The sequence below is a fragment of the Pantoea sp. genome (assembly GCF_028283705.1).
In the GTDB taxonomy this organism is placed as follows: Bacteria; Pseudomonadota; Gammaproteobacteria; order Enterobacterales; family Enterobacteriaceae; genus Pantoea.
In genome coordinates this window covers 111855-227197 of record NZ_JAPWKD010000005.1, presented here as the reverse complement: position 1 = coordinate 227197, position 115343 = coordinate 111855, and the positions used below count along the sequence as shown (strand labels likewise).

The window sequence follows — 115343 nt, the reverse complement described above, 5'->3', positions numbered from 1 at the left end:
CGCCAGTTGCAGCTCGGTAAAGGTATCGCCTGGCATCAGCAGCCGCTGGTTGATCAGATTAAAAAACGTTTGCTCAAATTGCGCCGCCTGCTGCTCGATCGGCGGGGTGAGAGCGCTGAAACCGTCCTCGTCGCCAGGATCACGCACGATGACGTAAGTCTCATCCACCTTTTCCAGCACACCACGCTGATGCAGGTAATGCAGGGTATGGCGCACCGTGGTACGGCTGATATTGAACATTTCCGCCAGTGCCGCCTGCGGTGGTAAGGGTGAACGAATATGGCGCTGGGCAATACCTTCCAGCATTTGGTTGATCACGTTCTGGCGCAGATTCTGGCTTCGGCTCATAGCAGGCTCCGGTTTTTTATTTATTAAAAACCATCGAAAGCCCAAAAAAATCGTGTTACTTCACACTTCCGTGTGCGCAACAAGCCGTTAACATCGATTTTCGCCATAACTGCGACATCAGCACAGGAGAAACCTATGACAAGTATGAAAACTCTGGTGGTAATGGAACCCCGCAGCATGGTGTGGCAGCAGCGCCCCAGACCGACCCCCGCAGCACACGAGGTCCTGATCAAACCGATTACCGCCGGGATTTGCGGCACCGATATTCACGCCTGGGCGGGGAATCAGCCGTTCTTTAGCTATCCGCGCGTGCTGGGCCATGAGCTGTGTGGCGAAGTGGTGGCGCTGGGCAATGCGGCCAGCGGTTTTAGCCCCGGCCAGCGCGTGGCGCTGATCCCTTATGTTTCCTGCCAGCAGTGCGATGCCTGCCAGAGTGGCAAAACCAACTGCTGTGAAAACATTTCGGTGATTGGCGTGCATCAGGATGGTGGCTTCTGTGAGCTACTCAGCGTGCCGCAAAACAACTTACTGGCGGTGGATGATGTGGCGGTAGAAGCCGCAGCCCTCATCGAACCTTTTGCCATCAGCGCACACGCGATACGTCGGGCGGCCGTGGCGGCAGATGAACAGGTGCTGGTGGTCGGAGCCGGACCCATTGGCCTCGGGGTTGCTGCCATCGCTGCCGCCGCAGGGGCGCAAGTGGTGGTTGCCGATACCAGCGAACAACGGCGGACGCATGTCACGCAACATCTTAATCTGACCACCATCAACCCGCTGGATGCGGATTTTGATGCCACCCTGCGCGCGCAGTTTGGTGGCCGACTGGCGGCGAAGGTGATTGACGCCACCGGCAGCCCGGCGGCGATGAACGGCGCGGTGAAACTGATCCGTCACGGTGGCACCATCGTGTTTGTCGGTCTGCACAAAGGCGATTTGGTGATCCCGGATACCGAGTTCCACAAAAAAGAAACCACGCTGATGGGTAGCCGTAACGCCACACGCGAAGATTTCGATACAGTGCGCGAACTGATGGCAACGGGCCAGCTACGTGCCGACATGATGCTCAATCGTCATTATGATTTCTCCACCCTGGCGGAAACCTTTGAACCTGATGTGATTAACAACCGCGAGTTAATCAAAGGCGTTATTCACTTCGCGCGATAAATCGCGCCGCTACAAAAGCGTTAAGCCTGCAAGGTGGCGAAAAAGTGCTGGCGCACCGCGTCAGCTTCTACCCCCAGACACAGGCGCTGCGCACGCAACCCGGCGAAAGGGTCATGACGAGAGGCGAGGGCGTTCAGGCGGCGCAGCGTTTGGCCGCTGCTGATGCCCTCGGTCACCACCCGTACCGGCGCTTCCGTCAGGTGGAAAGCATGCGGCAGCGCCAGCCAGGAAAGGGTCAGCGTGTCGTGCAGCGCCATGCCATCAAATCCTTCTTTCTCCAGGCTATATGCCAGATACGGACGGCAGATGGCGCTCAGCACCGGCTGATTGAGCTGCCGCACTTCTGCACCGGTAATCAACACCTTATGGGTGACATCCAGCGGCACCACCACCACTGGCAGCTTTGATGCCAGCACCTGATCGGCGGCATGCGGGTCCTTCCAGATATTGAATTCCGCGAAAGGCGTGACGTTACCGCTGTGGCCGTCGGTGCCAAACGCACCGCCCATAATCACCAGTTCTTTCACCAGCGGAATAATATCCGGTGCCTGATTAATCGCGCTGGCGATGTTGGTCAGCGGGCCAATCGCCACCAGGGTGATGGCGTGTGGACGGGCGCGCACGCTGTCGATAATAAATTGCACTGCGCTGGGGGCCTGGTCGCTATGGGGATTGGTAAAGGCATCACCCAGACCGTCTTCGCCATGCAGACGCGCCGGGGCCGACGGAGCCAGCGCCAGCGGGCGTGAACAGCCGCGATAGACCGGCGCATCAATCCCCATCTTCTCGCAAAACAGCCGGGCATTTTTTACCGCCTGACCCACCGCAACATTGCCAAACACCGTGGTGATGCCCAGCAAATGCTGAGTGCGCGCGGCATAGGCCAGCGCAAAGGCGTCATCCACGCCGATATCAGTATCAAAAATCAGGGTGCGCATGGGGATCTCCAGTTCGTTTTCTGGCAAGGTAAAACAAAAATGGGTGATTGCGAAGGTGCGAACGTGAAGGAGAACAAGATGAAGATCAGCAGGCTTTGATACACACAGGCAGTTTTACCCAGATTGCAACCTGCCGTCTTATCCTCAACGTATCTCCAAAAAAGACTTAAGGGCGCATTTGATGTGATCAGGCTGCTTTCTATTTCCGAACATGATCGGTTCACTCATCGTGGTATGACTCGTGAAGAACTATTAAATTGTCTTTTTACCTAAGCCCCTATTGCCAGTCACATATTGTCTGCCAGCATTAGCCATCGTATTATCACCCCCCTAAGGTGATGGCGTGCCACCTTCCCCAACCGCCGTTCTGGCAACAGACGGCTGATGACGCCTGACAACACACGTATCCCTGCGCGGGAGACGGCGGTGTGTCAGGTGTTTTTCTGTCCTGCCGCGGCCCTGCGCGTTTCTCATCTCAGGAGCTACACATTTATGTTGAAATCGCTGTTGGCCGTTATGCTCGGTGGTGCTATTGGCTGTTCACTGCGCTGGTTGATTTCTCTCCGCTTTAATACGTTGTTTCCCAATCTACCGCCTGGCACCTTGCTGGTGAATCTGGCGGGTGGGTTTATTATTGGTGCTGCGATGGCATGGTTTTTAAAGAATCCTCACCTCGACCCGGTATGGAAATTGCTGATTGTCACCGGCCTGTGCGGCGGCCTCACGACCTTTTCCACCTTTTCAGCCGAAATTGTGGTGCTGTTACAGACGGGGAAATATTTCTGGGCCATGTCGAGCGTGATGGTGCATGTGATTGGTTCTTTACTGATGACCTTCGCCGGATTTGCCGTGGTCAATCTCTTAGGATAAACAGCACGCTTGAAATAACCATTAAGAGGTAGATACTGGTCAGAGTTCTGTGCGCGTGACGCACAGAATTTGTCACCGATTTATCCGGACGATTAAGGAGCCCGTTGATGAGTAGTCACCCCAAATTCCTTAACCTGGTGTTGTTAAACGGTGAGCCAGAACAGAAATTGCGTGCGGCGCGTGCGGCTGGCTTTGATCAGGTTGAAATCTGGCGTGAAGATGTACAGGCCAGCGCACAGGGGACGCTGGCGCTGGCGCAATTGGCCGCAGAGCAGCAACTCCGGTTTACCAATTTGCAGGTATTACGCGACTTCACCGGTGCGCCGGATCGTGAACGTCTGCAAAAGCGCGAAGAATTGCGTCAGTTTATTCAGATTGCCCAGGCGCTGGGCTGCGACACCATTCAGGCTCCGGCTACCACGCGGGAAGATTGCCTGGCCGATCGTATCGATGAAGATCTGCGCTGGATGGCCTCGGAAGCGGCGCGTCATAAGATGCGAATTATGTACGAGCCAATGGCGTGGTGCAGCGTCGATAACACCCTGCCGCTGGCGTGGGAGCGGCTGCAACGGCTGGATCAACCCAATATCGGTCTGGTGGTCGATCTGTTCCACATCTGCGCCCTGGGGGGCGATGCGGCGCAACTCGATGGTATCCCCGCCGATCGTATCTATGAAGTTCAGCTGTGCGATATGGCGGTGCTGCCGCCGCAGAATAACGACGCCATTATCGATATGGCACGCCACCAGCGTTTACTGCCTGGCGACGGTATCATCGAGGTGGAGCGTTTTGTCGATAAGTTGAAAAGCGCGGGCTATAACGGCCCGGTCGGCATTGAAGTGTTTAACGATGCATTAAAAGCGCAGCCACCGGCTGTGGCTGCACAACAGGCCTGGGCAGCGCTGAATCGCTACTGGCCTTAATCCTGCAAGCATTGGGCGATAAAGGCGGCTGCCTCCATTGCGCCCTGCGACGAAATGGTATGACCGGTGGTCGGTTCGAAGCGAGTCTCCACCGTCACACCGGCAGATTTCAGGCGCTGCGCGGCAGATTCGCTTTCGGTCCACGGAATCACCCCGTCAGCATGGCCGTGAATCAACAGGGCGGGCGTATGCGGCTGCGGTGTCAATGCGCCATCGAACGCCAGACGGCCCGAGAACGCCACCACGCCCGCCAGCGGATGGCGGCCTGCTGCCAGCGCATCGAGTGCCATGATCGAACCCTGCGAGAATCCCACCAGAATCACTTTATCCCAGGCATCGGTAAACCCATGCTGCGCCATCAGCGGTTGCAGCGTGGCATCAAACGCGGCCCGCGCTTCACGGACCCGCGCCGGACGATTTTCCGTGGTGACGCCGTTCAGGCTGAACCACTGATAACCCATACCGTGTTCGAACGGCATCGGGGCATTCGGCGAGGCGAACGCCACATCCGGTAACACGCTGGCCCAGTGCTGGCCAAGTCCCGCCAGGTCAGCGCCATTACTGCCAACGCCGTGGAGAAAAATCACTAACGCTTTTGCCATCTTGCTGCTCCTTAAAAACCGTATTCCGCCATATCCGGGCCAACCGGCACAATACCATTCGGATTCAGTGCCTTGATTGAATAGTAACCCTGTTTGATATGGTCGATATTCACTGTCTGACGCACGCCAGAAACTGCCAGCATACTCTTCAGGTAACGATTGAGCTGCGGATAGTCGCGCAGGCGACGCAGGTTGCATTTGAACAGCCCGTGGTACGCGGCGTCAAAGCGGATCAGCGTGACAAACAGGCGAATATCCGCTTCCGTCAGCTGCTCGCCCAGCAGGAAGGTACGCCCGTCACTCAGCCGTTCTTCCAGCTCATCCAGCTGGCTGAAGACATCATGAAACGCCTGCTGGTAGCTGATTTGCGTGGTGGCGAAACCGGTGCGATACACGCCGTTATTCAGGCGTGGGTAGATCGATTCATTCAGAGCGTCGATCTCGCTTTGCAGATCCGCCGGATAAAGATCGATGCTGTTATCGGCCAGGGATCCAAAACCGCTGTTCAGCATACGCAGGATATCAGCGGATTCGTTATTCACGATGGTCTGGGTCTTTTTATCCCACAACACCGGGACGGTGGCGCGGCCAGTGAAATCAGCAGCGGCACGGGTATAGAGTTCATGCAGGTATTCGGCGTTGTTCAGGGTATCGCGATTGGCACCGGGATAATCGCCGAAATGCCAGCCCTGCTCACCAAGCTGCGGTTCCACCACCGATACGCTAATCACCTGCTCCAGCCCTTTCAGGCTGCGGGCAATCAGGGTGCGTGAGGCCCACGGACAAATCAGCGCCACATACAGATGATAGCGATCTGGCTCGGCGGCAAATTCGGTCGATCCGTCGTTGCTGATCCAGTGACGAAAACTGGATGTCTGACGGACAAAGCCGCCCTGTTTATCGGTGGCCTGCACCGGATGCCACTCTGCGCTCCACTTACCGTTTACCAACATCGCTCTGCTCCTCTGTGGTGATGCTGGTTAGCTTACCCGTTGAGCAGATGGGTGATAATCCGGGCAAAATGGCTTTGATTCCTTCCAATATGGAAGGAATCAGCCCGGCGGATGATGACGGAAATGATCGGCCAGGAAGTCGATCAACAGGCGGGTTTTCTGCGCCAGATGACGGGCGTGCGGGTAGAGGGCAAACAGGCCGAGCGGTGGGGTGGCGAAGGCATCGAGCAGCGAGACGATCTCACCGCGCTGCAAGGCCGGGGCGGCGATAAAACCCGGCAGGCGTGCAATGCCCAGCCCGGCCAGTGCCGCCTGCATACAGGCTTCGGTATTGGAAAAACACAACCGACCGCGAATTGGCATATTGACGCTATCGCCGCATGGCGTGACGAACGGCCAGTGCCAGGGATCGCGGAAATTGGTGTCACTGATACATTGATGAGCTGCCAGATCGCGCCAGTGCTGCGGTGTACCATGCTGTTGCAGGTAGCTGGGTGAGGCCGCCACGCGTACCGGCACATCACCCAGGCGACGGGCAATCAGGCTGCTGTCGTCCAGCTTACCGATGCGAATCGCCATATCGAACCCTTCATCGACGATATTTACTGCACGATCGGAGAAGTTCACGTCCAGTTCAATCAACGGATAGGTACGGGCAAACTCCACCAGCACGCTGGCGAGCACGGCGGTGCCGAAGGTGCCGGGCGCGCTGATTTTCAGGCGACCGGTGGGGGTGGTGGCGCTTTCGCGCACCGTGGCATCCAGCGTATCAAAGGCTTCCAGCAGGCTTTTCACCCGTTCGTAATAGGCCCGGCCCACCTCGGTGGGGGACAGTGCACGCGTGCTGCGTTTGAACAGCTGCACGCCGAGTTCCTGCTCCAGTTTTGAAACCAGCTTCGAGGCCTGGCCGCTGCTGGTGCCGAGGCGTGCGGCGGCACCGGCAAAGCTGCCCACTTCCAGCACGGCGACAAACATGCGGTCACAATCAAGACGATCCATGGCGCTTCCTGACGGCGTAAAAGCCAGAGTATAAAACGGTTGGCATTCGGTGCGCTGCACCTTTTCCCCGCTGGCAAAACCTGTTTGACTACAGGTTCGCCTTTAATCTGGCCGGGAGCCGTGGATGTCTTTGCTTCACCTGTCATCACTGGCGGACGTCAGCGCCGCCGCCTGGGATGCGTTATTACCTGACGATCAACCGTTTTTACGCCACGCTTTTCTGCTCACGCTGGAAGAGAGTGGCAGCGTGCGGCCGGAAAGCGGCTGGCAGCCGGATCACCTGATCTGGCGCGAACAGGGGGAAATCCGAGCGGCGCTGCCGGGTTATCGCAAACGCAACTCATGGGGCGAATACGTGTTTGACCACGCGTGGGCCGATGCCTGCCAGCGGGCGGGCATTCCGTATTATCCCAAATGGCTTGGCGCGATTCCGTTCAGCCCGGTGACCGGCGCTCGGCTACTGGGTGATGCCGCCAGTTTAATTGCCCAATTGCCGGATTATCTGCATCAGCACGGGCTCAGCAGCGCCCATATCAACTTCACCACGCCGCACGCCAATGGGCTGCTGGCACAGGCAGAGGACTGGCTGCCGCGTCTTGGCATTCAGTATCACTGGCATAATCGCGGCTACCGTGATTTCCAGGACTTCCTCGATACCCTGATGTCGCGCAAGCGTAAACAACTGCGCAAAGAACGCGAGCAGGTTGCCAGCAGTGGTTTCGCCTTTGAGTGGTATCGCGGCGATCAGCTGCGCGAAGACCAGTGGGATTTTGTCTACACCTGCTACGCCAACACCTATGCGGTGCGGGGTCAGCGGCCTTACCTGACGCGTGATTTCTTCAGCCTGCTTGCGGAGCGTATGCCGCAGAGCATCCGCGTGTGCATCGCCTCATTGCAGGGGCAGCAGGCGGCGATGGCGTTTTGTCTGGTGGATAACAACACCCTGTATGGCCGCTACTGGGGCTGCCTGGCGGAGTTTGATCGGCTGCACTTCGAAACCTGTTTTTATCAGGGCATGGATTTCGTCATCGCGGAAGGGTTACAGCATTTTGATGCGGGGGCGCAGGGCGAGCACAAGCTGGTCCGTGGCTTTGAGCCGCAGCTGACCCACTCCTGGCACTATCTCAGCCATCCGGGGTTACGTGACGCAGTGGACGATTTTCTGCAACAGGAGCGGGCAGGGATGCGCGCCTGGGCGGTGGAGGCGCGTGAATCCCTGCCGTATCGACGCGGCGATTAATCCACGCCGACAAAACCACCGGTCTGATGCTGCCATAAGCGTGCATACAAGCCCTGCTGAGTCAGCAATTCACGGTGGTTGCCCATCTCGACAATTTCACCTTTCTCCAGCACCACCAGGCGATCCATTTTGGCGATGGTGGAGAGACGGTGGGCGATGGCGATCACCGTTTTGCCCTGCATTAAGGTTTCCAGGCTTTCCTGAATCGCCGCTTCCACTTCGGAATCCAGCGCCGAGGTAGCTTCATCCATAATCAGAATCGGTGCATCTTTCAGCAGCACGCGGGCAATGGCGATACGCTGGCGCTGGCCGCCAGACAGCTTCACGCCGCGTTCGCCGACGTGCGCATCCAGCCCGGTGCGGCCCTGCGGGTCGGACAGCAAGGGAATAAACTCGTCGGCACGCGCGCGGTGAATGGCTTGTATCAGCTCCGCTTCGGTGGCATCCGGTCGGCCATACAACAGGTTTTCACGGATGGAACGGTGCAGCAGCGAGGTGTCCTGGGTGATCATACCAATCTGGCCGCGCAGGCTTTCCTGGGTCACGTTGGCGATGTTCTGGTCATCAATCATGATGCGGCCGCCATTGAGGTCGTACAGCCGCAGCAGCAGATTCACCAGGGTCGATTTTCCGGCACCCGACGGGCCGATCAGGCCGATTTTCTCCCCAGGTTTGATATTGAGGTTGAGGCGATTGATCACCTGGCGGCCGCTGCCGTAATCAAAACGTACGTCTTCATAGCGGATCTGGCCGCGTGTCACCTGAAGTTTCTTCGCGGCGGGTGCGTCCTGCACACTGAGCGGCTGGGAGATGGTGTTCAGGCCATCCTGCACCATGCCGATATTTTCGAAGATGCCGTTCACCACCCACATGATCCAGCCTGACATATTCACCAGGCGAATCACCAGGCCGGTCGCCAGCGCAATCGCCCCGACGCTAATCAGCGACTGGCTCCACAGCCACAGCGCCAGCCCGGAGGTGCTGACAATCAGCAGGCCATTCAGGCTCGACAGCGTGATATCCATGCTGGTGACCATACGGCTGGCTTGCTGGGTTTTGTCGGTTTGCTCCTGAATCGCCTCGCGTGCATAACGTTTTTCGAGGTCGTTGTGGGCGAACAATTTGATGGTGGCAATGTTGGTATAGCCATCAACAATGGTGCCCATCAGTTTGGAACGCGCCTCCGATGAGGCCACCGAACGTTGCTTCACGCGCGGCACGAAGTAACGCAGTGACAGGCTATAGGCCACCAGCCAGATAATCAGCGGGATCATCAAACGCCAGTCGGCTTCGGCGAACAGCACCAGCGAGGTGACGGCATAAATCAGTACGTGCCAGATGGCATCGACCAGTTGCACCGCCGAATCACGCAGCGAGTTGCCGGTTTGCATAATGCGCTGGGCGATGCGTCCGGCAAAATCGTTCTGGAAGAAATTCAGGCTCTGGCGTAATACGTAGTTGTGATGCTGCCAGCGAATCATGCTGGTCATGCTGGGGTTGATACTCTGATGCACCAGCAGGTCGTGGACGGCAATCACGATTGGTCGCAGAATCAGCGCCACGACGCCCATCCACAGTAAAACCGGCCAGTTGTCGCTAAACAGCGTGGCGGGGGTCGAATGGTTCACCAGATCGATAATACGGCTGAGATAGCTGAACAGCGCCACTTCGATCAGCGCCTGAGCCAGCCCGACAACCAGCAGAGCGATAAAACTCGGCCACACCTGGCGTAGATAGTAGAGATAAAACGGCCAGACAGTGGAAGGGGGCGAATCCGTTGGTGCATCCTGGAAAATATTGATAAAACGTTCAAAACGGCGATACAGCATAGCGTCACTCTTTCCGTCTCATAGAGTCTTTCAGCTTAGTGCAACTTAGGGAGAAAACCGATATGGAATTGCTTATCCGTGGTCGTGAACCGCGCGATGCGGCAGCTTACCAGCGCCTTTATAGCCAGCCAGAAGTCTATCAATGGACCACACAATTGCCCTATCCCAGCCTGGCAACCTGGGAGAAAAAGTTCGAGAAAATGGACGCGGAAGGTTTTATTGCCTTTGTGGCCGAAATCGACGGCACCATGGTGGGAGAGCTGACGTTGTTTGTGGAGCATCGTCCCCGCACACGCCACGGTATCAGCTTTGGTATCAGCGTTGATCCGGCGTTCAGCGGACGCGGCATCGGTGAGCAACTGATCCGTACTGGCATTGATTACGCCTTTAACTGGCTGGGCGTGCAGCGCGTTGAGCTGGAAGCGTTTCATGATAATCATCGCGCGCTGCGTCTTTACCAGCGTATCGGTTTTGAGCATGAAGGGGTGCGGCGTAAAGCCTGTCTGCGCAACGGCGAGTTTCACGACATTGTGGTGATGTCGGTGCTGCGGGAAGAATGGGTGCAATAAATTGCGCCCGACAGATCGCGCTGATGCGTAGTGGCGCGATTTATCGCGCAGTTTTTCCTGTTAGCCTGCTCATAGTTGCAACACGAAGTATTTTCCTCGACCTGGCGCACACTCCGTCACTTTGCTGCATGGAAATTCAGGGTTCTGTGCAGCACCGCACCCTCCTTTGTGGCATGCGCCAAATCTGGCGTGAAATTCACCGTGCAATTCCCTCATCCGCACAATGACCTCCACCGTCCTGGCTCTCTATATTTTCTCCACAGGGAAAATTAAGCGGTATTCCTGAAAACATCATTTCGGGGCAGGAGGCTCCCACAGCCAGGGAATTCACCTTATGTCGCAAGAAAAAAATCTTAACCGCACCAGTCATGTCCGCATCTGGATGCTGATGTTGATCCTGTTTCTTTCCGTGGTGGCCTATGCCGACCGCTCGATCCTGTCGATCTCCGGATCGGCGATCAAAGAAGAATTTGGCTTATCGGCGATCCAGCTGGGCCTGATCCTCTCTGCCTTTAGCTGGGCCTATGTGATTGGCCAGATCCCTGGGGGCTTGTTCCTCGACCGCTTTGGTACCAAAAAAGTCTACGGCGTAACGCTGGCACTCTGGTCGCTCTCCACCATTGCGATGGGCTTTGTCGGCGAATTTTCCAGCGGTATGACGGCGGCACTGGCGCTGATGTTTGGGCTGCGTTTTGTTCTCGGCCTGATTGAAGCTCCCAGCTTTCCGGCCAATGCACGCGTGGTGATTATGTGGTTCCCCAGCGCCGAGCGCGGGCGGGCATCGTCGCTGTTCAGTTCGGCGCAATACTTCGCCGTTGCCATCTTCTCACCGCTGTCGGGCTGGCTGGTGTCGCGTTATGGCTGGGAGTGGCCGTTTTTCGTGCTCGGCGGTATTGGCGTGCTGGCGGTGTTTGTCTGGGCGGCCTTTATGCGCAGTCCGAAGCAGCACCCGCAGGTGTCGGCCAACGAACTGCGTCATATTGTTGATGGCGGCGCGCTGGTGGATATCGATGCCGAGCAGACACTCAAGGCACGCCCGGCGCTGAGCAAAGCCATGTTCAAAAAGCTGCTCAGCAACCGCATGCTGTGGTGCGCCTATATCGGCCAGTATTGCATCATCGCGCTGAGCTACTTTTTTATTACCTGGTTTCCCATCTACCTGGTGCAGGCGCGCGGCATGAATATTCTGGATGCCGGGTTTGCCACCATAGCCCCGGCGTTGTTCGGTTTTGCGGGGGGGATCTGCGGTGGCTACATTTCGGACAAGCTGCTGGCGCGCGGCTGGAGCATCTCCTGGGCGCGTAAAACGCCTTATATCGTTGGGATGCTGATGGCCGCGACCTTAATCCTTGCCGCCGTGATCCCGAGCAATGCGGGCATTATCGCCATCATGTCCTTTGCCTTCTTTGGTAAAGGCGTGGCGGCCGGGGCGGGGACCTGGACAGTGGTCAGCGATACCGCTCCGAAAGAAGCGGTGGGCCTGGCAGGCTCCATTTTTAACGGCATCGGGAATATCGCTGGTTTCCTCACCCCCTTGCTGTTTGGCATCATCGTGGGTGTGACCGGCAGCTACAGCATCGGCCTGGTGTTTGTTGGCGCGCATTGCGTGGTGGCCGCGTTGCTGTTCTGGCTGGTGATGGGACCGATTGAGCGTGTCGGTGAGGAGCAGCAATCAACCGCCACATCCTACAAAAAACAGGGGAAAGAAGATGGTATCAAAGCAATTTAAGGTGCTGATGAAGGGACCGTTATTACCCGCGCGCTTACAGGATAATCTGGATGCACATTTCACCACTTATCGCCTATGGCAACAGGATGATCAGGCCGCCTGGCTGGCGCAGCATGGTGGGGAAATCGACGCGCTGGTGACCAGCGGCAACGCCCTGATGGGGGCCAGCGCTGAATTGATCAGCCAGCTTCCCAATCTGAAAGTGATTTGCAGCAATGGCGTGGGGTACGATGCCATCGACACCGCAGCGGCGCAAGCGCGCGGCATTGTGGTGACCAATACCCCCGGCGTGCTTAACGCCTGCGTCGCCGACACCGGCATGGCGTTGTTGCTGGATGTGGCGCGGCGCATCAGCGCGGCAGACCGCTACACGCGCGCCGGAAAATGGCAGAGCGAGGGCCGCTACCCGCTGACAACGAAATTAGGCGGCAAAGTGTGTGGCATTGTCGGGCTGGGTGGCATTGGCAAAGATCTGGCAAAACGCGCCCAGGCCTTTGATATGGACATCCATTACTACAACCCGCGCTCGCGCCCGGATGTGCCTTACACCCGTCACGACTCCCTGTTGTCGCTGGCACAGCGGGCGGATTTTCTGGTGCTGACACTGCCAGGCGGCGCGGCGACGCATCATCTGGTGAATGCTGAGGTGTTGCACGCACTGGGGCCGCAGGGTTTTCTGATCAACATCGCGCGTGGCAGCGTGGTGGATGAGCAGGCGCTGATCGCCGCGCTGGAGGCCGGTGAGATCGCCGGAGCCGGGCTGGATGTTTTCGAGCAGGAACCTGCGGTGCCGGAAGCGTTACGCCAGCGTGATGACGTGGTGATTACCCCTCATCTCGCCAGCAGCACCCATGAAACCATGGCGGCGATGGCGGATTTGGTGTTTGAAAACCTGCTGGCCTTTGCCCAGGGAGAAACGGTGCTGACCAGGGTGGTGTGATGCGATGGCTTCTCCCGTTATCGCACCATCCAGTAAATCGCACAAAACCGCCTGAAGAAATTTTGTTCAGCTGCCGATATCTCTCTACCATCCACTGATATTAAGGAGAGATATCGTGATAAAGCTGATTACCGTTGACGAACTGCGGCCGGGAATGTTTGTCCACAAACTGGAGGTTTGGTGGATCAAAGACAAACGCATTCGCAACCAGATGCTGATCACTGATAAACGCCAGATCGCCTGGATCCGTAACGAAGGGATCATCGAGGTGTGGATCGATCTTGATAAATCGGTGCAGGCACCGCAGAAGCCCCCTGAACCGAAGAAAGCGATCCCGCAAACCCCTTATTTTCAGGAAATGGACCAGGCACACGCTATCTTCACCCAGGGCAAGCCCCGGGTACTGGCGATGTTCAACGAAGCGCGTCTCGGGCAAAGTCTTGACCTCAGCTATACCCTTAACCTGGTGGATGAAATCGCCGGATCACTCACGCGTGAACCCACGGCGCTGCTCAGCATGGCACGGCTGAAGAACCATGATGATTACACCTACCTGCATTCGATGGCGGTTTGCGGCCTGATGATCTCGCTGGGCAAAAAACTGGGACTGGATGAGTATCAGCAACGACGACTCGGTCTGGGGGGATTGCTCCACGATGTCGGCAAAGCGGCGGTGCCGCTGGAAATTCTTAACAAGCCAGGCAGGTTGACCGAGGAAGAGTTCACCGTGATGCGGGAGCATCCGATCGTGGGGGCGCAAATACTGATGGAGGCCGATGCGGGAGAAGACCTGGTGGATATTGCCCTGCATCATCATGAAAAAGTGGATGGCAGTGGTTATCCACATCGCCTGCGGGATGAAGAGATCTCCCTTTTTTCGCGTATCGCGGCGGTGTGTGACGTTTACGATGCCGTGACGTCTGACCGGCCTTACCGTAAAGGCTGGAGTCCAACCGAAGCCATGCACAATATGCTGAGCTGGCGCGGCCACTTCGACAGCAAATTGCTGCAAGCCTTTGTCCGCTCCATCGGTATTTATCCGGTGGGATCACTGGTGCGGCTGGCATCGGGGCGGGTGGCGTTGGTGGTGCAGACGGGAGAGCAATCGTTGTTGAAGCCAAAAGTGCATGTCTTCTGGTCACTGCATGCGCAGCGCGAAGTCAAACCAGAGGAACTCGACCTCGGCGATAGCTTTTGCACCGACAGCATCACTGGTGCGGAAGACAGCGGCCTGTGGCAAAACGTCGATCTTAATCGTATCTGGGCGCTGGAAAGCGCCTGATTTTCGACCATTTTTATACTTTTTTTACGCCCGACATCCGCCTTTTTACCCCTTCTTTATACCGCCACGCGCATGCTTGCAGCACAACCAAAATCCTCTGGAGGTCGCTGTGAGTGTGGGCGTGATAACCGGCATCGTGCTGGTATTGATATTACTGGGCTATCTGTTCTATGCCCTGCTTAACGCGGAGGCATTCTGATGGCTGCCAATGCATTTTTGCTGATAGCGGTTTACCTGCTGGTGCTGATGGTGCTGGCGCAACCGCTCGGACGCTTTATGGCGCTGATGATTGCCGATAAGCCGCTGCTGCCGCGCACCGAACGCGCGCTGTGGCGGCTTGCCGGTGCCGATGGCGAGGCCATGCGCTGGCCGCATTACCTGCTGGCGATTCTGCTGTTTAATGCGCTGGGTTTTGTCGTGCTGCTGGTGATTTTAATGATGCAGGGCGCACTGCCGCTCAATCCGCAACATCTGCCGGGACTCAGCTGGGACCTGGCGCTGAATACCGCGATTAGCTTTGTGACCAACACCAACTGGCAGGCATACAGCGGCGAAAGCACCATGAGTGACTTCAGCCAGATGGCTGGCTTAACGGTGCAAAACTTCCTGTCGGCAGCCACCGGTATCGCCGTGGCCTTTGCGCTGATTCGCGGTTTCGCCAATCGCTCGCTGGCCACGCTCGGTAACGCCTGGCGCGATTTGACCCGTATCACCGTATACCTGTTGCTGCCGATCAGCCTGCTGATGGCGCTGTTTTTTGTCAGCCAGGGCAGCATCCAGACTTTTGAACCAAACCACATCATCACCACGCTGGAAGGGGCGCAGCAGACGCTGCCGCTCGGCCCGGTGGCTTCGCAGGAAGCGATCAAAATGCTAGGCACCAACGGCGGCGGCTTCTTCAACGCCAACTCGGCGCATCCGTTCGAGAACCCCAATGCCCTGACCAACTTTGTGCAGATGCTGAGTATCTTCCTGATCCCGGCGGCACTGTGCTTCGCCTTTGGGCAGCAGGTGGGTGATCGTCGTCAGGGCCATATGTTGTTGTGGGCGATGACACTGATGTTTGTGCTGGCGGTGGTGACGGTGATGTGGGCGGAGTTGCGTGGTAACCCGCATTTCCTCAGCCTCGGCGCGGACAGTGCCATCAACATGGAAGGCAAAGAGACGCGTTTCGGCATCCTCAATTCCAGCCTGTTTGCGGTGATCACCACGGCAGCCTCCTGCGGTGCGGTGAACGCGATGCATGACTCCTTCACGGCGTTGGGTGGCATGGTGCCGATGTGGCTGATGCAGCTGGGCGAAGTGGTGTTCGGCGGCGTGGGTGCCGGGTTGTACGGCATGCTGCTGTTCGTGCTGCTGGCGGTGTTTATCGCGGGTCTGATGATCGGGCGCACCCCGGAATTCCTCGGTAAGAAGATCGATGTGTGGGAAATGAAAATGACCGCGCTGGCGATCCTGGTGACCCCAACGCTGGTACTGGTCGGCACTGCGCTGGCGATGATGACCGAAGCAGGCCGCGCTGGCATGGCGAACCCCGGCACGCACGGCTTCAGCGAAGTGCTATACGCCGTCTCCTCAGCCGCGAATAACAACGGCAGCGCCTTTGCCGGTTTAAGCGCCAACACGCCGTTCTGGAACCTGCTGCTGGCGGTGTGCATGTTCGTCGGTCGCTTCGGCATCATCATTCCGGTGATGGCAATTGCCGGTTCGCTGGCGGTGAAAAAAGTGCAGCCGGTGGGCAACGGTACGCTGCCGACACACGGCCCGCTGTTTGTCGCCCTGCTGATTGGCACCGTGCTGCTGGTAGGCGCGCTGACCTTCATTCCCGCGCTGGCGCTCGGTCCGGTGGCGGAACATCTGCAATTAATTCAGGGATAACAGAATCATGAGTCGTCAACAACTGGCCCTGTTTGATGCGGCGCTGACACGCACCGCCATACTGGATGCGGTGAAAAAGCTCGACCCGCGTGTGCAGTTTCGCAACCCGGTAATGTTTCTGGTGTGGCTTGGTAGCGTGCTGACCAGTGTGCTGGCTATCGGCATGGTCGCGGGTCAGCTCAGCGGTAGCGCCGGTTTTACCGCCGGTGTCGCGGTGTGGCTGTGGTTCACCGTGCTGTTTGCCAACTTCGCCGAAGCACTGGCGGAAGGACGCAGCAAGGCTCAGGCCAACAGCCTGAAAGGGGTAAAAAAGAGCGTCGATGCGAAAAAACTGGCGGAGCCGCATTACGGTGCTGCCTGGAAAAACGCCTCGGCGGATAGCCTGCGTAAAGGCGACGTGGTGCTGGTGGAAGCCGGTGACATCATCCCGTGTGATGGTGAGGTGCTGGAGGGCGGCGCGTCGGTGGACGAAAGCGCTATCACCGGTGAATCGGCTCCGGTCATTCGTGAATCCGGCGGTGACTTTGCTTCCGTGACCGGCGGTACCCGCATCCTTTCCGACTGGCTGGTGATTCAGTGCAGCGTCAACCCAGGGGAAACCTTCCTTGACCGCATGATCGCCATGGTGGAAGGCGCGAAACGCCGTAAAACCCCGAATGAAATCGCCCTGACCATTCTGCTGGTGTCGCTCACCATTGTGTTCCTGCTGGCGACGGTAACGCTGTGGCCGTTCTCCGCCTGGGGCGGCACCCCGGTCAGTATCACCGTGCTGGTGGCGCTGCTGGTGTGCCTGATCCCTACCACCATCGGCGGTCTGCTGTCTGCCATCGGGGTGGCAGGGATGAGCCGGATGCTGGGCGCGAACGTGATCGCCACCAGTGGCCGTGCGGTGGAAGCGGCAGGTGACGTCGATGTGCTGATGCTGGATAAAACCGGCACCATCACCCTCGGCAACCGTCAGGCGACGCAATTCCTGCCTGCTCCCGGCGTCAGCGAACAGCAACTGGCCGATGCGGCACAGCTGGCATCGTTGGCGGATGAAACGCCGGAAGGACGCAGCATCGTGGTGCTGGCGAAGCAGAAATTTAACCTGCGTGAACGCGATCTCAGCAGCATGGGGGCCAGTTTTATTCCGTTCTCGGCGCAAACCCGCATGAGCGGCGTCAACGTGCAGGATCGCCTGATTCGCAAAGGGGCGGTGGATGCGGTACGTCGCCATATTGAAGCCAGCAATGGCCGCTTCCCGGCTGAAGTCAACGCGGCGGTGGAAGAAGTGGCACGCGCCGGTGGTACGCCGCTGGTGGTGGCGGAAGGCGCGCAGGTGCTGGGCGTGGTGGCGCTGAAAGATATCGTGAAAGGCGGCATCAAAGAACGTTTTGCCGAGCTGCGCAAAATGGGCATCAAAACCGTGATGATCACCGGCGATAACCCGTTAACTGCGGCGGCAATTGCCGCAGAAGCGGGCGTCGATGATTTTCTTTCGGAAGCAACGCCGGAAGCCAAACTGGCGCTGATTCGTCAGTATCAGGCGGAAGGACGCCTGGTGGCGATGACTGGCGATGGCACCAACGATGCCCCGGCGCTGGCACAGGCCGACGTGGCGGTGGCGATGAACTCCGGTACCCAGGCGGCAAAAGAGGCGGGCAACATGGTCGATCTCGACTCCAACCCGACCAAGCTGCTGGAAGTGGTGCACATCGGCAAACAGATGCTAATGACACGCGGTTCACTGACCACCTTCAGTATCGCCAACGATGTGGCGAAATACTTCGCCATCATTCCGGCCGCGTTTGCGGCGACCTATCCGCAGCTGAATATGCTGAACGTGATGCAGCTGCATTCACCCAACTCCGCCATTTTGTCGGCGGTAATTTTTAACGCGCTGGTGATTGTGTTCCTGATCCCGCTGGCGCTGAAAGGGGTGAGCTACCGGCCACTGAGCGCTGCGGCGTTGCTACGTCGTAACCTGTGGATTTACGGCGTAGGTGGGCTGGTGGTGCCGTTTATCGGTATTAAAGCGATTGATGTGCTGCTGACCGTATTCGGTCTGGCGTGAGGAGAAGAGAGATGAGTCAGTTACGTCCGGCTATTGTATTGTTAGTGCTGCTGACCGTGCTTACCGGCGCGGTGTATCCCCTGCTGACCACCGGGCTGGCGCAGTGGTGGTTTCCGGCGCAGGCCAATGGTTCGCTGCTGGAACAGGATGGCGCGGTGCGCGGTTCGGCGCTGATTGGGCAGAACTTCAGCCAGCCCGGTCATTTCTGGGGCCGCCCGTCGGCCACCGGTGACAGCGCCTATAATCCACTGGCCTCCAGTGGCAGCAACCTGGCCGGTAACAACCCGGCGCTGGATAAAGCGGTGGCGGAACGCGTTGCGGCGCTGCGTGCGGCTAACCCGCAGGCATCGACAGCGGTGCCGGTGGATCTGGTGACCGCCTCAGCCAGCGGTCTTGATCCGGATATTTCACCGAAAGCGGCGCTGTGGCAGGCACCGCGCATTGCAGCGGCGCGTCAGTTACCGTTGCAGCAGGTGGAGGATTTAATTACGCGCCATACTGCACGTCCGCTGCTGCCGTTTACCGGTGAAGAGACGGTGAATGTACTGCGATTGAATATGGCGCTGGATGCTCTGAAACATTAACGGACTGATTATGAACGACGAACTGCCTCGCCCCGATCCCGATGCGCTGTTGCTGAACCACAGCGACAGCCATCGTGGAAAACTCAAAATCTACTTCGGTGCCTGCGCGGGTGTTGGCAAAACCTTCGCCATGTTGCAGGAAGCGCAGCGCCTGCGTACCCAGGGACTGGATGTGCTGGCGGGGGTGGTGGAAACCCACGGACGTGATGAAACCGCTGCCCTGCTCAAGGGGCTGGCGGTTTTGCCACGTCGGGCCACCGGTCGTTCACGCCATGCGGAGTTTGATCTGGATGCGGCGCTGGCGCGCCATCCGGCGGTGATCCTGATGGATGAACTGGCGCACACCAATGTGCAGGGTTCGCGTCATCCCAAGCGCTGGCAGGATATCGAGGAACTGCTTGAGGCCGGTATCGACGTTATCACCACCGTGAATGTGCAGCATCTGGAAAGTCTCAATGATGTGGTGGGCGGAGTCACCGGTATTCAGGTACGTGAAACCGTGCCGGACCCCTTTTTTGATGCGGCCGATGAAGTGGTGCTGGTGGACCTGCCTCCCGACGACCTGCGTCAGCGGCTGAAGGAGGGCAAAGTTTACGTGGGCGATCGCGCCGAACGCGCCATTGAAAACTTCTTCCGTAAAGGCAACCTGTTTGCGCTGCGTGAGCTGGCGCTGCGCCGCACCGCAGACCGGGTGGATGACCAGATGCGCGCCTGGCGCGATCAGCAGGGGCGCGACAAAGTCTGGCACACGCGTGACGCCATTCTGCTGTGCATCGGCGATGACACCGGCAGTGAGAAGCTGGTGCGCACCGCTGCGCGACTGGCAGCACGTCTCGGCAGCGAGTGGCATGCGGTATACGTTGAAACGCCGCGTCTGAATCGCCTGCCGGAAGCACGGCGTCGCGCCATTCTGCGCACGCTGCAACTGGCGCAGGAACTGGGTGCGGAAACCGCCACCCTGTCCGATCCTGATGAAGCGCGTGCGGTGCTGCGTTACGCGCGTGAACACAATCTCGGCAAAATCGTCACCGGTCGCCAGCCGCAACGGCGCTGGCGGCGCGACAGCTTTGCCCAGCGGCTGGGCGAGCTGGGGCCGGACCTCGATTTGCTGGTGGTGGCGCTGGATGAGCCGGTACGTGATGCGCCCGCCGCGTTGAACGGGCAGCGCGCCAGCGCGGAAAAATGGCGTATGCAGTTACGCGGCTGCCTGATGGCGTTGGTGCTGTGCATTCTGGTCACCTCAGCCGGGCGCTGGCTACTGGTGGAGTTCGATCCCGCCAACGGCGTGATGATTTATTTGCTGGCGGTGGTGATTGTCGCGCTGCGCTTTGGTCGCTGGCCGTCGGTGTTTGCCACGGTAATCAATATTCTCGCCTTTGACCTGTTTTTCGTCGCCCCCACCGGCACCGTAGCGGTGTCGGACCTGCAATATCTGGTGACGTTCGCGGTGATGCTGGCGGTCGGCGTGATCGTCGGTAATCTGACGGCGGGCGTGCGTTATCAGGCGCGGGTGGCGCGTTATCGTGAGCAGCGTGCGCGCCATCTGTACGAAATGGCGAAGTCGCTCGGCAGTGCGCTGACGCCGCAGGATATCGCCAGTACCAGCCAGCGGGTGATTGAAGTGACGTTGCAGGCGCGTAGCCTGCTGTTGCTGCCGGATGAGCAGGGCGAGTTGCAGACGGTAGGCGACAGCAGCATGGGTACGCCACCGGATCTCGCCATCGCCAAATGGAGCTACAGCAAAGGCCAGCCTGCCGGGGCCGGTACCGACACCTTACCGGCGGTGCCATACCAGATTCTGCCACTGAAAAGCGGCAACCACTGCCGCGGCCTGCTGGTGGTGGAGCCGGAAAATCTGCGCCAGCTGATGATCCCGGAACAGCAGCGGCTGGTGGAAACCTTTACCGTGCTGATGGCTAACGCGCTGGAGCGGATGGCGCTGTCGCAGAGTGAGGCGGCTTCGCGGCTGTCTGCCGAACGTGAACAACTGCGTAACGCGCTGCTGTCGGCGCTGTCACACGATTTACGCACGCCGCTGACGGTGTTATTTGGCCAGGCGGAAATGCTGATGCTTGACCTCGCCAGCGAGGAGTCAAAATATGTCCCGCAGGCGAATCAGATCCGCGAACAGACGCTGAGCACCATCCGGCTGGTGAGCAACATGCTGGATATGGCGCGCATTCAATCCGGCGGACTGAATTTGCGTGAAGAGTGGGTGGCGCTGGATGAGGTGATCGGTGGCGCGCTAAGCAGCATGGGACCTTCGCTCAAAGGCCATGATTTCGCTCTCGATTTACCTGATGGCCTGGTGCTGATCAAAGGTGATAGCAGCATGCTGGAGCGGGTGTTTACCAATATCATCGAAAATAGCCTGAAATATGCCGGTAACGCGGCACAGCATGGTATCCACGCCTGGCGTGAACATGACCGGCTGGAAATCGCCATCTGGGACAGCGGCCCGGGTATCGCGCCGGATGCCCTGACGCGTATTTTTGATAAATTCGCCCGTGGCGATAAGGAATCGGCGGTGCCGGGCGTGGGGCTCGGGCTGGCGATTTGTAAAACCATTATTGAATCCCATGCTGGCCGCATCTGGGCGGAGAACCGTCCTGAAGGCGGCGCGTGCTTCCGCCTTTCCCTGCCGCTGCCACCGGCTCCTGAAATTTCTGAAGATGGGCTGAAATAACTTCACACTTGTTCAGTTATAATCGCGGGCTTGTCAGTTGATTAATGGGAAATTATGGAACGTTTTACCGAAAACCTGATGTATGCATCGCGCTGGCTGCTGGCACCGGTTTACATTGGACTTTCGCTGGGATTGCTGGCGCTCACCATCAAATTTTTCCAGGAAGTGTTTCACATGCTGCCGGATATTCTCAGCATCGGGGAAAACGATCTGATCCTGCTGCTGCTGTCGCTGGTGGATATGACACTGGTGGGTGGCCTGCTGGTGATGGTGATGCTGTCGGGTTATGAGAACTTTGTATCTAAACTGGATATCGCCGAGCACAAAGAAAAACTGAGCTGGCTCGGTAAGATGGACTCCGGCTCGCTGAAGAACAAAGTGGCCGCGTCCATTGTGGCGATTTCCTCGATTCACCTGCTGCGGGTGTTTATGGAAGCGCGCAATGTCGAAAACGATAAACTGATGTGGTACGTGATTATCCACCTGACGTTTGTGCTGTCGGCGTTTGTTATGGGATATCTGGACAATATGTCCAAAGCAGACAAAAAATAATGTCGTGACGGCGCGATTTATCGCGCCGTTACAACCTCTCTGCGGGTTGTGCCCCTGCCAGCTGCGGCATCACTTCACGAATCATGGCAAAAAACTTCTGCAATCGCGCCGGATAATAGCTGGCCCACGGATAGGTTAACCACACTGGCAACGGCGGTGCCTGCCAATCCGGCACCAGCTGAATCAAATCACCGCGCGCTAAATCCTCCAGCACCACCCACGATGACACCACGGCGGCCCCCATGCCGGCCAGCGCCGCCTTGCGCACCGCATACAGGCTGTCGCTTGCCAGACGCGGGTTGATCGCCAGATTCAGCGGCTGTCCGTCGCTGATACGTTGCAGGGCAATCTCGCTGTGATAAAAACTGGTCAGCGCCAGCCACGGCAGCGAGGTCAGTTGTTCCACCCGTTCCACCGGCGGATGCGCCGCCAGCAACGACGGGGCGGCCACCACAAAACGCGGGACTTCCGCCAGCAGAATCGCGACTACCGAGGGATCGGACGGTGGGCCGACCTGGATGGCGCAATCGACGTTTTCAGCGACAAAATCAGGCGTGCGGTCGTTCAGCATCCACTCCACATTCAGACGCGGATAACGTTGCAGATAATCCACCAGCGGCGCGACCAGCTGATCCTGACCAAACGCGTGAGGCGCACGCACGCGCAGGGTGCCCACCGGATCGTCGCTCGCGCCGGTCAGTTCATCCTCCAGCGCATACCAGGTGGCGAGCAACTGGCGTGCCTGTTGATAACAACGCTCGCCGTCATCAGTCAGTTTCAGTGCGTGGGTGGTGCGCAGAATTAACTTCAGCCCCAGCCGTTGCTCCAGCGCCTGCAAACGACGGCTGATGGTTGGCTGGGTGGTACCGAGCTGCGCGGCGGCGGCCGACAGCGATCCACTCTCCACGATGCGGATAAAGGTTTGCATCAGTTCGATGCGGTCAACGCTGGAAGAATTGCTCATACGTACCACGTATAATGGTTTTGTCTTTCATCAGTCTACCGCGTATGGCGGCGACGCGCTTTAATAAGCGCACTTTCACGGGGGGAAATCAATATGTCTGCCATGACGCAATCTTCAGAACGGGTCACTGAATCGCTACCCGCACCGCTGGTCTTCACGCTGGCGGCGGGCGCAGGTCTCAGTGTCGCGTCCATTTACTACAGCCAGCCGATGCTGGATATCATCAGCAAACAATTTAACGCCAGCGTTGGCAGCGTCGGTATGGTGCCGATGCTGACGCAGGCGGGTTATGCGCTCGGCATCCTGCTGCTGGCACCGCTGGGTGACCGCCACGATCGCCGCACCATTATCCTGATTAAAGGCTTATTGCTGATGGCGGCGCTGCTGCTGTGTGGCTTCTCCGGGGGCCTGAATGCGCTGCTGATCGCCAGCTTTGTCACCGGCTTAACAGCCACCGTGGCGCAGGATATCGTACCGGCATCAGCCGCGCTGGCACCGGAACGCAGCCGGGGGAAAACCGTCGGCACGGTGATGACCGGCCTGCTGGTCGGCATTTTGCTCTCCAGGGTGGTCAGCGGGGTGGTGGCTGAATATTTCGGCTGGCGCACCATGTACCTGGTGGCGGCGGGAGCGGTGTTGCTGATTAGTCTGGCGCTGTGGCGTGTGCTGCCGCGTTTTAAACCGGGTACCTCGGTGAGCTATCCGCGTCTGCTGTTGTCGCTGGCGCATCTGTGGCAGCACCACCAGACGCTGCGTCGTGCGGCGCTGGCCCAGGGCTTGCTGTCGGTAGGCTTTAGCGCCTTCTGGTCAACCCTGGCGCTGATGCTGAGTGATCGCTTCCATCTCGATAGCGCTGTAGCGGGCGCATTCGGCCTCGCCGGTGCTGCCGGTGCGCTGGCTGCACCGCTGGCGGGCAGCTTTGCCGACCGCATTGGCCCGGCACGTGTCACCCAATACGGTGCCACGCTGGTGATGGTGTCCTTTGCGTTGATGTTCCTGTTGCCGGTATTGCCGGTCTCCGCGCAGCTTGGGCTGATTATCATCAGCACCGTGGGTTTTGATTTAGGGGTACAGGCGACGCTGGTGGCGCATCAGACGCTGGTCTACAGCCTGGCACCGGAGGCGCGTAGCCGCCTGAATGCGCTGATGTTCACCGTGGTGTTTATCGGTATGGCGACCGGCGCAGCCCTGGGCAGCCTGGCGTTGTCCCACTGGGGCTGGACCGGCGTGGTGGCGTTGTCCACCCTGGCAGCGGCGCTGAGCCTGATGATTCGCCTGGCGAGCCGTCACCTGAAAAACTGATTGTCGTATCCTGTGCCAGGCTTAAAGAAGATCCTTTATAAAAACGGAGCGTTATGGATTTTCTTGCCTGGACAGCAGCAACCGGTGGTTTGTTGCTGCTGATGTCACTGGCTTCCGGCTGGATTCACCGGGGGCCAGTCACCTCATTTGGTCTCTATCTGTTCGCGGGGGTGCTTTGCGGCCCGTGGATGCTCAATCTGCTGCACATTGATATTCTCGGGCACGCTGATCTCGCCGCCCACATCACCGAAATCACGATGGCCGCCTCGCTGTTTATCACCGGCCTTAAGTTGCGCCTGCCGCTGCGCGCCCATGCCTGGCGGGTGGGGGGGTTACTGGCGTTTCCAGCGATGCTGCTCACCGTCGCGGGCATGACCTTGCTGGTGCGCTGGCTGACCGGTTTTGACTGGCCGCTGGCGCTGGCGTTTGCCGCGATTGTCGCGCCTACCGACCCGGTGCTCGCCAGCCTGATTTCCGTCAACGACGCGCGTGACGACGATGCACTGCGCGTGGCACTCTCCAGCGAAGCCGGGATGAATGATGGCTCAGCGCTGCCATTATTGATGCTGGCGCTGCTGATGCTGCATCAACCCGCGTTCACCTTCACCGATATCAGCCTGTGGGTGGCCCGCGATGCTGTCTGGGCGATAGGCGGCGGGCTGGTTATCGGTTATGCCATTGGCCGCGTCATCGGCCAGCTGGCAACCCATCTGCGCAGCGCCCATCAGGATGTGGCACCGAACGATATTCTCGCGCTGGCCCTGATTGCCCTGAGCTATGCGGCGGCGCAGTCACTGGATGCTTCTGGCTTTCTGGCGACCTTTGCGGCGGGTGTGGGGCTGCGCCGTGCCGAGCTGCGGGTGGTGAAGCGTTTTCCCCCGGAAGATGTGTCGGAAGAGGAGCATCTGCTGCCAGCGGAAGCACGCGTCAATCCTAATCAGCGGCTGGCACACGGTGGCAGCGGCATGGTGAAATCGGTGGGGCTGGTGGTCGGTGACGCGCTGTCGTTTGGTGATACTATCGAACGCCTGCTGGCGGCGGCGATGATGGTGGTGCTGGGCATTACGCTGGCGCATCACTGGAACCTGACCGGCATTGGCCTGGCGCTGCTGCTGTTTGTGCTGGTGCGGCCCCTGGCGGTGTGGATCACCACGCTGGGTTGTGGTCTGCCACTGGCGCGGCGTTTGCTGATTGGCTGGCTGGGGATTCGCGGCATCGGCAGTATCAATTATATTGCTTACGCCTGGGTGCACGGTATGCGCGGCCCACAGGCAGAACAGATGGTGGATATGGCGTTGACGTTAGTGGTGTGCAGCATTGTGTTGCATGGCGTAACGGTGACGCCGTTGCTCAACTGGCGTGCGGCCCGTCAGGCTTCACGCACGCAACACGACTGATTACGATTTTCTGGAAACAACAGGAGCCTGTTATGAAAGTTTTATTACTTGCCCTTTTCGGGCTTTCGCTGTCGGCCAGCGCGCTGGCGGAGGACGCCAACGCGGATAGCGAGCAAAACGTCTATGCCAGCCAGCTTTGCCATCTGGTCAGTAGTGAAAAAAGCACCGGAACTATGGACAGTTATGTGGCAAAAATGAAGTCACAAATGGCGGCCAGCCAGTCGCCATCGGCTTTAAGCCCACAGGAATTTGATGAAGAGACGGCACAGGAAGTGATTAACGCCTGGCTGCAACTGGGTGACGATGAACGCAGCCAGTTACGTCATAACCAGCAGCAATGTGAACAGACGGTGATGACGCAATTTCAGCAGGAAGATTAAATCTTTTTATCGTCCGGTTTAACAACAAAATACGCGCCTTTTTCGGCGCGTTTTTTTATAGCTTTTTTGTACAGATTGCGTACATAATCGCCAGCGTTTGGCATTGACCTTGCATCACCATAACGAGACACAGCCTGAAGGCTGTCCCTTTTCTGACAGTGGCTTCACAGCATGATGATAACGCGTCGCCGCCTTTTGCTGGCAACCGGAGCAACGGTACTTTCCATGACCACAGGCAAACTGTTTGCCCGTGATGACATAATCCCTCTCTGGCCGGACGATCCGCCCGGCGGCGGCGGCCCATCCGGTTTATTACGTGTCAGTGCCAACGGTTCCTGGTCCAATGTGGTCTCACCGGCGATTCAGCGTTTTCGTCCGGAAAATCCCAATGGTGAAGCGGTACTGATTGCCGCCGGAGGCGGATATAAATGGATCGGTATGGGGCGTGAAGCCTGGCCGGTGGCGCGCTGGCTCAACGCCAACGGCTATACCGCCTATGTGCTGAGCTACCGCTTACCGGGCGAGAAGTGGCAGGCGGGCCATCTGGCCCCGTTACAGGATGCACAGCGTGCCATTCGCCTGGTGCGTTCGATGGAGCGCAAAGTCCATCTGCTGGGCTTTTCCGCCGGTGGGCATCTGCTGGGCATGGCGGCGGCACGGCCTGAGTTCGACTCTTATCCCGCGCAGGACCCGCTCGATCAGGTGGTGCCGAAGGCGGATAGCGTCGGTCTGATCTATCCGGTCATTACCCTCGAAGCGCCGTTCCAGCACACCAACACTCATTTGATGATGGTGGGTAACAATGCCACCCCGGCCGAAGAGGCTAACTGGTCGGTACAGAATTATGTTACCCGCAGCTATCCGCCAACCTTCCTGGCGCAGGCGGAAGACGATCACACCTCCAATCCTCATAACACCGAACTGATGCGCGATACCTGTCGCCGTATGCGGGTACCGGTGGAGCTGATTCAGTTGACCCGGGGTGGTCATGGTTTTGGTCTGGGTCAGGCGGGGACGCCAGCGGCCTTATGGGATCAGGCTTATGTCCGCTGGCTGGATCATCTGAGCTAAGCCAGGGTTCACGTCAGGTTAAAGTATTTATCCGGCTGCAACGGTTCCGGCAGCGGATCGCCGTTCATCGACTTCAGGTTACGTTCAATCGCCACACAGATGGCATCCAGCGGCAGGTCGTTCGGCGCGGTGCCGAAGGGGTCTTCCAGTTCTTCCGCCAGCGATTCCAGCGATAAAAAGGTGTAGGAGATAAACACCGACACCAGCGGCGTCATAGCGTGCAGGTCCGACACCAGCGCAAACGGCAGCAGGGTGCAGAACAGGTACACGGTGCGATGCAGAATCAGGCTGTAGGCGAACGGAATTGGCGTGCTGGCGATACGATCGCAGCCACCCAGCACGGTGGAAAGATGATTCAGATTTTCATCCATGCTCTGCCAGACAATATCCGAGATGTGCCCCTCATTGCGCTGCTGCGCCAGCCATTCCCCCATGCGCAGCAAAATCTGCGTGGTCGGCAGTGGGTTGCTTAACACCTGATCACGGAAGCCGGGTGGCAGCGTGCGCTGCAAATCCGTTGCCGGGTCGGAATGCCGTAGCTGATGTTTCATGCTCAGGTTAAAAGCGATTTGCAGATTGGCAAATTCACGCGCCTGCTCAAGGCTGAGGGTGGGGATGCTTTTCACCTGACGCAGCAACGAACGCTGGGTAATCAGCAGTGTGCCCCACAGGGTGCGGGCTTCGGTAAAACGCGCGTAGCTGGCGTTATTACGAAAGCCAAGGAAGATAGCGATCGACACACCAATCAGGCTGAAAGGCGCGGTGGTCAGATGGATGCCGAGGGTTTCATACCAGGGAAAACCGAGGATGGCGATTAACGACATCAGCAGGTTGAGTGATAAACGAAACAGAATGCTGGTAAGCACCGAACCGTGCCAGTCAAACAAGCGCAGGAACCAGTGCTGATGTGGGCGAACAATCATTTTTGCGATGGTGAGTTTTTGATTTTGTGAGCACAGGTTACGCCTGTCTTGCGCGACTGATCAACGCTGTTTCGCAGGCTTCCTGTGAGGTACTGGTTCTCTTTTTCTTTTAAATCAACCTTCTAAAATCATTTTGAACAACTTATAAAATTCTTTCCGTTATCTCTTCAGCGCGGTTTTTTTTAAAGTTCATCCCAACGACACAACACACAAAACCGATACCGCTGAGGAAATAACCATGTCTAAACTTGACCTGCTCGACCCGCAAAACTCTACCCTGATTTTCATCGACCACCAGCCGCAGATGGCTTTCGGCGTGGCCAATATCGATCGCCAGCAGCTCAAAAATAACACCGTTGCCCTGGCAAAAGCGGGCAAGATTTTCGACGTGCCGGTGATTTACACCTCGGTTGAGACCGAAAGTTTTAGCGGCTACATCTGGCCGGAATTGCTGGCGGTGCACCCGGAAGCGAAGCCGATTGAGCGTACTTCAATGAACTCATGGGAAGACGCCAAATTTGTTGAGGCAGTGGAAAAAACCGGCCGTAAAAAACTGATTATCTCCGCCCTGTGGACGGAAGTTTGTCTGACGTTCCCGGCACTGATGGCGCTGAAAGCCGGCTATGAGGTTTATGTGGTAACGGATACGTCAGGTGGCACCAGCGTCGATGCCCATGAACGTTCGGTACAACGGATGGTACAGGCGGGTGCCGTGCCGGTAACCTGGCAGCAGGTACTGCTGGAGTACCAGCGTGACTGGTCTCGTACAGAGACTTACGATGCGGTGATGGACCTGGTGCGTGAGCACAGCGGTGCCTACGGTATGGGTGTCGATTATGCCTACACCATGGTGCATAAGGCTCCACAACGTCATCTGTAATAGGGCAGGTGGGTTTTCAGGGCATTGATAAACAGCCGCAACGCCATCGACTGATGGCGGTTAGGCGGGAACCATAAGGCGATGCCCGCCGACTGCACGCGCCACTCTGCCAGCAGTTCCACCAGCTGGCCGCTCTGTAGCCCCGCACGAGCATGGGGCAGGGGCAGGTAAGCAATCCCCATATGATTGATGGCTGCTTCGGCCATCAATGCATTGCTGTCCAGCGTCAGTGTACCTGGCACATCAATTTCCAGCGCCTCCTCCTGACGTTGATATTCCCAGCGATAGCGTTTACCACCTGGCAACCGTTGCCGGATACATTGTTGCTGGTGCAAGTCCAACGGGTGATGTAGCGGCGGATGCCCGGCGAGATAAGCCTTCGATGCCACGGTGACAAAGGTCAGCGGCTCCCCCAGCGGTATCGCCACCATATCCTGCGGTACATCCTCAATCAGCCGGATACCGGCATCAAATCCTTCTGCGGTGATATCCACCAACGCGCCCTGCGCGGCCAGATCCAGCTCGATAGCGGGATATTGGGCGCTGAATGCCGGAATGACCTGGGTCAGCAGCAAACTAATTGCCGCATCGCTGGCGCTGATGCGCAGCGTGCCGTAATGCTGCTGGCGGCGGGCGCTGACGTCATTCAGCACCTCATCCATCTGGTCGAGTAACGGGGCCAGTCGCGTCAGTAACTGCTGGCCTGCCTCGGTCAGCGCTACGCTGCGCGTGGTGCGCTGAAATAATTGCACGCCGAGATTGTGTTCCAGCCCTTTAACCAGATGGCTGAGCGAGGAACGTTTCAGGCCAAGCCTTTCGGCGGCATGACGAAAGCTGCGCTGTTCTGCCAGCGTCTTGATGGCCTGCAACTCATGCCAGGAAGGTCGTCTCATTGGTGGTTTTTCCTCACCAGGTCATGCGTGATTAGGGAGATTATGACCACCAGTAAAGCGATCTATCATCAGGTTTTCAACCGGAGGAAGCAAAGATGAAAACCTGGTTAATTACCGGTGCCAGCAATGGGCTGGGCCGTCTGATGAGTGAACGTTTACTGGCGCGCGGCGATACCATTATCGCCTGCGTGCGCCGCAGCGCAGCGATGGATGACCTGCAACAACGCTACGGCGCACGGTTGCAGGTCATTACTCTCGATCTGGCGCAGACTGCTACCATTGCGCCCGCTATGGCCCAGGCCTTTGCCACTGTGGAACGCATCGACGTGGTGGTCAGCAATGCCGCCTATGGTCTGTTTGGTGCAGCGGAGGAGTTGAGTGATGTGCAGATTGAACGCCAGATTGCCACGAATCTGACCGGCTCCATTCAGCTGATTCGCGCGGTGATCCCACTACTGCGTCAGCAGGGCGGCGGGCGGATTGCGCAGCTGTCATCAGAAGGCGGGCAGGTAGCTTATCCCAACTTCAGCCTTTACCACGCCACCAAATGGGGCATTGAAGGGTTTGTTGAGGCGGTGTGCCAGGAAGTGGCGAGTTTTGGCATCGGCTTTTTGCTGGTGGAACCCGGCCCGACTGCCACCAACTTTGGTGCGGGTCTGGATGTGGCTGAGGCGCTGGATTGCTACCGCGATACTGCCTCGGGTGAATTGCGCCGCATGCTGCTGTCGGGGGAATTCGCGATCCTCGGTGATGCGGAAAAATGTGTCAGCGCGATGATCACCACACTTGAGCAGCCACAGATGCCGCTGCGGCTGGCGCTGGGCAGCACTGCATATCAGCATATCGACGCGGCGTTACAAAGCCGTCTGGCGGAATTGCATGGACAGAAGGCACTGGCCTATGGCGCAGATGCCTGATCAGGCTACAGTAGAGGCAGAGTCTGCTTAAACTGAGGAGTGGTTATGTCTGTGCAACCGTTTCAGATTGATATCGCGCAGTCGCAGTTAGATGACCTGGAGTGGCGGCTGCGCCAGACGCGCTGGGCTGCTCCGCTACCGGGTGCGGCATGGCAAAAAGGCACCGCCATTGATGAGCTGAAAGCGTTGGTGGATTACTGGCTGCATCAGTATGACTGGCGTCAGCAGGAGCATGAACTCAACCAGCTGGCGCATTTTTACTGGCAGCAGGGCGAAACGCCGGTGCATTTTATTCATCAACGCGGCAACGGGCCAAATCCGCTGCCGCTGCTGCTGACCCACGGCTGGCCCGATTCGTTTCTGCGTTACCAGAAGATCATCCCCCTGCTGACTGACCCGGTGCGTTTTGGCGGTAAGGCCGAGGATGCGTTCGACGTTATCGTGCCGTCGCTGCCGGGCTTTTCCTTCTCTCGCTGCCCGCCGCAGGGGATCCACAACGCGCAAATTGCTGACTTGTGGGCGCAGATGATGACGGAACTAGGCTATGCCCGTTTCGCCGCCGCTGGCGGGGATATCGGCTCTGGCGTGACGCGTTATCTGGCGGTGCAGCATCCTGACAGGCTGGTGGGGATTCACCTCACCGATGTTGGGTTAATTCGCCCGCTGATGCAGGCGAAAGGTGACGATCTCACGGATGAAGCGCGTGACTATCAGGCGGTGGCGCTGAAGTGGATAACCCAGGAAGGAGCCTACATGGCGCTGCAATCGACCAAGCCACAAACGCTGGCGTTCGCGCTCAACGATTCTCCGGTCGGGCTGGCGAGCTGGATTATGGAAAAATTCCGTAGCTGGGGCGATTGTCAGGGGGATCTGTTTAGCCGGTTCAGCAAGGATGAGCTGCTCAATAACATCATGCTGTACTGGCTCACCGGCAGCTTCGGCAGTTCGGCCAACCTTTACTATGAGAACAGCCATTCGCTGCCGCCGATGGGCGATATTCGCGTGCCGACCGGGCTGGCGCGTTTTCCTCACGATCTGGTGCCGCCGCCACGGCGCTGGGCCGAGCAGCATCTTAATATTCAGCAGTGGACCGAGATGCCGCGCGGCGGACATTTTACCGCGATGGAAGAACCGGAGCTGCTGGCGCAGGAGATCAGAACTTTTTATCGCCCACTGCGCTAAGCACCATCGGCGAAGGCAGCGATTCGCCATCGCTGCCACACTTACTTTTTTGCTGATGAGGATGACAGACAATGCAAGCGATGATCTTAAAAAGCCCCGGCGGACTGGAGAATTTGCAACGGGTGGATCTGGCGGATCCGGGTAAGCCGGGGCCGGGTGAGATCCGGGTGGCGATCCATGCCACCTCTCTGAATTATCACGATCTGTTGGTGGCAAAAGGATCCATTCCCACCGCCGATGGCCGCATCATGATGGCGGACGGTGCGGGCGTGGTGGAAGAAGTCGGTGCGGGCGTCAGTGAATTTAAGGCGGGTGACCATGTGGTGTCCGGCTTCTTTCCTCAGTGGCAGGATGGTTTGCCTGAGCAACAGGTCGGCAATTTCACCCAGACACCTGGCGATGGTGCCCACGGCTTTGCCGCCGAAGTAGTGGTGCGTCCGGCCAGCCATTTTACCCTCGCACCTCTTGGCTGGCGTCATGCTGAAGCCGCCACCATCACCACCTCCGGTCTGACGGCCTGGCGGGCGTTGGTGGGGGATGCGCAGATCAAAGCTGGCGATACCATTCTTACGCTGGGCACGGGTGGTGTTTCCATCACCGCGCTGCAAATCGCCAAAAGCATGGGTGCGCGCGTGATTGTAACCTCATCCTCGGATGAAAAGCTGGAGCATGCGCGTGAGCTGGGGGCCGATGAGGTGATTAACTACCGCAGCACACCCGAGTGGGGCAAAGCAGTGCAGCAGCTGACCGGGGGTAAAGGCGCGGATGTGGTGATTGAACTGGGTGGGCCCGGCACCATGGCGCAATCCATTGAGGCGGTACGTGTCGGTGGACATATTGCATTAATCGGCGTGCTGACCGGCTTTGAAGGGGTGATCCCGACAGCCGGATTGATGGCGAAGCAGGCGCGGATTCAGGGCCTGATCGTTGGCCATCGCCGCCAGCAGCAGGATTTTGTTCGTGCGCTGGAGCAGACCGGCATGCGCCCGGTGATCAGCGATAGTTTTGGTGCACTGAGTGATTTACCAGCGGCGTTCCGCCATCAGGAAAATGCCGGACACTTCGGTAAGATTACGGTGGAGTGGTAGCGGCGCAATTTATTGCGCAATTCCGGTCAAACCCGCGCGATGAATCGCGCGGGTTTGATCTTAATAATAATCGCCGTGGCGGTAATCCCATGATGGGAAAATATCCGACAGCAGTGACATGATCTTATCAACATCAAGGCCTTTGCGGATCAGCACCGGACAGGGTGTAATTTTTCGCTCGCCTTTTTGTTCCGGAATCAAACGGCCTGTGCTATCCACCATCGACACCATCACACCCTGCTCATAACGCACTTTATTTTCGTCGTTTGGCTGAATGGATTTCACGTAATCGTTGGCGGCAATAATTAAATCAGCACGGGATTCAATGCGTTCGCCAATACCTTCCACCAGACCCCGGTTGCCCTGGCCTGATGGATTTGCGGAGCTGGCAAAGGAGAATTTGCCGTGCTTTTCCCACAATTCTTTTGCCAGTATTTCACCCGGCTTGCCAAACTTAATAACGAAACAGCTGGTCTGGCGGCCATCCATCATCAGCTCTTTGGAACCGTCGTCAGGAATACGTGATAACGCCTCTTCGCGCCATGGCAAAATGCAGCCCAGCAGAATGTCCTGATCCCAATGACGTTGATACAGCTCGTCAATTTCCGGGTTGAGCTGAGCCAGCGAGCGCAGCTGCTCCAGCGAGCCGCACAGCACCACGCCGGGCTTGTTACGTTTGCGGTTCTTCGCTTCAAACTTGCGTTCGAGGCCAGCTTTATCTGAGGTCATGATAATGTAGCCGACTTTGGTCGGGCTGACGATCATGCCGCCCTCTTTCGCCAGAATGTCGATGGCTTCGTGCTGCAAACCGCCATTCCAGGTTATTTTCTTACCGTTCATGGATCTACCCTATCTTGGTGTTCAATATATGCCGAACAGGAATATTACCTGCGATAAAATTAAGGGATTAGGTAATTAACCTGATATTTCTCTGAGATAATGGAGCCATGATCCGCTTTCAATAAACCATCATAATCATGGGGGTTAATTACATCTGCCGTGATGATGTTCTTCAGATAATAATACTAAAAATATCAGAAGTGCAATCGATGAAAATAACAATGGAATTGAAAGGGTTAATCTTAAATAACGCCTGAAAATTATGGTGTTATTTTAAGAAGTAAAAACGCTAAACAGGTTGTTACCTGTTTAGCGCAATCTTTAAAAAAGGAGGCTATGCGAAATGGCGCGCAGGGCGATCCCCAGCAGAATACCCGGTACAGCAAAACGAAACAGGCGCGGGAAACGGGTGGAAAGCCCGAGAAAAATCCCGATGCCAGGCAGGTCGAAGGTCTGAATCAGCAGGCCTGCAGAGGCGTTAATATTGTGGGCGCTGTACAGGCCTTTTGCGATCAAGTCAGACACCACGCCGTAATAGGCGGTGCCACCAGCCAGGCACTTGGTGAGCGCGGGCAGAATGTAGACCTCGGAAATGTTCAGCCGTGCCAGAACCGGTGAGAGCACCCGGCTCAGCAACTCGACACCGCCCGCCTCTTTAAGTATGCCAACCACGGATAACGAGAGGATCAGCATCGGCAACGAACCCAGCGCCAGACGAATCGCATCGGAGCCGGCGTTATTGATGATACTAATCAGGCCGGGTTTCGCCTCGCTATGGCTGATCCCTTCGTCTTCATCACGCAGCGCGACACCCGACAGTTTGCGGCCAAACAGGTGATAAGTGCTGGCTGCCGCCAGTATGCCGCCGCAAATGGAGATCAGAATCGCCGCCCCCCAATGCAAGCCAGCAGGAATTAAGGGATAAAAGGCATTGGCCTGACCCATGGCAAATAACATCGCCAGCGTGGCTGCCATATGTCGATCGGAGGTGCCGCGTTTTTCCATGATGGCCAGTGCAGCCAGCGGTGCGGCAAAACTAACAAAATTGAGTTGAATCAGGGCAAATAGCGCCAGCCCGGTAATGCCGAGCGGTTTTAATAACGGCGTGGTATGACGCACAATAAAATCGAGTACGCCTTTTGCCTCCAGATATTTCATGACGCATAGCATGACCACCATGATGGGAATCAGCGTGTACAGCGCAACATCCACCGAGGCTTTGCCCGCCGACATAATGATGCTGATAATATTCATGCCTGACCCTTACTGCTTAACCACCGCCGCGCAAAACAGAAATTCACGCCAGCCTCCCTTAGCCAAATAACTCACCAGAAAAATGCCAGCGCGCCCGCGTCAGCAAAGGGGCAAATGTTATCCCTGTCAGAGGGGATTGAGTAGTGAATAAAAAGGTTTTTATCTTGCAGGAAATGGCAGGGGGAGGAGCCAGCATGTCATCACATGCTGGCCTGATAATTAACGCATCGTCACAAACTCTTCCGCCGCCGTCGGGTGGATAGCCACGGTATTATCAAAGTCTTTTTTGGTGGCACCCATTTTCAGTGCGACCGCAAAGCCCTGCAGCATTTCATCCATGCCGAAACCAATGCCGTGGATACCGACGATCTTCTCCTCCGGTCCTACGCACACCAGCTTCATGCGGCACGGCTGGCGATGCTGGGTGACGGCGGTGTACATGGCGGTGAAGGCGGATTTATACACCTTCACCTGGTCATCACCGTACTGCTCGCGCGCTTCGGGTTCCGTCAGGCCGACGGTGCCAATCGGCGGATGGCTGAACACCACGGTCGGGATGTTGCTGTAGTCCAGATGTTCGTCCGGCTTGTTGTTAAACAGACGCTCTGACAGGCGACGACCTGCGGCAACCGCAACCGGCGTCAGCTCCACCGCGCCGGTGTTATCGCCCACCGCGTAAATACCTGGCACGCTGGTGTTCTGGAACTTATCGACCTTGATATAGCCTTTCTCATCCAGCGCAACGCCGGTAACCGCCAGGTTGAAGTTGTCATTGGCTGGCTCACGACCAATCGCCCACACCAGGCAATCCACGGTCTGCGCGTGGCCGTTTTCCAGTTGCAGCGTCAGGCTGCCATCAGCGTTTTTGATCACTGCTTTTGGGATGGAGTCGGTATGCAATGACGGACCTTCAGCCTGCATCACTTCCACCAGCGTGTCGGTGATCAGCGGATCAAAGCTACGTAGCGGCGCGTGTTTACGTACGAACAGGTGGGTTTCTGCGCCGAGCGCGTTGACCACACCCGCCAGTTCAACAGCGATATAGCCCGCGCCGACCACCGCAACGCGTTTCGGCAGAGCGTCCAGTTCGAAGAAACCGTCAGAATCGATGCCGTATTCTGCGCCAGGGATTTGTGGGTGACTCGGGCGGCCGCCGGTAGCAATCAGGATATGATCGGCGGTGATGGTTTCGCCGTTGACTTCAACGGTGTGCGCATCGACAAAACGTGCGAACCCTTTGATCACTTCCACGTTATTTTTGCCCAGCACGTTGTCGTAGGAGGTGTGGATACGATCGATATAGGCGCTGCGATTTTTCACCAGGGTTGACCAGTCGAAACGGTTAACCGTGGTGTCAAAACCATAGTCCGGGCCATAAAGGTGGATAGCTTCAGCAATTTGCGCCGCATGCCACATCACTTTTTTCGGTACGCAACCCACGTTGACACAGGTGCCGCCCAGCTCTTTGGCTTCAATCAGGGCGCATTTCTGGCCGTGCATCGCCGCACGGTTAATGGAGGCGATACCGCCGCTGCCGCCGCCAATGGCAAGGTAGTCAAAATGTCTGGTCATCAGATGTGTCCATTTGCAGGAAGAAAAATTGGGTTAGAGTGTAACGCTGACAGGGGAAAGGGCGCAAAGATTGCGCCTATGATTGTAATAGCATTGAATCGAATCTATTTTCACGGAAGCAAGCATGCAACTGACTTTTCTGGGTACTGGCGCAGGCGCGCCCAGCCTGCAACGTAATGTCACCGCCATTGCGCTGACGCTGTCCAAACGCGGTGAAACCTGGCTGTTTGATTGTGGTGAAGCGACGCAGCACCAATATATGCGTTCAGATCTCAAGCCGGGCAAGCTGGAAAAAATCTTTATTACCCATCTGCACGGTGACCATATCTTTGGCCTGCCGGGGCTGTTAACCAGCCGCTCGATGGCGGGACTCAAAGAACCGCTCACCCTTTATGGCCCGCAGGGTATCCGCCAATTTATTGAAACGGCACTCAGCCTGAGTGGCTCCTATACCAGCTTTCCGCTGGAGATTGTGGAGATCGGTGCGGGGCTGGTGTTTGACGATGGCGCGTTTCGCGTCACCGCCTGGCCGATGAATCACGTCGTTGAATGCTATGGCTATCGGATTGAGCAGCATGATAAACCCGGCTTCCTCGATGCTCCGCGTCTGAAGGCCGAAGGGGTACCGCGTGGTCCCTGGTATCAGCAGCTAAAACAGGGCGAGCGCATCCGGCTGGAAGATGGGCGCGAAATTGATGGTGCGGAGTATCTCGGTCCACCTACCAAAGGCAAGGTGCTGGCGATTTTTGGCGATACCGGACCGACGGAGATGGCGTTGCAACTGGCGGCTGATGCGGATGTGATGGTGCACGAAACCACGCTGGAGGCGGCGCTGGCGGAGAAAGCCAATAGTCGCGGCCATTCCACTACGATTCAGACGGCGCAGGTGGCAAAACAGGCTGGAGCGAAAAGGCTGATCGCCACCCATTTCAGTTCACGTTATTTGTCGCAGGATCGGGAGAGATTGCTGGCGGAGTGCCAGTCCGTCTTTCCGCAGACGGTGCTGGCACATGATTTCGCGGTGTTCGAAGTTTAGCGCACCTTATTCCGGCGTAATCCACTCCACGCGGGTGTGCCCGGTGCCTGCGGGCACCAGCTTCTGATGCAGCCACGGCAGCAGTTCTTTCATCTGCTGCTCCAGCTTCCACGGCGGGTTAATCACGATCATGCCAGAGGCGGTCATGCCGCGTTGATCGCTGTCCGGGCGCACCGCCAGCTCAATCTGCAAAATGTTGCGAATGCCGGTGGCCTGCAAATCTTTGGTCATATGTTTGATTTGCTGACGCAGCACCACCGGATACCACAAGGCGTAGATACCGGTGCCGAAGCGTTTGTGGCCTTCCTGAATCCCTTTCACCACCGCCTGATAGTCACTTTTCAGCTCATACGGCGGATCGATCAGAATCAGACCACGGCGCGTGGGCGGTGGCAGCTTCGATTTCAGCTGTTGATAACCGTCCGCACGTTCGACGCGGGCGCGGCTGTCTTTGCTAAACTCGTTGCGCAGCAGCGGGTAATCGCTGGAGTGCAGCTCAGTCAGCTGCAATTTATCGTCCTGGCGCAGCAGATGGCGGGCAATCAGCGGCGAACCTGGATAGTAACGCAGCGTGCCGTTAGGGTTCAGGTTACGAATCGCGGAGAAATAAGGCTTCAGCAATTCCGGTGCGTCGGGCTGCTGCCAGATGCGCGCGATGCCTTCCAGATATTCACCGGTACGCTCGGCGTGCTCACCGCTCAGCTGGTAACGTCCGGCACCGGCGTGGGTATCCAGATAGAGGAAAGGCTTCTCCTTCTCCATCAGGGCAGTCAGGATCAGGCTCTCAACGGTGTGTTTGAGCACGTCGGCATGGTTGCCGGCATGAAAACTGTGGCGATAACTCAGCATAAAAAAGAGGGGTCCGCGGTTGGATCAAAGAAGTCAGAACATCGTGTCTGGCGCGATTATAGCCGCGCTGGATAAAAATTGCTGGCGTTTCGGCGTCAGGCAGTGCCTTCGTGGCATTGATTTTCCGCCGATCAGGCCGCATGTTAATACGATTGCGTTGCGCGACCTGCTCGCGCCCCACACCCCAATGAAAGGACTGCGCTTATGACCAATCCGTTACTCACGCCTTATACGCTACCGCCATTCTCCGCCATCAAACCCGAACATGTGGTTCCCGCTGTCACCGCAGCGCTGGACGACTGCCGTGCGGCGGTGGAACGCGTAGTGGCACAGGGCGCGCCTTATAGCTGGGACAATCTGGTGCAGCCGCTGGCTGAAGTTGACGACCGTCTGGGTCGTATTTTCTCGCCGGTCAGCCATCTGAATTCGGTAAAAAACAGCCCGGAACTGCGTGAAGCCTACGAGCAGACGCTGCCGCTGCTGTCTGAGTACAGCACCTGGGTCGGCCAGCATGAAGGGTTGTATCAGGCTTACGTCAACCTGAAGCAGGGCGATAACTACGCTGCGCTGGATATCGCGCAGAAAAAAGTGGTGGATAACAGCCTGCGTGATTTCGAGCTGTCCGGTATCGGCCTCGATAAAGAAAAACAGAAACGCTACGGCGCCATCGCGGCGCGCCTGTCTGAACTGGGGTCAACCTATAGCAACAACGTGCTCGATGCCACCATGGGCTGGAGCAAGCTGATTACCGACGAAGCGGAACTGGCGGGGATGCCGGAAAGTGCGCTGGCGGCGGCCAAAGCCCAGGCAGAAGCCAAAGAGCAGCAAGGCTGGCTGCTGACGCTGGATATCCCGAGCTATCTGCCGGTGATGACTTACTGCGACAACGCTGCGCTGCGTGAAGAGTTGTACCGCGCGTACTCCACCCGTGCTTCCGAGCAAGGCCCGAATGCCGGTAAATGGGACAACGGCCCGGTAATGGCCGAGGAACTGGCGCTGCGTCACGAGCTGGCTCAGCTGCTGGGCTTCGACTCCTTCGCGGACAAATCGCTGGCAACCAAAATGGCGGAAAGCCCGTCTCAGGTGATCGACTTCCTGACCGACCTGGCAAAACGCGCTCGCCCGCAGGGGGAAAAAGAACTCGCCCAGCTGCGTGCCTTCGCTAAAAAAGAGTTTGGCGTTGACGAAATGAACCCGTGGGACCTGACGTACTACGGTGAAAAACAGAAACAGCATCTGTACACCATCAGCGATGAGCAGCTGCGTCCGTACTTCCCGGAAGAGCGTGCGGTGAGCGGCCTGTTTGAGGTGGTGAAACGCATCTACGGTATCAGCGCGAAAGAGCGCAAAGATGTGGATGTTTACCACCCGGACGTGCGTTTCTTCGACCTGTTCGATGAAAGCGGCGAACTGCGCGGCAGTTTCTATCTTGACCTGTATGCCCGCGAACACAAACGCGGTGGTGCGTGGATGGACGACTGTGTCGGCCAGATGCGCAAAGCCGATGGCAGCCTGCAAAAACCGGTGGCGTATCTCACCTGTAACTTCAACCGCCCGGTGCAGGGCAAACCGGCGCTGTTCACCCACGATGAAGTGATTACCCTGTTCCACGAGTTCGGCCACGGTCTGCATCATATGCTGACGCGTATCGAAACCCCGGGCGTGTCCGGTATCAGCGGTGTGCCGTGGGATGCGGTGGAGCTGCCGAGCCAGTTTATGGAGAACTGGTGCTGGGAGCCGGAGGCGCTGGCGTTTATCTCCGGTCACTATGAAACCGGCGAGCCGTTGCCGAAAGAACTGCTGGATAAAATGCTGGCGGCGAAAAACTATCAGGCAGCGCTGTTTATCCTGCGTCAGCTGGAGTTCGGCCTGTTCGATTTCCGTCTGCATACCGAGTTCAATCCTGAGCAGGGCGCAAAAATCCTCGAAACCCTGCGCGAAGTGAAAAAGCAGGTTGCCGTGGTACCCAGCCCGGAATGGGGCCGTTTCCCGCACGCCTTCAGCCACGTATTTGCTGGCGGCTATGCCGCAGGTTATTACAGCTATCTGTGGGCCGACGTGCTGGCTGCTGATGCTTACTCACGCTTCGAAGAAGAGGGTATCTTCAACCGCGAAACCGGTCAGTCGTTCCTCGACAATATCCTGACGCGTGGTGGTTCTGAGGAGCCGATGGAGCTGTTCAAACGCTTCCGTGGCCGTGAACCGCAGCTGGATGCGATGCTGGAACATTACGGGATTCAGGGATAAGCCGGCCTGTGAAAATCGGTTTAGTTGACGAAACAGGCACCGGAGACGGTGCCTTATTACTTCTGGCGCAACGCTGGGGGCTGGAACAGGACGAAGATTCCGGGCTTGCGCTGGTGCTGACGGCCAGCCATCTTGAGCTGCGTAAACGCGATGAGCCAAAACTGGGCGGCATTTTTGTCGATTTCGTTTCTGGCGCGATGGCACATCGCCGTCGCTTTGGCGGTGGACGTGGCGAGGCGGTGGCGAAAGCGGTGGGCATCAAGGGCGATTACCTGCCGGATGTGGTCGATGCCACCGCAGGCCTGGGGCGCGATGCTTTCGTGCTGGCGGCACTGGGGTGCCGGGTGCGCATGCTGGAGCGTCATCCGGTGGTGGCGGCGTTACTGGAAGATGGCTTGCGCCGTGGCTATGACGACCCTGAGATCGGCGGCTGGCTGCGTGAGCGATTGACGTTGCTGCATGTGGTGAGCCAGCAGGCACTGAGCGAGATTACACCTGCGCCTGATGTGGTGTATCTCGACCCGATGTATCCACACCGGCAGAAAAGCGCCATGGTGAAAAAGGAGATGCGGGTGTTTCAGTCGCTGGTCGGGGCGGATGAGGATGCGGATGCGTTGCTGGAACCGGCGCGCCGTCTGGCGAAGAAACGTATTGTGGTGAAGCGTCCGGATTACGCACCGCCGTTAGCGGGCGTGGTGACGCAGTCAGCAGTGGTCACCAAAAGCCATCGTTTTGATATCTATCCACCGCTTGGCTGATGCCTGTAGATTCCGTAGCGGCGCGATTTATCGCGCAATCCTGTGCGTGATGCGGGAAAACCCGCGCGATAAATCGCGCCGCTATAACAAATCAGGCCGGTTTCCCGGCCTGATTTGTTATTCGTCGTCATCATGCAGCGGCACAATCAACATATCGATATGTACCGTATTAATCAGCTGACGCGCTGACGACATCAGTTTGCTCCAGAAGTCCTGATGGTGGCCACAGACCACCAAATCCACGTCATATTTTCTAATCGCATCCACCAGCACCTGGCCGAGATCGCCGCTACCGCTCAGGGTTTCACTGATGGGATAACCGGCGTTGGTCGAAAGCTCTTTCAGCGCGGTATGCGTCTCTTCAGAGATACGTTTCTGCATATCCCCCAGATTGACGTCAATCAGCCCGGTGTAGAGGTCTGAATAGTTCACATCAACGTGGATAAGGGAGATTTTCGCCTCGTAAGGACGAGCCAGTGAGACCGCTTTATCAACCAGCAACTGGCTTTCCGGGGAAAGGTCTACTGCAATCAGGATGTGTTTATAAGCCATGATATAACTCCTTTCACAAGATTCTGGGGGCAACCCGAATTCCTGCCACGTCACGGCTGGCGAAATCCTTTGCGCATAACGGCGATAAGCGCCACCCATCGAGATTTATGCCCTGCAGGCGGTTTATTGTTATGGTTTCAGTATAGCCAGAGTTGTTAACAAATGCTGCAAGGCGCGGTGCGCCTGTGAGACAGATCAAGTGTTATCTCTTTTTTCTCTCGCTGTGAACGAAAATCATCGCTGGAAAAATTTTTACCAGATCTCCTACACTGAAAATGGCGGTCACATTGTTGCTGGTACGGACCGCTCGGCTCGCAAAACAACAATGCAATTCGATTCATTCAGTGGAAGGCTTTCTCGTGGGGCGTTGTCAGCGTTACCCCGCTGTGCGCGTCTCCGCGGCTCCAGCCGGGAGGGGATCATGATCAGCACTATCGCGCTTTTTTGGGCTCTGTGTGTGGTTTGTCTGGTGAATATGGCGCGCTACTTCTCTTCTCTGCGCTCGTTACTGGCGGTGCTACGCGGTTGCGACCCGCTGCTGTATCAATATGTGGATGGTGCCGGTTTCTTTACTTCGCACGGCCAGCCCAGCAAACAGGTGCGCCTGGTGCGCTATATCTGGGAGAAACGTTATCGTGATCATCATGACGATGAATTTATCCGGCGCTGTGAACGGGTGCGCGGGCAATTTATCCTGACCAGCGGCTTGTGTGGTTTGGTGGTGGTCAGCCTGATCGCGATGGCCCTCTGGCAATAAAAAAAGGGCGACATTGCTGTCGCCCTTCAAGGGTCTGGTCCGGCGTGATTACACCAGTTTCAGGGCAATCCAGTACAGTGAACCGGAAAGCAGAATACACACCGGCAGGGTGAACACCCACGCCATCGCGATATTCTTAATGGTGCGGCTTTGCAGGCCACCACCATCAACCAGCATGGTTCCGGCTACTGACGACGACAAAATATGCGTCGTGGAGACCGGCATCCCGGTATAGCTGGCAATACCAATGGAGACGGCGGCCGTAACCTGCGCCGACATGCCTTGGGCATAGGTCATGCCTTTTTTGCCAATTTTCTCACCGATGGTGGTGGCAACACGACGCCAGCCAATCATGGTGCCGATACCCAGTGCCATCGCCACGGCCATGATGATCCAGATTGGAGCATACTCGACCGTACCCAGCAGGTCACCTTTCAGCTTATTCAGGAAACGCTGATCGTCAGCGCTGGTTTCCGGCAGCTTCGCGGCTTTATCGGCGGTATCGGAGATACACAGCAGCAGACGGCGCATCTGGCTACGCTGGTCAACCGTCAGCTGATCGTAGCTTTGCAGGTTGTTGAGCAAACCCTGTGCACGCTGAATGGCAGGCAGCGCACGGGTACTGTCGCAGTGAAACTCATGCGGCCCGCTGGTGGTTTCTTCTGGCGCAGGCACCGCCGGTGGCGCCATCTGCACGATGTGCGTCAGCGCGTTGTTGTGCTGCTGATAAAACTGCTCCAGATGATTTACTGCATCACGCGTACGGGAGATGTCATAACCGGACGCATTGATGTTCACCACAAAACCCGCAGGCGCGACGCCAATCAGCACCAGCATGATCAGGCCAATGCCTTTCTGACCATCGTTCGCGCCGTGTGAATAGCTCACGCCAATGGCGGAGACAATCAGGGCGATCCGGGTCCAGAACGGCGGCTTTTTCTTGCCGTCGATTTTCTCGCGTTCCGCCGGTGTCATATGGGTGCGTGAGCGTTTTTTGGTCCCGCTCCAGTAGCGCCGTAACAGGAAAATCAGGCTACCGGCAATCACCATACCGACAATCGGAGACAGGATCAGAGAAAGGAAGATGTTGAGAACTTTAGGCAGGTTGAGCGCGTCAACTACCGAAGTCCCGGTCATCAGGGCATTGGTGAGACCAATACCAATAATGGCACCAATCAGGGTGTGGGAGCTGGACGCCGGCAGACCCAGATACCAGGTGCCGAGGTTCCAGATAATCGCAGCCAGCAGCATGGAGAACACCATGGCAAGGCCGTGAGCTGAACCAACATTTAATAGCAGATCGGTGGGGAGCATATGAACGATGGCATAAGCCACACTCAAACCGCCCAGTAAAACACCTAAGAAGTTGAAAACACCCGCCATCACAACTGCCAGCTGCGCCCGCATCGCACGGGTGTAGATAACTGTCGCAACCGCGTTGGCTGTGTCGTGGAAGCCATTGATTGCTTCGTAAAACAATACAAACAGCAGAGCAAGAACTAATAACAGGCCGGTACTCAGGTCAAGACCAGCAAACAGATGTAGCATAAACGTTACGCCATTTAGGAGGACATGAACGCGGCGCATTATCCGCGACAACATGCTGTATGGGAAAGGGAAATATAGCCTTTTTTTGACTTAAAGTTGTAATCTGCACGGTAATTCAGGGGAAAAAGGTCGAAATATTAGTCAGTTACAATATGACATATTTACGGCAATTTTTTGACACTGGCGCCCCTGTGTACAGATCACTACAATCAGCGCCTTTCGGGTGAAATGGGTAAAAGCAGTGGAAAAGTTTGACGTTATCATTATTGGTGCAGGTGCTGCTGGCATGTTCTGTGCTGCGCAGGCCGGTCAGCGTGGCCGCCGTGTGCTGCTGCTCGATAACGGCAAAAAAGCCGGGCGCAAGATTCTGATGTCGGGCGGCGGACGCTGTAATTTCACCAATATGTACACTGAACCCGCAGCTTACCTGTCGCACAACCCCCATTTCTGCAAATCCGCGCTGGCGCGTTATACCCAGTGGGATTTTATCGATCTGGTCAATCGTCATGCTATCGCTTACCACGAGAAAACCCTCGGCCAGCTGTTCTGCGACGATTCCGCACAGCAGATTGTCGATATGCTGCTGGCGGAATGCGAGGCAGGGCAGGTGACGCTGCGGCTGCGCAGCGAAGTGTTGAGCGTGCAGCGTGACGAGCAGGGCTACACCTTGCAGCTGAACGGCATGGCCGTGCAGGCGGAAAAGCTGGTTATCGCCAGTGGGGGGTTGTCGATGCCCGGGCTGGGTGCCTCGCCCTTTGGTTATAAAGTGGCGGAACAGTTTGGTCTGAAGGTGTTCCCGACGCGTGCAGCGCTGGTGCCCTTTACCCTGCATAAGCCGCTGCTGGAGCAGCTGAATACGCTGTCTGGCGTGGCCTTACCCACCACCATCACCGCGCAGGATGGCACCGTCTTTAAAGAGGCGATGCTATTCACCCATCGCGGGCTGTCCGGTCCGGCGGTGTTGCAGATCTCCAGTTACTGGCAACCGGGCGAGTTTGTCACGGTGGATCTCTCCCCCGCCACGCCGCTGGATGATTTCATTAATGTGCAGCGCGACGCGCATCCGAATCTCAGCCTGAAGAACAGCCTGGCGAAAATTCTGCCGAAGCGCCTGGTGGAAGTGTTGCAGGTGCTGAACCAGCTACCTGATGTCACGCTGAAGCAACTCAACAGTAAGCAGCAGAACGAGCTGGTGCAAACGCTGCATCAGTGGCGCGTGCAGCCAAACGGCACTGAAGGCTACCGCACCGCAGAAGTGACGCTGGGCGGTGTGGATACCACCCTGTTATCGTCAAAAACCATGGAAGCACGCGATGTGCCCGGGTTGTATTTTATTGGCGAGGTGGTGGACGTCACCGGCTGGCTGGGGGGGTATAACTTCCAGTGGGCGTGGAGTTCCGCCTGGGCATGCGCGCAGGCGTTATAACATCGGCATAATCCGAGCGCAAAAGGCAGATTATTTTTTTATTGCCGCGAGTTTCATCCCACGCTTCAGCGACATACCGTAACCCGCCAGGGCGCAGGCGGCGATAAACCACGGAATCATCTTCACCACGCTGGAATCGCTGCCGCTCAGTGATTGCAGGTTATTCACCACCAGAATGATGGTGATGGTCATACAGATGATCGACAGCAGTGGTGCCCAGAATACCTGCAAGCGACTGTCATCGGTGGCTTTGCTGCGGAAGAACAGTACCACCGCAGCGGACACCCCGAGTTGCAGAATCAGGATGCACAGGGTCGCGACCGCAGAGCCGATGGCAAAGATATGTACCATCGGGTCCAGCCCGGCGCTGCCCATACCGGCCAGCAACATCAGCAGGATCACGCTGTGTACATGGCTGGCATTATGCGGTGTGCCGTTGGTCGGATGGGTGCGGCATAACTCCTTCCAGATCAGGCCATCGCGGCTGATGCTAAAGATGTAGCGCGAAATGTTGTTGTGAAATGCCAGCGTAGCCGCGAACAGGCTGGTGATCAGCAGCACCGACATGGTATTCACCGCCCACTGGCCGACATACTGGCGGGTAATGTTGAAAACAAAATTGCCGGGATCTTTACTGGCGATGGCGACGATCTCATCAAAACCATAGGCCTGCACCAGCGACCAGCTGGTAAAGCAGAAAAAGGCGGTGATCAGCAGCAGGGCGCAAATCGTGGCGCGTGGCACGGTTTTCTGCGGGTCGCGGCACTCTTCGGCGTAGATCGCGGTCGATTCAAAACCGATAAACGCAGCGATGGTGAAGATAAAAGCGATACCGAGATTGCCCTGCATAAACACCGAGGGTTCAAATGACTGGAAGGTGAAGGGACCGGTTTTTTTCACCAGCAACATCACATCGGTCAGCAGCACGATGGCGACTTCAGCCAGCATCAACACGCCCAGTAGCTTGCCGCCCACCTCCACTCGCTTGATGCCCAGTATCCAGGCAATGATGGCAAACAACATACTCAGCGCCCACCAGGGAACGTGCATACCGAGGTGTTCCTCAAGGAACAGCTGGGTGAAGAAACCCAGCATGGCAACAATGGCGATCTGGATGGAGAAGTAGGCCATCAGGGCCAGCACCGAGGCGGAGGCCCCCCAGTTATCCCCCAACCCTTTGGAGATATAGGTGTAGAACGCCCCGGCATTGTTGACGTGGCGGCTCATGGCGATGAAGCCCACCGCGAACAGCATCAAAATGACACACGACAGGATGTAAAACACCGGAATGCCGCCGCCGTTGCCGGAGATAATCGCCACCGGCAGGCCGCCGACCACCCCGGTCAGCGGGGATGCCGCAGCAACCACAAAAAAGACCAGAGAAAACAAGCCCAACGTATTTTTGCGTAAACCGGTATCGTTGTTCATCGCCAGCGCCTCTATGAGGAGAGTGAAATTTCTCAGGCGCTCTGCGTCGCCTGAGGCAGGTAACTTCGCTGCATCATTTCTCAGTGACGACGACGGCGGATAGAAAAAATCGGACAGAGCCACGGTGCAGAGCTGCACCGTTTTAGTGCTCAGTGATAGCGCAGACGATGGAACAACGCATCATGGGCAATGCGCCGTTGATAGTCGCACGGCGTGGTGCTGACGAACTTTTTAAACTCGCGCAGGAAGTGCGACTGGTCGCTAAATCCAAGGTCAAATGCCAGATCGCTAAAGGAAATATCCCCCAGCGCATGGATGCTATTCAGCGCCGACTGGCAGCGCAGAATGCGGCTAAAGGCCTTCGGCGACAAACCGGTATCCTGGCGGAACTGCCGCTGAATGGTGCGGCAGGTGTAACCGGTCAGCGCTTCCAGTTGATCAACGCGAATATTGCCCTTTTGCTGCTGCATCGCACGGATAATCGATGCCGTTACCGATGAGGCTTTGCGCACCAGCCGTGGCGTGAAGTGGGCGTTAAATAACGAAATTTGCTGTGAAAAGCTGTGGCTTTGCACAATTTGTTCAAACGCCAGTCGGGCATCAGGTACCACATCAAGAAAGCTGAATTCATGGTCGGGGATCTCCTCTGCCATCACGTCAAGAAAATCGGGGATAACGCCCGGCGCGAACCGCACGCCGAAATAATGATGGTTATGCAGCATGTCGGCACCGCGCGCTTCCAGCGTGGTGCCGCACACGCGACCTTTGGGGTTGAGCGGATCGCAATCAAACACGATATCCACGCAGCCATCCGGGACAGCCAGCGTCATATCCGCCGATTGCGCCACGTCGAAGCTGTAAAAGTGTGAAATCGCCGGGTTTTCTGAGGCGATGACCGAGTAATGTTGCGCGGCATTCAGCACAAACCACGGCTGTTCTGGATGAAAGCTGCCGCCATGACGATAAAAGGGATTCTCAGACATCGCGCGCTCCGCTACAGGCTGAACAGGGATAAACCGATCATGCAAGCCCCGTGCCACGCGGATGTCGCAAATATTCAATACAGCCCCCTCGTCGTCACGTATTCCTAAAGACATCCACCTGCACGCCGGACGCACTGCGTCGGCGGGAATACGTAATAAGACTGAAAAGGGCGTAAACCATGACTGATTCAACCCGGATTGATTTTATCTACCTGTCGGAGCAGGACATGATCCGCGCAGGCGTTACCGACATGCCCGCCTGCGTTAACACCATGGAGGAGATGTTCGGCCTGTTGTATCGGGGGGACTACCGCATGGCCGGTGCCAATAACGATTCACACGGCGCGATGGTCACCTTCCCGGAAAATTCACCGTTCCCCACCATGCCAAAACCGACCGCCGATCGTCGCCTGATGGCGATGCCAGCTTACCTCGGCGGCAACTTTGGCACCGCAGGGGTGAAATGGTATGGCTCGAATATTGCCAACCGCGAAAAAGGGCTGCCGCGTTCCATTCTGATGTTCACCCTCAACGATGCCGATACCGGCGCACCGCTGGCGCATATGTCCGCCAATCTGCTGTCGGCTTATCGCACCGGCGCGGTGCCGGGCGTGGGGGCGCGTCATCTGGCGCGTAAAGATTCCCGCGTGATTGGCCTGTTGGGGCCGGGCGTGATGGGCAAAACGGCGGTGGCGGCGTTTATCGCCGTGTGCCCGCACATCGATACCATCAAAGTGAAAGGGCGTGGTCAGCGTAGCCTGGATAACTTCATCACCTGGGTGCAGGAAACCTGGCCGCAAATCAAACACATCGAAATCGTCGAGTCGCTGGAAGCGGTAGTACGCGATTCCGATATCGTGACCTATTGCAGTTCCGGCGAAGTGGGCGACCCCGACAGCTATCCGCTGGTGAGGCGTGAATGGGTCAAGCCGGGCACCTTCCTGGCGATGCCTGCGCTGTGCAACATCGACGCCGGTATGGAACAGGCCGACGTGCGCAAAGTGCTGGATAACACCGGCCTTTATCACGCGTGGTTTGAGGAAGTCCCCAAGCCCGCACACAAAACCATCCCGGTTATCGGCGTGCGTTTTATGGACATGATTGCCGAAGGCAAGCTGGCGGCGGAACAGCTGGAGGACATCGGCAAAATCGTCGCCGGTGATGCTCCTGGCCGCCAGAACGATGAGGAGATCATCATCATGTCAGTCGGCGGTATGCCGGTGGAAGACGTTGCCTGGGGCACGGTGGTGTATCGCAACGCGATCGAAAAAGGCATCGGCGTGAAATTAAACCTGTGGGAAACCCCGGTACTGAGCTAATCAAGGAAACCAGCATGACCAACATCATTAAAGTGAAAACCGGTTCGAAATTTGAAGAGATGGGCAGCTATTCGCGCATTGTCGCGGTGGATAACTGGATTTATGTCTCCAACACCGCGGGCCGTCATCCGGTCAGTAAAGAAATTCCGGCGGACGTCACTGAACAGACTTTGCAGGTGTTCGCCAATATCGAGGCGGCACTGGCCGCGATAGATGCCTCGCTCAGAGACGTGGTGTTCTCGCGGGTGTTTATTCAGAACCCGGACGATGTCGCGACGGTGATGGGCATCATTGGCGATAAGTTTCGCGGTATCAATCCGGCGACCACGGTCACTTGCCCGCCGCTGGGTTCCACGGTGTATAAGGTCGAGCTGGAAGTCACGGCGTATCGCGGGGCCGGTCAGGCCGAGGTGCAGGAAATCACCGTTGCGCTGTAAGGCGTAACAGGAGGCGCGTTATGTCACCGGAAATTACCCCTGTCACCACATACACCGATTTTCCCTCCGCCACTACGGTGGTCATTATTGGTGGCGGCATTGTTGGGTTGACCGCCGCACTGACACTGGCGGAACGCAATATTCCGGTGGTGGTGCTGGAGAAAGGCCGCATTGCGGGTGAGCAGTCGTCGCGTAATCTGGGCTGGATCCGCAAAACCAGTCGTGCCGCTGATGATATTCCGCTGGCGCAGGCTGCCGACCGTTTGTGGGCGGGGATGGCGGAACGCGTCGGCAGCGACGTGGGTTATCGCCAGGCGGGCATTATGTTTATTGCCCGCAACGAGGCACAGATGGCCCTGCATGAAAGCTGGCTGAAGGCGGTGCAGCCGCTGGATCTGGATGCGAAGCTACTCAGCCCTGCGGACATTGCGGCACGGGTGCCGGGTGGGCAGGGCGGCTGGGCAGGGGGGATTTTTACCGCCTCAGATGGCCGCGCCGAACCGACACTGGCAGCCAGCGCCATTGCCAAAGCCGCGATCACCAGAGGCGCGATTATTGTGGAGCAATGCGCGGTGCGCACGCTGGAGACCAGCGACGGGAAGGTCAGCGGCGTGATTACCGAACGCGGTGAAATTCGCTGCGATCAGGTGCTGCTGGCAGCGGGAGCCTGGTCACGCCGTTTTCTCGGCAATCTCGGTATTGCGCTACCCACCTTGCCGCTGATTTGCTCGGTGTTGCGGACAAAGCCGCTGGAAGGACCCACCAATATTGCCGTAGGTGCGCCGGATTTCTCATTTCGTAAGCATAAAGATGGCGGGTTTATTATTACTCAGCGCGGGGCTCTGGATGCACCGTTGACGCTCGATCATCTGCTGCTGGGGACACGTTATCTGCCGCAGCTGCGCCATGCGCGTGACAATCTGCGTATCTCGCTCGGCAAATATTTTGTCAAAGATCTGGCGCTGGCCCGGCGCTGGCGGGGGGATCGCCGCTCGCCATTCGAACGTATTCGTACTCTCGATCCAGCAGCCAATCCGGCGCTGAATCAGGAAGCGATGCGTAACCTGCGCGCGGCATGGCCGGTGTTTGAGCAAGCGGAGCTGGCGCAGACGTGGGCCGGGGTGATTGATGTCACGCCTGATTCCAACCCGGTGATCGGCCCGGTGGCGGCGATGCCAGGTCTGACGCTGGCGACGGGGTTTTCCGGCCACGGTTTCGGCACGTCACCGGCTGCCGGGCAACTGGCTGCCGATCTGGTTTCCGGCCATACACCGCTGATCGACCCGACCCCGTATCGGTTTGAGCGATTCTGATGCCAACGGCGCGAGTAATCGCGCCGTTACTTCATATAACTGCGCACCACCGCGATAATCTCTTCCATATCGCTTGCGCGCTCCTGCTCGCTGGCATTCGGGTTCATCAGATGCTCGCGGATATGGCCTTCCAGCAATTCACTCATCAGCCCGTTAATCGCGCCACGCACTGCTGCCACCTGCTGCAACACCTTCAGGCACTCTTCTTCGGCAATCAGCGCCTTTTCCAGTGATTCAGCCTGGCCTTTGATACGGCGCACGCGCGCCAGCAATTTTTTTTGATCTTTATGGGTATGTGACATAGCGTGAAGTCCGTTGATCATTACTATACTGGGGTATAGTATATTTGGGTTGACCGGCAATTGCATCAACTGTGCCGTTTTTTAATTCGATGAGAACAATTATGACCGATTTTGCTGCACTGCTGAGTCAGGGCACGTCCAGTGCCTGGCTGTTTATCCCCAGCGCCATTTTACTGGGTGCGTTACACGGACTAGAGCCGGGCCATTCCAAAACCATGATGGCGGCGTTTATCGTAGCGATTCGCGGTACGGTAAAGCAGGCGGTGATGCTGGGACTGGCCGCCACTTTGTCGCACACGTTGATTGTCTGTCTGATCGCCCTCGGGGGCATGTATGTCAGCCGTAAACTGACCGCCGATACCGCAGAGCCGTGGTTCCAGCTGATTTCTGCCGTCATCATCCTCGCTACCGCGTTGTGGATGATCTGGCGTACCTGGCAAAGCGAGCAGCAACGTAAGCAACATCAGCAGACAGAGCGCCCTGATGCTCAGGTGATTGATACCGGTCACGGCCACATCGAACTGGCATTGCATCAGGGGCACTGGCAACTGCGCACGCTGGATGGTGCTGCGTGGCAGGCCAATGAAGTGAGTGTCGCTACCCGGCGGGGCATGGGGTTCTCGCAAATATTCACCTTCGCCGCTCAGGATGGCGTGCTGCAATCCACGCTGGCGGTGCCGCAACCACACACCTTTAATGCGCGTCTGTCGCTCGGCCATCGCGGCCACTCGCATGATTATGACGTTGCGTGGCAGCAGGGGGAGGTGCAGCGTCGGCCTGGCGAAAATGATGGCGGTTTTCAGGATGCACATGAGCGCGCCCACGCCAGTGATATCAAAAAACGCTTTGCCAGCCGTGAAGTGACCAATGGACAGATCATTTTGTTTGGCTTAACCGGTGGGCTAATCCCCTGTCCGGCGGCGATCACTGTGCTGCTGCTGTGCATCCAGGTGAAAGCCTTTAGCCTGGGGGCCGCGCTGGTGCTGTGCTTCAGCATCGGGCTGGCAATGACGCTGGTCGGCGTGGGGGCTGCTGCCGCGTTAAGTGTGCAGAAGGCCACCCAGCGCTGGCAGGGGCTGGATACACTGGCACGCCGCGCGCCCTGGTTTTCCGGCACCCTGATTGCGCTGGTGGCGATTTATATGGGGTATCACGGGCTGAGTGGCATCCTGCGCTGAGCCGTAACGCCGTGAATCTGGTAAGATCGCGGCGTTTTTCTTCCATCTGGTAATTATCCCCATGTTAAAACTCAAATTTCTCCTGCCGCTGCTGATCGTGATCAGTGCCTTAGTCTGGTGGCTCACACCGCATTACAGCGATGAAGACAAAGCCTATTACATCGCCATGTTCTGTACGCTGACCCATGATGGACGCGGCAACACACCAAAGGATATGCAGCAAATCATCGAAGGCAGCAATTCCGATTACGCATTGCAAAAAATCCACTTCCAGCGCGGCCTGGGTGAGCATCTGCAAACGGTGTGGCAGGATCTGTCACCGGAACAGCAGCAGCAGGCGCATCAGGATCGCAACACCTGCCGTCGTCTGATGTCAGAAAAATTGTTACCAGGCCAGGAGTTGCAGAACTAATTGCAGCAGGCCAGTCGATTCTGGCCTGCTATTTAAATAACGTCGCTCAATATCAGGTAAAAACGAAATAGTAAGTCTGGCTGATTTGAACTCAAAATGATCAATGTTCGATGGCGATAAATCAGACAATGGTTTCAGAAAATTACCACGACAATTGAAGAGGACGAAATGATGAAAAAATTAATTCTGTCTGCGTTGCTGTTGGGTGCGAGCGTTCCGGTACTGGCTGCCAATAATATCTCTGCCCAGGAAGCCGACCATTTTAAACTTGAATCGCTGGGGAATATTAGCGTGTCCGATACCGGTGGCGCGATTAGCTCACCGATGGATCTGCACCAGCGCCTGTCTGAGATGGCTGATGCGAAAGGCGGAAAATATTATGTGGTGGAAGCCGCCCGCCAGCATGGCAATAATTTTGACGCTGTCGCCCAGGTGTATAAATAATTAAAAGGCCCCGGAAGGGGCTTTTTTTATGTCTATATTCGGACGAAAAAAAAGCGCGATTATCGCGCTTTTTCTTATACCATCGCACAGCTAATGCGGGCAGGGAATTTGCCGGGAGTGGCGGCTGGCGGGCGCACCTCCTTCATGCATTCGCTGCTGACCAGACCTTCCTGACGGCAAAGTGCGCAGGGATCATCACTGGCTGCCAGCTGGTGCTTTCTCTCGCCGCTTAATTGTTGTTTACGGCAATGAAGCGGTGTGCATCCCATCATCTGTTTAAAAGAGCGGGTGAAGGACTGCTGGCTTTCAAAATGGTATTTTACGGCCAGGCTAATAATAGTTGCGTCACTATTTTTCAGCTCAACAACACAGGCCGCCAGTTTCTTTTTGCGAATATAACGTGCCAGGGTTTCATTGTGGCAGCGAGCGAAAAGTTTCTGTAAATACCATTTTGAATACCCGGACTTTTGCGCAATATCATCAATGCTCAAACGCTGATCTAAATTATTTTCAATCCAGTGAGTTACTGAGTCAATTACACCCTCATTGTACTTTCTCTCTTGCATATAGCACCTCCAGTTCAGTGAGCACAGTGTAATTTAACTTATCTTTCCGTGTGCCTTGTTACGTAAAGATTTATCAGGAAATCGGTTTTTATTTTTCCGCTATCAGATCATTCCCGTAATTCGTGAGAATTAGCTGTGAGATGTTGTTAATTTGTTGAGGATATAGAGGGCACGGCACATCAATACGCTGCGGTGCGTAACATGTCACACTCGCTGCTTTGCCCTAACCTGGAGATGTTCTGATGGCGTTACGTTTTCCCGGGAAGTCTTCATTGGCGATACTGCTCGCCTCCATGGCGTTGATGAGCAGCGCATCGGCGCTGGCAGCCAATGTCTATGGTGAGCAGCTGGAAGGCTTCCAGTATCCTTATCCGTTACAGCATTTTGCTTTCTCCTCCCAGCAGCAGCCGCTCAGCATGGGGTATATGGATGTCAAACCCACACAGCATGCCAACGGCCAGACAGTGGTGCTGATGCATGGCAAAAATTTCTGCGGTGCCACCTGGGAAGACACCATCAAGGCATTGAGCCAGCAGGGATACCGGGTGGTGGCACCGGATCAGATTGGTTTCTGTAGTTCCAGCAAACCGGCCAATTATCAGTACAGTTTCCAGCAGCTGGCGCAGAATACCCATCAGCTACTGCAACAGCTTGGAATAGAAAAGGCGGTGATTGTTGGTCACTCCACCGGAGGTATGCTGGCGACGCGTTATGCGTTGATGTACCCGCAGCAGACGCAAAAACTGGTGCTGGTGAACCCGATTGGCCTGGAAGATTGGAAAGCGAAAGGTGCACCGTGGCGTTCGGTGGACCAGTGGTATCAGCGCGAGCTGAAGCTGAATGCCGCAGGGATCAAAAAGTATGAGCAGCAAACCTATTATGTCGGTCAGTGGAAGCCGGAATATGACAAATGGGTGGATATGTTGGCCGGTCTGAATAGCGGACCGGGTCATAACCGGGTGGCGTGGAACTCGGCATTAATCTACGACATGATTTTTACCCAGCCGGTGTACTACGAATTTAAAGATCTGCAAGTGCCGACCACGCTGATGATTGGTACCTCCGATACTACCGCCATCGGCAGCGATATCGCCCCGCCAGCGGTCAAAGCGCAGCTGGGTCATTACAATGTGCTGGGGAAACAGGTAGCAAAACTGATCCCTGGTGCGCGTCTGATCGAGTTCCCGGGCATGGGACATGCGCCGCAGATGGAGGAGCCGCAGAAGTTTAACCAGATTTTGATTGATGATTTGGCGCGCGGTTAAAATTTACAGGCGCTACCGCGCCTGTTTTTTCCCTTTCTTGGCGGCATACATGCGCTCGTCGCTGCCTTCCAGCAATTGCTCCAGCGTCAGCGGCTGCTGGGGATCGAATTCCACGATACCGGAGGAGAAATGCAGCTGGTAGAGGCGGCTCAGGTCAAGCGTCTGTCTCTGTAGTTGCCGGTCAAAGCGCGCCAGCACCCCTTCGGCATCCGACTGTTGCAGGCCATTGAACAGCACCACAAACTCATCGCCTCCCAACCGGGCAAAAATATCCGCATGGCGGAAACTGACCTTCATGGCATCGGCAAAATCCATCAGTGCGCGATCGCCCTGACGGTGGCCAAGGGTATCGTTGATCTCTTTAAAACGGTCGAGGTCGAGAAATGTCAGACAGGCCGGGAGTTGTTTTACCAGGCATTCATTCAGGGCCAGCTGCCCGAGCGTCATAAAGCCACGACGATTGGTAATTTGCGTCAGCTCGTCTGAGGTGGCGGTCTGGAACGCAATCAGTTCGGCTTCCGCCATCGCTGCCAGATCGCGCAACGTGTGGTAATCATCGGCATCAAATGAACGGGCATGGTGATCGACGATGCACAGGGTACCCACTTTGGCCCCTGCTGGCGTGCGTAATGGGCAACCCGCGTAGAAGCGCACCGGGTTTTCACCGGTGACCAGCGGATTATCATAAAAGCGATCATCTTCCAGCGCATTCTCCACTACCATCACGTCATCCTGGAGGATGGCATGGCCACAAAAGGAGGTATTACGCGGCGCGGTTTCCCCGGATTTACCCGCAATGGATTTGAACCACTGATGGTCCTCTTCCAGCAGGCTTACCAGTGCGACCGGCACACCAAACAGGCGGCGGGCGAGGCGGGTCAGACGGTCAAAACGCTCTTCTGCCGGGGTATGCAGAATGTTGAGCGCACGTAACTGAGCCAGACGATCTGATTCGTCTGCGGGCAGTGCAGGTGCTTTCATCGCGTTACTCTTCTTATTAGATGCAGGTGTTACAGAACTGGTGTTGTGCCAAAAGGATGGCGTTAACAATTATCAGCCGTCAGCAAAGACGGCTGATAAGCGTAACGGTGATCAGAGCATTTTTTGCTCGGCGAGATCAAGGGCAAAGTAACTGAAAATCAGATCGGCACCGGCGCGTTTAATGGCACCAAGGCTTTCCAGCACCACATTGCGTTCATCAATGGCACCGGCCTGCGCTGCGAATTTGATCATGGCGTATTCACCGCTGACCTGGTAGGCAGCCAGTGGCAGCGTGGTGCGCTCGCGGATATCGCGCAGGATATCGAGATAGGCACCTGCCGGTTTCACCATCAGGGAATCAGCACCTTCTGCTTCGTCGATCAGCGACTCACGGATAGCTTCACGGCGATTCATCGGGTTCATCTGATAGGTTTTACGGTCACCTTTCAGCGCGGTGCCTGCGGCTTCACGGAACGGACCGTAGAATGAGGACGCGAACTTGGTGGAGTAAGACATAATCGCGGTATCGGTGAATCCGGCCGCATCGAGCGCCTGACGAATCGCTTTTACCTGGCCATCCATTGCGGCGGAAGGCGCGATGAAATCGGCACCGGCCTGAGCGGCAACCACCGCCTGTTTACCGAGATTGATCAGGGTTGCGTCATTATCGACACCGTGGTCGCACAGCACGCCGCAATGGCCGTGGCTGGTGTATTCACAGAAACAGGTATCGGACATGACGATCATTTCCGGCACGGTGTCTTTGCAGATACGCGACATACGCGCCACCAGACCGTTTTCGTTCCACGCATCGCTGCCGGTGGCATCGGTGTGGTGCGAAATACCGAAAGTCATCACCGAACGGATACCCGCTTTGGCGATACGCTCGATTTCATACGCCAGACGCTTTTCCGGGATACGCATGACGCCCGGCATGGCGGTGATCGGTTTGTAGTCGTCCACCCCTTCTTCAACGAAAATTGGCAGTGCCAGATCGCTGAGGTTCAGGCTGGTTTCCTGGAACATTTCACGCATCGCGGCGCTTTTACGCAGCCTTCTTGGACGCTGGATAAGAGAAAAATCAGACATGCTCATTCTTACTTACAGGTGAAAAAAGTAGCGTCAGTCTACTCCTTTTTGCCGAGGTCGATGAAGGTTTGTGTGCTGCGGGGAAAATGAAAACTCCCACTGACGTGGGAGTTGAGGGGGATTATTCGTTGATATCCGGATGCTGCTGCACCAGGTTTTTGCGCTTCGCTTCCAGCTTCGCGATCTCGGCATCGATATCTTCGATTTTCTGCTCGATGTTGTCGTGATGCTCTTGCAGAATCTCGCGCGCTTCTGCGAGGTCAGAGGCTGCTGGGGTCGCGCCGCTCAGCGGTTTGTTGGCGGTCTCTTTCATATACAGACCGGTGATTAAGCCAATCACCGCAATCACCATCAGATAGTAAGCGGGCATATACAGATTGTTGGTGGCTTCCACCAGCCAGGCGGCAACGGTCGGCGTCAGACCGGCAACCAGCACCGAAATGTTGAAGGCACTGGCCAGCGCGCTATAGCGGATATGGGTCGGGAACATTGCGGGCAGCGACGAAGCCATCACGCCGGTGAAGGCATTCAGGATCACCGCCAGCAGCAGCAGACCGGCAAAAATCAGCCCAATCACGCCACTGTTAATCAGCATAAACGCCGGGATTGAGCAGATGAACAGCGCGATGCTGCCAATAATCACAAACGGGCGGCGGCCAAAACGGTCACTCAGCATCCCCATCACCGGTTGCACAAACAGCATCCCGATCATAATGGCGATGATAATCAGCACGCCATGGTCTTCCGAGTAGTGCAGATTATGTGACAGGTAGCTCGGCATATAGGTCAGCAGCATGTAATAGGTGACGTTGGTGGCAATCACCAGACCAATACAGGCCAGCAGGCTTTTCCAGTGTTTAGTGGCAATCTCTTTGAACGAGATTTTCGGGCCGTCACGCAGACCTTCGCGATCACCCTGTTCCAACTTATCCACATGTTGCTGGAATGCCGGGGTTTCTTCCAGCGCGTGGCGCAGATAAAGACCAATAATCCCTAACGGCAGGGCGACGAAGAACGGCAGACGCCAGCCCCATTCGAGGAAGCGGTCTTCTCCGATGATGGTGGAGATCAATACCACCAGACCGGCACCCAGCACAAAACCGGCGATGGAGCCGAAATCCAGCCAGCTGCCCATAAAGCCACGCTTACGGTCGGGTGAGTATTCAGCGACGAAGATGGACGCGCCGGTATATTCCCCACCCACGGAGAAGCCCTGCGCCATTTTGGCGATCAGCAGCAGCACCGGTGCCCAAATACCAATGGACTCGTAAGAGGGTATCAGGCCGATACAGAAGGTACTGATCGACATGATGACGATGGTGATGGAAAGAATTTTCTGGCGACCATATTTGTCACCGAGCATGCCGAAGAACAGACCGCCCAGTGGACGGATCAGGAAGGGCACGGAGAAGGTCGCCAGTGCGGCGATCATCTGGATACCGGGCGAAGCCCCCGGGAAAAACACTTTACCCAGCGCATAAGCCACAAAGCCATACACACCGAAATCGAACCATTCCATCGCGTTGCCCAGAGAAGCCGCGGTGATGGCCTTACGTAAACGGGCGTCGTCGATGATAGTGACATCATCCAGCCCGATCGGTTTTACACGTTTCCTACGAATTTTCATGAGGTTACCCTGTCCTGGAATCAGAAAGTCCTCAACGGCGCGGACCGATTCACAGTTTTCAGGCCGCGGCGTTGAGAAAATTAAAGCATAGCCGTAAAGATGAGATTTCTCTGGCCCGCTATAGCGATAATTACGTGAGTAATTATCGCCTCCCGCGACAGAGTATACCGTTTTTGCGTGATATTTGTCATGTTTACGCCAGTAACTGGCTATTTTGTGGCTAAAACTGTGGTACAGCGTGGTGCTAAAAAACGTCGTTCAGAGCAGTGAACGCAGCGGTGCGCCTGTTAGCCAACCGGCGATATCTTCCACGGCTTCGGTAAAATAAGTGTGGTAGTTACTGTCGGCGACATAGCCCAGATGCGGCGTCGCCAGCACGTTCGGCAGCTGGCGTAATGGGCTCCCGGCGGGCAGCGGTTCCTGCTCAAACACATCCAGACCGGCCCCGGCTAAATGCCCGGATTGCAATGCCGCAATCATCGCCGCCTGGTCGACAAGACCCGCTCGCGAGGTATTGATCAGCAATGCGCCGGGTTTCATTTGCGCCAGTGCGACTGCATCGAGCAGATGGTGGGTACGTTCGCTCAGTACCAGATGCAGGGATACCACATCACTCGCCTGTAATAAGGCATGCAGCGATGCCATCTTTTTTACGCCGCAGGCGGCTGCACGTTCATCAGTCAGATTCTGGCTCCAGGCACAAACATCCATGCCAAACGCCTGCGCAACCTGCGCCATCGCACCACCAATTTTCCCCAGACCCAGCAGCCCCAGCGTTTTGCCATGCAACCCGATGCCCAGCGTCTGTTGCCACGGACCATTGCTGCGCAGCGCCTGGTTTTCACTGACGAGATGGCGTGCCAGCCCGAGCAGCAGCCCCCATGTCAGCTCCAGTGGTGGCGCGCTGCTGCTGGCGGTGCCGCAAACCGCGATATAGCGTTCGCGACAGGCGTCGAGATCAATCGAGGCATTGCGCATACCGGAGGTAACGATCAATTTCAGGTTTGGCAGGCGGCCAATCAGTTCGGCACTGAGCGGGGTACGTTCACGCATCACCACCAGGATATCGGCATGCTGAATCTGGCTGACCAGCGCATCCTGGTTATCGATATGGGTGGTCAGCGCGCGGGTGCGGACCAGCGGTTCCAGCGTGGTCCAGTCGGCCAGTTTCAGGGCGACGTTCTGGTAATCATCAAGAATGATGCAGTTCAGGTTCATGGCGTTCCTCAGCGAGTAGCGGCCGCGCCCCTTGCTCGTTGAGCCACGCACGCAGCCGGTCATTATCCATTGGGTAGGCGTAATAATAGCCCTGAATAAATACCACACCACGTTGCTGCAGGTACTGGAATTGTAACCAAGTCTCCACCCCTTCACCCAGCACCTCAAGCTGTAACTTATGGCTGAGGTTGATGATGGCATCCAGTACCGGCGTTTCGCCATCCAGCCGCTCAATGGCGTTGATAAAGCCGCGATCAATTTTCAGATAATCAAGCGGGAAGGTTTGCAGATAGCTGAGCGAGCAATGGCCGGTGCCGAAGTCGTCAATCGCCACTTTCATTCCCTGTGATTGCAACAGGCGCAGCTTGCGCGCCACGTCTTCGCCGTCGTGAATCAGACTGCGTTCCGTCAGTTCCAGCGTAATCTGCACTTGTTTATCTTTCACGCGTCGGGCGAACAGCTGAATATCATTAACGAATTCGGGGTGTTGCAGATGTTCTGCCGCCACGTTCAGTCCGATATGGAAACCGGGTTGCACATTCCAGCTCTGGATATCTTCTGCCATCAGCTCCAGCAAATGGCGCGTCAGGGGGACGATCATGCCTTCTTCTTCCGCCGCGCTGATAAAGATATCCGGGCGAATGGTATCGCCATTCGGTAATTGCCAGCGCAGCAGCGCTTCGGCACCGGCACAGCGTTGCTGAGCCACGCTATACACTGGCTGATAATGGACGGAGAACAGGCGGTTGCGCATGGCCCGACGGATTTCATCGCGCCAGGAGATGCGGCGGCGCAACCAGTTGGCGGTAAGAACCATCAGCAGAATGGAGAAAATGGCTGCCATTGGCAGGAAGATAAACAGCGCCTGCCGCCAGGCCTTCAGCAGCTCGCTGGGAGGGACAATCACCTCTACGCTGATGGGATAGCGGCTGGACTGTGCCGACCAGGCTTCGCTTGTCAGGTAGGTTTCCGGTCGTTGTTCGCGTGGCCCGTAGGTTATGGCCGCACCCTCGTTAAACCGTATACTTATGCGATAGCCACGCGATTCGCCAATCGCCTGCATAAAATCCATCAGATATTGGCCATCAATCACCGCCCAAAACCCTTCACCATCGGGCAACTGACGGACAAAAACCACCGCCGGGCGATCCGGTACGCCGGAGGTGCCGCTGATGGAAATGCTCCACCAGGCTTTGCCGGTCACCGGTGGTTGCCGCATGATCATTTCGCTCAGGGTACCAGGATTCAGGCCATACGCAGAGGAGCAGGTGACATTCTCTCCTTCGAGCTTACCAATCGAACGAAAATAGGCGTTCAGGTTACCGGCACGTTGCAGCTTGTCTTCAATCGCCGAACAGGGTTGATAGTGGTACTGGCGCAACTGGGTGATCATATTCCAGGCACTGTCGCTCATTTTTTCGGCCTGGGCCAGCAGGGAGTTGGCCGTGCTGATTTGTTGCTGATACACGGTATGGCGCGCTTCAATCGCCGTGCACAGGATACCGAGCACCAGGGGCAGCAGCCCGGCACAAACGATCAACAGCCAGCCAAAATCGCGATGTTTTCTTTGCGGTGGCACCAGGCGTTCCTCGGTAGATTTCAGCAGCAGGAAGAGGATGTGCTGCGGCTTTCGCAGCATATCATTTTCCCAGGGCCGTGCATGTTAGCGTTTTGATTGGCAACGAAACTGACCGTGATCAATTATCGTCCCTGCTTTGCGATTATTGACAATGTTTTGCCGTTGCTGGCATTTCCTTGCATAAAAAGTGTGATCTGGCGAAATTGCCGACCTGGCGTGCATTTTTTGTACAGGGATGAAGGCATACTCAGGATAGTGGCAACGGTTTGCCGCTCATCGAACAGGGAGGAAACGCGATGGCACCTTTATCACCGGTCTCTCAGGCACAAATTCCATCCTCACCACCACAACCTGGCCCGTCCTTTGATATGGGCTGGCATAAAAGTATTACGCAAATCACTAACCCCGCGATCGAATCTCTCGTGCCGGACCAGGAAGGCGTAAAAAAGAAGAGCAGAGGGCGGGTAGGTTGTGGGCTGAGAGCGAGCCGTAGCGAGACGGAACTGAAGAAAGACGAAGAAAGGACTGCGCAACTATTGGGCACGCTCTCTGAGCTGGCACGTAAATGGCTTGAGCGCCAAAGCGTACCCGAGGGGGCGGCGAAGAACGCCGCAGTGGCGACCCTGTATAAAGATCGTTCCCGCCCGAAGTCAGTAACTCAGATAGTCCTTGCCTGGTACTACGGGATATCGCGCAGTTCCCTGCTACGCGCTTTAATCAGTATATCTCCGGCAAACATCACTTCAGCGCAGAAAAGCTTCCTGCATAAGCTCCTGCCCGCAGAAAATCATCCCGACGCGAAGACCGTGGCCCAGCTATTTGTCGACAACCAGCAGGCCATGGGCGAGATGAAAGTCACCCAGCGGGTGCTGTCTCGCTACTATGGAATAAAGTGGATAGCCATCGGCAGTGCCAGGCCGGGCATACTCACACATAAGCAGGAGACGACGTTAAATGAACTGTTCCCAGCCGTACAGAAACTGACGCTAAGTGAAGTTGCACAACGTTATTTTGACAATCAAAAACGCCTGGTCGGGCAGCAAATCTCTCAGCGCCAGCTGGCGGGACATTGCGGAATTAATAAGCGGACTCTGGAAAAAGCCATCGATAAGGTCAAACCCGTGGCACTCTTGCCATCACAGGAAAGCATGCTGCATTGCCTGCTTCCTCTGAAGAATAAGCCGGATGTGGATGCGGTAGCCCGGTTATTTATCGCTAATGAGCAGATTTTTTGGGAAAACAATATCAACCGGAGAATGCTGAGCAAACACTATAAAGTCAGCCGCGATAACCTGGTGCACAAAATCAACTGGATTAAATCAGTGCCGCTAACGGCGGGGCAAAAAAACACGCTGAAGATGTTATTGCCGTCCTGGGCTGATACGAAAACGGTAGCCCGGTTAACTCATCATAACAAAGCGTTGCTGGAGTCACAGGGAATCACCGTGATGCAGCTGGCAAAATATTGTCAGTTGCACCATAACTCGCTGAGCAGAACCATCAGTATTGAAAAGCCGAATGCGCTGCCAGATAGTGACAGGGAATGGCTCGATAGCTTGATAGCCACGAAAAAAAAGATCACCGCAGCAGCGGTAGCGCGGGTCTGGCTCGATTTTAAAAGTGCGCTTGAAACACGAAGTATTACCCAGCGGGTTCTGGCACAACATTTCAAGGTGAAGCTCTCCACCCTCATCTATAAAATTGGTTGTATGAAGGATGCTCCGCTGGTATCGGCGCAGGACATTTATCTTCATCGCTATCTGCCGTTGGCGGATGGCATCACGACCAGCCAGGTGGCCGAACTCTATGTCGACCAGAGACGCAGTCTGGATTGGCCGGGTATCACTACCTTTCAGTTAGCGGCTTACTACAAGGTCAACCTGAACAGCCTGCGCGCCGATATCAACCAATTCCAGTCGGCGGCGCTGACGGTAAGGCAAATCAACTTTCTCAATCAACGTCTTTCGCCAGAGGATGCCCCGGATTCGTCGCTGATAGCACGTCTGTATCTGGACCACAAAGATCGACAAGCCTGGCCGAAAATCAGCCAGTTACAGCTGGCGAGGCACTATAAAATCCAGCCTAACAGCCTGTACGCTGAAATAAAGTCACTCCAGCTGTTAGCGACGTCAGTTACGGTTATCAAACCGGAACCAATGGAGCAGGCGGAAATGGCCGAAACTGTCGTCCTTGAGGAGAGATCCTTCGCGCAGCGGGCGCAAAATTATGCTGGTCCGCTGTTGCGCGATCCGCTGACCGGGCTCAGTGCGACGCATGAAAAACTGGGCAACTGGCAGCAGGTGGAAGTGGTGGGTCTCAGCCGACTGCCTGAAGCCTGGCAACAGGCGGTACGGGATCAGGTAAAGCTGGCGGTGAAAACTGACGGGAAGAGCGATGCGGCCCTCCAGAAGCGTTATTTAGCCATCAACAGGCAGCCGGACGATCCGGCAGGCAATCAGATTGTGGCACGGGAAGATATCCCGGCCGGAACCTGTCTCGGCATCTATTCCGGGGATATTCTTGCTGGCGGGGATAGCCTTGACGCCGCGATTAAAAAACACGGCCCGCATGCCATCTTCACTTATCTGTTTGCCACCCGTCAGCCGAATGTCAGCATCAGCGGCTATCAACATCCCAACCTGCTGGCACTGATCAATACCGGCCACCTGCCGGGTTATCCGGTACGCGGTGAAAACAATGTGATGGTTTTCTATGCCAGAAAACCGCGCCACAAGGGGGTGGCGGTGGTGTATGTCACTCAGAGAAAAATCAGCAAAGGCGAGGAGTTGCTGATTGGTTACGGCCCTGATTATCAGATGGATATCATTAACTTTGCCCATTATCAGGCAGTGAAAAATGATCACATCCGGCAAATCGCCAGCGTCCGAAACCTTAATATTCTGGTGGTGGAACTGGATGACAGGGTGCGAGTCTGCACCCCGGCGGGATGGCAATCGGGCAGCCTGGGGGATGAGGTGCTGCCAGTGGATAATCTGGTGGCCATCCGCGCCCGCCAAAACAAAGGCGGGCTGCTGATGTATGACGCGTTGAACATTCCGCCGGGGAATAGCGGGCAGCCCGCCAGCTGGAGAATTGCAGGCCGCAGCCGGGATGGTGACGACAACCTGTTCGATGCGTTGGCAAGGGGGATGTCTGCTGCTGCGGACGTTACCGCGCTGAAACTGGCACTGTCCGGGTTGACCATCAAGCAAGAGCTGTAGCGGCGCGATTTATCGCGCGGTTTTCCCTGCACGATGCACGAAATTGCGCGATAAATCGTGCCGCTATTGATCCAGGTGGGTTTAAGTCGATTGCCGCCGCAGCAGACCCAGCGCTGCCAGCATCAGGCTGAGGCTGGCGAACAACGTTAGCGTCGCCATCGCCATGCCCTGGCCCACTGAACCCTGTTCGAACTGCCGCCAGATAAATATCGCCACGGTTTGTACCCCAGCGGGTGCCAGCAGCAGGGAGGTGACCAGTTCGCGCGAGGCGACGGCGAACACCATCATCATCGCCGCCAGCAGGCTCGGGGTGACCAGTGGCAGCACAATCAATCGCAGCGCCTGCAAACGCGAGGCACCGTGCACCCGCGCTGCCGGTTCCAGCGTCGGGCCGAGCTGACGCAGGGCGCTGCTGACATAGCGCACCGGCCACGGCAGCAGCAGGCAGCTGTAGGAAAGCAGCAAAATCGCCAGCGTGTTGTAGGGGGAGACCGGCCAGAAGCCGCGATTCCACAACAAAATCAGCCCGACGCCAATCACCACCCCCGGCATCGCCGCAGGCAGCAAGGCCAGCCCATCCATCAGCGCTAGCAAACGCGTTTTACCTTCGGCCACGCGGCAGGCAATCAAAAATCCGAGCAACCCGGTGAGCAATGCCGCGCCGAGCGCCAGCCCGATACTGGTGGTGAACGCCGCCAGTGCATCACCCTGCTGGCTGAACAGCGCGGTGAAATGTCGCAGCGTCAGGTTGCCGGGATGAATGCCGCCCGACAAGGTGTTCAGCAGGCCGCTCAGCGTCATCGCGCCGAGCGGTAGCGCCACTGCCAGCAGGGCGGTAAGCACGAACAGCAGCAATATCGGCAGTTGCCAGCGACCGGGGCTGGTGGCTTCCTGCGCCACTGGTTTACCGCTCACCGCCGTGACATCGCTGCTGCCGGTCAATTTGCGCTGGCAAAACCACGCCAGCAGCGCCACCAGGCTTAACATCAGCGAGAGCGAGGCCGCCCCCGGCAGATCGATCGGCCAGTCAGCCAGTTTTTGCTCAATGCCGACTGTCATCAGGGTTAGCCCGGCGCGAGCGCCAAGCGCCGCCGGTACGCCGTATTCCTCAATCGCCAGCGTGAACGCCAGCAGTACGCCACCGGCCAGGGCTGGTAAGGTCAGCGGCAGGGTTATCTGCGCAAAGGCGCGCCAGGCATGAGCGCCATGCACCCGCGCGACCCAGGCCAGACGCTGTCCGCTTGCCATCAGTGAGCGCGACACCGCGAAATAGACCACCGGGAAGATGTTGAGCGTCATCACCAGCATCATGCCGCTGCTGCTAAACAACAGGCTGTCAAAATTCAGGCCGGTGAGCTGCTCGACATAACCATTGCGTTGCAGCGCCAGCGTCCAGGCCAGCGCCACAATATAGGGTGGCGTCAGGAAGGGGATAAGAAACAACAAATCCCACAGCGCCGCCGCTGGCAGACGAAACAAGCCACGCAACGTGCCGAGCGGCAGGCCTAATACCAGGCTGCCGAGCGCCACGCCGAGACCAATTTTCAGCGTACCCAGCCACATCGGTACCAGCTGCGGATCTTCCAGTAACGCGGGCAGCGTACTGAAAGCTCCCTGCCATTGCCCCTCGCTCAGATGCGGAAACAACGCCTGTAGCACGATAAACAGCAGCGGCAGCGCCACCAGTACCAGCAGTGCCAGCAGGATCAGGCCGTTAAACAGGGCACGCGACATGGTTTATTGTCCAAACAGCGTGGCAAAGCGCTTCAGCACTGCCGCGCGTTCACTGCCGCCTTCCTGATTCACCGGCAACAGTTTGATCTCGGTGATTAACGGACGTTGCGCCTTGATATCGGTACGAGCGGGCATCAGCCAGGCTTTTGCCACCTGCTGCTGGCCTTCATCCGACAGTACATAATCGATAAAGGCTTTAGCATCGGCGGCATGCTGGCTGCTTTTCAGGATCATCATCGGACGCGGGGCCACCACGGTGCCGTTTTCCGGGAAAATCACTTTCACCGCTTCACCCTGGGCGATGTTGTTGTAAGTCACGTAATCCACCGCGCCAAACACCGCGGCTTTCGCCCCCTGCAACACCGGCGTTACCGCTTGCGCGTTCGGGCCGCTGATCACCATGCCATTGGCTTTCAACTGATCAAACAGCTGCCACGCCTTCTCGCCTTCACCATTCTGCAAACCAATCAGCAGGTCGAGAGAGGCACCCGACAGCGCCGGGTCGGGGGTGGTGATTTTGTCTTTGAACGCCGGACCAGTGAGGTCCTGCCAGGTTTTGGGTTCTGGCGTATGGCTGTTGGTGTTCCACACGATGCCGAGCGCGGAAATGCCCTGGGCGACGTAAGCATCGGTTTTAAATGCGGCCGGTACGTTCGCGGCGTTTGGGCTTTGATACGGCAGCAGCCAGCCACGTTGTTGCAGGTCTTCTGCTGTGTCCCATGACGCTGAGATCAGTACATCCGCCTGCGGGTTAGCCTGCTCCGCTTCCAGACGCGCCATCACTTTGCCGGTGGTGGCCTGGAAGATATTCACCTTAACCCCGGTCTGTTTTTCAAACCCGGTGGCGAGGCTTTTCGCCAGTGAGCCAGGACCGGCGGTGTACACCGTCAGTGCTTCGGCATCGTTCATCATCATGGCGGAAGTCAAAATCATCGCGCTGATGGCTCCTGTTTTAACAGATTTGAGAGATGGCATTGGTTTCCCCTGAGAGGTCAGTCACTGAAACAATCTGGCCCTGCGCCAGATGGATAATGCGGTCGGCCAGGGTGTTGGCTTCCTCGCGGTCATGCGTTACGTAAACGGCGGTGATACCAAAAGCGCGCAGCAGCTGCGCCATGGTCTGCGCGAGGGTTTCGCGCAGATCGCGGTCAAGGTTGGATAAGGGTTCGTCAAACAGCAGAATCGCCGGTTTCGCCACCAACGCGCGGGCTAACGCCACACGTTGTTGCTGACCGCCCGACAACATGGCGGGTTTACGATAGCCAAACCCTGTGAGTCCAACCTGCTCCAGTGCGGCTTCCGCCTGTTGCAGCGCCGCCGTTTTCTTTACGCCACGCATTCGCAGGGGAAAGGCCACGTTCTGCACCACGCTCATATGCGGCCAGAGCGCGTAATCCTGGAACACCATGCCGAGGTTACGTGCTTCCGGTGCAGCGCAGTGGCGTGCCGAGGCTACACACTGGTCACCGATCCAGATTTCACCCGCCGAGGGTTGCAGCAGGCCCGCCAGCAGTTTCAGCAGCGTGCTTTTGCCACAGCCGGAGGGACCGAGCAGCGCCAGCGTTTGTCCGGCGGGAATGGTCAGGGAGAGATCGTGCAGAATGGTCAGGTTACCCGCTGACCAACTGAGATTTTTCAGTTCGATAGGTTGCGCGATATGCGTCATCGGCCACCTCCCGCCAGCAGCTGGGAGTCGGCATACGCCACGCGCACCCGATGGTTTATCAGGAGCGTCATCAGATTGTTATCCTCTTTGGGATTTCACTGGCGGCGAGTCTACGGCGGGGATATGACGGAAAGATGACCAAATATCATCAGACACTATGATGCGCAGCAGGCGAAAAAGCGTATAGTTACAGCTCGATTATAAAAAATTCGTCAAACACGAGCGCACTCACTCATGCCTGACCTGCCTGCCACGGAACCTGCTTTAACGCCTTTCCGTCTGAATTTACTGATCCTCTCCATCGTGATGTTCAATTTTGCCAGCTATCTCACCATCGGCCTGCCGCTGGCGGTGCTGCCGGGTTTTGTCCATGACGGACTCGGCTACAGCGCCTTCTGGGCCGGGCTGGTGATTAGCCTGCAATATCTTGCCACCCTGTTAAGCCGCCCCCATGCCGGACGTTACGCCGATCAATGGGGACCGAAAAAAGTGGTGGTGCTCGGGCTGTGTGGCTGTTTCCTCAGTGGCTTGTGCATTCTGCTATCGGCGCTGACCGAAAGTTGGTCGGTGCTGAGCCTCGGGCTGCTGTGCCTGGGCCGTGTGATCCTCGGTGTCGGGCAAAGTTTCTCCGGTACCGGCACTTCGCTGTGGGGCGTGGCGCGCGTCGGCTCGCTGCATATTGGCCGGGTGATTTCCTGGAACGGCATCGTGACTTACGGTGCGATGGCGATTGGTGCTCCGCTCGGGGTGGTGATTTTCCGCGCCGGTGGGCTGTTGCTGTTGTCCGGCATCATCATCGCCATCTGCGTGCTGGCAATTGCGCTGGCGCTGCCACGTGCGCCGGTGAAAGGCAGCAAAGCCAAACCGCTGCCGTTTCGCGATGTGCTGGGGAAAATCTATGGCTTTGGCCTGATTCTGGCGATGGGGTCGGCTGGGTTTGGCGTGATCGCGACCTTTATCACTCTGTTTTATCAGGATAAAGGCTGGGATGGCGCTGCGTTCGCGCTGACGCTGTTCAGCGCCGCATTTGTCGGTACGCGTCTGCTGTTTCCCAACGCCATCAATCGTCTCGGTGGCTTACGGGTCGCCAGCATTTGCTTTGCGGTGGAAGCCGTGGGCCTGTTCCTCGTGGCGGGTTCGTTCGATCCCTGGATGGCAAAAGTCGGGGCATTTTTTACCGGCGCAGGTTTCTCGCTGGTGTTCCCGGCGATTGGCGTGGTGGCGGTAAAAGTGGTGCCGCAGCAGAACCAGGGTAGTGCGCTGGCAACCTATACGGCGTTTATGGATTTGTCGCTGGGGATCACCGGGCCGATTGCAGGCTTTATTATGAGCTACGCGGGCGTACCCTTGGTTTACTTCCTGACGGCGTTGTTGGTTTGTCTGGCGCTGGTGTGTACGCTGCGGATGAGCAGACGCCAGCCTGACAGTCCGCCGGTAGAGATTAAAGAGAATTAAAAAAGTGGCCTCCGACCGAGGCCAATCACTACAACGTTGTGTCAATGACACAGATAAGGGTCTGGCAGGCGGGAGCAGCGGACAGCAACCCCCGGTTAGAGATTTATCGCGCGGGTTTTATCAGGCTTGCAGCAATTCAATGCTGGCGTGGATTTCACGTTCGATATCTTTGGCGCTCCACTTCTCCAACGCAGAAGAGAACGGTTCAAAGGCGTAGATGCCTTTGTAACCCAGCATCTCCAGGCGTTTCACCTGGGCCACGCTGTTCAGCACATCGTTATTACTCAGCATGATGCGTTGTTCATCGGTGAGTTGATCCGTCGGGCGCGTATCCTCCACACCGGACAGATGCACCAGGCCAATCTGGTTAACATCAATCTCCTGCGGGAATTCCTGCTCCGCGTTTTCGTACAGATGATGATGGAACGTATCCAGCAGCAGTTTGAACGGCACCTGCGCATCACGAATGAGCTGCTGCGTCTTCACGGCGGAACGCAGGGAGCTGACCGGGAAGCCGAGCGGTTCCACCAGTCCCTGGATGCCATAATGGGCAAAGCGTGGAGCAAGGGTTTGCAACGCTGCCAGCGTCTGTTCCGGGGCAATGGCGATGCCCTCATTCAGCGGACACATCACCAGTGCTTTCGCGCCAATTTGCTGGGCTTCCTGCAACAGGGCTTCGGCTTTGGCCAGCAGCGTGTCATCAGGACGGTTGAACGGATAGAGCGCGTTTATGGTTTCGATTTCGATGTGGTATTTGTCGGTCAACGCGCGCAGTTGCGCCACACTCAGATCATCCGTCACCCTGCCGCCCGGCATATCGTTACGCAGTTCCACTTTGTTTAAACCCAGACGCTGCACCAGCTGGAAAAAGGCTTCCAGCGACAGCGTCGGGGCAATTTTACGGTTAATACAGAAACGGGTTGGATCGATGGCCATGTGACGGCTCCTGTAATGGGGTGCGGGTAAGATGGTGCTAAAGAGAACATTTATTTCATTGTTAGTGAATTATGAAATTTCAGATATTGGATCTTCCTCGCAAAAATTTCATCTTTCGTTTTGTTTAATGTTCTGGTGTGGCGTGATGTAGGGATGTCATGGGCAGGAAAATGCGATCCAGTCCGCTAAAGGTAAATTTTCCAAAAATAAGTATTTGAAAAATTTATTTCACTGTAATAGCTTCATACCATGCTTTTTCGTTCTCGCGGGTTTACACATTAAAGAGGCAACGACATGAACATCGTAGGAAACTTTATCGGCGGCCAGATTACCCACAGCGCCAGCAATGAAACCATACCGGTGTACGATCCGGCGACCGGCAAAGTGGTGCGTGAACTGACGCAGAGCACCTCAGATGAAGTCGCTAAAGCGATTGAAGTCGCTCATGCGGCATTCCCGGAATGGTCCAAAACCTCTCCGCTGCGTCGTGCCCGTGTGATGTTCAACTTTAAAGCGCTGATGGAACAGCACCGTGAGGAGCTGGCGGCGCTGATCGTTTCTGAGCACGGCAAAGTGTGGTCAGATGCGCTGGGTGAGCTGACGCGCGGCATTGAAGTGATCGAATTTGCCTGCGGTATTCCGCATCTGATTAAAGGTGAAAACTCGCCAAATGTGGGTGGCGGCGTGGACAGCTACTCACTGATGCAGCCGGTGGGTGTGGTAGCGGGTATCACCCCGTTTAACTTCCCGGCGATGGTGCCGCTGTGGATGTTCCCGATTGCACTGGCCTGCGGTAACACCTTTATTCTCAAGCCACCGGCGCTGGACCCATCCGCTTCGGTGCGTATGGCGGAGTTGCTGAAAGAAGCGGGCCTGCCGGATGGCGTATTCAACGTGGTTCACTCTTCCAACGAAGATGCCGAGCAACTGTATAAAGATCCGCGCGTGGCGGCGGTGAGCTTCGTCGGTTCTTCTGGCGTGGCGGAACATATCTACAAAACCGCCAGCGCCCACGGCAAACGTGTTCAGGCGTTTGGTGCCGCAAAAAACCACGCCATCGTGATGCCGGATGCCGATCTGGATGCCACGGTGAATGCCATCATGGGCGGTGCTTTTGGTTCTGCCGGTGAGCGTTGCATGGCACTGCCGGTAGTGGTGGCGGTGGGTGAGGGCACTGCCGACAAACTGATCGCCCGACTGACCCCGCTGATCAAAGCGCTGCGCGTCGGACCGGGTATCCAGAAAGGTGCGGAAGAGAATGAAATGGGGCCGGTGGTGTCTGCCGCGCACCAGAAAAAAGTGCTGGGCTACATCGACAAAGGTGAGCAGGAAGGCGCGAAACTGGTGGTCGATGGCCGAAACTATCAGGTGCCGGGCCATGCAGAAGGTTACTACGTGGGCGGCACGCTGTTCGACAACGTGACCTCAGAGATGACTATCTGGCGCGAAGAGATCTTCGGACCGGTACTGAGCATCATGCGTTCCCCGGATTTCAGCAGCGCGCTGCAACTGGTGAACAGCCATGAATTCGGCAACGGCAGCGCCATTTTCACCAGCAACGGCCACACCGCGCGTGAGTTTGTGCAGGATGTGGAAGCGGGCATGGTAGGCGTCAACGTACCGGTTCCGGTGCCGATGGCATTCCACAGCTTCGGTGGCTGGAAACGTTCGGTGTTTGGTGCGCTGAATGTCCACGGGCCGGATGGCGTGCGTTTCTACACCCGCATGAAAACTGCCACCGTGCGCTGGCCGAGCGGTCAGCAGACGGTCTCTGAGTTCAGCATGCCGACGCTGGGTTAAGGAGGATTGGGATGTCACTACTTGCGAAAGCGCAGCAGCCAGACAGCAATGGCCGTATTCAGCATGTCACGCCGGAAAGCGCCGGTTGGGGATACGTGGGCTTTGATGCGTATTTGCTGAAAAAAGGCCAAACTCTTCGGCTTCCCAGCGGTGATAAAGAGCTGTGTCTGGTACTGGTGGCGGGTTTTGCCTCGGTAAAAACCCGTCATGCTGAGTTCCCTAATCTGGGCAAGCGTTTGTCACCCTTCGAACGCATTCCGCCCTATTCGGTATATGTGCCGCATAACGATGAGGTGGAAGTCTATGCCGATAGCGATCTGGAGCTGGCGGTGTGTAACGCCCCCAGCCAGGGCAACCTGCCGGCGCGTCTGATTGCGCCGGAAGATGTCGGGGTCGAGCATCGTGGTAAGGGGCGCAACCAGCGTCTGGTGCATAATATTCTGCCGGACAACAAACCGGCCGATAGCCTGTTGGTGGTGGAAGTTTACACCGACGAAGGGGCGACCAGTTCTTATCCGAGCCACAAGCACGATCAGAAAGACAGCCCTGACGAAACCTATCTGGAAGAGACGTATTATCACCGTTTCGATCCGGAGCCCGGTTTCGCCATGCAGCGCGTCTACACCGACGACCGTTCACTGGACGAATGTCTGGCACCGTATAACCGCGATGTGGTCACTGTGCCGCGTGGCTACCATCCGGTGGCGACACTGGCGGGGTATGACAACTATTATCTCAACGTGATGGCGGGTCCGGTTCGTCTGTGGAAATTTACCTGGGAGAAAGATCACGCCTGGGTGAATAGCGATAAGTATCCGCGTTCCTGATTGTGCGATGAATCACGCCGCTACCATACCAGCACAGGGTCGTAGCGGCGCGATTTAGCGCGTGTTTTTGGATGTGCGGATTTAACGTTTAATGCGTCGATCCCACTGCTTCGTACATACCGCTTCGCCGTTGTGCTGCACCTTCATCTCACCGCTGATGATGAAATGCGTCAGATCGCTGCGCATTTCCAGTACGATATCGGTTTCCGTCCACCATCCTTCACGCCCAATCTTCATGCTTTGTGTCAGCAGATAATGAGCGGATAGCGGGTCCTGGTTATGCACGGTCAGCTGACGACGCAGGCTGTGATCGACGGTGGTATCGATATCGTCGAAACGATAGACCCCCTCGCCAAACACGCCGCCGATGCCGTGGGTCACACTTTCCCAGCTGTCATTCACCACGTCATAACGCAGCTCGCGCTCGACACGACCCGGTGACAGCAGCGTCAGCGGCGTATTGGCGGCGGTTGCTGGTTGCGGATTCGGCCCGGTAATCGGTGACACCTGGCGGCATACCGGCAGATCGAGCGTGGCACTCGCCAGATTCACCTTCAGGGTGGCGACTTCCGCCATCGGCCAAATCATCGGCCAGAAGGTGGTGGCCAGCGAAATGCGCAGACGATGCCCGGCGGCAAAACGCCAGGCGATACCGTCCAGCTGCACCTGTACATCCACCGTTTCACCCGGCAGAAGCGGCACGTTTTTATCCTGCCCCTGCAAATGGCTGAGGTTGACCCAGCCGTGGGTCACGCGGGTTGATGCACCGTCGGGAGCGACATCAGATAAACGCACGTACAGCATCGCCGCCGGTTTATCGCTGCTGAGTTTGACGCTGAACTGCGGGAAGCCGTAGATGCTCAGGCTTTCATTGAGCGGCGCGCTGTCGAAGCTCTCCGCCAGGCCATCGTCCATCCGCTGGTCGCTCGGGCTTTCACCCAGCACGCCCGCGCCCATCCACTCCCCGGCAAATAGCCCGTGGTTTTGCTGGGTACAGATGGCCTGCCAGTTATCCTGCTCCAGCGGAGTCGAGGCAAGGGTGCTGGGCTGTAAATGCCAGCGTTGCGCTTTGGTCACTTCGTCGGTATCACCGTTGATGGCGATCCACTCACCAAACGCCTGCGGACGTTGCGAACCCGGGCGCTGGCTGTCGTTCAGCCATGCCTGCACGCGTGGACCGGCCAGCGCGTCGTTGTCCACCTGCTTCAGCCAGCGATCCCACCAGGTGACAGCTTCCTGGAGAAAACCAATCGCCGGTTCCGGTGTGCCATCCTGCGGGTAGATATGCGCCCACGGGCCGATGATTGCTTTACGCGGCACTTCAAGGTTGTCCATCAAACGGAACACCGCGTTGCTGTAGGAGTCGGCCCAGCCGCCGACCGCCATCACCGGGCACTGAATCGCCGACCAGTCTTCCCCGACCGAACCGTGCTGCCAGTAGGCATCTTTCAGCGGATGATCCATCCACAGCGCCGGGAAAAACGGCATGTTTTCCAGACGATTGAGCCAGTCCTGATACCAGCTATCGCCCACCAGCTGCGGGTCCTGCGGGCGGCTTTGATAGGCCAGCATAATGCCGCCCCACCACAGGTTGTCATTCAGCAGGCAGCCGCCTTTGTAGTGGATATCGTCGTTATAACGATCGTCGGTGGAGCATACGGTGATGATCGCTTTCAATGCTGATGGGCGGCGGGCAGCCAGTTGCAGGCAGTTAAACCCACCCCAGGATTTACCCATCATGCCGACTGCGCCGCTGCACCAGACCTGCTGGCTGATCCAGTCGATCACTTCCAGCGCATCTTCCTGCTCCTGCAACAGATATTCGTCGGCCAGCAGGCCATCCGATTCACCGCTGCCGCGCATATCCACGCGCAGCACGGCGTAGCCCTGTCCGGCAAAGTAGCCGTGCATCGGCTCATCGCGGGTACGCGTCCCATCGCGCTTGCGATAGGGAATGTATTCGAGAATGGCGGGCACCGGCTGCTGGCTGGCGGAGAGCGGCAGCCACATGCGTGCGGCGAGGCGGGTACCGTCTTTCAGGGTAATCCACAGATGTTCCGTCACGCTGACGCTGTGGGGAAATTGCGTTACGAAGGTTTTCATGAGGCTCCTGCCATTGCGTTGTTCTGACGCTGACCCAGCACTTCATCCAGCCATGAGGTGCGCATTTCCGGCACTGAGGTCAGTAGTTTTTCGGTGTAGCTGTGCATCGGGGCGCTGAATACCTGCTCGGTCGGCCCCTGTGCCACCACATTGCCCTGATACATCACCGCCACCTGCTGCGCGATGCGCTTCACGGTGCTGAGATCGTGAGTGATAAACAGATACGACAGGCCCAGTTGCTCCTGCAAACGACGCAGCAGATTCAGCACCTCTTCCGCGACCAGCGGATCGAGAGCCGAGGTGGCTTCATCGCAAATAATCAACTCAGGCTGCGCCGCCAGCGCCCGCGCAATGCAGACGCGCTGCTTCTGCCCGCCGGAGAGCGCAGCGGGATAACGATCAATCAGGGTGAGCGGCAGCTCGGTCAGCCGCAGCAGTTCTTCCACCCGCGCACGGACCTGGCGTTTATCCAGCCCAAAGTAGAAGGCGATCGGACGCCCAATCGCTTCCAGAATGGTCTGGCGCGGATTGAGGGCCACATCCGGCAGTTGGTAGATCATCTGGATACGACGCAGCGTTTCTTTGTCGCGTTGCTGATAGCGGTTCGCCAGTACCTTGCCGGCAAAGCTGACGTTCCCGGCGGTATCGCCCAGCAATCCACACAACGCACGCGCGAGGGTGCTTTTGCCACTGCCCGACTCGCCAATAATCGCCAGCGTTTCGCCTTTGGCGAGGCTCATCGAGACGCCATGCACCACGGTTTTACCGTTGTAGCCGGTGGAGAGGTTTTGCAGCGTCAGCAACTGGCCCTGCGCCACGTTTTCCGCGTGGACCGGCGTCAGCGCATGGGCGCGTTCTGATACCAGCCGCTGGGTATAGCTTTCCAGCGGATTTTGCAGAATGTCGGCGGTGCTGCCGCTTTCCACTTCACAGCCCTGGCGCAGCACCATGATGCGGTCAGCAATCTGCGCCACCACGGCCAAATCGTGGGTGATGTACAACGCGGCGGTATTGAATTCGCGTACCAGCTTGCGCAGCATCACCAGCACCTCAATCTGGGTGGTGACATCCAGTGCCGTGGTCGGTTCGTCCATCACCAGCAAATCGGGTTTGCAGGACATCGCCATCGCTGCCATTGCGCGTTGCAACTGGCCGCCGGACAGCTGATGCGGATAGCGCTGGCCGATGGTGTCTGGCTCCGGCAGATCCAGCGCGCGGAACAGGGTGACTGCCCACGCCTGCGCTTCAGTAGCGTTCATCAGGCCATGACGAATCGGCCCTTCACATACCTGCTTGCCAATGGTCAGTGCCGGGTTAAACGCGGCGGCGGCGCTTTGCGCCACATAGGCCACGCGGCGACCACGAATTTCGCGTTTCTCTTTGCTGGAGAGCGGCACAATATCGCGCCCGGCGATACGCACTTCGCCACCGGCAATGCGGCAGCCCGCACGGGCATAGCCCAGTGCGGCAAGGCCGATGGTGGATTTACCGGCACCAGATTCGCCAATCAGCCCCAGCACTTCACCGGGTTTCAGGCTGAGTGAAATGTTCTGGACCAGCGGAATGCCCTGGTCGGTTTCAATGCGCAGATCGCGCATTTCCAGAATGGGTTGTGTCATCCCTCTTCCCCCAGCGAAAGGTTGTTGCGTATCAGCAGCCAGTCAACCACCAGATTGACGCCGATGGTCAGCAGGGCGATAGCGGCAGCCGGGTAGAGTGGTGCCAGCTGGCCGAAGTTGATCGCCTGGGCGTTGTCGCGCACCATGCTGCCCCAGTCGGCCCACGGTGGCTGAATGCCCAGCCCGAGGAAGCTCAAACCGGCGATAAACAGGAACGTGAAGCAGAAGCGCATGCCAAACTCCGCCAGCAGCGGTGGGATGGCGTTGGGCAGAATCTCTTTACGCACGATCCAGCCCAGCCCTTCGCCGCGTAGACGCGCCGCTTCGACATACTCCTGGCAGACAATCCCCTGCGCCACCAGACGTGCCAGACGATAGACGCGGGTGGCATCGAGCAAAGCAATGGTGCCAACCAGTACCGGAATTGAGGTGCCGAGCACCGACAACACGATCAGCGCCAGAATCAGAACCGGAATCGACATCAGCGTATCGACGATGCGCGTCAGCACCACATCCACCCAGCGGCCATAAATGGCGGCGGTGAAGCCGGTGAGAATGCCGATGACAAACGAAATGGCGGTGATTGCCAGTGCGATGGCGATGGTGGTACGCGCGCCAAACAGAATGCGCGACAACATGTCGCGGCCCAGGCTGTCAGTGCCAAGCGGCATGGCGCTGGAGGGCAGCATCCAGATATCGCCCACCTGCGCGGTTTCGCTGTGCGGTGCCAGCCAGGGCGCGAACAGCGCGGCAATCAGGTTCACGGCGATGATCGCCAGGCCAAGCATGGCGGAAATCGGCACCGTGCGGATTTTCAGTTTTTTCATCACTTACCTCGCATGGCGCAGACGTGGGTTACACCAGATCGCCAGCAAATCGGCGGCGGTGTTGAGCAGGATGTAGGTGCCGCCAAACAACAACCCGCAGGCCTGCACCACCGGCAGATCGCGCTTGGTCACGGCGTCCACCATCAATTGCCCAATGCCAGGATAGACAAACACCACTTCCACCAGAATCACCCCGACCACCAGATAGGCCAGGTTAAAGGCGATAACGTTGATGATCGGTGCCAGTGCGTTAGGCAGCGCGTGGCCGAGCACGATGCGCCAGCGTGACATGCCTTTTAGCAGGGCGGTTTCGATATAGCTGCTCGACATTACCGCGCCGACGGAGGCGCGCGTCATACGCAGCATATGCGCCAGCACCACCAGCACCAGCGTCAGCATCGGCAGGGTGCAGGCATACAGTCGCGAGAGCACACCGGCATCAGGATCGACCAGCGCCAGGCTGGGGAACCACGCCAGACGAATGGCGAAGAAAATCACCAGCACGTAACCCACGAAGAATTCCGGCACCGAAATACTCAGCAGCGTCAGCGAGTTGGCTAAGCGATCGAACCACGAACCACGCCATACCGCCGAGGCGATGCCGAGCAGCACCGCCAGCGGGATAGCAATGATGGCGGCATAACCGGCGAGGAACAGCGTATTCGCCAGGCGCGGCAGCAGCTCCGCGCTGATCGGCTGGTTGTTAGCCAGCGAGTTACCGAGATCGCCGTGCAGCACGCCACCCAGCCAGTGCAGGTAGCGCCAGATGGCCGGTTGGTCCAGGCCGAGCTGCGTGCGCAGCGCGGCGATGGTTTCCGGCGTACCGTTCTGCCCGAGAATCGCGCTGGCGACATCACCGGGCAGCAGTTCGGTGCCGACAAATATCAGCAGCGAAACCAGCCATAGCGTGAGCAGGCCCAGCAGCAGGCGATGTAAAATCTGCTTTTTCATTACGACTCCAGCCAAACGCGTTCTGCCAGGCGACCACCCATAAAGTTGAACATCGGATGCGGTTTCACGCCGCCCACTTTTTTGCTAGCCGCATCGAGGTAGTCACCAAACAGCGGGATCATCGCACCACCGTCATCGCTGGCGATTTGCTGCAATTCGCCATAGATTTCGGCGCGTTTTTGCTCATCCAGCAGCGAACGGGCCTGAATCAGCAGGCTGTCGAATTTCTCGTTCTTCCAGTGGGTATCGTTCCATTTGGCGGTGGATTGCCACGCGGTGGAGAACATCTGGTCTGCGGTCGGGCGTCCACCCCAGTAGCCCATGCTGAATGGCGCTTTCATCCACACGTCGTCCCAGTAGCTGTCGGAAGGCTGACGTTTGATGCTGACCTGAATCCCGGCCTGAGCGGCCTGGCCCTGGAATAGCGCTGCGGCATCGAGCGCACCGGCAAAGGCCGCATCGGAGGAGGAGAGTTCCACCGGCAGGCTGCTGAGTCCGGCCTTCTTCAGATAAAATTTGGCTTTATCAGCATCGTAAGCACGCTGCGGCAGCGCTTTGTTGAAGAAGCGATCGGTTTTCGGGATCGGATGGTCATTGCCGAGGGTGCCGTAACCACGCAGCACCGTTGCCAGCAGTTTTTCACGATCGATACCGTATTTGATCGCCATGCGCACATCGTTGTTATTGAACGGGGCAACACGACAATCCATCAGGAAGGTGAAGTGCTGGCCGCCAGACGAACGCACGATGTTCAGTGCCGGGCTGCGTTTCAGGAAATCAACGGTTTTGAAGTCCACGCGGTTGATGGCATGCACCTGGCCGGAAATCAGCGCGTTGGTACGTGCGGTGGCGTCGTTAATCACCAGCACTTCGACGGCGTCAACGAAGGCGCGATCCGGTTTCCAGTAGTTCGGGTTGCGTTTGAAGTAGGAACGCACGCCAGGCTGATACTGGTCGAATACAAAGCCGCCGGTGCCAATCGGGTGTTTCCAGTCGGTAAAGCCGTCCGGCACTACCACCAGATGATAATCCGCCAGCAGGTAAGGCAGGTCAGCGTTGCCGCTGTCGAGTTTTAGCGTGATTTCGTTATCGCCGCTTTTCTTCAGCTCGGTGATGCTTGCCAGCTGAGTTTTGATGGCGCTGCGTGACTGGTCGCCACGGTGCAGGTTGATGGAGTAGAGAATATCTTCCACCGTCATGGCCTTACCGTTATGGAAGGTGACGCCCTGACGTACTTTGAAGGTCCACTCCTGTGCGCCCGGCAGTGCGCTCCAGCTTTCCAGCAGTTCCGGGGTGGCTTTGTTGTTCTCATCGATTTCAATCAGGCCGTTCATCAGCATGTAAGCCTGGTTGAGCGGCACCCAGTCGCTATACAGCGTCGGGTCGAGCGAATCACTGGTGTTACCACCGGACATGCCAAGCTTCAGCACGCCGCCTTTTTTGGGCGTTGCTTCGGCGGCGAAACCGGAGAACGGGGAGAGCGATAATGCCGTGCCTGCACCAATCAGCGCGGCAGTATTGATAAATGAACGGCGGCTCAAATTTGCGCCCTGAAGATATTTGTTAAAGTTTTCCTGCTCGTCTTTCATTTATTTTTCTCCGTTGTTATTCACCCTGTTTTACTTATCTCATCCTGGGCCTTAGCGCAGTTATTTCTGATTTATATCAAAACCAATAAAACCTGATGTATGAGATTTTCGTATCAGACTATGCGAAAAACGCGCAGCAGAACACCCACAAAAAAGATAATTTCCCGATCACTGAGCAACACCAGGGAAAATGCATGTGGAACTGCATACGATAGTTGGGCTAATTGGCGTTTTTTGTTATTTACTGGCATACGCACTGGTTCAGTTGCGTAAATTGGTCATTGATTCAGACATTTATGCCTGTCTTAACATCGCGGGAGGCGTTTGCGGACTCTATTCATTGAGCCATGATTTTAATTTGGCAATGGTGATTTCCCAATCGATGTGGTTAATTTTTACGCTGGTTGGTATGCATTCTTCACATCGCCGACGCGGTGCAATTAAAAATAAACTTCCGCCTTTAGATCCCCAACAATAAACAAGGGAATTAATATCGCGGCTTTGCGTTTTTAGTTGTACCTTTAAATATAAGAAAAAGTTATGGTGAAGAGTTGAAAAGATAATTTGCCGTGCGAAGGGCGTCACAGAAATAATATTCTGTGGCGCTTTTTTATCGTGATGAGATTTCTGTCTGATGTTGGTGCTGTAGCCAGCTGATTACATGGCGCACAATCGGCTTGATATAGCGATCCTGCGGGGTGAGCAGAAAACATTTGCCGTTGGCGGCCAGTTTTCCGCCGTGAGCGGCCACCAGCTCGCCGCGATTGAGGTGATCCTGCACCAGACCTTCCCAGCCGAGCAGTATCCCGTCACCACGTAATGCGGACTGCACCAGAAACGGGTAGTTATTCGCTCGCCAGGTCTGGCGCGGCACAAAACTCAGTACGTTCTGCGAGGCAAACCAGTCGCTCCAGCCGGTCCATTCACGTTGCGGGTCATCCTGAATCAGCAGCATCTGGTGCAGCAACGATTCGGCGGAGGCGTCCGGGTCAAGGCGTGTCAGAAACGCCGGGGAGCACATCGGATAACAGATTTCGTCAAACAGCGGGCTGGCGTGAAAGCCCGGTGGCGGTTCGCGCAGATAGAAAATCGCCAGATCGAACTCCGACGAGCGCATATCCGCGAAGCTGTCGGAGATTTTCATCCGAATTTGCAGATTGGGCAGTTCGCGGTGCAGCTCCGAGAGGCGTGGTGCCAGCCACAATGACCCCATGGCGCTGGTGCAGGCGATAGTCACCTGAGGCAAACCATTCCAGCCCATCACTTCCGCTGTGGCGTGTGATAACGCGGAGAGCTGCTGGCGTACCTGCACTGCGTAAGCCTCACCACGTGGGGTGAGCAATACCCGGCGCTGGGTGCGGGTAAAAAGCTTGCAGCCCAGCATCTCCTCCAGCTGCAAAATCTGGCGGCTGGTGGCGCTTTGCGTCAGGTTGAGTTCTTCCGCCGCGCGCGAAATGTTGCCATAACGCGCGACACACTCGAAGGCGATCAGCGTGTTGAGCGGCGGTAAAGGTTCGATCTGCATCAATCAAGCCTCGGTGCTTGAGGGTCAGGCTTTCTCGACGTTATTCAGCGCCAGTGAAACCGCCAGGGTTTGCGCCAGGCACAGAGACGCCACCTGCGAGCGGAAGCCATCCACCTGCGCTTCACGTACCACAAAGCAGACATCGCTGAAGGCGGCCAGCGGGCTGACCTGGCTGTCGGTGATGGCGATCTGATGCGCACCCCGTTTGGCACCGAGTTCCACCAGTTCTACCGCTTCACGTGCATAAGGTGAGTAGCTGATGGCAATCACCACATCTTTGGGATTTACCATGCTCAGCTGCTCGGTGAACATTCCGCCGAGGCCGTCAATCAGGAAGGCGCGACGTTCCAGATGGCGCAGTGCGTACACCAGATATGACGCCACGCTGAAGGATCGACGCAGGCCGATAATGTAGATATTTTCTGCTTCATTTAGCAGCTTCACAGCTTTGTTGAGCTGCTCGGGATTAACCTGCATTGCCAGCTGCTGCAGCGCCTGGCTGTTGACCATGGTGAAGACATTCAGAATTTCGACCGGGCTTTCCGGTGAGCTGGCGCTGTCGTCGGTCGCGGTCTGACGGAACAGACGCGCGCGTTCGGTGTAGTTCACCGTTTCTTCCATCAGGTGCTGACGGAAAACCTGTTTCATTTCGTTGAAGCCACTAAATCCAAAGGCGTTGGCAAAACGGATCAGCGTGGAAGGGGGGACGTCGGCCTGCTGGGCGATCGAAGCGACCGTATCAAAGGCAATGCTGTTGCTGTTATCAAGAATATAGCGCGCTACCTGTTTCAGGCGTTTGCTCAGTGTTTCATAACGACGACGGATGTCGTCCTGTAACAAGGTCAATTGGGTGGGGTTATTGGTCATTACTTCGGCCCGCTAATAAGAATTATGGCTGGATAATGAGCGCTATAGTACCAGATGGATGGAAAATTTCATTTGTTTGACAGCATCGTGAAGGTTATTTCATCGGTTTATGAAACGCCTCACAAAATGCAGGGTGGTTAACGACATAATTTGTAGCGGCGCAATTTATTGCGCAATTCTGTGCACGCGGTTGGAAAACCCCGCGCGATAAATCGCGAAAACCTCGCGCGATAAATCGCGCCGCTACGTTCGTGCATTATGTGGGGACTGCTTTAGCTGCGCGCTGCGCGCCAGTACTCAATCAGCCGCAGGTAATTGCCTTTCACCGTCTCGATCAGCGCCTGATCATCCAGCTCGCCCTGTAACCATAGGCGTGATGGCTGGCCGAAAATGGTGCGACCCACCGCAAACCCTTTGACCCACGGAGCCTGGGCGGCGGCGGCGAAACCGGCTTTCAGTTTCTCTTCCGGTGCGTCGAGGCCGAGCAACAGAATGCCGCGACAGTGGGGATCCTGTTGTTCGATCAGGCGGCTTACTGCCTGCCAGGTCTCGGCGGATAATGGCGGCAGTTTCCACCAGTCCGGCTGGATGCCGAGACTGTAGAAATGGCTCAGCATATCGACGTAGTAAGATTCTTTCTTATCCGGATTGCTCTCCGGCAGAATCACTTCCAGCAGCAGTTCATGCCCGCTCTTATTACAGCCATTCCATACATCCAGAATCAGGTCATCCTGTTCTTTACGCATTTCGGCGCTGTCGTGCGGATGATAGAACACCAGGCATTTCACCACGTGTTCCTGCGGCCAGCTAACCAGCTGGGAGCCGATATTGCCGTGTTCGAGGCGTAACGGGCGTGAGCTGGGCAACTCAATCGGACGACCAATCCACCAGCCTTTGCCGGTGATGGCGTTCAGCGCTTTCTGGCCGTAAGTGGTGTCTGCCAGGATGCCGCTTTTGCTATCCAGACCCGCCTGTTGTGCCGCTTCTTCAGCTGCCTGCAACAACAGTAATTTCAGTTGTGGGATGCGGCTTTCATCGACACCTGCTTCGCGGGCCATATCGGCAAGTTGTTTGCGATGGTCGAAAGCGAACACGTTCAGCTCCGGCCACTGTTGGGTACGCGTGGTAACGCGATGCAGATGGTTGAGACGGGAATCCAGGTCGGGGCGCTTCACCGCGTTATCACGGCTGAGGAAGTCATCCAGCTCCTCTTTGGTCGGCATCGCCGGGGCACAGCCGTGACGTGACACCACCAGCGCACCACAGGCGTTGGCGTAGCGACAGGCCTGCTCCCAGCTTTCATCGTTCAGCCAGCCACGCAGCAGGCCTGACATAAAGGCATCGCCAGCACCCAGCACATTAAGCACTTCAACGCGCACGCCGCTATGCAGTTTGGTTTGCTCCCAGCTATCCGGGATATCCCCTTCAAACACCACACAACCCAGCGGGCCACGTTTACACACCAGGGTCGCCTGGCTGGCCTGACGCACATTTTTCAGCGCGGTCAGCGTATCGGTGCTGCCACCAGCGATATGAAACTCTTCTTCTGTTCCGACAATCAGATCGAAATAATGCACCACTTCCTGCAATTGTTTCGTCACCTGACTCGACTCAATGAAACGCGTTTCACCGTCGCCGAGTGAGGTCAGACCCCACAGCACCGGGCGGTAATCGATATCCAGCGCGGTGCGCAGGCCGTTACGTTTGGCGATATCCAGCGCTTTCAGCACCGCAGCACGGGTATGTGGGTGTGACAGATGCGTACCGGTTACCGCCACGGCGCGCGAGGAAGTAATGAAATCTTCATGGATATCTTCCGGCACCAGGCCCATATCGGCGCAGTTGTCGCGGTAAAAAATCAGCGGGAAGGTTTCTTCATCTTTAATGCCGAGGATCACCAGCGCCGTAAGACGATCTTTGTCCGTAATCAGTCCATCGGTGTTGCAGCCCACGTGCTGCAAGGTCTCACGCAGAAAGCGGCCATTATGCTCGTCCCCAACGCGTGCCAGCATGGCAGATTTCAGGCCCTGGATGGCCGTGCCATACGCCACGTTACCGGAAGATCCACCAAGATATTTGGCGAAGGTGCTCATATCTTCCAGTCGTGATCCAATTTGCTGACCGTAGAGGTCGACGGCGATGCGTCCGATACAAATCACATCAAGCCGCTTCTGTTGTGTACTCATACCTATGGTTTCCTTCTGTGATAAGCAGACACTGCGGGCTGCGTGGCCCGGTATCGGGCACTGTGCTTCCGGGTTCTCAAGGTGCCTGATTGGCTATGGTCGCAGTATGGGGAATAAAAATTCCAAATACAATATGAAATGAAATATCTGTCACGATTTTGTGAACCAGGTAAAACTCTTGTCAGTGTGCTAAACAGCGGATGGCGGAGCGATGAGTTTCACGGATACTCTGGCTTGTGAGCCAGCTCGCAGGAAATCACTGTGAAATAAAGGAAGCTACTGAAGTGAAATGAAATTTCGTTATTCCCCCAGCATGCTTCAAAGCTGTTCCACTTTGCCCGGTTTGTGGCCTGTCTCTGTGTCCGTTTCATCGCTGAATTTGATCTCCATCGCAAAATGAAATGTTTCTTCTGTAATCATATTTTATGGAAAAAATATTTGTTTATAATCGCCTCACGTTTCACTTATCCGCGGTCGCCATTTCCGGTGCGTTGACGTTAACCGCGTTGTACCTGGTCCGCAGGTACCAGCATGTAAAGGAAGATCATATGGGCACAATCAGATTAACCACGGCACAGGCGCTGGTGAAATTTCTCAATAACCAGTATCTGAACGTGGATGGCGTTGAAACCAGGTTCGTGAAAGGCATTTTCGCTATTTTTGGTCACGGTAATGTGCTGGGACTGGGACAGGCACTGGAGCAGGACAGCGGCGATCTGGTGGTACATCAGGGCCGTAATGAGCAGGGTATGGCGCATGCAGCCATCGGCTTTGCCAAGCAATCGCTGCGCCGCCAGATCATCGCCTGTACCTCGTCGGTCGGACCGGGCGCAGCCAATATGATCACCGCCGCTGCCACCGCAACGGCGAACCGTATCCCTTTACTGCTGCTGCCAGGCGATGTGTTCGCGACGCGCCAGCCGGACCCGGTGCTGCAACAGATCGAGCAGAGCCACGATCTCAGCATCAGCACCAACGATGCCTTCCGCGCCGTCAGCAAATACTGGGATCGCGTCAGCCGTCCTGAGCAACTGATGACCGCCTGTATCAATGCCATGCGCGTTCTGACCGATCCGGCGGAAACCGGTGCCGTCACTATCGCGTTGCCGCAGGATGTGCAGGGCGAAGCCTGGGACTTCCCGGAATATTTCTTCCAGAAGCGTGTGCATCGTCTTGATCGTCGTCTGCCAACCGCCGCTCAACTTGAAGAAGCCCTGGCGCTGATTGCGCGTAAGCACAAGCCGCTGATCGTCTGTGGGGGCGGCGTGAAGTATTCCGGCGCTGGTGAGGCGCTGCGCCAGTTTGCTGAGCGTTTCAATATTCCGTTTGCGGAAACCCAGGCCGGTAAAGGCACCATCATCTCTGATCATCCGCTGAACGTCGGTGGCGTGGGGGAAACCGGTTGTCTGGCCGCTAACCTGCTGGCGAAAGAGGCTGATCTGGTCATTGGGATCGGTACCCGTTACACCGACTTTACCACTGCCTCGAAATGGATTTTCCAGAACCCGGACGTCAGCTACCTCAATATTAACGTCAGCAATTTCGACAGTTACAAGCTGGATGCGGTGCAGCTGCTGGCCGATGCCCGTGAAGGCCTGACTGCGCTGGAACATGGCTTGCAGGGCTTTGAAAACCACTGGGGTGGCCAAATTGACCAGGCGCAGAGCAAGCTGCTGAAAGAAACCCAGCGCGTTTTTGCCGCGGTTTATAACACTGACGATTTCATCCCGGAAATCGCCGACCATATTGACCGTGAAGCGCTGTTTGCTGAATTCCAGCGCCTGACGCAATCGGTACTGACGCAGAGCAGCGTGCTGGGCACCTTAAACGAGCAACTCCCAAAGGATGCGGTGATTGTGGCTGCCGCGGGCAGTCTGCCGGGCGACCTGCAACGCGTGTGGCGCACCAAAGATTACAACTCGTACCACGTTGAATACGGTTACTCCTGCATGGGGTACGAGGTGAATGCGGCGCTGGGCGTGAAGCTGGCACAGCCGCAGCGCGAAGTCTACGCGATGGTGGGGGATGGCTCTTTTATGATGCTGCATTCCGAGCTGGTCACCTCGATTCAGGAAGGGGCGAAAATCAACGTTATCCTGCTGGATAACATGACCAACGGCTGCATCAACAACTTGCAAATGGAACACGGTATGGACAGTTTCACCACCGAGTTCCGCTTCCGCAACCCGGAAGGTGGCAAGCTGGATGGTGGCTTTGTACCGGTGGACTTCGCCGCGATTGCGGGTGGCTACGGCTGTAAAACCTATCGCGTCACCACGCTGGAGCAACTCAAGGATGCGTTGATTGACGCGCAGAAGCAGACGGTTTCGACCCTTATCGACATTAAAGTGCTGCCAAAAACCATGGTGCACAAATATTTCAGCTGGTGGCATGTGGGTGTGGCGCAAGCCTCCACTTCCGAGCGCACGCAAAAAGTGGCTGACAACCTTAACGCGCATATCGAACAGGCGCGTAAGTATTAATCTTCTGGCCGGTATTCTCCGGCCTTGTTTTACCCTTATCCGACTCTACAGGTGTAATTATGACGCTCAAACTCGGTGTTATCGGTACCGGTGCAATTGGTCAGGAACATATCCGTCGTTGCAACAACGTGCTGCAGGGCGCGAAGGTGGTGGCGGTTTCAGATATCAACGTTGAAGGTGCGCGTGCCGCGCTGCAACGTCTGAATATTGAGGCTGAGGTGTATCAGGATGGCCATCAGGTCATCAACTCACCGAATGTTGATGCGGTGCTCGTCACCTCGTGGGACCCGACGCATGAAGAGTTCACCCTGGCGGCGATTGCCGCGGGTAAGCCGGTATTCTGCGAAAAGCCGCTGGCGCTGACCGCTGACGGCTGTCGTCGCATCGTTGATGCGGAAGTGAAACACGGTAAGCGTCTGGTTCAGGTTGGTTTTATGCGCCCGTACGATTCAGGCTATCGCGCGCTGAAAAAGGTGATTACCGACGGCGAAATCGGTGAACCGCTGATGCTGCACTGCGCGCATCGCAACCAGAGCGTGGGCGAGAACTACACCACCGACATGGCAATCACCAATACCCTGATTCACGAGCTGGATGTGCTGCGCTGGCTGACCGAAGACGATTACAAAAGCGTGCAGGTGGTGTTCCCGCGCGTGACGTCGAAATCGCACGCGAAACTGAAAGACCCGCAAATCGTCCTGTTTGAAACGCAGAAAGGGATCCGCATTGACGTGGAAATCTTCGTTAACTGCGCTTATGGCTACGACATTCAATGCGAAGTGGTGGGAGAAGAGGGCATCGCGAAGCTGCCGGAACCTTCTGCGATTCAGATGCGCAAAAATGCCCGCCTTGGCAATGCCATTCTGACTGACTGGAAAGATCGCTTTATCGATGCGTATGACGTGGAACTGCAGGCATTTATTAACGACGTCAAAGCCGGACAGCTGACCGGACCTTCCGCATGGGATGGCTTTGCTGCCTCGGTGGCGGCGGATGCCTGCCTGAAGGCGCAGAACAGTGGTGCCATTGAGCCGGTTGAAATGCCGCCGCGCCCGACTTTCTATAACAAATAATCAGGGCTTCCCATGAACAAAGACAATGTAAGACTGGCGATTGCGCCGATCGGCTGGACCAACGATGACATGCCGGAACTCGGTAGCGAGAACACGTTCCAGCAGACTGTCAGTGAAATGGCGCTGGCAGGCTTTAGCGGCAGCGAAGTGGGCAGCAAATATCCGCGCGATCCGGCGGTGCTCAAGCCGATGCTGGATATCCGTGGCATACAGATCTGCAACGCCTGGTTTAGTACCTTCTTCGCCAACGGCGAAAAAGCGAAAACCATCGACGAATTTACCAACCACATGAATTTCCTGCATGCCATGGGCGCGCGCGTGATTGGTTGCTCTGAGCAGAGCAAAAGTATTCAGGGCACCACCCTGCCGGTGCTGGAACAGAAACCCATTTTCAGCGATGAAGAGTGGCGTCTGACAGCAGAAGGCTACAACGAGCTGGCTGAGATCGCCGCGCAGAAAGGGATGCGCGTCTGCCTGCATCATCATATGGGCACCGCGATCCAGACACCGGCCGAGATCGACCGTTTTATGGCATACACCAATGAGAACGTGGGCCTGTTGTATGACACCGGCCATATTTATTATTCCGAGGGTTCGCAGCAGGCGATGCTGGATGTGCTGACCCAGTACCTGCCGCGTATTTTCCACGTGCATTTGAAAGATGTCCGCGACAGCGTGGTGGCGGAAGTCCGTAAAAATTCACTGTCCTTCCTCGACGGCGTGAAAAAAGGCACCTTCACCGTTCCGGGTGATGGCGTGATTGATTTCAAACCGGTGTTCAAAATCCTCGATGATTTTGGCTATAAAGGCTGGATGGTGGTTGAAGCAGAGCAGGACCCGGCGCTGGCGAACCCATTTGAATATGCGGTGAAAGCGCGGAAATATATTCGCGAAAATACCGGGTTGTAAGAGAAAATACGCGCCGCTACCGGCCGCACCAGACCGTAGCGGCGCGATTTATCGCGCGGGTTTAAGTTCTACTGAGCAATATGTACGCGTTTTTTAATATCTTTAAGAAATAGCGTGATAGTAAACGTCATTATTACCAGCAGTGACCAGGCTCCCCACTTGCCAACATGCACCGTCGCCCAGGTACCAATTTGATTCGGATATTGCCAGACGCCGAAAAAAGTTCCTAAGTTTTCTGCCAGCCAGATAAAAAATCCTATCAACACAAAGGTCAGCAACAGCGGCATACGATATGGCTTTGAGTTCATCCCAACTTTCCAGCCTGGTAGTGACCATAATGAATTGGATAGCCAGCGCGATAATCAATAAGACATCGTACCGGGGCAAGGCAAATTAAATACAAAAAGGCTGTTATCCTTTTGCAGGATAACAGCCTTTTATCTGGCTGGAAGCTAACTTACGACGCCAGCGACAACGTCGGTTTTTGACGGTGGGTCGCCAGCCATTCACGAATACGCGCCTGTTCGGCATCGTTCAGCCACATGCCCTGTTTGGTACGACGCCAGATAGCATCGTCCAGTTCATACACCCATTCGTGTTTCACCAGGTAACGCAGTTCGGCTTCATAGAATTCATGGCCGAAGTTCTCACCGAGATCGGCGAGGCTCTGTGCGCCTTCCAGCAGCACTTCAGTGTTGCTGCCATAAGTGCGGGCGAAATGGCGTGCCATGCCTTCGCTGATAAACGGATAACGGCGACGCAGATTGGCCGCGTAATCCTCGCGTGAACCGGCGATATTGCCACCCGGCAGTACGGTGTTTTTGGTCCAGGCCGGACCGGCGTTCGGGTAATATTTCGCCAGTTTCTCCAGCGCGTGTTCCGCCAGCTTACGGTAAGTCGTCAGCTTACCGCCAAATACTGACAGCAACGGTGCCTGACCATTATCGTCATGCACATCCAGCGTGTAATCACGGGTAATCGCCTGCGGTGAGTCGGACTCGTCATCACACAGTGGGCGCACGCCGGAATAGGTCCAGACGATATCTTCGCTGGTCAGTTGTTTTTTGAAGTGTGCGTTGTACACCTTCAGCAGATAGCTGATTTCGTTATCATCGATTTTCACCTCTTTCGGATCGCCTTTATATTCGACGTCAGTGGTGCCGATGATGGAGAACTCATCCATCCACGGAATAACAAATACGATACGGTGATCTTCGTTCTGCAGAATATAGGCCTGCTTTTCACGATGTACGCGCGGCACCACAATATGGCTGCCTTTGATCAGACGGATGCCATACGGGGATTTCAGCTTCAGGCCATCGTCGAAGAACTGTTTGACCCATGGACCGGCCGCATTCACCAGACCTTTGGCACGCCAGGTGTAGGTTTTACCGGTATCAATATCTTCCGCTTCGACCATCCACAGGCCACTTTCACGCCAGGCGCGGGTCACGCGGGTACGGGTGCGGACTTCGCCACCCTGTTTCACCACTTCCTGGGCATTGAGGACTACCATGCGCGCATCGTCCACCCAGCAGTCTGAATATTCGAATCCGCGCGTGATTTCAGACTTAAGTGCCGAATCCGCGCCAAAACGCAGGCCTTTACTGCTCGGCAGACTGGTGCGTTTGCCGAGATGGTCGTACATAAACAGCCCCATGCGGATCATCCACGCCGGGCGCAAATGCGGGCGGTGCGGCAGACGGAAGCGCATCGGGAAGGCAATGTGCGGTGCCATTTTCAGTAGCACTTCACGTTCCGCCAGGGCTTCGCCCACCAGGCGAAATTCGTAGTGTTCCAGGTAGCGCAGGCCACCGTGGATCAGTTTGGAACTGGCAGAGGAGGTTGCACAGGCCAAATCCCGCGCCTCCAGCATCAGCACCGACAGTCCGCGTCCTGCAGCGTCCACTGCAATGCCGGCACCGTTGATGCCGCCGCCGATAACGATCAGGTCTTTGGTTTCCACGTCATCTCCTCCGATGTTCGGAATAGTTCTTAAATGTTCGTTTTCGAGCATAATGATAATCGGAAACCAACATCGATGCCAGCGGTTAACCTAATAAAAACATCTTTGCGTGATACAGCTAACATTCCGGCAGGAAAAAAAACACAAAGCCACACTCTTTATCAGGTTATGGCGCTGACAACTCAGGGTAAACTAGGCGTCAATTGTGACGATGTGATGAGAGACACCATGGAAAATTTCGAATGTATTAACGTTCTGCAAGCTCAGGAGCATCTGGCACAAGGTGCCCAGCTGGTGGACATCCGCGACCTGCAAAGCTTCTCCCTGGGCCATGCTGCCGGTGCGCAGCATCTGTCGAATGACAACCTTGCCGACTTTATCAGTCAGGCGAAACTCGACCAGCCCGTTCTGGTGATGTGCTACCACGGTAACAGCAGTAAAGGTGCCGCGCAGTTCCTGTTAGGGCAGGGATTTAGTGCGGCATACAGTATTGATGGGGGATTTGACGCCTGGCGCGCGGCGTTTCCGGCTCAGGTAGCCACTGGCTCAATGTGAGCGTACATAAAAGGAAGGAGAGCACCGCATGATGCGCATTACCCAGTTCAATAATCCGCGCATGGCTCAGGCGTTTGTTGATTATATGGCGTCGCGCGGCGTCAGGCTGACGATTGAGCGTGAAAGCCATTTCGTCATTCTGCTGGAAGATGAAAGCAAACTGGATATGGTCGAAAACGAGCTCGCACAGTTCGTTCGTGATCCCAACCACCCCCGTTATCAGGCTGCCAGCTGGCATACCGGCAGTACTGAGAGCGGCTTGCGCTATGAGCGCAGCAATATCTGGGCGAACATTCGCGAACGCGCGGGTCCGCTCACCATGACCATGATGATTGCCTGTGTGGCGGTGTTTATCCTGATGCAGATTGTCGGTGATGAAACCGTGCTCGGCTGGCTGGGCTGGCCCGATGGCCCGGAGCAATATTTCCAGGTATGGCGCTGGTTTAGCCATGCGCTGCTGCATTTTTCCCTGCTGCATATTCTGTTCAACCTGATGTGGTGGTGGTACCTCGGCGGAGCGGTAGAAAAGCGTCTTGGCAGCGGTAAGTTATTTGTGATTATGCTCATTTCCGCACTTCTCACCGGCTGGATGCAGGCTAAATTCAGTGGCGCACTGTTTGGTGGTCTGTCGGGCGTGGTGTACGCGCTGATGGGTTATTGCTGGCTGCGCGGCGAGCGCGATCCTGAAAGTGGGATTTATCTTGAGCGCGGTTTGATGGGTTTCGCTATTGTATGGTTGATTATTGGCTGGTACGGCGCATTTGGTTTGTCGATTGCCAATGCGGCACACGTCACTGGCCTTCTGGTTGGGTTGGCGATGGCGTTTGTCGATACGCGTTCGAGCGCGCTGCGCCGCTAGCACCAAAAAAGAAGAAGATCGCGGCATGCAGCCGTGAACAGGAGAGAGATGTGAAGCAGACGCAACGTCATGACGCCATTATCGATCTGGTCCGGCGTCAGGGATATGTCAGCACGGAAGAGCTGGTGGATCATTTTGAGGTCAGCCCGCAAACCATCCGGCGCGATCTGAACGATCTGGCCGATCAGAACAAAATTCAGCGTCATCACGGCGGCGCCGCGCTGCCATCCAGTTCAGAAAACACCGCCTGGCAGGACCGCAAAATGATGTGGTCGGCGGAAAAAGCGCGCATTGCGGCGCGCGTCGCCAGCCAGATCCCTGATGGCGCGACCTTGTTTATCGATATCGGGACCACGCCGGAAGCGGTAGCCCACGCGTTGATGAACCATAGCAATCTGCGTGTGGTCACCAATAACCTCAACGTGGCGATGTTGCTAATGGCGAAGCCTGATTTCCGCGTCATCATCGCTGGTGGTGAAGTCCGCACCCGCGATGGCGGTATCATGGGGGAAGCCACTCTCGACTTTATCTCCCAGTTCCGCCTTGATTACGGCATTCTTGGTATCAGCGGTATTGATATGGATGGCTCGCTGCTGGAGTTCGATTACCACGAAGTGCGTACCAAACGCGCCATCATTGAAAACTCACGCTGCGTGATGCTGGTGGTGGATCACTCGAAATTTGGCCGCAACGCTATGGTCAATCTGGGCAGCATGAGTCTGATCGACTATCTGTACACTGACCTCGTACCGCCCGCCAGCGTGATGAAAGTGATTGAGCAGCACGAAGTCCAGCTCGAACTCTGCTAAATCCTCCAGCCAGGCGGGCTTTTTTTCTCTCCCGCCTTGTTTTTCTGTCGCTTTTTTCTCCTGCCCCGTCTTTACTTATCCATTCAGGCCTTCCATGGCCCTGCGCTCCCCAATTTCGCTTAACCGTTACCGGATTCGGAAGGGATTGATATGTCGCAACAAAAATTCAATAAAGCGCGCTTTGACGCCGCTCTCACTCGCCAGTGGCAATATCTTGGTCTTTCTTCAGCACAACAAATGACGCCGCATCAGTGGTGGCAGGCGCTGAGCGCTGCGTTGGCGGAGTTGCTGGCAACGCAGCCCCCGCTGATGCCGCGCAAAGGCCAGCGCCACGTCAATTATTTATCGATGGAGTTTTTGATAGGGCGTCTGACGGGCAACAACCTGATGAACCTCGGCTGGTACGACGATGTTCAGGCTGCGCTGGCATCGCATCAGGTTTCCCTGAGCGAGTTGCTGGAAGAAGAGATCGATCCGGCGCTCGGTAATGGCGGGCTGGGGCGCTTAGCCGCCTGTTATATGGATTCGATGGCCACTGTCGGCCAGGCGGCGATGGGGCATGGCCTGAATTATCAATATGGTTTGTTTCGCCAGTCGTTTGATGACGGCCAGCAAAAAGAAGCGCCGGATGACTGGCAACGTGATCGTCACCCATGGTTCCGGCATAACGCGGCGCACGATGTGCAGGTGGGGATGGGCGGTAAAGTCGTCAAAACCGAGGGCGGGGGTTTTTACTGGCAACCCGATTTCTGGCTGAAAGGTGAGGCCTGGGATTTACCGGTGGTGGGCTATCGTAATGGCGTCACCCTGCCGCTGCGACTGTGGAAAGCCACCAGCGACCATCCGTTTGATCTCAGCCTGTTTAATGACGGTAAATTTCTTCAGTCCGAGCAGCCGGGTATCGAGGCGGCAAAACTCACCAAGGTGCTGTATCCCAACGACAATCATCAGGAAGGGAAGCGCCTGCGTCTGATGCAGCAATATTTCCAGTGCGCCTGCGCGGTGGGGGATATTTTGCGGCGTCACCATCTGGCCGGGCGTTCCGTGCATGAGCTGCCGGATTATGAAGTCATTCAGCTGAATGACACCCATCCGACCATCGCCATTCCTGAGATGCTGCGCCTGTTGCTGGATGAGCATCAGCTGAGCTGGGATGATGCCTGGCACATCACCAGTCGTGTTTTTGCCTATACCAACCATACGCTGATGCCGGAAGCGCTGGAGCGCTGGGACGAGCGCCTGGTGCGCAGCTTGCTGCCGCGACATATGTTAATTATCCGCGAAATTAATCGCCGTCTGAAGAAGCTGGTGCAGCGACAATGGCCGGATGATGAGGCGGTGTGGCACAAGCTGGCCGTGGTGGCGGATGGCCAGGTACGCATGGCGAACCTGTGTGTGGTCAGCGGTTTTGCCGTCAACGGTGTGGCGGCGCTGCATTCTGAGCTGGTGGTCAACGATCTGTTCCCGGAATATCACCAGCTGTGGCCGAAGAAGTTCCACAACGTCACCAACGGCATCACACCGCGTCGCTGGCTGCAACAATGTAATCCACGTCTGTCGGCGCTGCTCGACGAAACCTTGCAGGTTGAATGGGCCAACAATCTCGACGCATTGAAAGCGCTGGAACCCTTTGCGACGAAAAAAGCCTTTCGCCAGAAGTACCGCAAAATCAAGCAGGCCAACAAACAACAGCTGACGGAGTATATCCATCAGGTGACCGGCATTCAGGTGAACCCCGAGGCATTGTTTGATGTGCAGATCAAACGTCTGCATGAATACAAGCGCCAGCACCTCAGCCTGCTGCACATTCTCCATTGTTACCGCCAGCTGCGGGACGATCCGCACAACCCGGACTTCGTGCCGCGGGTGTTCCTGTTTGGGGCCAAAGCGGCACCGGGGTATTACCTGGCGAAAAACATCATCTATGCCATCAATAAAGTGGCTCAAGTGGTCAACAACGACCCGAAAGTGGGGGATAAGCTGAAGGTGGTGTTTATCCCGGACTACCGTATTACCGCCGCTGAGCTAATGATCCCGGCGGCGGATCTCTCCGAGCAAATCTCCACGGCCGGATATGAAGCCTCCGGCACCGGCAATATGAAGCTGGCGCTGAATGGGGCGCTCACCATCGGCACGCTGGACGGGGCTAACGTGGAGATTGCGGCGGAAGTCGGCGCGGAAAATATCTTTATCTTTGGCCATACCGTGGATGAAGTGAAAGCGCTGAAAGCGGAAGGGTATCACCCGAAAAAGCTGCGCAAGGCCAATAAACATCTCGATGGCCTGCTGAAAGAGCTGGAGAGAGGCAAATTCAGCGATGGTGATAAACATGCCTTTGATCTGCTGCTCGACAGCCTGACGAAAAATGGCGACCCTTGGCTGGTGCTGGCTGATTTTGATGCTTATATCGCGGCACAGCAGCAGGTGGAAGCGCTGTGGAAAGATCAGGAAGCCTGGACCAAAGCGGCCATCCTTAATACGGCGCGCACCGGAATGTTTAGTTCTGACCGTTCGATTCGTGATTACCAGAAACGCATCTGGCAGGCGAAGCGGTAAAATCGGAGAAACCATGACGCTAAGCAAACTGGATCAGGCGGCACAAGACGCCGGTATCGCGTTACGTTTTATCAACGCCAAAGGCGAACCGGCAACCATCAGTGATGATACCAAACGCGCGTTGCTTGAGGTGATGGCGACTCCGGCGGGCAAAACGCCGCCGCTGCCACCGGTGCAGGTGTTTTCCGGTCGGGCCAAACGCCAGTTGGTGCCACAGGGAAACGGTGAATTCAGCTGGCAACTGATATCCGAACAGGGAAAACAGTGGCAGGGCAGCGTGCAGGGCGGTGAGGTGTTGCGCCTGCCGCCGCGTCTGCCGCAAGGCTATCACCAGCTGACCCTGCGCAAAGGCCGCCAGCAGTGGCTGACACGCATCATCCTCGCACCACGTCGTTGTTATTTGCCTGCACCGCTGGAGCAGGGAGAAAAACGCTGGGGGGCGCTGGTGCAGCTGTATACACTGCGCTCCGACCAAAACTGGGGGATCGGCGATTTTGGCGATCTGGAGCGGATGCTGGAACAAGTGGCTGCGCAGGGCGGTGATTTCGTCGGCCTTAATCCTTTGCATGCGCTTTATCCTGCACAGCCGGAGATGGCCAGCCCCTACAGTCCTACCTCGCGTTACTGGCTGAATGTGCTGTATATCGATGTCAGCCAGCTGGAGGATTTCCAGCGTAGCAGCGCGGCACAACGCTGGTGGAAAAGTGGCAAAACCCGCCGGGCACTGGAGCAAGCCCGTGCCAGTGACTGGGTGGATTACCGCGCGGTAGCGGAGCTTAAAATCCATGCGCTGCGTCTCGCCTGGCAGACGTTCCGTCAGCATGACAGGCACGAATTTCAGCAGTTTATGGTGCAAGGTGGCGAACACCTGCGCTATCAGGCGGCGTTTGACGGTATTCAGGCTGAACGCTGTGCAGAGGATCAACAGACGTGGGGCTGGACCGGCTGGCCGGAAGGCTGGCGCAACGCACAGTTGCCGGAAGTACAGCAGTGGTGCGCACAGCATGAGGACGAGATTCAGTTCTGGAGCTGGTTGCAGTTTCTGGCACAGCAGCAGTTTGCCAGCTGCTGGCAACGGAGCCAGCAGCTGGGTATGACGGTGGGACTGTATCGCGATCTGGCAGTCGGTGTGGCGCAGGGGAGTGCGGAAACCTGGCAGGATCCGCAACTCTACAAGCTGCGTGCCTCGGTTGGCGCACCGCCGGATCGCCTTGGCCCGCTTGGGCAAAACTGGTCGCTGCCGCCGCTCGATCCCCATGTGATGCGCGCGCGCGGCTACCAGCCGTTTATTGATCTGTTGCGCGCGAATATGCGCGATTGTGGCGCGTTACGTATCGATCATGTGATGGGACTGCTGCGTTTGTGGTGGATCCCTTATGGGGAGACGGCGGATAAAGGCGCGTACGTCGCCTATCCGGTACAGGATCTGCTGGCGATCCTCGCTCTGGAGAGTCAGCGCCATCGCTGCATGGTGATCGGTGAAGATCTCGGGACGGTGCCCAAAGAAATTGTCAGCCTGCTGCGCAACAGCGGCATTTTTTCCTGGAAGGTGCTGTGGTTTGAGCAACACCACGATGAAAGCTACCGTCTGCCTGCCGAGTATCCGCGCCAGTCTATCGCCAGCGCCAGCACCCATGACCTGCCCACGCTGACCGGGTTCTGGGAGGCAGGTGATTTGTTGCTGGGAAATGAACTCGGGCTGTATCCCGGCGAAAGCGTGCTGCGATCCCTGCAACAGCAGCGGGCAAAGCAGAAGCAGGCACTGCTGGATGCGTTGCATCAGGCGGGTGCGTTAGCGGCGCGTAGCGCTAAGCAGGCAACGAAACTTGCGATGTCACCCACGCTCAATCTGGCGATTCACCGTTTTCTTGCCGCGACCGAGAGCGCGCTGCTGGGCCTGCAACCGGAAGACTGGTTGGCTATGGACTCACCGGTGAATGTGCCGGGCACGGTTGAACAATATCCCAACTGGCGACGTAAACTCAGCGTCACGCTGGAAACGATGTTTGCGGATGGGGAAGTGCAGCGGTTACTGAAGGCAGTGAGCGCCGGGCGCCGGGGGAAATAAGACGCGCGACAGCGTCGGGTCGCTGTCGCGCGCAAAGAATCAGTAGTAGGAGTGCTCGCCGCGCTGATGCTCGGTGAGATCGCGCACGCCTTTCAATTCCGGGAAGGCTGCCAGCAGCTCTTTCTCGATACCGTCTTTCAGGGTCACGTCAATCATCGAACAACCGTTGCAGCCGCCGCCAAATTGCAGAATGGCATATCCGTCATCGGTGATTTCCATCAGCGAAACGCGACCACCGTGACCCGCCAGCTGAGGGTTAATCTGCGCCTGCAGCAGATACTCAACACGTTCCACCATCGGTGCATCGTCAGAGACTTTACGCATCTTGGCGTTCGGCGCTTTCAGCGTCAGCTGGGAACCGAGGTTATCGGTGACAAAATCGATCTCCGCGTCTTCCAGGTAGGGAGCGCTCAGCTCGTCAACATAGGCTGACAGCTTTTCAAACTTCAGCTCGGTATCAGTCGCTTCCACGGCATCGGGTGGACAATAAGACACGCCGCACTCGGCGGTTGGCGTACCCGGATTGATAACGAATACGCGAATTTGGGTGCCATCTTCCTGTTTTGAGAGAAGTTTTGAGAAGTGCTCTTGCGCAGTATCAGTAATACGGATCATGGCGATTGCTCAATAGTTGACTAATTTAGTTGGTTATAATACGCCCAACGCCGACGCTCTACAAGGTACGGCACAGGCATCCAATCTGTACGCTGGCAGCGCCCGCTGCCTGCAACATGCGGCTGATTTCCGCCACTGTGCTGCCGGTGGTCACCACATCGTCGATAAGCAGGATATGGCGTCCACGCAGCGGGATTTCAAGGCAAAATGCCCCACGCAGGTTCTTCCTGCGTGCCGAAGCGCTCAATACATGCTGTATCGCCGCTTTGCGTACCCGGCGTACGCCATCCACATAATCGCAGCCCAGCCAGTGTGCCAAAGGTTGTGCCAGCAGCGCCGCCTGATTGTAGCCACGCTGCCAGTGACGGCGCGGGTGCAGGGGGACGCTGAGAATGATATCCGGGTAAGGCAATGCATAACGCCGCCGCATGGCTAACCACTTTAGCAAAAGCAGCCGCGCCAGCATCACCCTGAGTGCGGTAGCGCGGGAAAACTTCAGCTGTTGCACCCAGTGGCTGAGCGGGGGTTGATAGTCGCTGACGCAAATCAGGTACTGCCACGGTGGAGGACGTTGCAGGCAACGGCCACAGGGTTGATCGGCACGCGCGGCTAAGCCACAGCATGGACAAAGTTCCGGTAACGCAGGCAACAGGCGCAAACAGCTGCTGCACAGGCCATGCTGCGCCAGCCGTAGCGGCAGACGGCATAGCCAACACAGGGCAGGGATTGATAGCATAGCGACCTCCTTTTCACTTTCAGGATAGTAACCGATGAGTTCGCTCTACTGGCACACCACAGGCACGGGAGATCGCGATCTTGTGCTGCTGCACGGCTGGGGATTGAATGCCGAAGTGTGGCAAAACATCATTCCGCGACTCAGCCCGCATTTTCGTTTGCATCTGGTTGATCTGCCGGGTTTTGGCCGCAGTCAGGGCTTTGGCGCATTGACGCTGCCCGCCATGGCACAACAACTGGTGGCACATCTGCCCGAACGCAGCCTGCTGCTGGGCTGGTCGCTGGGCGGGCTGGTCGCCAGCCAGCTGGCACTCACTCAGCCGGAACGCGTGAGTGGGTTGATTAGCGTTGCCTCTTCGCCCCGTTTTACCGCCAGCGATGAATGGGTGGGTATCAAACCCGAAACCCTGCACGGTTTTCAGCAGCAGCTGAGTAACGATTTCCAGCGCACCGTAGAACGCTTTCTGGCCTTGCAGACGCTGGGCACAGAAAGCGCCCGTCAGGATGCACGTCAGCTAAAAGAAATCGTCCTGTCGCAGCCGATGCCCTCCGTGGCGGTGCTGGAAGGGGGGCTGGAAATTCTGCGCCACAGCGATTTACGTAGCGCGCTGGATGATCTCAGGCTGCCGTTTCTGCGACTGTATGGTTATCTGGATGGCCTGGTACCGCGCCGTATCGCGGCAGAACTGGATACCCGCTGGCCGCACTCTCCCTCAGTCGTGATGGATAAAGCGGCCCATGCGCCGTTCATTTCCCATCCCGATGCATTTTGTCAGCATATTCTTACCTTTAGCGACTCCCTGCCGCGCTAACTGGCAATTCTCCCGGGAAGGTCAATACTTTCCGGGTAAGCAAAACGGCTTTACCTCTGAAATGAATCTTCTGCTTACATCTCAGCAACTCCAATAATAAGTGAGGGTACAAGATGAAAGTTATTAACATGGTTGTGGCGGCAATGGTAATGGGGGCAGTTTCTTTCTCGGCATTGGCGGCCAAAGAGGTCACCAAAGAACAAGTCAAAGAATGGAATCTGAAAAAAATTGGTACGGTGAACACCACGGCAGAAACCACTTCACCAATGGACGCTAAAGCAGAGCTGTCGAAACTGGCGGATGAAAAAGGTGGGGAATATTATCTGATCATTGCGGGCCGTGAACACGGTAAGTTCAGCGGCGTAGCGGACGTTTATAAGAAGTAATCAGCCACGTAGCCACATAAATTGCCAGGCGACCAGTCTGACAGGCTGGCCGCCATCAATCTTCTCACCGCTGATCAAATCGTGAAAATGTCGCGCCTGCGGCAATGTCGTTTCAACCTCGCGACTGCTGAGATTAAACACGCAAAGTAAACCTTCCTGGCTGTCAGGCTTATGACGGCGCAGCACCAGCAAGGCGTTATCGCTATCGAACAGCGTCATCGGGTTGTCCGGATGGAAGGCTGGCTGGCGTATGCGTAATTGAATCAGCGCGCTGAGGCGTTCAAACACTTGCTGACGCAGCGCATTGCCGCCACTCAGGAACTGCTCCATCTCACGTAAGCTGTATTTCTCACGATTAATGGCGCGGTTGTGTCCGGCAGCGCGCACCCCTTCATTGTCGTTACGCGAGCCGAGGATGCTTTGAATGTAGATCGCGGGCACCCCGGGAAAGACCAGCAGGATGGCATGGGCCAGCAGAAAACGGCGCAGTCGCGTGTGGTCATCGTCATCCTGGAGATTTAACGCATCAAGATAGGTGACGTTGATTTCATACGGGCTGGTGGTGCCGTCCGGATTGTTTTTGTAGGACACCAGCGCGCCTTCCAGCGCCAGATCGCGCACCAACGCCACAATCTCCACCTCAGATAAAATACCGCGTGCCGGATTGAGGCCAATGCCGTCATGCGAGGCGAGAAAGTTAAAAAAGGTGGTGTCATTGCTGCTGAGATCCAGCGAGCTGGCCCACTGGCGCAGCGCGCGCCCGGAGCCGGAATGAATGGCGTGCAGCACCAGCGGCGGCAGCGAAAACTGGTACACCATCTGCGCCTCGTCGTGACCATTGCCAAAATAGCCGATGTTGTCTTTATGCGGCACGTTGGTTTCGGTGACGATGACTGTCCCCGGTGCGACCACATTGGCAATGGCGCGGAACAGCTTCACCAGCTGATGGGTTTTTGGCAGATGAATGCAGTTCGTCCCCGGCGTTTTCCACATATAGCCCACCGCATCCAGCCGGACATAGTCGGCTCCTTTCTTCAGGTAATCGAGCAGCACGTTGACCATGCGGATCAGCACTTCCGGGTTGGCGAAGTTGAGATCGATTTGATCGGCGCTGAAGGTGGTCCAGATAAAACGCGTTGCACCATCGGCCATGGTGAACGGCGTCAGCAGTGGTGATGTGCGTGGGCGGGTCACGGCACTGAGATCGGTCGCGGGCGGCATACTGATAAAAAAGTCATCCCAACCGGGGTCCTGCGCCAGAAAATGACGAAACCAGGCGCTATGTGCGGACATATGGTTACAGACGAAATCGAACATCAGCCGGGTATGGGTATGCAGTGCGGCCACATCCTGCCAGTCGCCACAAATCGGGTTGACCTGGTGATAGTCGATGACCGAAAAACCATCGTCCGAGGAGTAGGGAAAAAACGGCAGCAGGTGGACCAACGAAAAGGTGCCTTGCAGATGTTGCTGGTAAAAGCGGGAGAAGGTGGCAAGCGTGGGCACTTCCGGCTCACGAAACTGATCGGCATAGGTGATCAGCACCACATCCTTTTCATCCCAGTGCGGTTTGCGCGGGATTTTGACGGTATCACGTGCGGCGCGAATATGGGAAAGCAGACGCTCACGGGCCGCCACGGGGAAGGTGCCTGCATAAATCTCATCAAGTAAGGCGTTGATAATATCCATCAGATCGCTGTGCCACGCGGAAGGTCATTTTTTCACACGGATTTTTTCAGCGTAGCTGGATGAGGAGATTTATCAACCTGATGTGCGCGGTGACCAGGCAGCCACCGCGCATTTCAGGGCAGGTTGTTAGCGTTTTTTACCGAAGGCAGCGGCCAGCGCATCACCCATCGCGCTGTTACCGGCAGGCTGGCTGGCAGGTTTTGCCCGGCCTTTGTTCGCCTGTGCCGGGCGCGCCGACTCTTTACCCGCATTGCGGTTACCACCGCCGCGTACGTTGCTCTCACCCGGTTGTTCGTCCAGACGCATGGTGAGTGCGATGCGCTTACGTTGCAGATCGACTTCCATCACTTTGACTTTGACGATATCCCCGGCTTTCACCACCTGATGCGGGTCTTCGACAAACTTATCCGACAGCGATGAAATGTGAACCAGGCCATCCTGATGCACACCTATATCGACAAAAGCCCCAAAGTTGGTCACGTTGGTGACAGCCCCTTCCAGAATCATCCCTGGCAGCAGATCGTTGAGCGTTTCCACGCCCTCGGCGAACTGGGCGGTTTTGAACTCGGGACGCGGGTCACGGCCCGGCTTTTCCAGCTCTTTGATGATGTCGGTGACGGTGGGCAGACCAAAACGCTCATCGGTGAAATCACGCGCGTTGAGGTTACGCAGGCTGCCAGGATTGCCCATCAACTCATTCAGCGCCTGTTCGGTGGCGGCCAGAATGCGCTCAACCACCGGGTAGGCTTCCGGGTGCACGGTGGAGGCATCCAGCGGGTTGTCGCCGTGGTTGATGCGCAGGAAGCCCGCACACTGTTCAAAGGCTTTGGGGCCAAGACGGCTGACTTTCAGCAGTTGCTGACGGTTCTGGAAACGGCCATTCTCGTCACGCCAGCTGACAATGTTCTGCGCCATCATACGGGTCAGGCCCGCGACGCGCGTCAGCAGCGCAACCGAGGCGGTGTTGAGATCAACACCAACGGCGTTCACACAATCTTCCACCACCGCGTCCAGTTTCTTCGCCAGCTGGCTCTGGCTGACGTCGTGCTGATACTGGCCCACCCCGATGGATTTCGGGTCGATCTTCACCAGCTCGGCGAGAGGGTCCTGTAAACGGCGGGCAATCGACACCGCGCCACGCAGCGACACATCCAGATCCGGGAACTCCAGCGCGGCCAACTCCGAAGCGGAATAAACCGATGCACCGGCTTCGCTGACAATCACTTTCTGCGCTTTGATTTGCGGATACTGCTTCTGCACATCAAGGAAAAAACGTTCGGTCTCGCGCGATGCGGTGCCATTACCAATCGCCACCAGTTCAACCTGATGTTTGGCGCAAAGCGCAGCGACAGCCGTGGCCGCTTTGGCCGTCTGGCCGGTATGCGGGTAAATGGTGTCGGTTGCTACCAGTTTGCCGGTGGCATCGACCACCGCCACTTTCACGCCGGTACGCAGGCCGGGATCGAGACCCATGGTGGAACGCATGCCCGCAGGAGCGGCCATCAGCAGGTCATGCAGGTTACGGGCAAACACGTTGATGGCTTCATCTTCCGCACGCTCGCGTACCGTACCCATCAGCTCGGTTTCCAGATGCAGCAGCACCTTGATGCGCCATGTCCAGCTCACCACTGCTTTACGCCAGCTGTCTGCCGGGGCGTTGTTCAGACGCAGATTCAGGTGGCTGGCGATCAGCGTTTCGCCGTGGCTTTCGCGTGGGGCTTCTTCGAATTGCGGATCGGCATTCAGCGACAGTTGCAGCACGCCTTCGTTGCGGCCACGGAACATCGCCAGCGCACGGTGTGAAGGCACGGTGCTGAGTGCTTCGTGATGATCGAAGTAGTCGCGGAATTTCGCGCCTTCGTCTTCTTTGCCTTCGACGACGCGGGAAACCAGGTGGGCATTTTTCCACAGGTAGTCACGCACTTTAGCCAGCAGGGTAGCGTCTTCAGCAAAGCGTTCCATCAGGATATAACGCGCGCCATCCAGCGCGGCACGCACATCGGCGACGCCTTTGTCGGCATCGACATAGCCCGCAGCCAGTTGCTCAGGGTCGTGCGACGGATCTTGCCAGAGCGTGTCGGCCAGCGGTTCGAGGCCGGCTTCAATGGCAATCTGACCACGGGTGCGGCGCTTCGGCTTATACGGCAGGTACAGGTCTTCCAGCTCAGTTTTACTGAGGGTGCCATTAATGGCACTGGCGAGGTCGGCGGTGAGTTTGCCCTGTTCGTCGATGGATTTCAGAATCGACTGGCGGCGCTCCTCCAGCTCACGCAGATAGCCGAGGCGGCTCTCCAGCTGGCGCAGCTGGGTATCGTCCAGCCCGCCGGTGACTTCCTTACGGTAGCGTGCGATAAACGGCACGGTGTTCCCTTCGTCAAGCAGGCGGATGGCGGCGTCAACCTGTTCGTCACGCGCCTTCAGCTCACTTGCGATAATCTGGCTCAGCGAATCTTTCATCATCAGTTACTGTCTTGCTTACACGGGGTTAAGAAACAGGGGACAGTTATACGGGCTGAGGGTGAAAATTGCCAGACAGTGGCAGGTGAATCCGTCATTTTCTGAATGCGTTTCGCACATTGCCGCCCCGATCTTGCTGATGTCCGCCTGGTCGCATATTGTTAGCCTCCACTATGCTAAATAAGACCTGCTACGACGAGTTGACGCGATGAAAACCCAACTGATTACCCGCGAGGGCTATAACAAATTGCGTGCTGAGCACGATCATTTGTGGAATGAAAAGCGTCCGGAAATCACCAAAATTGTCTCCTGGGCCGCCAGCCTGGGCGATCGTTCGGAAAATGCCGATTACACCTACAACAAACGCCTGCTGCGACAAATCGACCGCCGCGTGCGTTATCTGCGTAAATGCCTGGCGGAGCTGAAGATCGTCGATTACGCACCGCAGCAGGAGGGGAAGGTTTTCTTTGGCGCCTGGGTTGAGGTGGAGAACGAGCAGGGTGATGTGAAACGGTTTCGCATTGTCGGCCCGGATGAGATCTACGGCGACGTAAAAGATTACATCTCGATTGATTCGCCGATGGCGCGTGCGCTGATCAAAAAGGAAGTGGATGACGAAGTGGCGGTGACGACGCCGGAAGGGCAGAAGCTTTGGCTGGTGAACCGCATTGAATATGTGAAAGACGCAGAAGAAAAAAGGGGCGGAGAATAAGAGCTTTTGTAAGAAAGCCGGGGGTAAAAATTATTCTCCGCTGGCGAAAGGGCTGGTAAAACACCTGAGGCGCTGCGTTCCTGCCGCGCCTGCAATCTGTTATTTAGCAGGATGGGTCATGGTAGTGGTTGAGGTGGATGTCGAGGTGCCGTTGCCGTTACCTCCAGCGGTCGCTAACGCCACACCCAGCAATGCCGCTACGGTACCGATACCGACGGCTTCCGATGTGCCTTTCGCGTTTGCAGATGCCTGAGAACCCGCCGCCTCTCCGATGCCGGGGGCTGCATGGACCTGGGTACTGCTGGTCAGCACCAATACGCTCAGCAGAAATAAACTTTTTTTCATTTTCTTTCTCTCCACATGAACTCAATTTCAACAGGTACGGAAGCAGTGTCTGAGATCATGCCGGGAGAAGGAAGTGGGTGTTAATGATTGATTTTTATTACTTTATTTAACTGTGGCCTTAATTTCGTCAGGGCCAGAGATTCATCCGAGAGAAGAAGCGCAGCGTAATAAAAAAACACCACATTTTATGCTTCCGGCAGAGGTTCGATGGGATATTCTGAGAAGGAATGGTCAGAAAAATGGCAAACGATGCCTTCCGCGACAGGCCTGGGTCAGCAGAACCAGTGACAAAAAGAAAAGGGGGGGATTTTTCAGAGATCCCTCAAACATATTGATCGAATGAGCAAAAAGCGAGAAATGCGCCACAATTAAGCGGTGAAATTAAAGATAAGCTGCTGTTTAATATGCTTTGTAACAATTTCGGCTAGAATATAAACCATTAATGACTGTCACTGTAAGGCATCTTTTTTTAACAATATTGGCTCAGGCAATGGCGCCTTTGGGAGTTGAACATGCAAGAGAACTACAAAATTCTGGTCGTCGATGATGATATGCGTTTGCGCGCGTTGCTCGAGCGCTATCTCACCGAACAGGGCTTTCAGGTGCGCAGCGTTGCCAACGCCGAGCAAATGGATCGTCTGTTAACCCGCGAATCTTTCCACCTGATGGTGCTCGACCTGATGTTGCCGGGCGAAGATGGTTTGTCGATTTGCCGCCGTCTGCGCAGCCAAAGCAATCCAATGCCGATCATTATGGTTACCGCCAAAGGCGAAGAAGTGGACCGTATTGTCGGGCTGGAAATTGGTGCCGACGACTATATTCCGAAGCCTTTCAACCCGCGTGAATTGCTGGCGCGTATCCGTGCTGTGCTGCGCCGTCAGGCGAATGAGCTGCCGGGCGCACCTTCGCAGGAAGAGGCCGTTATTGCCTTTGGTAAATTCAAGCTGAACCTGGGTACGCGTGAGATGTTCCGTGAAGATGAGCCTATGCCGCTCACCAGCGGGGAATTTGCCGTACTGAAAGCGCTGGTCAGCCACCCGCGTGAACCGTTGTCGCGCGATAAGCTGATGAATCTGGCGCGTGGTCGTGAGTACAGTGCGATGGAACGTTCCATCGATGTGCAGATTTCCCGTCTGCGTCGTATGGTGGAAGAAGATCCAGCACATCCGCGCTACATTCAGACCGTGTGGGGTCTTGGTTACGTATTCGTTCCGGACGGCAGTAAAGCATGAGGCGATTGCGCTTCTCACCTCGCAGTTCGTTTGCCCGCACTCTGTTATTGATCGTTACCTTGCTGTTCGTCAGCCTGGTAACGACCTATCTGGTGGTGCTGAATTTCGCCATTCTTCCCAGCCTGCAGCAGTTCAACAAAGTCCTCGCTTATGAAGTCCGTATGCTGATGACCGACCGCCTGCAACTGGAGGATGGCACACAGCTGGAAGTGCCTCCGGCCTTCCGGCGTGAAATCTATCGTGAGCTGGGGATCTCGCTGTATACCAATGCTGCGGCGGAAGAGAGTGGGTTGCGCTGGGCGCAACACTACGAATTCCTGAGCGAGCAGATGGCGCAGCAGCTTGGCGGGCCAACCGATGTGCGGGTAGAAGTGAATAAAAACTCTCCCGTGGTGTGGCTGAAAACCTGGTTGTCACCCGATATCTGGGTGCGTGTGCCGCTGACCGAAATCCATCAGGGGGATTTCTCGCCGCTGTTCCGCTACACGCTGGCGATTATGCTGCTGGCGATAGGCGGTGCCTGGCTGTTTATCCGTATCCAGAACCGACCTTTGGTTGATCTTGAACATGCCGCCTTGCAGGTGGGGAAAGGCATTATTCCGCCGCCGCTGCGTGAATATGGCGCATCGGAAGTGCGTTCGGTGACGCGCGCCTTTAACCAGATGGCGGCTGGCGTGAAGCAACTGGCGGATGACCGTACCCTACTAATGGCGGGTGTCAGCCATGATCTGCGCACCCCGCTGACGCGTATTCGCCTCGCTACCGAGATGATGAGTGAAGAGGACGGCTATCTGGCTGAGTCGATTAACAAAGATATCGAAGAGTGCAACGCGATTATCGAGCAGTTCATCGACTATCTGCGCACCGGCCAGGAGATGCAGACTGAGCGTGCCGATCTGAATAGCGTGCTGGGTGAAGTCGTCGCAGCCGAGAGTGGCTATGAGCGCGAGATTGAGAATGCGGTGATGCCGGAGGAGTTGATGCTGGATATCAACCCACTGTCGATTAAGCGTGCCGTGGCGAATCTGGTGGTCAATGCCGCGCGTTATGGCAACGGCTGGATCAAGGTCAGCAGTGGGCAGGAGCTGAATCGCGCCTGGTTCCAGGTGGAAGATGATGGTCCGGGGATTAAACCGGAACAGCTACAGCATCTGTTCCAGCCTTTTGTGCGCGGCGATAGTGCGCGTAGTACCAGTGGTACCGGGCTGGGTCTGGCGATTGTGCAGCGTATTATCGATGCGCATGAAGGGTCGCTGGAAATTGGCGTCAGTGAACACGGTGGCCTGCGTATTCGCGCCTGGTTGCCGGTGCCGGAGACCGGCACCGCGCTGGTCAACAGCAACCATAACGCCTGACAGGCAAAGCAAAAACCTGTTGTAGCGGCGCAATTTATTGCGCATTTTTGGCCGGGGCACGGCTAAAAGAGCATGATAAATCGCGCCGCTACGAGTCAGGGCCGTTGTTAGATTTGCGGTCCGGCGTTCACCAACGCGGCTCCGGCGGCGTTATCGGTGTATTTCTCAAAGTTATTGATAAAACGCTGTGCCAGGTCCTGTGCGGCCTCCTGCCATGCCGCAGGGCTGGACCAGCTGGCGCGTGGATCGAGCATTGCCTCACTCACCTGTGCCAGCCGTGTGGGGATTTGCAGGTTAAATACCGGCAGCGTTTGCGTCTCAACATCATCCAGTTCACCCGCCAGAATGGCGTTGATAATCGCGCGGGTGTCTTTCAGCGAAATGCGTTTGCCGTTACCGTTCCAGCCAGTATTCACGAGGTAAGCCTGCGCGCCTGCTGCTTCCATGCGTTTAACCAGCACATCCGCGTACTGCGTTGGATGCAGGGTCAGAAACGCGGCACCAAAACAGGCTGAGAAAGTGGGCATTGGCTGAGTCACGCCGCGTTCCGTACCGGCCAGTTTGGCGGTAAAGCCAGACAGGAAATGATATTGCGTCTGTTCTGGTGTTAAGCGGGCCACCGGTGGCAGCACGCCGAAGGCATCGGCAGTGAGGAAAATAACGCGTTGCGCATGACCCGCTTTGGACACCGGCCGCACGATGTTTTCGATGTGCTCAATCGGGTAGGAGACACGGGTGTTTTCGGTTTTGCTGCCATCGGCATAATCGACGCTACCATCAGCATTAACCACCACGTTCTCCAGCAGTGCATCGCGGCGAATCGCGTTATAGATTTCCGGTTCAGCCTGCGCCGAGAGATTAATGGTTTTGGCATAGCAACCACCTTCAAAATTGAAGACTCCATCATCGTCCCAGCCGTGCTCATCATCACCAATCAACTGACGATCGGGATCGGTTGACAGCGTAGTTTTGCCGGTGCCGGAGAGACCGAAGAACACGGCGACATCACCTGCTTTACCGACGTTGGCCGAGCAGTGCATCGACGCGATACCCTTCAGCGGCAGCAGATAATTCATGATAGCGAACAGACCCTTCTTCATCTCGCCGCCGTACCAGGTGCCGCCAATCAGTTGCATGCGTTCTGTCAGGTTAAAAGCAACAAAGTTCTCTGAATGCAATCCCTGCGCCTGCCAGTTAGGATTGGTACAACGCGCTGCGTTCATCACCACGAAATCCGGGGTGAACTGCGCCAGTTCTTCATCACTCGGACGGATGAACATGTTTGTGACGAAGTGTGCCTGCCAGGCCACTTCCATCACGAAGCGCACGCTGAGGCGTGTATCCGGGTTGGCACCGCAGAACGCATCCACCACAAACAGGCGTTTACCGGATAACTGCTGGGTAACGCACTGCTTCAGCGCCTGCCAGGTTTCGGCCGTCAGGGGCTGGTTATCATTCTTGCCTTCCCCCACGTCATTCCACCACAGGGTGTTGCGTGTGGTGCCATCGCGCACGATGTATTTATCTTTTGGTGAGCGGCCGGTGAAAATGCCGGTATCAACAGCGATAGCCCCGCTTTGTGTCAGGATGCCGCGCGCATAGCCTTCCAACTCAGGGCGGGTTTCTTCCTGAAACAGGGTGTCGAAGTCCGGGTTGTACACCACTTCCGTGGTGTCGTTGATGCCTAAAGTGGCGAGATCTTGCGATGTCAGGCCGTTAATGCGCATGTGAATGCTCCTTTAATCGGTGTCTGTTTTTATTATTAATTATGAGGGGGATGATCGCGCGCAGTGTACTCCACCGGGCAGGAGGGGAAAGGTTTGTTAGTCAGAAATGCGACTCAACGCGCATTGGCAGATAAATCAATTAGTTATAAAACTAATGTCAGAGAAAAGAAGGTAATTTAAGTAAGAATTAAGGGCGGCAGTAGCCGCCCAGATAATCAGTGCAGCTGATCGCTGCTACCGGTTGGTGTATTACGAATCGCCGCGATATCGACGGCATCGTAAACATAATGTGTGCCGCAATAATCGCAGTGCATGTCGATTTCACCATCCTCTTCGAGGATCTCATCAACTTCTTCCACCGGCAGCGTTTTCAGCACTTCGCCACAGCGTTCGCGCGAACAGGTACATTTGAAGCTTACCGGCGTGGGATCGTACACCGTGGCTTCTTCCTGATGATACAAACGCCACAAGACATCGGTGGCTGGCAGCTCGATCAACTCTTCAGCTTTGACGGTTTCGGTCAGTGTCGCCAGATGATTGAAATCGTCGAGGTTTGGCTCCTGAGCAGGCAGCACCTGCAACAGAATCCCGGCAGCACCCTTTTCATTGGTGCGAATGAACAGGCGGGTTGGCAACTGCTCAGAACGCATAAAGTAATCTTCCAGGCATCCTGCCAGCGTGTCTGCTTCCAGACCGACTACACCCTGATAGCGCTCGCCCTTTTCCGGGGAAATGGTGATTACCAGATAACCGTTCCCGACCATCTGCTTCAGGCTGCTGCCTGGCGCGATCTCTTCTTTTACTCGCGCCACACCACGCAGCTCCTGACGGTTATTCCCGTTGATCACCGCCAGCGACAGCGGGCCATCGCCCTGCAACTGCACGGTGATGTCACCATCAAACTTCAGCGTGGCGGTCAGCAGGCTAGTGGCAACCAGTAACTCGCCCAGCAGGTTTTTTACCGGCTCAGCGTAGTCGTGGTTTTCCACGATCTCGCTCCAGGTTTTTGAAACATTCACCAGCTCGCCGCGCACGGCCGCATTTTCAAACAGGTAACGGTGCAGTTGATCTTGAACAGACATAGATTTTCTCTCGTAGGGGCGCGAGTTATTCCTCGCCCGACAATTTAAATTTCATCAGATCGCGGCGCTCCTTCTTATCAGGGCGGCGATCGGGGTGCGGCATACTCAGGGCGTTCATTTTGCGCGCCAGAGCCAGCTTTTCCCGTTTCTCAATACTGGCGGCGGTTTCTGCGTACAGCGCCTGGGCTTCAGTGGCCGGGCGGCGTTGATCGCTGATGGCAGTGATGATCACGGTGCGTTCATCATTGCCCTGACGCAGCGTCAGCTCTGCTTCCAGTTCCACCAGCTTGCTCGGCTTACTGCGCTGGCCGTTGTAATGCACCTTGCCGCCTTCAATCATTTCGCGCGCGATGGCACGGGTTTTATAAAAGCGCGCCGCCCACAGCCATTTGTCGAGGCGTACGCCTTCGCTGTCTTTCTCTTTCATTGCGGCTCCTGATTTAACGAAGCGAAGCAAGCAACTCACGGTAATCCCTCACTGCCGGATGGCGACTGAAGGATTGATCCGGGCGACCGGAATCCGGATTGCTTACGCCTAAGCACCAGCGGATACCCCAGCGCATCGCGGCATCAAGAATCGGTTCACTGTCGTCAATGAACAGTGTGCGCGCATTGTTGAAACCGGTTTGCTGCTGTACCGCCTGCCAGAGACGCTGGTCTTCTTTCGGATACCCAAAGGTATGGGTAGAAAGCAATAAATCAAGGTGGGCAGACAATCCGGTCTGCGCCAGTTTGACGTCCAGATTGTATGGATGGGCATTGGTCAGCAAAATCGTGCGTTTACCTGCCGCTCGCAGCGCCTGCAAAAAAGGTAGCGTATCCTCACGCAGGGCAGCGCGTTCACGCTGCGCGAAGGTCATGGCACGAATATCTAACGCCAGCTCTTGCGACCAGTAATCCAGACAGTACCAGTTTAGCGTATGCGCCACGGCATGATACTTTTCCCGAATCAATTGATGGGCTTCGTTCAGCGTGATGGCTCGCTCACGACTCAGGGTTTCTGGTACATGTTCCAGCCAGAAATGGCGATCAAAGGCGAGATCGAGCAGGGTGCCGTCCATGTCCAGCAGCACGGTGTCGATCCCGGTCCAGTTAAGCGTAGCCTGCATGTTAATTCCCGCCCTGAAAACAGGGCGACAGGGTAGCACAGAAGGGAAAGGCTCAGAACAGTGAGCGCACGCTCTGCATAGTGCTGAGATTGTGATTAAAACATTTGTCGTAATACTGCTGTATCTCGGCCATACGGCGGCGGTTGCGATGCACACGGCGTAACGCCAGCAGGCCGTTAATCAATGCGCAGGCAATCAACACCACCATCAGTAACGCGGTGCCGAGATAGCGCCACTGCGCCATGGCATCGGGTTCATTATGTAGCGCGATGTGGCGGGTGCCGTTGGCATCAGTGGTAATGCTGGTAATGATGCCGCTGGCGGAGAAGGGCGTGTGCAGCAGCATTGCGGACATGCGTTGCAGTTCGCGCCACTGCGATGGCGCATCGAGGTCAAACAGCGGCACGGCCGGTTGCGGTTGGTTCACCAGCTGACGACCTTCATCGCTAATAATCAGAAAACCACCCGGCGGCGGGCTGTTGAGATTTTCCGCTGCCCGGCGGGTTTCGCGTGAGAAGAAGGTAGAGGTCGCGGTATTGACCAGATTTTCCAGCGCCTCAGCGCTCACCGGGCGCAGCAGCACGTTCATACCGTTCAGACGCCCGGAATCTGCGCGATGGATCAACGTGTCCCAGTCTTTGGCATTGCCGAGGTTAACCAGCGCGTTTTTCAGTCGCACACAGTCCTGCTGCTGGCTACACAAATCCTGAGTTTTCAGCACCAAATCGGAGAAGTCATCCAGTAAAATCATGCCCGACTTCTGAATCGCAGAAGCGAGTTGCGGGTTGAGTTTAGGGTCGGTGTTGGTTTCAGGGTGCAGCTGGCGCGTAGTGGTGTCGAGCAGCGCGGCGGCTTTATCGATAATATCGGATTGTGGCTGCGGCAGCGGCGTGGCGTTATTCCAGTAGATGGCCGAGCAATCGAACGGCATAAAAGTGTAGCTGCGATTGCTCTGGTAGTTACCCGGCACGGAACACATGCCGGTGCCGCTGACCTTCAGGCTATCGCCAATATGCAACGGCATCGCATTCAGCTTATCAACGTTATTCACTTCCAGGCTTTCGGTGCCTTTCACCCAGGCGAGACTGAGCTTGATGGGCATGCTGAGCGGAATCCAGCTGACCAGCATGATCAGCACCAGCAGCGAACCGCAGGCCAGCACCAGATTTTTGCGCCAGCGCTGTACCGGGAAGTTACGTACTTCATCCTGCAATGACAGGAAACGCCCCTGACGTACCACCTGGCGATTCAGGTAAATCTCGACATCGGTCACCTGGCCCAGATCGTGTGCCACGTAGGGCTGCCAGTGGGGCGGATAAACTAAATCGATAATACCGAGGGAGATGTTGCTTTGTTCCTGATTTGACTCACCAAACAGCCCCCAGCGTTTTGGTGCGCCGCGCAGGCAATGCACGTCACGTAAATCTTTTTCACCCGGGCAGCGGTAGAGAAACCACAGACTGACGGCGATCATCGCGCCACCCAGCAGGGCGATCCATACCATCATGCTGCCAGGCAGTACCAGACTCAGGAAGAACAACAGGAAAGCAAAACAGATAGTGGCCGCTTCGCGGGTACCATCGGTGCGGGACAGCGCATATTCTTCTGGCGTTTCTTTACGCACCTGCAACAGCTCGACATTTTCACTCTCTTCCTTGCGGATTGAGGCATTGGTCGACATCGAGCGTACCAGTGGCGGCAGCGCGGGCTGTTCAACGGCGTAGTCCACCAGTGAATGACCATTCAGCGAGATCACCAGCGGCAGGGTTTGGGTGCGAATCAGTTCAACGTAATTTTCATCGGCGATGTACTGTTCCCACAGTGGCGGCAGATGCACTTCGACCGCATCCAGATAGTAACGCCATTTCTGCGGCGCATCGGTCGATAAACCATAACGGGTGATAGCACGGGTGACAGGATAGACATTGTTGCTTTGCGCCGTCAGCGTTAATCCTTCAGGTTCCCGCTGTTTCTTGCTGGCGCGCATGTCTTGCTGTTGATGCTGTTTCGCCAGCGAGGCAATGTACTTTTCAACAGCAGCACGTTCTTCGTCAGTGAGTTTACGGCAGGGCGGATTAATGAACGGCAGAGGTTTCGCCAACGGCGGACGATGCCGCATAGCGTACCAATAACCTATGCCTGCCAGCATTGAGCAAGCCATCACGATGGCCAGAATAATGATAATTGTGCTCATGCTATGCTCAGTTCAGCCAAAAAACTGCCTTCACGTTAACGATCTGCTCCCGGTGAATGATCAATACAGGTCAATTTTGGCGAGCTGATGTCATTCTGACAAGTGAAATGTCAGATAAAATAACGCGCAAAATCATTAAATTAGAAATTATTAGATTATTCCTTATCGGAATATTATCGGGACCCCACTC

Annotated in this window: 99 protein-coding genes, 2 pseudogenes and 1 riboswitch (1 of these 102 only partly in view); of the genes and pseudogenes, 52 read left to right on the top strand and 49 right to left on the bottom strand. The window is 56.5% G+C overall.

Features of this window, described 5'->3' with window-relative positions; translation table 11 throughout:
* Positions 1-348, bottom strand: partial view of a GntR family transcriptional regulator gene (locus PW844_RS04480; protein ID WP_299448353.1) — the 5' portion only. The gene continues 555 nt to the left of window position 1, outside the view; the window shows 348 of its 903 coding nt (coding positions 1-348); it begins with the start codon at positions 346-348; its stop codon lies beyond the left edge, outside the window.
* 135 nt (positions 349-483) lie between these two features.
* Between PW844_RS04480 and PW844_RS04475 the strand changes: the two genes are divergently transcribed.
* Complete coding sequence (locus PW844_RS04475; protein ID WP_299448351.1) at positions 484-1512, top strand: zinc-binding alcohol dehydrogenase family protein; 1029 nt, start codon at positions 484-486, stop codon at positions 1510-1512.
* A 20-nt stretch (positions 1513-1532) separates the two neighbouring features.
* On the opposite strand, the gene PW844_RS04470 is transcribed toward PW844_RS04475, so the two are convergent.
* A complete protein-coding gene (locus PW844_RS04470; protein WP_299448349.1) occupies positions 1533-2450 on the bottom strand; it encodes a nucleoside hydrolase in 918 nt (305 codons plus the stop codon).
* A 325-nt stretch (positions 2451-2775) separates the two neighbouring features.
* Positions 2776-2851: riboswitch (Fluoride riboswitch) on the top strand.
* Between the two features lie 91 nt (positions 2852-2942).
* Between PW844_RS04470 and crcB the strand changes: the two genes are divergently transcribed.
* Both crcB and PW844_RS04460 read left to right on the top strand, forming a co-directional pair.
* The gene (crcB, locus tag PW844_RS04465; protein WP_299448347.1) at positions 2943-3320 is read left to right on the top strand and encodes a fluoride efflux transporter CrcB; all 378 of its coding nucleotides are present in this window, start codon (positions 2943-2945) and stop codon (positions 3318-3320) included.
* Between the two features lie 107 nt (positions 3321-3427).
* Positions 3428-4243, top strand: coding sequence for a sugar phosphate isomerase/epimerase (locus PW844_RS04460; RefSeq protein WP_299448345.1), 816 nt, complete (start codon positions 3428-3430; stop codon positions 4241-4243).
* Here the strand turns inward: PW844_RS04460 and PW844_RS04455 are convergent.
* From PW844_RS04455 to PW844_RS04445, 3 genes are all read right to left on the bottom strand, one after another.
* On the bottom strand, positions 4240-4845 hold the full coding sequence (locus tag PW844_RS04455) for a prolyl oligopeptidase family serine peptidase (RefSeq protein WP_299448343.1): 606 nt from the start codon (positions 4843-4845) through the stop codon (positions 4240-4242). The two genes, PW844_RS04460 and PW844_RS04455, sit on opposite strands and share 4 nt — an antisense overlap.
* 11 nt (positions 4846-4856) lie before the next feature.
* Positions 4857-5798, bottom strand: a complete 942-nt coding sequence (locus PW844_RS04450) for a glutathione S-transferase family protein (RefSeq protein WP_299448341.1) — start codon at positions 5796-5798, stop codon at positions 4857-4859.
* A gap of 99 nt (positions 5799-5897) precedes the next feature.
* Entirely contained in the window at positions 5898-6797 is a 900-nt protein-coding gene (locus tag PW844_RS04445) for a LysR family transcriptional regulator (protein ID WP_299448339.1), read from the bottom strand.
* Positions 6798-6921: 124 nt separating this feature from the next.
* Here PW844_RS04445 and PW844_RS04440 point away from each other — a divergent pair, with 124 nt between their 5' ends.
* On the top strand, positions 6922-8037 hold the full coding sequence (locus tag PW844_RS04440) for a GNAT family N-acetyltransferase (RefSeq protein ID WP_299448337.1): 1116 nt from the start codon (positions 6922-6924) through the stop codon (positions 8035-8037).
* Here the strand turns inward: PW844_RS04440 and PW844_RS04435 are convergent.
* Complete coding sequence (locus PW844_RS04435) at positions 8034-9866, bottom strand: ABC transporter ATP-binding protein (protein WP_299448335.1); 1833 nt, start codon at positions 9864-9866, stop codon at positions 8034-8036. The two genes, PW844_RS04440 and PW844_RS04435, sit on opposite strands and share 4 nt — an antisense overlap.
* A gap of 62 nt (positions 9867-9928) precedes the next feature.
* Here PW844_RS04435 and PW844_RS04430 point away from each other — a divergent pair, with 62 nt between their 5' ends.
* The 10 genes from PW844_RS04430 to PW844_RS04385 all read left to right on the top strand — a co-directional run bounded on the left by PW844_RS04430 (position 9929) and on the right by PW844_RS04385 (position 22142).
* A complete protein-coding gene (locus tag PW844_RS04430; protein WP_299448333.1) occupies positions 9929-10435 on the top strand; it encodes a GNAT family N-acetyltransferase in 507 nt (168 codons plus the stop codon).
* A 334-nt stretch (positions 10436-10769) separates the two neighbouring features.
* Positions 10770-12164, top strand: coding sequence for an MFS transporter (locus PW844_RS04425; protein ID WP_299448331.1), 1395 nt, complete (start codon positions 10770-10772; stop codon positions 12162-12164).
* Positions 12145-13104: a 2-hydroxyacid dehydrogenase gene (locus PW844_RS04420; protein WP_299448328.1), complete on the top strand. Its 960-nt coding sequence runs from the start codon at positions 12145-12147 to the stop codon at positions 13102-13104. Before PW844_RS04425 ends, PW844_RS04420 begins: the two co-directional genes overlap by 20 nt.
* Before the next feature lie 115 nt (positions 13105-13219).
* Complete coding sequence (locus tag PW844_RS04415; RefSeq protein ID WP_299448326.1) at positions 13220-14386, top strand: HD-GYP domain-containing protein; 1167 nt, start codon at positions 13220-13222, stop codon at positions 14384-14386.
* Between the two features lie 109 nt (positions 14387-14495).
* Positions 14496-14585 carry a K(+)-transporting ATPase subunit F gene (kdpF, locus tag PW844_RS04410; RefSeq protein ID WP_299448324.1) on the top strand — a complete coding sequence of 30 codons (90 nt, stop codon included), beginning with the start codon at positions 14496-14498 and terminating at the stop codon, positions 14583-14585.
* Positions 14585-16264 carry a potassium-transporting ATPase subunit KdpA gene (kdpA, locus tag PW844_RS04405; protein WP_299448322.1) on the top strand — a complete coding sequence of 560 codons (1680 nt, stop codon included), beginning with the start codon at positions 14585-14587 and terminating at the stop codon, positions 16262-16264. Before kdpF ends, kdpA begins: the two co-directional genes overlap by 1 nt.
* Before the next feature lie 7 nt (positions 16265-16271).
* Positions 16272-18320 carry a potassium-transporting ATPase subunit KdpB gene (gene kdpB, locus PW844_RS04400; protein WP_299448320.1) on the top strand — a complete coding sequence of 683 codons (2049 nt, stop codon included), beginning with the start codon at positions 16272-16274 and terminating at the stop codon, positions 18318-18320.
* An 11-nt stretch (positions 18321-18331) separates the two neighbouring features.
* The gene (gene kdpC, locus PW844_RS04395; protein ID WP_299448318.1) at positions 18332-18904 is read left to right on the top strand and encodes a potassium-transporting ATPase subunit KdpC; all 573 of its coding nucleotides are present in this window, start codon (positions 18332-18334) and stop codon (positions 18902-18904) included.
* Between the two features lie 10 nt (positions 18905-18914).
* Positions 18915-21590: a two-component system sensor histidine kinase KdpD gene (gene kdpD / locus PW844_RS04390; RefSeq protein WP_299448316.1), complete on the top strand. Its 2676-nt coding sequence runs from the start codon at positions 18915-18917 to the stop codon at positions 21588-21590.
* Between the two features lie 54 nt (positions 21591-21644).
* Positions 21645-22142: a TIGR00645 family protein gene (locus PW844_RS04385; protein ID WP_299448314.1), complete on the top strand. Its 498-nt coding sequence runs from the start codon at positions 21645-21647 to the stop codon at positions 22140-22142.
* 28 nt (positions 22143-22170) lie between these two features.
* Here the strand turns inward: PW844_RS04385 and PW844_RS04380 are convergent, their stop codons facing one another.
* The gene (locus tag PW844_RS04380) at positions 22171-23106 is read right to left on the bottom strand and encodes a LysR family transcriptional regulator (protein ID WP_299448312.1); all 936 of its coding nucleotides are present in this window, start codon (positions 23104-23106) and stop codon (positions 22171-22173) included.
* Between the two features lie 93 nt (positions 23107-23199).
* Between PW844_RS04380 and PW844_RS04375 the strand changes: the two genes are divergently transcribed.
* The 4 genes from PW844_RS04375 (at position 23200) to PW844_RS04360 (ending at position 27256) form a co-directional block, all read left to right on the top strand.
* Positions 23200-24408, top strand: a complete 1209-nt coding sequence (locus PW844_RS04375) for an MFS transporter (protein WP_299448310.1) — start codon at positions 23200-23202, stop codon at positions 24406-24408.
* A gap of 53 nt (positions 24409-24461) precedes the next feature.
* Positions 24462-25805 (top strand): cation:proton antiporter, encoded by a 1344-nt coding sequence (locus PW844_RS04370; protein ID WP_299448308.1) that lies wholly within the window; start codon positions 24462-24464, stop codon positions 25803-25805.
* Between the two features lie 32 nt (positions 25806-25837).
* Positions 25838-26185 carry a hypothetical protein gene (locus PW844_RS04365; RefSeq protein WP_299448306.1) on the top strand — a complete coding sequence of 116 codons (348 nt, stop codon included), beginning with the start codon at positions 25838-25840 and terminating at the stop codon, positions 26183-26185.
* A gap of 174 nt (positions 26186-26359) precedes the next feature.
* Positions 26360-27256 (top strand): alpha/beta hydrolase, encoded by an 897-nt coding sequence (locus tag PW844_RS04360; RefSeq protein ID WP_299449148.1) that lies wholly within the window; start codon positions 26360-26362, stop codon positions 27254-27256.
* A gap of 8 nt (positions 27257-27264) precedes the next feature.
* Here PW844_RS04360 and PW844_RS04355 read toward each other — a convergent pair whose 3' ends face one another.
* Entirely contained in the window at positions 27265-28179 is a 915-nt protein-coding gene (locus tag PW844_RS04355; protein ID WP_299448304.1) for a bestrophin family protein, read from the bottom strand.
* A gap of 238 nt (positions 28180-28417) precedes the next feature.
* Between PW844_RS04355 and PW844_RS04350 the strand changes: the two genes are divergently transcribed.
* Positions 28418-29059 (top strand): hydrolase, encoded by a 642-nt coding sequence (locus PW844_RS04350; protein ID WP_299448302.1) that lies wholly within the window; start codon positions 28418-28420, stop codon positions 29057-29059.
* Here the strand turns inward: PW844_RS04350 and PW844_RS04345 are convergent.
* Positions 29050-29952 carry a LysR family transcriptional regulator gene (locus PW844_RS04345; RefSeq protein ID WP_299448300.1) on the bottom strand — a complete coding sequence of 301 codons (903 nt, stop codon included), beginning with the start codon at positions 29950-29952 and terminating at the stop codon, positions 29050-29052. The two genes, PW844_RS04350 and PW844_RS04345, sit on opposite strands and share 10 nt — an antisense overlap.
* A 95-nt stretch (positions 29953-30047) precedes the next feature.
* Here PW844_RS04345 and PW844_RS04340 point away from each other — a divergent pair, with 95 nt between their 5' ends.
* The 3 genes from PW844_RS04340 to PW844_RS04330 all read left to right on the top strand — a co-directional run bounded on the left by PW844_RS04340 (position 30048) and on the right by PW844_RS04330 (position 33139).
* Positions 30048-30869 carry an SDR family oxidoreductase gene (locus tag PW844_RS04340; protein ID WP_299448298.1) on the top strand — a complete coding sequence of 274 codons (822 nt, stop codon included), beginning with the start codon at positions 30048-30050 and terminating at the stop codon, positions 30867-30869.
* A 45-nt stretch (positions 30870-30914) separates the two neighbouring features.
* Positions 30915-32051, top strand: coding sequence for an epoxide hydrolase family protein (locus PW844_RS04335; protein ID WP_299448296.1), 1137 nt, complete (start codon positions 30915-30917; stop codon positions 32049-32051).
* A 71-nt stretch (positions 32052-32122) separates the two neighbouring features.
* Entirely contained in the window at positions 32123-33139 is a 1017-nt protein-coding gene (locus tag PW844_RS04330) for an NAD(P)-dependent alcohol dehydrogenase (RefSeq protein WP_299448294.1), read from the top strand.
* Between the two features lie 60 nt (positions 33140-33199).
* On the opposite strand, the gene PW844_RS04325 is transcribed toward PW844_RS04330, so the two are convergent.
* From PW844_RS04325 to gorA, 3 genes are all read right to left on the bottom strand, one after another.
* On the bottom strand, positions 33200-33979 hold the full coding sequence (locus PW844_RS04325) for a Sua5/YciO/YrdC/YwlC family protein (protein ID WP_299448292.1): 780 nt from the start codon (positions 33977-33979) through the stop codon (positions 33200-33202).
* Between the two features lie 321 nt (positions 33980-34300).
* On the bottom strand, positions 34301-35233 hold the full coding sequence (locus PW844_RS04320) for a nucleoside recognition domain-containing protein (protein ID WP_299448290.1): 933 nt from the start codon (positions 35231-35233) through the stop codon (positions 34301-34303).
* A gap of 219 nt (positions 35234-35452) precedes the next feature.
* Entirely contained in the window at positions 35453-36805 is a 1353-nt protein-coding gene (gene gorA, locus PW844_RS04315) for a glutathione-disulfide reductase (protein ID WP_084877652.1), read from the bottom strand.
* Positions 36806-36929: 124 nt separating this feature from the next.
* On the opposite strand from gorA, the gene rnz reads away from it, so the two are divergent.
* Positions 36930-37841: a ribonuclease Z gene (gene rnz, locus PW844_RS04310; RefSeq protein ID WP_299448285.1), complete on the top strand. Its 912-nt coding sequence runs from the start codon at positions 36930-36932 to the stop codon at positions 37839-37841.
* 6 nt (positions 37842-37847) lie between these two features.
* On the opposite strand, the gene PW844_RS04305 is transcribed toward rnz, so the two are convergent.
* Positions 37848-38690: a 23S rRNA (adenine(2030)-N(6))-methyltransferase RlmJ gene (locus PW844_RS04305; RefSeq protein WP_084877647.1), complete on the bottom strand. Its 843-nt coding sequence runs from the start codon at positions 38688-38690 to the stop codon at positions 37848-37850.
* Between the two features lie 204 nt (positions 38691-38894).
* Between PW844_RS04305 and prlC the strand changes: the two genes are divergently transcribed.
* Positions 38895-40937, top strand: coding sequence for an oligopeptidase A (gene prlC, locus PW844_RS04300; protein WP_299448282.1), 2043 nt, complete (start codon positions 38895-38897; stop codon positions 40935-40937).
* A gap of 8 nt (positions 40938-40945) precedes the next feature.
* Positions 40946-41695: a 16S rRNA (guanine(1516)-N(2))-methyltransferase RsmJ gene (rsmJ, locus tag PW844_RS04295; protein WP_299448279.1), complete on the top strand. Its 750-nt coding sequence runs from the start codon at positions 40946-40948 to the stop codon at positions 41693-41695.
* 117 nt (positions 41696-41812) lie between these two features.
* Here rsmJ and uspA read toward each other — a convergent pair whose 3' ends face one another.
* A complete protein-coding gene (gene uspA / locus PW844_RS04290) occupies positions 41813-42247 on the bottom strand; it encodes a universal stress protein UspA (protein WP_299448277.1) in 435 nt (144 codons plus the stop codon).
* A 421-nt stretch (positions 42248-42668) separates the two neighbouring features.
* Here uspA and uspB point away from each other — a divergent pair, with 421 nt between their 5' ends.
* Positions 42669-43004, top strand: a complete 336-nt coding sequence (uspB, locus tag PW844_RS04285; protein ID WP_299448275.1) for a universal stress protein UspB — start codon at positions 42669-42671, stop codon at positions 43002-43004.
* A 48-nt stretch (positions 43005-43052) separates the two neighbouring features.
* Here the strand turns inward: uspB and pitA are convergent, their stop codons facing one another.
* Positions 43053-44552: an inorganic phosphate transporter PitA gene (pitA, locus tag PW844_RS04280; protein ID WP_299448273.1), complete on the bottom strand. Its 1500-nt coding sequence runs from the start codon at positions 44550-44552 to the stop codon at positions 43053-43055.
* A 241-nt stretch (positions 44553-44793) separates the two neighbouring features.
* Between pitA and PW844_RS04275 the strand changes: the two genes are divergently transcribed.
* Positions 44794-45978, top strand: a complete 1185-nt coding sequence (locus PW844_RS04275; protein WP_299448271.1) for an NAD(P)/FAD-dependent oxidoreductase — start codon at positions 44794-44796, stop codon at positions 45976-45978.
* Between the two features lie 30 nt (positions 45979-46008).
* Here PW844_RS04275 and PW844_RS04270 read toward each other — a convergent pair whose 3' ends face one another.
* Together PW844_RS04270 and PW844_RS04265 are read right to left on the bottom strand one after the other, a co-directional pair.
* Entirely contained in the window at positions 46009-47406 is a 1398-nt protein-coding gene (locus PW844_RS04270) for an APC family permease (protein WP_299448269.1), read from the bottom strand.
* Positions 47407-47555: 149 nt separating this feature from the next.
* Entirely contained in the window at positions 47556-48389 is an 834-nt protein-coding gene (locus PW844_RS04265) for a helix-turn-helix domain-containing protein (protein WP_208716800.1), read from the bottom strand.
* Between the two features lie 179 nt (positions 48390-48568).
* On the opposite strand from PW844_RS04265, the gene PW844_RS04260 reads away from it, so the two are divergent.
* The 3 genes from PW844_RS04260 to PW844_RS04250 are packed head-to-tail and all read left to right on the top strand — an operon-like array spanning position 48569 to position 51458.
* On the top strand, positions 48569-49708 hold the full coding sequence (locus PW844_RS04260) for a tyramine oxidase subunit B (RefSeq protein ID WP_299448266.1): 1140 nt from the start codon (positions 48569-48571) through the stop codon (positions 49706-49708).
* A 14-nt stretch (positions 49709-49722) separates the two neighbouring features.
* On the top strand, positions 49723-50145 hold the full coding sequence (locus PW844_RS04255) for a Rid family hydrolase (RefSeq protein WP_299448264.1): 423 nt from the start codon (positions 49723-49725) through the stop codon (positions 50143-50145).
* A 20-nt stretch (positions 50146-50165) separates the two neighbouring features.
* Positions 50166-51458: an FAD-binding oxidoreductase gene (locus PW844_RS04250; RefSeq protein ID WP_299448262.1), complete on the top strand. Its 1293-nt coding sequence runs from the start codon at positions 50166-50168 to the stop codon at positions 51456-51458.
* Between the two features lie 26 nt (positions 51459-51484).
* On the opposite strand, the gene PW844_RS04245 is transcribed toward PW844_RS04250, so the two are convergent.
* Complete coding sequence (locus PW844_RS04245) at positions 51485-51760, bottom strand: metal/formaldehyde-sensitive transcriptional repressor (protein WP_299448260.1); 276 nt, start codon at positions 51758-51760, stop codon at positions 51485-51487.
* Between the two features lie 101 nt (positions 51761-51861).
* On the opposite strand from PW844_RS04245, the gene PW844_RS04240 reads away from it, so the two are divergent.
* From PW844_RS04240 to PW844_RS04230, 3 genes are all read left to right on the top strand, one after another.
* Entirely contained in the window at positions 51862-52938 is a 1077-nt protein-coding gene (locus tag PW844_RS04240) for a nickel/cobalt efflux protein RcnA (RefSeq protein WP_299448258.1), read from the top strand.
* 61 nt (positions 52939-52999) lie between these two features.
* The gene (locus tag PW844_RS04235) at positions 53000-53350 is read left to right on the top strand and encodes a hypothetical protein (RefSeq protein ID WP_299448256.1); all 351 of its coding nucleotides are present in this window, start codon (positions 53000-53002) and stop codon (positions 53348-53350) included.
* A 168-nt stretch (positions 53351-53518) separates the two neighbouring features.
* Positions 53519-53794 carry a DUF1471 domain-containing protein gene (locus PW844_RS04230; RefSeq protein ID WP_299448254.1) on the top strand — a complete coding sequence of 92 codons (276 nt, stop codon included), beginning with the start codon at positions 53519-53521 and terminating at the stop codon, positions 53792-53794.
* A gap of 74 nt (positions 53795-53868) precedes the next feature.
* Here PW844_RS04230 and PW844_RS04225 read toward each other — a convergent pair whose 3' ends face one another.
* Positions 53869-54360: a helix-turn-helix domain-containing protein gene (locus PW844_RS04225; protein WP_299448252.1), complete on the bottom strand. Its 492-nt coding sequence runs from the start codon at positions 54358-54360 to the stop codon at positions 53869-53871.
* Between the two features lie 242 nt (positions 54361-54602).
* Between PW844_RS04225 and PW844_RS04220 the strand changes: the two genes are divergently transcribed.
* A complete protein-coding gene (locus PW844_RS04220; protein WP_299448250.1) occupies positions 54603-55625 on the top strand; it encodes an alpha/beta hydrolase in 1023 nt (340 codons plus the stop codon).
* A 12-nt stretch (positions 55626-55637) separates the two neighbouring features.
* On the opposite strand, the gene PW844_RS04215 is transcribed toward PW844_RS04220, so the two are convergent.
* From PW844_RS04215 to PW844_RS04195, 5 genes are all read right to left on the bottom strand, one after another.
* Positions 55638-56606, bottom strand: a complete 969-nt coding sequence (locus PW844_RS04215) for a sensor domain-containing diguanylate cyclase (protein ID WP_299448248.1) — start codon at positions 56604-56606, stop codon at positions 55638-55640.
* Between the two features lie 111 nt (positions 56607-56717).
* Entirely contained in the window at positions 56718-57695 is a 978-nt protein-coding gene (gene hemB, locus PW844_RS04210; protein ID WP_299448246.1) for a porphobilinogen synthase, read from the bottom strand.
* Between the two features lie 121 nt (positions 57696-57816).
* On the bottom strand, positions 57817-59322 hold the full coding sequence (gene proP, locus PW844_RS04205) for a glycine betaine/L-proline transporter ProP (protein WP_084877594.1): 1506 nt from the start codon (positions 59320-59322) through the stop codon (positions 57817-57819).
* Positions 59323-59580: 258 nt separating this feature from the next.
* Positions 59581-60540 carry a D-2-hydroxyacid dehydrogenase family protein gene (locus PW844_RS04200; RefSeq protein ID WP_299448242.1) on the bottom strand — a complete coding sequence of 320 codons (960 nt, stop codon included), beginning with the start codon at positions 60538-60540 and terminating at the stop codon, positions 59581-59583.
* Positions 60515-62119, bottom strand: coding sequence for an EAL domain-containing protein (locus PW844_RS04195; protein ID WP_299449146.1), 1605 nt, complete (start codon positions 62117-62119; stop codon positions 60515-60517). Before PW844_RS04195 ends, PW844_RS04200 begins: the two co-directional genes overlap by 26 nt.
* Before the next feature lie 296 nt (positions 62120-62415).
* Between PW844_RS04195 and PW844_RS04190 the strand changes: the two genes are divergently transcribed.
* A complete protein-coding gene (locus PW844_RS04190) occupies positions 62416-65340 on the top strand; it encodes an SET domain-containing protein-lysine N-methyltransferase (protein ID WP_299448240.1) in 2925 nt (974 codons plus the stop codon).
* 81 nt (positions 65341-65421) lie between these two features.
* On the opposite strand, the gene PW844_RS04185 is transcribed toward PW844_RS04190, so the two are convergent.
* Genes PW844_RS04185 through PW844_RS04175 form a run of 3 tightly spaced genes read right to left on the bottom strand, consistent with a single transcriptional unit; the run spans position 65422 to position 68740 of the window.
* Positions 65422-67074 carry an iron ABC transporter permease gene (locus PW844_RS04185; RefSeq protein WP_299448238.1) on the bottom strand — a complete coding sequence of 551 codons (1653 nt, stop codon included), beginning with the start codon at positions 67072-67074 and terminating at the stop codon, positions 65422-65424.
* 3 nt (positions 67075-67077) lie between these two features.
* Positions 67078-68049, bottom strand: a complete 972-nt coding sequence (locus PW844_RS04180) for an ABC transporter substrate-binding protein (RefSeq protein WP_299448236.1) — start codon at positions 68047-68049, stop codon at positions 67078-67080.
* Positions 68027-68740: an ABC transporter ATP-binding protein gene (locus PW844_RS04175; RefSeq protein ID WP_299448234.1), complete on the bottom strand. Its 714-nt coding sequence runs from the start codon at positions 68738-68740 to the stop codon at positions 68027-68029. Before PW844_RS04175 ends, PW844_RS04180 begins: the two co-directional genes overlap by 23 nt.
* A gap of 234 nt (positions 68741-68974) precedes the next feature.
* Between PW844_RS04175 and PW844_RS04170 the strand changes: the two genes are divergently transcribed.
* Entirely contained in the window at positions 68975-70195 is a 1221-nt protein-coding gene (locus tag PW844_RS04170; RefSeq protein ID WP_299448232.1) for an MFS transporter, read from the top strand.
* A 120-nt stretch (positions 70196-70315) separates the two neighbouring features.
* On the opposite strand, the gene PW844_RS04165 is transcribed toward PW844_RS04170, so the two are convergent.
* Positions 70316-71131 (bottom strand): TIM barrel protein, encoded by an 816-nt coding sequence (locus tag PW844_RS04165; RefSeq protein ID WP_299448230.1) that lies wholly within the window; start codon positions 71129-71131, stop codon positions 70316-70318.
* A gap of 294 nt (positions 71132-71425) precedes the next feature.
* Between PW844_RS04165 and PW844_RS04160 the strand changes: the two genes are divergently transcribed.
* Positions 71426-72931, top strand: coding sequence for a CoA-acylating methylmalonate-semialdehyde dehydrogenase (locus PW844_RS04160; RefSeq protein WP_084877569.1), 1506 nt, complete (start codon positions 71426-71428; stop codon positions 72929-72931).
* Positions 72932-72942: 11 nt separating this feature from the next.
* Complete coding sequence (iolB, locus tag PW844_RS04155) at positions 72943-73758, top strand: 5-deoxy-glucuronate isomerase (protein WP_299448227.1); 816 nt, start codon at positions 72943-72945, stop codon at positions 73756-73758.
* Between the two features lie 81 nt (positions 73759-73839).
* On the opposite strand, the gene PW844_RS04150 is transcribed toward iolB, so the two are convergent.
* The 5 genes from PW844_RS04150 to PW844_RS04130 are packed head-to-tail and all read right to left on the bottom strand — an operon-like array spanning position 73840 to position 80847.
* Complete coding sequence (locus PW844_RS04150; protein ID WP_299448225.1) at positions 73840-75861, bottom strand: CocE/NonD family hydrolase; 2022 nt, start codon at positions 75859-75861, stop codon at positions 73840-73842.
* Positions 75858-77480, bottom strand: a complete 1623-nt coding sequence (locus PW844_RS04145; RefSeq protein ID WP_299448223.1) for an ABC transporter ATP-binding protein — start codon at positions 77478-77480, stop codon at positions 75858-75860. Before PW844_RS04145 ends, PW844_RS04150 begins: the two co-directional genes overlap by 4 nt.
* Complete coding sequence (locus PW844_RS04140; RefSeq protein WP_299448221.1) at positions 77477-78307, bottom strand: ABC transporter permease; 831 nt, start codon at positions 78305-78307, stop codon at positions 77477-77479. The genes PW844_RS04145 and PW844_RS04140 overlap by 4 nt, the downstream gene beginning before the upstream one ends.
* A gap of 3 nt (positions 78308-78310) precedes the next feature.
* Positions 78311-79258 carry an ABC transporter permease gene (locus PW844_RS04135; protein ID WP_299448219.1) on the bottom strand — a complete coding sequence of 316 codons (948 nt, stop codon included), beginning with the start codon at positions 79256-79258 and terminating at the stop codon, positions 78311-78313.
* On the bottom strand, positions 79258-80847 hold the full coding sequence (locus PW844_RS04130) for an ABC transporter substrate-binding protein (RefSeq protein WP_299448218.1): 1590 nt from the start codon (positions 80845-80847) through the stop codon (positions 79258-79260). Before PW844_RS04130 ends, PW844_RS04135 begins: the two co-directional genes overlap by 1 nt.
* 196 nt (positions 80848-81043) lie before the next feature.
* Here PW844_RS04130 and PW844_RS04125 point away from each other — a divergent pair, with 196 nt between their 5' ends.
* Positions 81044-81325, top strand: coding sequence for a cyclic nucleotide-binding protein (locus PW844_RS04125; protein WP_084877550.1), 282 nt, complete (start codon positions 81044-81046; stop codon positions 81323-81325).
* Between the two features lie 132 nt (positions 81326-81457).
* Here the strand turns inward: PW844_RS04125 and PW844_RS04120 are convergent, their stop codons facing one another.
* The 3 genes from PW844_RS04120 to iolC form a co-directional block, all read right to left on the bottom strand.
* Positions 81458-82372 carry a LysR substrate-binding domain-containing protein gene (locus PW844_RS04120; RefSeq protein WP_299448217.1) on the bottom strand — a complete coding sequence of 305 codons (915 nt, stop codon included), beginning with the start codon at positions 82370-82372 and terminating at the stop codon, positions 81458-81460.
* A gap of 24 nt (positions 82373-82396) precedes the next feature.
* On the bottom strand, positions 82397-83239 hold the full coding sequence (locus PW844_RS04115) for a MurR/RpiR family transcriptional regulator (RefSeq protein ID WP_084877544.1): 843 nt from the start codon (positions 83237-83239) through the stop codon (positions 82397-82399).
* 272 nt (positions 83240-83511) lie between these two features.
* Entirely contained in the window at positions 83512-85425 is a 1914-nt protein-coding gene (iolC, locus tag PW844_RS04110; protein ID WP_299448216.1) for a 5-dehydro-2-deoxygluconokinase, read from the bottom strand.
* A 548-nt stretch (positions 85426-85973) separates the two neighbouring features.
* Between iolC and iolD the strand changes: the two genes are divergently transcribed.
* Genes iolD through iolE form a run of 3 tightly spaced genes read left to right on the top strand, consistent with a single transcriptional unit; the run spans position 85974 to position 89890 of the window.
* Positions 85974-87908 (top strand): 3D-(3,5/4)-trihydroxycyclohexane-1,2-dione acylhydrolase (decyclizing), encoded by a 1935-nt coding sequence (gene iolD, locus PW844_RS04105; protein WP_299448215.1) that lies wholly within the window; start codon positions 85974-85976, stop codon positions 87906-87908.
* Between the two features lie 59 nt (positions 87909-87967).
* Positions 87968-88981 carry a Gfo/Idh/MocA family oxidoreductase gene (locus PW844_RS04100; protein ID WP_299448214.1) on the top strand — a complete coding sequence of 338 codons (1014 nt, stop codon included), beginning with the start codon at positions 87968-87970 and terminating at the stop codon, positions 88979-88981.
* Between the two features lie 12 nt (positions 88982-88993).
* The gene (iolE, locus tag PW844_RS04095) at positions 88994-89890 is read left to right on the top strand and encodes a myo-inosose-2 dehydratase (RefSeq protein ID WP_299448213.1); all 897 of its coding nucleotides are present in this window, start codon (positions 88994-88996) and stop codon (positions 89888-89890) included.
* 68 nt (positions 89891-89958) lie between these two features.
* Here iolE and PW844_RS04090 read toward each other — a convergent pair.
* From PW844_RS04090 to glpD, 3 genes and pseudogenes are all read right to left on the bottom strand, one after another.
* Positions 89959-90189: pseudogene (locus tag PW844_RS04090) on the bottom strand (DUF817 family protein); the annotation flags it as partial.
* A 21-nt stretch (positions 90190-90210) separates the two neighbouring features.
* A pseudogene (locus PW844_RS29385) lies at positions 90211-90277 on the bottom strand (hypothetical protein); the annotation flags it as partial.
* 70 nt (positions 90278-90347) lie between these two features.
* The gene (gene glpD, locus PW844_RS04085; RefSeq protein ID WP_299448212.1) at positions 90348-91856 is read right to left on the bottom strand and encodes a glycerol-3-phosphate dehydrogenase; all 1509 of its coding nucleotides are present in this window, start codon (positions 91854-91856) and stop codon (positions 90348-90350) included.
* Positions 91857-92084: 228 nt separating this feature from the next.
* Here glpD and glpE point away from each other — a divergent pair, with 228 nt between their 5' ends.
* The 5 genes from glpE (at position 92085) to malQ (ending at position 98703) form a co-directional block, all read left to right on the top strand.
* Positions 92085-92411 (top strand): thiosulfate sulfurtransferase GlpE, encoded by a 327-nt coding sequence (gene glpE / locus PW844_RS04080; protein ID WP_084878617.1) that lies wholly within the window; start codon positions 92085-92087, stop codon positions 92409-92411.
* A 31-nt stretch (positions 92412-92442) separates the two neighbouring features.
* A complete protein-coding gene (glpG, locus tag PW844_RS04075) occupies positions 92443-93270 on the top strand; it encodes a rhomboid family intramembrane serine protease GlpG (RefSeq protein ID WP_084878615.1) in 828 nt (275 codons plus the stop codon).
* Positions 93271-93320: 50 nt separating this feature from the next.
* On the top strand, positions 93321-94079 hold the full coding sequence (locus PW844_RS04070) for a DeoR/GlpR family transcriptional regulator (protein WP_299448211.1): 759 nt from the start codon (positions 93321-93323) through the stop codon (positions 94077-94079).
* Between the two features lie 150 nt (positions 94080-94229).
* Positions 94230-96635 carry a maltodextrin phosphorylase gene (malP, locus tag PW844_RS04065; protein WP_299448210.1) on the top strand — a complete coding sequence of 802 codons (2406 nt, stop codon included), beginning with the start codon at positions 94230-94232 and terminating at the stop codon, positions 96633-96635.
* Positions 96636-96648: 13 nt separating this feature from the next.
* Complete coding sequence (gene malQ, locus PW844_RS04060; RefSeq protein WP_299448209.1) at positions 96649-98703, top strand: 4-alpha-glucanotransferase; 2055 nt, start codon at positions 96649-96651, stop codon at positions 98701-98703.
* 39 nt (positions 98704-98742) lie between these two features.
* On the opposite strand, the gene nfuA is transcribed toward malQ, so the two are convergent.
* Together nfuA and gntX are read right to left on the bottom strand one after the other, a co-directional pair.
* Positions 98743-99318, bottom strand: a complete 576-nt coding sequence (gene nfuA / locus PW844_RS04055; RefSeq protein ID WP_084877517.1) for a Fe-S biogenesis protein NfuA — start codon at positions 99316-99318, stop codon at positions 98743-98745.
* A 58-nt stretch (positions 99319-99376) separates the two neighbouring features.
* Positions 99377-100054 carry a DNA utilization protein GntX gene (gene gntX / locus PW844_RS04050; RefSeq protein WP_299448208.1) on the bottom strand — a complete coding sequence of 226 codons (678 nt, stop codon included), beginning with the start codon at positions 100052-100054 and terminating at the stop codon, positions 99377-99379.
* Between the two features lie 34 nt (positions 100055-100088).
* Between gntX and bioH the strand changes: the two genes are divergently transcribed.
* Together bioH and PW844_RS04040 are read left to right on the top strand one after the other, a co-directional pair.
* Positions 100089-100865: a pimeloyl-ACP methyl ester esterase BioH gene (gene bioH / locus PW844_RS04045; protein WP_299448207.1), complete on the top strand. Its 777-nt coding sequence runs from the start codon at positions 100089-100091 to the stop codon at positions 100863-100865.
* A gap of 113 nt (positions 100866-100978) precedes the next feature.
* The gene (locus PW844_RS04040) at positions 100979-101251 is read left to right on the top strand and encodes a DUF1471 domain-containing protein (protein ID WP_299448206.1); all 273 of its coding nucleotides are present in this window, start codon (positions 100979-100981) and stop codon (positions 101249-101251) included.
* On the opposite strand, the gene PW844_RS04035 is transcribed toward PW844_RS04040, so the two are convergent.
* On the bottom strand, positions 101252-102940 hold the full coding sequence (locus tag PW844_RS04035; protein WP_299448204.1) for an alpha-amylase family glycosyl hydrolase: 1689 nt from the start codon (positions 102938-102940) through the stop codon (positions 101252-101254).
* Between the two features lie 126 nt (positions 102941-103066).
* Entirely contained in the window at positions 103067-105400 is a 2334-nt protein-coding gene (locus PW844_RS04030) for a Tex family protein (RefSeq protein ID WP_299448202.1), read from the bottom strand.
* Between the two features lie 205 nt (positions 105401-105605).
* Between PW844_RS04030 and greB the strand changes: the two genes are divergently transcribed.
* Positions 105606-106109: a transcription elongation factor GreB gene (gene greB, locus PW844_RS04025; protein WP_084877502.1), complete on the top strand. Its 504-nt coding sequence runs from the start codon at positions 105606-105608 to the stop codon at positions 106107-106109.
* A gap of 99 nt (positions 106110-106208) precedes the next feature.
* Here greB and yjbE read toward each other — a convergent pair whose 3' ends face one another.
* The gene (gene yjbE, locus PW844_RS04020; RefSeq protein WP_299448200.1) at positions 106209-106454 is read right to left on the bottom strand and encodes an exopolysaccharide production protein YjbE; all 246 of its coding nucleotides are present in this window, start codon (positions 106452-106454) and stop codon (positions 106209-106211) included.
* A gap of 512 nt (positions 106455-106966) precedes the next feature.
* On the opposite strand from yjbE, the gene ompR reads away from it, so the two are divergent.
* The gene (ompR, locus tag PW844_RS04015) at positions 106967-107686 is read left to right on the top strand and encodes a two-component system response regulator OmpR (RefSeq protein ID WP_001157751.1); all 720 of its coding nucleotides are present in this window, start codon (positions 106967-106969) and stop codon (positions 107684-107686) included.
* Positions 107683-109041, top strand: coding sequence for a two-component system sensor histidine kinase EnvZ (envZ, locus tag PW844_RS04010; protein ID WP_299447655.1), 1359 nt, complete (start codon positions 107683-107685; stop codon positions 109039-109041). Before ompR ends, envZ begins: the two co-directional genes overlap by 4 nt.
* Positions 109042-109148: 107 nt before the next feature.
* Here envZ and pckA read toward each other — a convergent pair whose 3' ends face one another.
* From pckA to PW844_RS03985, 5 genes are all read right to left on the bottom strand, one after another.
* Positions 109149-110768, bottom strand: a complete 1620-nt coding sequence (gene pckA, locus PW844_RS04005) for a phosphoenolpyruvate carboxykinase (ATP) (RefSeq protein WP_299447653.1) — start codon at positions 110766-110768, stop codon at positions 109149-109151.
* A 215-nt stretch (positions 110769-110983) separates the two neighbouring features.
* Complete coding sequence (hslO, locus tag PW844_RS04000) at positions 110984-111850, bottom strand: Hsp33 family molecular chaperone HslO (protein WP_299447651.1); 867 nt, start codon at positions 111848-111850, stop codon at positions 110984-110986.
* Between the two features lie 25 nt (positions 111851-111875).
* Positions 111876-112277: a ribosome-associated heat shock protein Hsp15 gene (hslR, locus tag PW844_RS03995; RefSeq protein WP_299447648.1), complete on the bottom strand. Its 402-nt coding sequence runs from the start codon at positions 112275-112277 to the stop codon at positions 111876-111878.
* A 13-nt stretch (positions 112278-112290) separates the two neighbouring features.
* Positions 112291-112959, bottom strand: coding sequence for a GMP/IMP nucleotidase (gene yrfG, locus PW844_RS03990; protein WP_299447645.1), 669 nt, complete (start codon positions 112957-112959; stop codon positions 112291-112293).
* 52 nt (positions 112960-113011) lie between these two features.
* Positions 113012-115153: an intracellular growth attenuator family protein gene (locus PW844_RS03985; RefSeq protein ID WP_299447642.1), complete on the bottom strand. Its 2142-nt coding sequence runs from the start codon at positions 115151-115153 to the stop codon at positions 113012-113014.
* Positions 115154-115343 lie beyond the last annotated feature (190 nt).

Excerpts from the sequence above, each read along its gene's own strand:
- PW844_RS04425 (WP_299448331.1), top strand. The coding sequence starts at position 10,770 with ATGTCGCAAGAAAAAAATCTTAACCGCACCAGTCATGTCCGCATCTGG.
- PW844_RS04345 (WP_299448300.1), bottom strand. The coding sequence starts at position 29,952 with ATGAGACGACCTTCCTGGCATGAGTTGCAGGCCATCAAGACGCTGGCA.
- PW844_RS04165 (WP_299448230.1), bottom strand. The coding sequence starts at position 71,131 with ATGGCCATCGATCCAACCCGTTTCTGTATTAACCGTAAAATTGCCCCG.
- PW844_RS04380 (WP_299448312.1), bottom strand. The coding sequence starts at position 23,106 with ATGAGCAATTCTTCCAGCGTTGACCGCATCGAACTGATGCAAACCTTT.
- PW844_RS04190 (WP_299448240.1), top strand. The coding sequence starts at position 62,416 with ATGGCACCTTTATCACCGGTCTCTCAGGCACAAATTCCATCCTCACCA.
- hslR (WP_299447648.1), bottom strand. The coding sequence starts at position 112,277 with ATGAAAGAGAAAGACAGCGAAGGCGTACGCCTCGACAAATGGCTGTGG.
- pckA (WP_299447653.1), bottom strand. The coding sequence starts at position 110,768 with ATGCGCATTAACGGCCTGACATCGCAAGATCTCGCCACTTTAGGCATC.
- PW844_RS04365 (WP_299448306.1), top strand. The coding sequence starts at position 25,838 with ATGAAAGTTTTATTACTTGCCCTTTTCGGGCTTTCGCTGTCGGCCAGC.
- hemB (WP_299448246.1), bottom strand. The coding sequence starts at position 57,695 with ATGTCTGATTTTTCTCTTATCCAGCGTCCAAGAAGGCTGCGTAAAAGC.
- gorA (WP_084877652.1), bottom strand. The coding sequence starts at position 36,805 with ATGACCAGACATTTTGACTACCTTGCCATTGGCGGCGGCAGCGGCGGT.
- crcB (WP_299448347.1), top strand. The coding sequence starts at position 2,943 with ATGTTGAAATCGCTGTTGGCCGTTATGCTCGGTGGTGCTATTGGCTGT.
- PW844_RS04250 (WP_299448262.1), top strand. The coding sequence starts at position 50,166 with ATGTCACCGGAAATTACCCCTGTCACCACATACACCGATTTTCCCTCC.
- PW844_RS04420 (WP_299448328.1), top strand. The coding sequence starts at position 12,145 with ATGGTATCAAAGCAATTTAAGGTGCTGATGAAGGGACCGTTATTACCC.
- PW844_RS04270 (WP_299448269.1), bottom strand. The coding sequence starts at position 47,406 with ATGAACAACGATACCGGTTTACGCAAAAATACGTTGGGCTTGTTTTCT.
- proP (WP_084877594.1), bottom strand. The coding sequence starts at position 59,322 with ATGAAAATTCGTAGGAAACGTGTAAAACCGATCGGGCTGGATGATGTC.
- PW844_RS04450 (WP_299448341.1), bottom strand. The coding sequence starts at position 5,798 with ATGTTGGTAAACGGTAAGTGGAGCGCAGAGTGGCATCCGGTGCAGGCC.
- hslO (WP_299447651.1), bottom strand. The coding sequence starts at position 111,850 with ATGTCTGTTCAAGATCAACTGCACCGTTACCTGTTTGAAAATGCGGCC.
- PW844_RS04145 (WP_299448223.1), bottom strand. The coding sequence starts at position 77,480 with ATGACACAACCCATTCTGGAAATGCGCGATCTGCGCATTGAAACCGAC.
- PW844_RS04335 (WP_299448296.1), top strand. The coding sequence starts at position 30,915 with ATGTCTGTGCAACCGTTTCAGATTGATATCGCGCAGTCGCAGTTAGAT.
- PW844_RS04035 (WP_299448204.1), bottom strand. The coding sequence starts at position 102,940 with ATGGATATTATCAACGCCTTACTTGATGAGATTTATGCAGGCACCTTC.
- PW844_RS04445 (WP_299448339.1), bottom strand. The coding sequence starts at position 6,797 with ATGGATCGTCTTGATTGTGACCGCATGTTTGTCGCCGTGCTGGAAGTG.
- uspA (WP_299448277.1), bottom strand. The coding sequence starts at position 42,247 with ATGGCTTATAAACACATCCTGATTGCAGTAGACCTTTCCCCGGAAAGC.
- PW844_RS04140 (WP_299448221.1), bottom strand. The coding sequence starts at position 78,307 with ATGAAAAAACTGAAAATCCGCACGGTGCCGATTTCCGCCATGCTTGGC.
- PW844_RS04350 (WP_299448302.1), top strand. The coding sequence starts at position 28,418 with ATGTCTAAACTTGACCTGCTCGACCCGCAAAACTCTACCCTGATTTTC.
- PW844_RS04370 (WP_299448308.1), top strand. The coding sequence starts at position 24,462 with ATGGATTTTCTTGCCTGGACAGCAGCAACCGGTGGTTTGTTGCTGCTG.
- iolE (WP_299448213.1), top strand. The coding sequence starts at position 88,994 with ATGAACAAAGACAATGTAAGACTGGCGATTGCGCCGATCGGCTGGACC.
- PW844_RS04220 (WP_299448250.1), top strand. The coding sequence starts at position 54,603 with ATGGCGTTACGTTTTCCCGGGAAGTCTTCATTGGCGATACTGCTCGCC.
- PW844_RS04255 (WP_299448264.1), top strand. The coding sequence starts at position 49,723 with ATGACCAACATCATTAAAGTGAAAACCGGTTCGAAATTTGAAGAGATG.
- PW844_RS04355 (WP_299448304.1), bottom strand. The coding sequence starts at position 28,179 with ATGATTGTTCGCCCACATCAGCACTGGTTCCTGCGCTTGTTTGACTGG.
- PW844_RS04230 (WP_299448254.1), top strand. The coding sequence starts at position 53,519 with ATGATGAAAAAATTAATTCTGTCTGCGTTGCTGTTGGGTGCGAGCGTT.
- greB (WP_084877502.1), top strand. The coding sequence starts at position 105,606 with ATGAAAACCCAACTGATTACCCGCGAGGGCTATAACAAATTGCGTGCT.
- PW844_RS04340 (WP_299448298.1), top strand. The coding sequence starts at position 30,048 with ATGAAAACCTGGTTAATTACCGGTGCCAGCAATGGGCTGGGCCGTCTG.
- pitA (WP_299448273.1), bottom strand. The coding sequence starts at position 44,552 with ATGCTACATCTGTTTGCTGGTCTTGACCTGAGTACCGGCCTGTTATTA.
- PW844_RS04120 (WP_299448217.1), bottom strand. The coding sequence starts at position 82,372 with ATGCAGATCGAACCTTTACCGCCGCTCAACACGCTGATCGCCTTCGAG.
- PW844_RS04215 (WP_299448248.1), bottom strand. The coding sequence starts at position 56,606 with ATGAAAGCACCTGCACTGCCCGCAGACGAATCAGATCGTCTGGCTCAG.
- prlC (WP_299448282.1), top strand. The coding sequence starts at position 38,895 with ATGACCAATCCGTTACTCACGCCTTATACGCTACCGCCATTCTCCGCC.
- PW844_RS04460 (WP_299448345.1), top strand. The coding sequence starts at position 3,428 with ATGAGTAGTCACCCCAAATTCCTTAACCTGGTGTTGTTAAACGGTGAG.
- malQ (WP_299448209.1), top strand. The coding sequence starts at position 96,649 with ATGACGCTAAGCAAACTGGATCAGGCGGCACAAGACGCCGGTATCGCG.
- iolD (WP_299448215.1), top strand. The coding sequence starts at position 85,974 with ATGGGCACAATCAGATTAACCACGGCACAGGCGCTGGTGAAATTTCTC.
- PW844_RS04455 (WP_299448343.1), bottom strand. The coding sequence starts at position 4,845 with ATGGCAAAAGCGTTAGTGATTTTTCTCCACGGCGTTGGCAGTAATGGC.
- PW844_RS04435 (WP_299448335.1), bottom strand. The coding sequence starts at position 9,866 with ATGCTGTATCGCCGTTTTGAACGTTTTATCAATATTTTCCAGGATGCA.
- PW844_RS04225 (WP_299448252.1), bottom strand. The coding sequence starts at position 54,360 with ATGCAAGAGAGAAAGTACAATGAGGGTGTAATTGACTCAGTAACTCAC.
- PW844_RS04150 (WP_299448225.1), bottom strand. The coding sequence starts at position 75,861 with ATGAAAACCTTCGTAACGCAATTTCCCCACAGCGTCAGCGTGACGGAA.
- ompR (WP_001157751.1), top strand. The coding sequence starts at position 106,967 with ATGCAAGAGAACTACAAAATTCTGGTCGTCGATGATGATATGCGTTTG.
- PW844_RS04115 (WP_084877544.1), bottom strand. The coding sequence starts at position 83,239 with ATGACCAATAACCCCACCCAATTGACCTTGTTACAGGACGACATCCGT.
- PW844_RS04175 (WP_299448234.1), bottom strand. The coding sequence starts at position 68,740 with ATGACGCATATCGCGCAACCTATCGAACTGAAAAATCTCAGTTGGTCA.
- PW844_RS04130 (WP_299448218.1), bottom strand. The coding sequence starts at position 80,847 with ATGAAAGACGAGCAGGAAAACTTTAACAAATATCTTCAGGGCGCAAAT.
- envZ (WP_299447655.1), top strand. The coding sequence starts at position 107,683 with ATGAGGCGATTGCGCTTCTCACCTCGCAGTTCGTTTGCCCGCACTCTG.
- PW844_RS04235 (WP_299448256.1), top strand. The coding sequence starts at position 53,000 with ATGTTAAAACTCAAATTTCTCCTGCCGCTGCTGATCGTGATCAGTGCC.
- PW844_RS04170 (WP_299448232.1), top strand. The coding sequence starts at position 68,975 with ATGCCTGACCTGCCTGCCACGGAACCTGCTTTAACGCCTTTCCGTCTG.
- PW844_RS04180 (WP_299448236.1), bottom strand. The coding sequence starts at position 68,049 with ATGCCATCTCTCAAATCTGTTAAAACAGGAGCCATCAGCGCGATGATT.
- PW844_RS04160 (WP_084877569.1), top strand. The coding sequence starts at position 71,426 with ATGAACATCGTAGGAAACTTTATCGGCGGCCAGATTACCCACAGCGCC.
- kdpA (WP_299448322.1), top strand. The coding sequence starts at position 14,585 with ATGGCTGCCAATGCATTTTTGCTGATAGCGGTTTACCTGCTGGTGCTG.
- PW844_RS03985 (WP_299447642.1), bottom strand. The coding sequence starts at position 115,153 with ATGAGCACAATTATCATTATTCTGGCCATCGTGATGGCTTGCTCAATG.
- iolC (WP_299448216.1), bottom strand. The coding sequence starts at position 85,425 with ATGAGTACACAACAGAAGCGGCTTGATGTGATTTGTATCGGACGCATC.
- PW844_RS04135 (WP_299448219.1), bottom strand. The coding sequence starts at position 79,258 with ATGAAAAAGCAGATTTTACATCGCCTGCTGCTGGGCCTGCTCACGCTA.
- PW844_RS04320 (WP_299448290.1), bottom strand. The coding sequence starts at position 35,233 with ATGAATATTATCAGCATCATTATGTCGGCGGGCAAAGCCTCGGTGGAT.
- PW844_RS04265 (WP_208716800.1), bottom strand. The coding sequence starts at position 48,389 with ATGTCTGAGAATCCCTTTTATCGTCATGGCGGCAGCTTTCATCCAGAA.
- PW844_RS04030 (WP_299448202.1), bottom strand. The coding sequence starts at position 105,400 with ATGATGAAAGATTCGCTGAGCCAGATTATCGCAAGTGAGCTGAAGGCG.
- glpE (WP_084878617.1), top strand. The coding sequence starts at position 92,085 with ATGGAAAATTTCGAATGTATTAACGTTCTGCAAGCTCAGGAGCATCTG.
- PW844_RS04305 (WP_084877647.1), bottom strand. The coding sequence starts at position 38,690 with ATGCTGAGTTATCGCCACAGTTTTCATGCCGGCAACCATGCCGACGTG.
- PW844_RS04430 (WP_299448333.1), top strand. The coding sequence starts at position 9,929 with ATGGAATTGCTTATCCGTGGTCGTGAACCGCGCGATGCGGCAGCTTAC.
- PW844_RS04330 (WP_299448294.1), top strand. The coding sequence starts at position 32,123 with ATGCAAGCGATGATCTTAAAAAGCCCCGGCGGACTGGAGAATTTGCAA.
- uspB (WP_299448275.1), top strand. The coding sequence starts at position 42,669 with ATGATCAGCACTATCGCGCTTTTTTGGGCTCTGTGTGTGGTTTGTCTG.
- PW844_RS04240 (WP_299448258.1), top strand. The coding sequence starts at position 51,862 with ATGACCGATTTTGCTGCACTGCTGAGTCAGGGCACGTCCAGTGCCTGG.
- iolB (WP_299448227.1), top strand. The coding sequence starts at position 72,943 with ATGTCACTACTTGCGAAAGCGCAGCAGCCAGACAGCAATGGCCGTATT.
- yjbE (WP_299448200.1), bottom strand. The coding sequence starts at position 106,454 with ATGAAAAAAAGTTTATTTCTGCTGAGCGTATTGGTGCTGACCAGCAGT.
- PW844_RS04260 (WP_299448266.1), top strand. The coding sequence starts at position 48,569 with ATGACTGATTCAACCCGGATTGATTTTATCTACCTGTCGGAGCAGGAC.
- kdpD (WP_299448316.1), top strand. The coding sequence starts at position 18,915 with ATGAACGACGAACTGCCTCGCCCCGATCCCGATGCGCTGTTGCTGAAC.
- PW844_RS04470 (WP_299448349.1), bottom strand. The coding sequence starts at position 2,450 with ATGCGCACCCTGATTTTTGATACTGATATCGGCGTGGATGACGCCTTT.
- yrfG (WP_299447645.1), bottom strand. The coding sequence starts at position 112,959 with ATGCAGGCTACGCTTAACTGGACCGGGATCGACACCGTGCTGCTGGAC.
- PW844_RS04360 (WP_299449148.1), top strand. The coding sequence starts at position 26,360 with ATGATAACGCGTCGCCGCCTTTTGCTGGCAACCGGAGCAACGGTACTT.
- PW844_RS04375 (WP_299448310.1), top strand. The coding sequence starts at position 23,200 with ATGTCTGCCATGACGCAATCTTCAGAACGGGTCACTGAATCGCTACCC.
- nfuA (WP_084877517.1), bottom strand. The coding sequence starts at position 99,318 with ATGATCCGTATTACTGATACTGCGCAAGAGCACTTCTCAAAACTTCTC.
- bioH (WP_299448207.1), top strand. The coding sequence starts at position 100,089 with ATGAGTTCGCTCTACTGGCACACCACAGGCACGGGAGATCGCGATCTT.
- PW844_RS04200 (WP_299448242.1), bottom strand. The coding sequence starts at position 60,540 with ATGAACCTGAACTGCATCATTCTTGATGATTACCAGAACGTCGCCCTG.
- PW844_RS04325 (WP_299448292.1), bottom strand. The coding sequence starts at position 33,979 with ATGAACGGTAAGAAAATAACCTGGAATGGCGGTTTGCAGCACGAAGCC.
- PW844_RS04100 (WP_299448214.1), top strand. The coding sequence starts at position 87,968 with ATGACGCTCAAACTCGGTGTTATCGGTACCGGTGCAATTGGTCAGGAA.
- kdpB (WP_299448320.1), top strand. The coding sequence starts at position 16,272 with ATGAGTCGTCAACAACTGGCCCTGTTTGATGCGGCGCTGACACGCACC.
- PW844_RS04245 (WP_299448260.1), bottom strand. The coding sequence starts at position 51,760 with ATGTCACATACCCATAAAGATCAAAAAAAATTGCTGGCGCGCGTGCGC.
- PW844_RS04185 (WP_299448238.1), bottom strand. The coding sequence starts at position 67,074 with ATGTCGCGTGCCCTGTTTAACGGCCTGATCCTGCTGGCACTGCTGGTA.
- kdpC (WP_299448318.1), top strand. The coding sequence starts at position 18,332 with ATGAGTCAGTTACGTCCGGCTATTGTATTGTTAGTGCTGCTGACCGTG.
- PW844_RS04475 (WP_299448351.1), top strand. The coding sequence starts at position 484 with ATGACAAGTATGAAAACTCTGGTGGTAATGGAACCCCGCAGCATGGTG.
- PW844_RS04040 (WP_299448206.1), top strand. The coding sequence starts at position 100,979 with ATGAAAGTTATTAACATGGTTGTGGCGGCAATGGTAATGGGGGCAGTT.
- rnz (WP_299448285.1), top strand. The coding sequence starts at position 36,930 with ATGCAACTGACTTTTCTGGGTACTGGCGCAGGCGCGCCCAGCCTGCAA.
- malP (WP_299448210.1), top strand. The coding sequence starts at position 94,230 with ATGTCGCAACAAAAATTCAATAAAGCGCGCTTTGACGCCGCTCTCACT.
- gntX (WP_299448208.1), bottom strand. The coding sequence starts at position 100,054 with ATGCTATCAATCCCTGCCCTGTGTTGGCTATGCCGTCTGCCGCTACGG.
- glpG (WP_084878615.1), top strand. The coding sequence starts at position 92,443 with ATGCGCATTACCCAGTTCAATAATCCGCGCATGGCTCAGGCGTTTGTT.
- PW844_RS04440 (WP_299448337.1), top strand. The coding sequence starts at position 6,922 with ATGTCTTTGCTTCACCTGTCATCACTGGCGGACGTCAGCGCCGCCGCC.
- PW844_RS04385 (WP_299448314.1), top strand. The coding sequence starts at position 21,645 with ATGGAACGTTTTACCGAAAACCTGATGTATGCATCGCGCTGGCTGCTG.